The organism is Paenibacillus sp. J31R98, from assembly GCF_056269245.1.
The window spans coordinates 346,028-460,953 of sequence record NZ_JBWDNO010000001.1; the positions used below are offsets into that span (position 1 = coordinate 346,028).

Annotated in this window: 116 protein-coding genes, 2 tRNA genes and 1 pseudogene (2 of these 119 running past the window's edge); 96 read left to right on the forward strand and 23 right to left on the reverse strand. The window is 50.5% G+C overall.

Translation table 11 applies throughout. The features are described 5' to 3' along the window. Positions 1-168, reverse strand: partial view of a stage V sporulation protein B gene (gene spoVB / locus AC0YNX_RS01505; RefSeq protein ID WP_475813891.1) — the 5' portion only. The gene continues 1,440 nt to the left of window position 1, outside the view; the window shows 168 of its 1,608 coding nt (coding positions 1-168); its start codon is at positions 166-168; its stop codon lies beyond the left edge, outside the window. A gap of 187 nt (positions 169-355) precedes the next feature. Between spoVB and AC0YNX_RS01510 the strand changes: the two genes are divergently transcribed. The 16 genes from AC0YNX_RS01510 to AC0YNX_RS01585 all read left to right on the forward strand — a co-directional run bounded on the left by AC0YNX_RS01510 (position 356) and on the right by AC0YNX_RS01585 (position 20,462). After that, positions 356-616, forward strand: coding sequence for a post-transcriptional regulator (locus AC0YNX_RS01510; protein WP_475813892.1), 261 nt, complete (start codon positions 356-358; stop codon positions 614-616). Between the two features lie 91 nt (positions 617-707). After that, the gene (gene secD / locus AC0YNX_RS01515; protein WP_475813893.1) at positions 708-1,970 is read left to right on the forward strand and encodes a protein translocase subunit SecD; all 1,263 of its coding nucleotides are present in this window, start codon (positions 708-710) and stop codon (positions 1,968-1,970) included. Next, positions 1,960-2,892, forward strand: coding sequence for a protein translocase subunit SecF (secF, locus tag AC0YNX_RS01520; protein WP_475813894.1), 933 nt, complete (start codon positions 1,960-1,962; stop codon positions 2,890-2,892). The genes secD and secF overlap by 11 nt, the downstream gene beginning before the upstream one ends. Before the next feature lie 77 nt (positions 2,893-2,969). After that, a complete protein-coding gene (locus tag AC0YNX_RS01525) occupies positions 2,970-3,881 on the forward strand; it encodes a cation diffusion facilitator family transporter (RefSeq protein WP_475813895.1) in 912 nt (303 codons plus the stop codon). A gap of 61 nt (positions 3,882-3,942) precedes the next feature. After that, the gene (gene recJ / locus AC0YNX_RS01530; RefSeq protein WP_475813896.1) at positions 3,943-6,345 is read left to right on the forward strand and encodes a single-stranded-DNA-specific exonuclease RecJ; all 2,403 of its coding nucleotides are present in this window, start codon (positions 3,943-3,945) and stop codon (positions 6,343-6,345) included. A gap of 22 nt (positions 6,346-6,367) precedes the next feature. Next, the gene (locus AC0YNX_RS01535) at positions 6,368-6,880 is read left to right on the forward strand and encodes an adenine phosphoribosyltransferase (RefSeq protein WP_475813897.1); all 513 of its coding nucleotides are present in this window, start codon (positions 6,368-6,370) and stop codon (positions 6,878-6,880) included. Between the two features lie 314 nt (positions 6,881-7,194). Then, positions 7,195-9,381 (forward strand): RelA/SpoT family protein, encoded by a 2,187-nt coding sequence (locus tag AC0YNX_RS01540; RefSeq protein WP_475813898.1) that lies wholly within the window; start codon positions 7,195-7,197, stop codon positions 9,379-9,381. Positions 9,382-9,451: 70 nt separating this feature from the next. Further along, on the forward strand, positions 9,452-9,895 hold the full coding sequence (dtd, locus tag AC0YNX_RS01545) for a D-aminoacyl-tRNA deacylase (protein WP_475813899.1): 444 nt from the start codon (positions 9,452-9,454) through the stop codon (positions 9,893-9,895). Between the two features lie 116 nt (positions 9,896-10,011). Further along, positions 10,012-10,182, forward strand: a complete 171-nt coding sequence (locus AC0YNX_RS01550; protein ID WP_475813900.1) for a hypothetical protein — start codon at positions 10,012-10,014, stop codon at positions 10,180-10,182. A gap of 991 nt (positions 10,183-11,173) precedes the next feature. Beyond that, complete coding sequence (hisS, locus tag AC0YNX_RS01555; RefSeq protein WP_475813901.1) at positions 11,174-12,421, forward strand: histidine--tRNA ligase; 1,248 nt, start codon at positions 11,174-11,176, stop codon at positions 12,419-12,421. A gap of 61 nt (positions 12,422-12,482) precedes the next feature. After that, the gene (gene aspS, locus AC0YNX_RS01560) at positions 12,483-14,297 is read left to right on the forward strand and encodes an aspartate--tRNA ligase (RefSeq protein WP_475813902.1); all 1,815 of its coding nucleotides are present in this window, start codon (positions 12,483-12,485) and stop codon (positions 14,295-14,297) included. Between the two features lie 83 nt (positions 14,298-14,380). Then, complete coding sequence (locus tag AC0YNX_RS01565) at positions 14,381-15,136, forward strand: tRNA threonylcarbamoyladenosine dehydratase (protein ID WP_475813903.1); 756 nt, start codon at positions 14,381-14,383, stop codon at positions 15,134-15,136. Beyond that, the gene (locus AC0YNX_RS01570; protein WP_475813904.1) at positions 15,133-15,798 is read left to right on the forward strand and encodes a YdeI/OmpD-associated family protein; all 666 of its coding nucleotides are present in this window, start codon (positions 15,133-15,135) and stop codon (positions 15,796-15,798) included. The genes AC0YNX_RS01565 and AC0YNX_RS01570 overlap by 4 nt, the downstream gene beginning before the upstream one ends. Positions 15,799-16,058: 260 nt before the next feature. Beyond that, entirely contained in the window at positions 16,059-17,408 is a 1,350-nt protein-coding gene (locus tag AC0YNX_RS01575; RefSeq protein WP_475813905.1) for an Nramp family divalent metal transporter, read from the forward strand. A gap of 142 nt (positions 17,409-17,550) precedes the next feature. Further along, positions 17,551-18,855, forward strand: coding sequence for a replication-associated recombination protein A (locus tag AC0YNX_RS01580; protein WP_475813906.1), 1,305 nt, complete (start codon positions 17,551-17,553; stop codon positions 18,853-18,855). 257 nt (positions 18,856-19,112) lie between these two features. Next, positions 19,113-20,462 (forward strand): hemolysin family protein, encoded by a 1,350-nt coding sequence (locus AC0YNX_RS01585; RefSeq protein WP_475813907.1) that lies wholly within the window; start codon positions 19,113-19,115, stop codon positions 20,460-20,462. 107 nt (positions 20,463-20,569) lie between these two features. Here AC0YNX_RS01585 and mnmA read toward each other — a convergent pair whose 3' ends face one another. Beyond that, positions 20,570-21,667, reverse strand: coding sequence for a tRNA 2-thiouridine(34) synthase MnmA (gene mnmA / locus AC0YNX_RS01590; protein WP_475813908.1), 1,098 nt, complete (start codon positions 21,665-21,667; stop codon positions 20,570-20,572). A gap of 241 nt (positions 21,668-21,908) precedes the next feature. Here mnmA and cymR point away from each other — a divergent pair, with 241 nt between their 5' ends. The 14 genes from cymR (at position 21,909) to AC0YNX_RS01660 (ending at position 35,718) form a co-directional block, all read left to right on the forward strand. Beyond that, complete coding sequence (cymR, locus tag AC0YNX_RS01595; protein ID WP_475813909.1) at positions 21,909-22,328, forward strand: cysteine metabolism transcriptional regulator CymR; 420 nt, start codon at positions 21,909-21,911, stop codon at positions 22,326-22,328. Between the two features lie 13 nt (positions 22,329-22,341). Continuing rightward, complete coding sequence (locus AC0YNX_RS01600; RefSeq protein WP_475813910.1) at positions 22,342-23,499, forward strand: cysteine desulfurase family protein; 1,158 nt, start codon at positions 22,342-22,344, stop codon at positions 23,497-23,499. Between the two features lie 17 nt (positions 23,500-23,516). Next, positions 23,517-24,068, forward strand: a complete 552-nt coding sequence (locus AC0YNX_RS01605; RefSeq protein WP_475813911.1) for a PRC-barrel domain-containing protein — start codon at positions 23,517-23,519, stop codon at positions 24,066-24,068. After that, positions 24,065-24,259, forward strand: coding sequence for a hypothetical protein (locus AC0YNX_RS01610; protein ID WP_090572911.1), 195 nt, complete (start codon positions 24,065-24,067; stop codon positions 24,257-24,259). Before AC0YNX_RS01605 ends, AC0YNX_RS01610 begins: the two co-directional genes overlap by 4 nt. A 132-nt stretch (positions 24,260-24,391) precedes the next feature. Further along, the gene (locus AC0YNX_RS01615; RefSeq protein ID WP_475815149.1) at positions 24,392-25,462 is read left to right on the forward strand and encodes an AI-2E family transporter; all 1,071 of its coding nucleotides are present in this window, start codon (positions 24,392-24,394) and stop codon (positions 25,460-25,462) included. Between the two features lie 357 nt (positions 25,463-25,819). Further along, positions 25,820-28,456 carry an alanine--tRNA ligase gene (alaS, locus tag AC0YNX_RS01620; RefSeq protein ID WP_475813912.1) on the forward strand — a complete coding sequence of 879 codons (2,637 nt, stop codon included), beginning with the start codon at positions 25,820-25,822 and terminating at the stop codon, positions 28,454-28,456. A gap of 49 nt (positions 28,457-28,505) precedes the next feature. Beyond that, positions 28,506-28,769, forward strand: a complete 264-nt coding sequence (locus AC0YNX_RS01625; protein ID WP_090572914.1) for an IreB family regulatory phosphoprotein — start codon at positions 28,506-28,508, stop codon at positions 28,767-28,769. A gap of 31 nt (positions 28,770-28,800) precedes the next feature. Beyond that, a complete protein-coding gene (ruvX, locus tag AC0YNX_RS01630; protein ID WP_475813913.1) occupies positions 28,801-29,217 on the forward strand; it encodes a Holliday junction resolvase RuvX in 417 nt (138 codons plus the stop codon). An 8-nt stretch (positions 29,218-29,225) separates the two neighbouring features. Further along, entirely contained in the window at positions 29,226-29,537 is a 312-nt protein-coding gene (locus tag AC0YNX_RS01635) for a DUF1292 domain-containing protein (protein WP_475813914.1), read from the forward strand. Between the two features lie 34 nt (positions 29,538-29,571). After that, on the forward strand, positions 29,572-29,871 hold the full coding sequence (locus AC0YNX_RS01640; RefSeq protein WP_475813915.1) for a DUF1292 domain-containing protein: 300 nt from the start codon (positions 29,572-29,574) through the stop codon (positions 29,869-29,871). Between the two features lie 125 nt (positions 29,872-29,996). Beyond that, positions 29,997-31,106 carry an endolytic transglycosylase MltG gene (gene mltG / locus AC0YNX_RS01645; RefSeq protein WP_475813916.1) on the forward strand — a complete coding sequence of 370 codons (1,110 nt, stop codon included), beginning with the start codon at positions 29,997-29,999 and terminating at the stop codon, positions 31,104-31,106. Positions 31,107-31,117: 11 nt separating this feature from the next. Beyond that, positions 31,118-32,065, forward strand: a complete 948-nt coding sequence (locus tag AC0YNX_RS01650) for a peptidase U32 family protein (RefSeq protein WP_475813917.1) — start codon at positions 31,118-31,120, stop codon at positions 32,063-32,065. A gap of 30 nt (positions 32,066-32,095) precedes the next feature. Then, positions 32,096-33,352 (forward strand): peptidase U32 family protein, encoded by a 1,257-nt coding sequence (locus AC0YNX_RS01655; protein WP_475813918.1) that lies wholly within the window; start codon positions 32,096-32,098, stop codon positions 33,350-33,352. Positions 33,353-33,504: 152 nt separating this feature from the next. Then, positions 33,505-35,718 carry a methyl-accepting chemotaxis protein gene (locus AC0YNX_RS01660; RefSeq protein ID WP_475813919.1) on the forward strand — a complete coding sequence of 738 codons (2,214 nt, stop codon included), beginning with the start codon at positions 33,505-33,507 and terminating at the stop codon, positions 35,716-35,718. A gap of 102 nt (positions 35,719-35,820) precedes the next feature. Here AC0YNX_RS01660 and AC0YNX_RS01665 read toward each other — a convergent pair whose 3' ends face one another. Both AC0YNX_RS01665 and AC0YNX_RS01670 read right to left on the reverse strand, forming a co-directional pair. Beyond that, positions 35,821-36,504, reverse strand: coding sequence for a zinc metallopeptidase (locus AC0YNX_RS01665; protein ID WP_475813920.1), 684 nt, complete (start codon positions 36,502-36,504; stop codon positions 35,821-35,823). 26 nt (positions 36,505-36,530) lie between these two features. Beyond that, the gene (locus AC0YNX_RS01670) at positions 36,531-36,977 is read right to left on the reverse strand and encodes a MerR family transcriptional regulator (RefSeq protein WP_475813921.1); all 447 of its coding nucleotides are present in this window, start codon (positions 36,975-36,977) and stop codon (positions 36,531-36,533) included. A 415-nt stretch (positions 36,978-37,392) separates the two neighbouring features. Between AC0YNX_RS01670 and AC0YNX_RS01675 the strand changes: the two genes are divergently transcribed. From AC0YNX_RS01675 to AC0YNX_RS01685, 3 genes are read left to right on the forward strand one after another with little or no spacing between them, the layout of a single operon-like run. Then, on the forward strand, positions 37,393-38,763 hold the full coding sequence (locus AC0YNX_RS01675; RefSeq protein WP_475813922.1) for an ammonium transporter: 1,371 nt from the start codon (positions 37,393-37,395) through the stop codon (positions 38,761-38,763). Between the two features lie 46 nt (positions 38,764-38,809). Continuing rightward, positions 38,810-39,880 (forward strand): DUF294 nucleotidyltransferase-like domain-containing protein, encoded by a 1,071-nt coding sequence (locus AC0YNX_RS01680; RefSeq protein ID WP_475813923.1) that lies wholly within the window; start codon positions 38,810-38,812, stop codon positions 39,878-39,880. Positions 39,881-39,913: 33 nt separating this feature from the next. Further along, positions 39,914-40,648, forward strand: coding sequence for an exonuclease domain-containing protein (locus AC0YNX_RS01685; protein ID WP_475813924.1), 735 nt, complete (start codon positions 39,914-39,916; stop codon positions 40,646-40,648). On the opposite strand, the gene AC0YNX_RS01690 is transcribed toward AC0YNX_RS01685, so the two are convergent. After that, a complete protein-coding gene (locus tag AC0YNX_RS01690) occupies positions 40,622-41,140 on the reverse strand; it encodes a Mov34/MPN/PAD-1 family protein (RefSeq protein WP_475813925.1) in 519 nt (172 codons plus the stop codon). The two genes, AC0YNX_RS01685 and AC0YNX_RS01690, sit on opposite strands and share 27 nt — an antisense overlap. Positions 41,141-41,240: 100 nt before the next feature. Beyond that, positions 41,241-42,554: an MFS transporter gene (locus AC0YNX_RS01695; RefSeq protein WP_475813926.1), complete on the reverse strand. Its 1,314-nt coding sequence runs from the start codon at positions 42,552-42,554 to the stop codon at positions 41,241-41,243. A gap of 137 nt (positions 42,555-42,691) precedes the next feature. Between AC0YNX_RS01695 and AC0YNX_RS01700 the strand changes: the two genes are divergently transcribed. After that, a complete protein-coding gene (locus AC0YNX_RS01700) occupies positions 42,692-43,258 on the forward strand; it encodes a TlpA family protein disulfide reductase (protein ID WP_475813927.1) in 567 nt (188 codons plus the stop codon). Between the two features lie 64 nt (positions 43,259-43,322). Here the strand turns inward: AC0YNX_RS01700 and cimA are convergent, their stop codons facing one another. Continuing rightward, positions 43,323-44,936, reverse strand: a complete 1,614-nt coding sequence (gene cimA / locus AC0YNX_RS01705) for a citramalate synthase (protein WP_475813928.1) — start codon at positions 44,934-44,936, stop codon at positions 43,323-43,325. A gap of 203 nt (positions 44,937-45,139) precedes the next feature. On the opposite strand from cimA, the gene AC0YNX_RS01710 reads away from it, so the two are divergent. From AC0YNX_RS01710 to AC0YNX_RS01735, 6 genes are all read left to right on the forward strand, one after another. Beyond that, positions 45,140-46,429, forward strand: a complete 1,290-nt coding sequence (locus tag AC0YNX_RS01710) for a DNA polymerase IV (RefSeq protein ID WP_475813929.1) — start codon at positions 45,140-45,142, stop codon at positions 46,427-46,429. Positions 46,430-46,501: 72 nt separating this feature from the next. Further along, positions 46,502-46,738, forward strand: a complete 237-nt coding sequence (locus tag AC0YNX_RS01715) for a ferredoxin (protein WP_116189662.1) — start codon at positions 46,502-46,504, stop codon at positions 46,736-46,738. A gap of 170 nt (positions 46,739-46,908) precedes the next feature. Beyond that, positions 46,909-48,813 carry a CHASE2 domain-containing protein gene (locus AC0YNX_RS01720; RefSeq protein WP_475813930.1) on the forward strand — a complete coding sequence of 635 codons (1,905 nt, stop codon included), beginning with the start codon at positions 46,909-46,911 and terminating at the stop codon, positions 48,811-48,813. A gap of 14 nt (positions 48,814-48,827) precedes the next feature. Then, complete coding sequence (locus AC0YNX_RS01725) at positions 48,828-50,642, forward strand: FecR domain-containing protein (RefSeq protein ID WP_475813931.1); 1,815 nt, start codon at positions 48,828-48,830, stop codon at positions 50,640-50,642. 16 nt (positions 50,643-50,658) lie between these two features. Beyond that, a complete protein-coding gene (locus tag AC0YNX_RS01730; protein ID WP_475813932.1) occupies positions 50,659-52,260 on the forward strand; it encodes a stalk domain-containing protein in 1,602 nt (533 codons plus the stop codon). An 89-nt stretch (positions 52,261-52,349) separates the two neighbouring features. Further along, positions 52,350-53,804, forward strand: coding sequence for a L,D-transpeptidase (locus AC0YNX_RS01735; RefSeq protein WP_475813933.1), 1,455 nt, complete (start codon positions 52,350-52,352; stop codon positions 53,802-53,804). A 16-nt stretch (positions 53,805-53,820) separates the two neighbouring features. Here AC0YNX_RS01735 and AC0YNX_RS01740 read toward each other — a convergent pair whose 3' ends face one another. After that, a complete protein-coding gene (locus AC0YNX_RS01740) occupies positions 53,821-53,982 on the reverse strand; it encodes a hypothetical protein (RefSeq protein ID WP_475813934.1) in 162 nt (53 codons plus the stop codon). A 173-nt stretch (positions 53,983-54,155) separates the two neighbouring features. Between AC0YNX_RS01740 and AC0YNX_RS01745 the strand changes: the two genes are divergently transcribed. The 5 genes from AC0YNX_RS01745 to AC0YNX_RS01765 all read left to right on the forward strand — a co-directional run bounded on the left by AC0YNX_RS01745 (position 54,156) and on the right by AC0YNX_RS01765 (position 58,241). Further along, positions 54,156-55,256: a quinone-dependent dihydroorotate dehydrogenase gene (locus tag AC0YNX_RS01745; RefSeq protein ID WP_475813935.1), complete on the forward strand. Its 1,101-nt coding sequence runs from the start codon at positions 54,156-54,158 to the stop codon at positions 55,254-55,256. Positions 55,257-55,272: 16 nt separating this feature from the next. Then, positions 55,273-56,076, forward strand: a complete 804-nt coding sequence (gene yjbM, locus AC0YNX_RS01750) for a GTP diphosphokinase (RefSeq protein ID WP_475813936.1) — start codon at positions 55,273-55,275, stop codon at positions 56,074-56,076. A gap of 3 nt (positions 56,077-56,079) precedes the next feature. Further along, complete coding sequence (locus AC0YNX_RS01755; RefSeq protein ID WP_475813937.1) at positions 56,080-56,517, forward strand: DUF309 domain-containing protein; 438 nt, start codon at positions 56,080-56,082, stop codon at positions 56,515-56,517. 127 nt (positions 56,518-56,644) lie between these two features. Continuing rightward, positions 56,645-57,397 carry a pseudouridine synthase gene (locus tag AC0YNX_RS01760; protein WP_475813938.1) on the forward strand — a complete coding sequence of 251 codons (753 nt, stop codon included), beginning with the start codon at positions 56,645-56,647 and terminating at the stop codon, positions 57,395-57,397. Between the two features lie 40 nt (positions 57,398-57,437). After that, positions 57,438-58,241, forward strand: coding sequence for a Cof-type HAD-IIB family hydrolase (locus AC0YNX_RS01765; RefSeq protein ID WP_475813939.1), 804 nt, complete (start codon positions 57,438-57,440; stop codon positions 58,239-58,241). A 69-nt stretch (positions 58,242-58,310) separates the two neighbouring features. Here the strand turns inward: AC0YNX_RS01765 and AC0YNX_RS01770 are convergent, their stop codons facing one another. Further along, positions 58,311-58,403 (reverse strand): dihydroorotate dehydrogenase, encoded by a 93-nt coding sequence (locus AC0YNX_RS01770; RefSeq protein WP_090572937.1) that lies wholly within the window; start codon positions 58,401-58,403, stop codon positions 58,311-58,313. 335 nt (positions 58,404-58,738) lie between these two features. On the opposite strand from AC0YNX_RS01770, the gene AC0YNX_RS01775 reads away from it, so the two are divergent. The 5 genes from AC0YNX_RS01775 to AC0YNX_RS01795 are packed head-to-tail and all read left to right on the forward strand — an operon-like array spanning position 58,739 to position 61,573. Further along, complete coding sequence (locus AC0YNX_RS01775; RefSeq protein ID WP_475813940.1) at positions 58,739-59,263, forward strand: GNAT family N-acetyltransferase; 525 nt, start codon at positions 58,739-58,741, stop codon at positions 59,261-59,263. A gap of 22 nt (positions 59,264-59,285) precedes the next feature. After that, positions 59,286-59,741 (forward strand): SRPBCC family protein, encoded by a 456-nt coding sequence (locus AC0YNX_RS01780; protein WP_475813941.1) that lies wholly within the window; start codon positions 59,286-59,288, stop codon positions 59,739-59,741. 20 nt (positions 59,742-59,761) lie between these two features. Then, on the forward strand, positions 59,762-60,508 hold the full coding sequence (locus tag AC0YNX_RS01785; RefSeq protein WP_475813942.1) for an alpha/beta fold hydrolase: 747 nt from the start codon (positions 59,762-59,764) through the stop codon (positions 60,506-60,508). A gap of 18 nt (positions 60,509-60,526) precedes the next feature. Beyond that, positions 60,527-60,952, forward strand: a complete 426-nt coding sequence (locus AC0YNX_RS01790; protein ID WP_475813943.1) for a GNAT family N-acetyltransferase — start codon at positions 60,527-60,529, stop codon at positions 60,950-60,952. A 57-nt stretch (positions 60,953-61,009) separates the two neighbouring features. Continuing rightward, positions 61,010-61,573: a pyridoxamine 5'-phosphate oxidase family protein gene (locus AC0YNX_RS01795; RefSeq protein ID WP_475813944.1), complete on the forward strand. Its 564-nt coding sequence runs from the start codon at positions 61,010-61,012 to the stop codon at positions 61,571-61,573. 2 nt (positions 61,574-61,575) lie between these two features. Here the strand turns inward: AC0YNX_RS01795 and AC0YNX_RS01800 are convergent, their stop codons facing one another. Then, a complete protein-coding gene (locus tag AC0YNX_RS01800) occupies positions 61,576-61,941 on the reverse strand; it encodes a VOC family protein (protein WP_475813945.1) in 366 nt (121 codons plus the stop codon). A gap of 87 nt (positions 61,942-62,028) precedes the next feature. On the opposite strand from AC0YNX_RS01800, the gene AC0YNX_RS01805 reads away from it, so the two are divergent. The 14 genes from AC0YNX_RS01805 to fdhA all read left to right on the forward strand — a co-directional run bounded on the left by AC0YNX_RS01805 (position 62,029) and on the right by fdhA (position 74,859). Continuing rightward, the gene (locus AC0YNX_RS01805) at positions 62,029-62,595 is read left to right on the forward strand and encodes a nucleotidyltransferase family protein (RefSeq protein WP_475813946.1); all 567 of its coding nucleotides are present in this window, start codon (positions 62,029-62,031) and stop codon (positions 62,593-62,595) included. 101 nt (positions 62,596-62,696) lie between these two features. Beyond that, positions 62,697-63,296, forward strand: a complete 600-nt coding sequence (locus AC0YNX_RS01810; RefSeq protein ID WP_475813947.1) for a LysE family translocator — start codon at positions 62,697-62,699, stop codon at positions 63,294-63,296. A 25-nt stretch (positions 63,297-63,321) separates the two neighbouring features. After that, a complete protein-coding gene (locus AC0YNX_RS01815; protein ID WP_475813948.1) occupies positions 63,322-63,903 on the forward strand; it encodes a GNAT family N-acetyltransferase in 582 nt (193 codons plus the stop codon). 105 nt (positions 63,904-64,008) lie between these two features. Next, a complete protein-coding gene (locus AC0YNX_RS01820) occupies positions 64,009-64,509 on the forward strand; it encodes a GNAT family N-acetyltransferase (protein WP_475813949.1) in 501 nt (166 codons plus the stop codon). Positions 64,510-64,527: 18 nt separating this feature from the next. Next, positions 64,528-65,004 (forward strand): TcaA NTF2-like domain-containing protein, encoded by a 477-nt coding sequence (locus AC0YNX_RS01825; protein WP_475813950.1) that lies wholly within the window; start codon positions 64,528-64,530, stop codon positions 65,002-65,004. Positions 65,005-65,065: 61 nt separating this feature from the next. Then, positions 65,066-65,563, forward strand: a complete 498-nt coding sequence (locus AC0YNX_RS01830; RefSeq protein ID WP_475813951.1) for an N-acetyltransferase family protein — start codon at positions 65,066-65,068, stop codon at positions 65,561-65,563. A 42-nt stretch (positions 65,564-65,605) separates the two neighbouring features. Continuing rightward, complete coding sequence (locus AC0YNX_RS01835; protein WP_475813952.1) at positions 65,606-66,244, forward strand: hypothetical protein; 639 nt, start codon at positions 65,606-65,608, stop codon at positions 66,242-66,244. A 55-nt stretch (positions 66,245-66,299) separates the two neighbouring features. Continuing rightward, on the forward strand, positions 66,300-66,713 hold the full coding sequence (locus AC0YNX_RS01840) for a VanZ family protein (protein ID WP_475813953.1): 414 nt from the start codon (positions 66,300-66,302) through the stop codon (positions 66,711-66,713). A gap of 32 nt (positions 66,714-66,745) precedes the next feature. Continuing rightward, on the forward strand, positions 66,746-67,513 hold the full coding sequence (gene hisA / locus AC0YNX_RS01845) for a phosphoribosylformimino-5-aminoimidazole carboxamide ribotide isomerase (protein WP_475813954.1): 768 nt from the start codon (positions 66,746-66,748) through the stop codon (positions 67,511-67,513). Between the two features lie 269 nt (positions 67,514-67,782). After that, positions 67,783-68,220 carry a hypothetical protein gene (locus tag AC0YNX_RS01850; RefSeq protein WP_475813955.1) on the forward strand — a complete coding sequence of 146 codons (438 nt, stop codon included), beginning with the start codon at positions 67,783-67,785 and terminating at the stop codon, positions 68,218-68,220. Positions 68,221-68,254: 34 nt separating this feature from the next. After that, positions 68,255-68,680 carry a chemotaxis protein CheW gene (locus tag AC0YNX_RS01855; RefSeq protein WP_475813956.1) on the forward strand — a complete coding sequence of 142 codons (426 nt, stop codon included), beginning with the start codon at positions 68,255-68,257 and terminating at the stop codon, positions 68,678-68,680. Continuing rightward, positions 68,680-71,277 (forward strand): chemotaxis protein CheW, encoded by a 2,598-nt coding sequence (locus AC0YNX_RS01860; RefSeq protein WP_475813957.1) that lies wholly within the window; start codon positions 68,680-68,682, stop codon positions 71,275-71,277. The genes AC0YNX_RS01855 and AC0YNX_RS01860 overlap by 1 nt, the downstream gene beginning before the upstream one ends. Further along, entirely contained in the window at positions 71,270-73,459 is a 2,190-nt protein-coding gene (locus AC0YNX_RS01865; RefSeq protein ID WP_475813958.1) for an EAL domain-containing protein, read from the forward strand. Before AC0YNX_RS01860 ends, AC0YNX_RS01865 begins: the two co-directional genes overlap by 8 nt. Before the next feature lie 182 nt (positions 73,460-73,641). Beyond that, positions 73,642-74,859, forward strand: coding sequence for a formaldehyde dehydrogenase, glutathione-independent (fdhA, locus tag AC0YNX_RS01870; protein WP_475813959.1), 1,218 nt, complete (start codon positions 73,642-73,644; stop codon positions 74,857-74,859). A 65-nt stretch (positions 74,860-74,924) separates the two neighbouring features. Here the strand turns inward: fdhA and AC0YNX_RS01875 are convergent, their stop codons facing one another. Further along, positions 74,925-75,479, reverse strand: coding sequence for a GNAT family N-acetyltransferase (locus AC0YNX_RS01875; RefSeq protein ID WP_475813960.1), 555 nt, complete (start codon positions 75,477-75,479; stop codon positions 74,925-74,927). Positions 75,480-75,624: 145 nt separating this feature from the next. Between AC0YNX_RS01875 and AC0YNX_RS01880 the strand changes: the two genes are divergently transcribed. The 6 genes from AC0YNX_RS01880 to queC all read left to right on the forward strand — a co-directional run bounded on the left by AC0YNX_RS01880 (position 75,625) and on the right by queC (position 79,894). Beyond that, complete coding sequence (locus tag AC0YNX_RS01880; RefSeq protein ID WP_475813961.1) at positions 75,625-76,077, forward strand: GyrI-like domain-containing protein; 453 nt, start codon at positions 75,625-75,627, stop codon at positions 76,075-76,077. Between the two features lie 53 nt (positions 76,078-76,130). Further along, positions 76,131-77,078 carry a DMT family transporter gene (locus AC0YNX_RS01885; RefSeq protein WP_475813962.1) on the forward strand — a complete coding sequence of 316 codons (948 nt, stop codon included), beginning with the start codon at positions 76,131-76,133 and terminating at the stop codon, positions 77,076-77,078. A 70-nt stretch (positions 77,079-77,148) separates the two neighbouring features. After that, positions 77,149-77,961: a PhzF family phenazine biosynthesis protein gene (locus AC0YNX_RS01890; protein ID WP_475813963.1), complete on the forward strand. Its 813-nt coding sequence runs from the start codon at positions 77,149-77,151 to the stop codon at positions 77,959-77,961. Between the two features lie 56 nt (positions 77,962-78,017). After that, entirely contained in the window at positions 78,018-78,500 is a 483-nt protein-coding gene (queD, locus tag AC0YNX_RS01895) for a 6-carboxytetrahydropterin synthase QueD (RefSeq protein WP_475813964.1), read from the forward strand. Beyond that, on the forward strand, positions 78,490-79,200 hold the full coding sequence (locus AC0YNX_RS01900; RefSeq protein ID WP_475813965.1) for a 7-carboxy-7-deazaguanine synthase QueE: 711 nt from the start codon (positions 78,490-78,492) through the stop codon (positions 79,198-79,200). Before queD ends, AC0YNX_RS01900 begins: the two co-directional genes overlap by 11 nt. Positions 79,201-79,204: 4 nt before the next feature. Then, complete coding sequence (queC, locus tag AC0YNX_RS01905; RefSeq protein WP_475813966.1) at positions 79,205-79,894, forward strand: 7-cyano-7-deazaguanine synthase QueC; 690 nt, start codon at positions 79,205-79,207, stop codon at positions 79,892-79,894. 104 nt (positions 79,895-79,998) lie between these two features. Here the strand turns inward: queC and AC0YNX_RS01910 are convergent, their stop codons facing one another. Next, positions 79,999-80,364: a cupin domain-containing protein gene (locus AC0YNX_RS01910; protein ID WP_475813967.1), complete on the reverse strand. Its 366-nt coding sequence runs from the start codon at positions 80,362-80,364 to the stop codon at positions 79,999-80,001. A 279-nt stretch (positions 80,365-80,643) separates the two neighbouring features. Next, a complete protein-coding gene (locus AC0YNX_RS01915) occupies positions 80,644-81,840 on the reverse strand; it encodes a GGDEF domain-containing protein (RefSeq protein WP_475813968.1) in 1,197 nt (398 codons plus the stop codon). A gap of 159 nt (positions 81,841-81,999) precedes the next feature. On the opposite strand from AC0YNX_RS01915, the gene AC0YNX_RS01920 reads away from it, so the two are divergent. From AC0YNX_RS01920 to AC0YNX_RS01930, 3 genes are read left to right on the forward strand one after another with little or no spacing between them, the layout of a single operon-like run. Next, positions 82,000-83,139 carry a glycosyltransferase family 4 protein gene (locus AC0YNX_RS01920; RefSeq protein WP_475813969.1) on the forward strand — a complete coding sequence of 380 codons (1,140 nt, stop codon included), beginning with the start codon at positions 82,000-82,002 and terminating at the stop codon, positions 83,137-83,139. A 19-nt stretch (positions 83,140-83,158) separates the two neighbouring features. Beyond that, the gene (locus AC0YNX_RS01925; RefSeq protein WP_475813970.1) at positions 83,159-84,508 is read left to right on the forward strand and encodes a metallophosphoesterase family protein; all 1,350 of its coding nucleotides are present in this window, start codon (positions 83,159-83,161) and stop codon (positions 84,506-84,508) included. Next, the gene (locus tag AC0YNX_RS01930; protein ID WP_475813971.1) at positions 84,505-87,780 is read left to right on the forward strand and encodes an AAA family ATPase; all 3,276 of its coding nucleotides are present in this window, start codon (positions 84,505-84,507) and stop codon (positions 87,778-87,780) included. Before AC0YNX_RS01925 ends, AC0YNX_RS01930 begins: the two co-directional genes overlap by 4 nt. An 80-nt stretch (positions 87,781-87,860) precedes the next feature. Here the strand turns inward: AC0YNX_RS01930 and AC0YNX_RS01935 are convergent, their stop codons facing one another. Next, the gene (locus tag AC0YNX_RS01935; RefSeq protein WP_475813972.1) at positions 87,861-88,904 is read right to left on the reverse strand and encodes a YkvI family membrane protein; all 1,044 of its coding nucleotides are present in this window, start codon (positions 88,902-88,904) and stop codon (positions 87,861-87,863) included. A 105-nt stretch (positions 88,905-89,009) separates the two neighbouring features. Here AC0YNX_RS01935 and AC0YNX_RS01940 point away from each other — a divergent pair, with 105 nt between their 5' ends. Further along, positions 89,010-90,296 (forward strand): ArsB/NhaD family transporter, encoded by a 1,287-nt coding sequence (locus AC0YNX_RS01940; protein WP_475813973.1) that lies wholly within the window; start codon positions 89,010-89,012, stop codon positions 90,294-90,296. Here the strand turns inward: AC0YNX_RS01940 and AC0YNX_RS01945 are convergent. Next, positions 90,282-90,947, reverse strand: a complete 666-nt coding sequence (locus AC0YNX_RS01945; protein ID WP_475813974.1) for a hypothetical protein — start codon at positions 90,945-90,947, stop codon at positions 90,282-90,284. The two genes, AC0YNX_RS01940 and AC0YNX_RS01945, sit on opposite strands and share 15 nt — an antisense overlap. A gap of 257 nt (positions 90,948-91,204) precedes the next feature. Here AC0YNX_RS01945 and AC0YNX_RS01950 point away from each other — a divergent pair, with 257 nt between their 5' ends. The 9 genes from AC0YNX_RS01950 to AC0YNX_RS01990 all read left to right on the forward strand — a co-directional run bounded on the left by AC0YNX_RS01950 (position 91,205) and on the right by AC0YNX_RS01990 (position 98,653). Beyond that, entirely contained in the window at positions 91,205-91,774 is a 570-nt protein-coding gene (locus tag AC0YNX_RS01950) for a xanthine phosphoribosyltransferase (RefSeq protein ID WP_475813975.1), read from the forward strand. A gap of 77 nt (positions 91,775-91,851) precedes the next feature. After that, entirely contained in the window at positions 91,852-92,172 is a 321-nt protein-coding gene (locus AC0YNX_RS01955) for a hypothetical protein (protein WP_475813976.1), read from the forward strand. A 91-nt stretch (positions 92,173-92,263) separates the two neighbouring features. After that, entirely contained in the window at positions 92,264-92,473 is a 210-nt protein-coding gene (locus AC0YNX_RS01960; protein ID WP_475813977.1) for a hypothetical protein, read from the forward strand. 241 nt (positions 92,474-92,714) lie between these two features. Continuing rightward, a complete protein-coding gene (locus tag AC0YNX_RS01965) occupies positions 92,715-93,863 on the forward strand; it encodes a LacI family DNA-binding transcriptional regulator (protein ID WP_475813978.1) in 1,149 nt (382 codons plus the stop codon). Positions 93,864-94,058: 195 nt separating this feature from the next. After that, positions 94,059-95,084: a carbohydrate-binding family 9-like protein gene (locus AC0YNX_RS01970; RefSeq protein ID WP_475813979.1), complete on the forward strand. Its 1,026-nt coding sequence runs from the start codon at positions 94,059-94,061 to the stop codon at positions 95,082-95,084. A gap of 37 nt (positions 95,085-95,121) precedes the next feature. Continuing rightward, positions 95,122-96,168 (forward strand): glycoside hydrolase family 18 protein, encoded by a 1,047-nt coding sequence (locus AC0YNX_RS01975; protein ID WP_475813980.1) that lies wholly within the window; start codon positions 95,122-95,124, stop codon positions 96,166-96,168. Positions 96,169-96,256: 88 nt separating this feature from the next. Beyond that, positions 96,257-96,343, forward strand: a tRNA-Leu gene (locus AC0YNX_RS01980). A gap of 84 nt (positions 96,344-96,427) precedes the next feature. Next, on the forward strand, positions 96,428-97,312 hold the full coding sequence (locus AC0YNX_RS01985; protein ID WP_475813981.1) for an AraC family transcriptional regulator: 885 nt from the start codon (positions 96,428-96,430) through the stop codon (positions 97,310-97,312). An 84-nt stretch (positions 97,313-97,396) separates the two neighbouring features. Then, entirely contained in the window at positions 97,397-98,653 is a 1,257-nt protein-coding gene (locus tag AC0YNX_RS01990; RefSeq protein ID WP_475813982.1) for a DegT/DnrJ/EryC1/StrS family aminotransferase, read from the forward strand. A gap of 169 nt (positions 98,654-98,822) precedes the next feature. On the opposite strand, the gene AC0YNX_RS01995 is transcribed toward AC0YNX_RS01990, so the two are convergent. Continuing rightward, positions 98,823-99,707: an SDR family oxidoreductase gene (locus tag AC0YNX_RS01995; protein WP_475813983.1), complete on the reverse strand. Its 885-nt coding sequence runs from the start codon at positions 99,705-99,707 to the stop codon at positions 98,823-98,825. 103 nt (positions 99,708-99,810) lie between these two features. On the opposite strand from AC0YNX_RS01995, the gene AC0YNX_RS02000 reads away from it, so the two are divergent. Beyond that, positions 99,811-100,188: a MerR family transcriptional regulator gene (locus AC0YNX_RS02000; protein WP_475813984.1), complete on the forward strand. Its 378-nt coding sequence runs from the start codon at positions 99,811-99,813 to the stop codon at positions 100,186-100,188. Between the two features lie 36 nt (positions 100,189-100,224). Here the strand turns inward: AC0YNX_RS02000 and AC0YNX_RS02005 are convergent, their stop codons facing one another. After that, complete coding sequence (locus tag AC0YNX_RS02005; RefSeq protein WP_475813985.1) at positions 100,225-100,521, reverse strand: hypothetical protein; 297 nt, start codon at positions 100,519-100,521, stop codon at positions 100,225-100,227. Between the two features lie 138 nt (positions 100,522-100,659). Here AC0YNX_RS02005 and AC0YNX_RS02010 point away from each other — a divergent pair. From AC0YNX_RS02010 to AC0YNX_RS02020, 3 genes and pseudogenes are all read left to right on the forward strand, one after another. After that, positions 100,660-101,673 (forward strand): annotated as a pseudogene (locus AC0YNX_RS02010) (RCC1 domain-containing protein); the annotation flags it as partial. A 140-nt stretch (positions 101,674-101,813) separates the two neighbouring features. Continuing rightward, the gene (locus tag AC0YNX_RS02015) at positions 101,814-101,921 is read left to right on the forward strand and encodes a hypothetical protein (protein ID WP_475813986.1); all 108 of its coding nucleotides are present in this window, start codon (positions 101,814-101,816) and stop codon (positions 101,919-101,921) included. A gap of 134 nt (positions 101,922-102,055) precedes the next feature. Further along, positions 102,056-102,988 carry a phosphotransferase enzyme family protein gene (locus AC0YNX_RS02020; RefSeq protein ID WP_475813987.1) on the forward strand — a complete coding sequence of 311 codons (933 nt, stop codon included), beginning with the start codon at positions 102,056-102,058 and terminating at the stop codon, positions 102,986-102,988. A gap of 56 nt (positions 102,989-103,044) precedes the next feature. Here AC0YNX_RS02020 and AC0YNX_RS02025 read toward each other — a convergent pair whose 3' ends face one another. Then, a complete protein-coding gene (locus AC0YNX_RS02025) occupies positions 103,045-103,440 on the reverse strand; it encodes a winged helix-turn-helix transcriptional regulator (protein ID WP_475813988.1) in 396 nt (131 codons plus the stop codon). 153 nt (positions 103,441-103,593) lie between these two features. Here AC0YNX_RS02025 and AC0YNX_RS02030 point away from each other — a divergent pair, with 153 nt between their 5' ends. The 6 genes from AC0YNX_RS02030 to AC0YNX_RS02055 all read left to right on the forward strand — a co-directional run bounded on the left by AC0YNX_RS02030 (position 103,594) and on the right by AC0YNX_RS02055 (position 107,462). Continuing rightward, entirely contained in the window at positions 103,594-103,947 is a 354-nt protein-coding gene (locus AC0YNX_RS02030; RefSeq protein ID WP_475813989.1) for a DoxX family protein, read from the forward strand. 23 nt (positions 103,948-103,970) lie between these two features. After that, complete coding sequence (locus tag AC0YNX_RS02035) at positions 103,971-104,738, forward strand: DODA-type extradiol aromatic ring-opening family dioxygenase (RefSeq protein ID WP_475813990.1); 768 nt, start codon at positions 103,971-103,973, stop codon at positions 104,736-104,738. A gap of 107 nt (positions 104,739-104,845) precedes the next feature. Further along, positions 104,846-104,929: transfer RNA gene (locus tag AC0YNX_RS02040), tRNA-Leu, on the forward strand. Positions 104,930-105,071: 142 nt separating this feature from the next. Then, positions 105,072-105,992: a glycoside hydrolase family 43 protein gene (locus AC0YNX_RS02045; protein WP_475815150.1), complete on the forward strand. Its 921-nt coding sequence runs from the start codon at positions 105,072-105,074 to the stop codon at positions 105,990-105,992. A gap of 87 nt (positions 105,993-106,079) precedes the next feature. Then, positions 106,080-106,493 (forward strand): exosporium protein C, encoded by a 414-nt coding sequence (locus AC0YNX_RS02050; protein ID WP_475813991.1) that lies wholly within the window; start codon positions 106,080-106,082, stop codon positions 106,491-106,493. A 150-nt stretch (positions 106,494-106,643) separates the two neighbouring features. Next, positions 106,644-107,462 (forward strand): divergent polysaccharide deacetylase family protein, encoded by an 819-nt coding sequence (locus tag AC0YNX_RS02055; RefSeq protein ID WP_475813992.1) that lies wholly within the window; start codon positions 106,644-106,646, stop codon positions 107,460-107,462. Here AC0YNX_RS02055 and AC0YNX_RS02060 read toward each other — a convergent pair. After that, positions 107,430-108,197, reverse strand: coding sequence for an N-acetylmuramoyl-L-alanine amidase family protein (locus AC0YNX_RS02060; protein WP_475813993.1), 768 nt, complete (start codon positions 108,195-108,197; stop codon positions 107,430-107,432). The two genes, AC0YNX_RS02055 and AC0YNX_RS02060, sit on opposite strands and share 33 nt — an antisense overlap. 132 nt (positions 108,198-108,329) lie before the next feature. Here AC0YNX_RS02060 and AC0YNX_RS02065 point away from each other — a divergent pair, with 132 nt between their 5' ends. Then, positions 108,330-108,569 (forward strand): YqzE family protein, encoded by a 240-nt coding sequence (locus AC0YNX_RS02065; RefSeq protein WP_475813994.1) that lies wholly within the window; start codon positions 108,330-108,332, stop codon positions 108,567-108,569. On the opposite strand, the gene AC0YNX_RS02070 is transcribed toward AC0YNX_RS02065, so the two are convergent. The 4 genes from AC0YNX_RS02070 to AC0YNX_RS02085 form a co-directional block, all read right to left on the reverse strand. After that, the gene (locus AC0YNX_RS02070) at positions 108,549-109,463 is read right to left on the reverse strand and encodes a hypothetical protein (RefSeq protein ID WP_475813995.1); all 915 of its coding nucleotides are present in this window, start codon (positions 109,461-109,463) and stop codon (positions 108,549-108,551) included. The genes AC0YNX_RS02065 and AC0YNX_RS02070 overlap by 21 nt on opposite strands. A gap of 190 nt (positions 109,464-109,653) precedes the next feature. After that, positions 109,654-110,652, reverse strand: coding sequence for a YqhG family protein (locus tag AC0YNX_RS02075; protein WP_475813996.1), 999 nt, complete (start codon positions 110,650-110,652; stop codon positions 109,654-109,656). After that, on the reverse strand, positions 110,649-112,448 hold the full coding sequence (locus AC0YNX_RS02080; protein WP_475813997.1) for a DEAD/DEAH box helicase: 1,800 nt from the start codon (positions 112,446-112,448) through the stop codon (positions 110,649-110,651). The genes AC0YNX_RS02075 and AC0YNX_RS02080 overlap by 4 nt, the downstream gene beginning before the upstream one ends. Before the next feature lie 513 nt (positions 112,449-112,961). Next, the gene (locus AC0YNX_RS02085; RefSeq protein ID WP_475813998.1) at positions 112,962-113,759 is read right to left on the reverse strand and encodes a hypothetical protein; all 798 of its coding nucleotides are present in this window, start codon (positions 113,757-113,759) and stop codon (positions 112,962-112,964) included. Positions 113,760-113,890: 131 nt separating this feature from the next. On the opposite strand from AC0YNX_RS02085, the gene AC0YNX_RS02090 reads away from it, so the two are divergent. Both AC0YNX_RS02090 and AC0YNX_RS02095 read left to right on the forward strand, forming a co-directional pair. Further along, positions 113,891-114,646, forward strand: a complete 756-nt coding sequence (locus AC0YNX_RS02090) for a GNAT family N-acetyltransferase (protein WP_475813999.1) — start codon at positions 113,891-113,893, stop codon at positions 114,644-114,646. Positions 114,647-114,691: 45 nt separating this feature from the next. Continuing rightward, on the forward strand, positions 114,692-114,926 hold the 5' portion of the coding sequence (locus tag AC0YNX_RS02095) for a DUF1284 domain-containing protein (protein WP_475814000.1). Its footprint extends 182 nt past the window's final position; the window shows 235 of its 417 coding nt (coding positions 1-235); it begins with the start codon at positions 114,692-114,694; its stop codon lies beyond the right edge, outside the window.

The window sequence follows — 114,926 nt, forward strand, 5'->3', positions numbered from 1 at the left end:
GAGCAGCACGATGAGAAAAGGATAGCCGAGCTGGTAAAGTCCGACGCCCTCGGCGCCGATAATTCTAGGGAGCGCGATTCTCGGAACGAATGCAAGGATCCGATTGACGACCCCTGCAACGAGTAATATAAGCGCGCCTTTGATAAACGTTTGCTTCGTCACGGTCATTTCCTCTCCCTTACCATGGATCCTGGAATTGCGCACAACATGTCCTTGTTCTCATGCTTATGCGCAGCATGTCCGCGAACATGCAGTCATTTTTTCGGTTCGGGATGGATATTGGCAGGAAATGTGTGACAGGGTAGCGAAATAGTACAAAGTTCATATGGAAATAGCGTAAGGAGGCCCGGGAATTATGACAAGCGAGAATGAGCCGTTAACAAGCGAAGCGTGGGTCGAGAGCATTGAGCAGTTATGTCAGAGCAAAGCAGAAGAGTTCCGCATGATCGGCTACGAGCATGTCTCAGGCAACGATATCTGGGAATGCGTGAATGATCGGTACAAGAAGACGGGGCAGCCAGCCATGCACCAGGTTGTAAATGACATTTTATCGCTTAAAGTGACAAAATTTATGAACTTTATGACGATAAGCGCCTATAAAGGAACCCATTTTTAAACAGATGGGCTCTTTTTTTTGACTCGTTTTTCAGGCATCGTTATAATAGGAATGTTGACACAAGAGAACTTAAGGGGGAAATGAGGGTATTATGAATCGTCTGTTAGCATTCATAATCATCGTCGTCGTATCTGTCGGCGTTGTTGCTGGGACAAGCAATTGGCTTTTCAAAGATGTGAAGCTAGGGCTTGATTTAAAGGGTGGCTTTGAAATTCTGTATGAAGCACAGCCTATTGAGCCTGGCGGTAAAGTAACGAAGGATTCCTTGATCGAAACGGCCAAGAGTCTTGAAGCTCGTGCAAATGCTACAGGCGTAGCGGAACCGGAAGTGACAACGGAGGGCTCTAACCGTATCCGTGTTAAGATTGCCGGCGTATCCGACGAAGCTAAAGTTCGTGAAATCCTCAAGAAGCCTGCTGAACTGACTTTCCGCAGCGCGGATGGTTGCGCGGCTGACAAAGGCTACTGTAAAGTCGAACTTCGCGGTAGCGACTTCAAACAGAATGGCGCCGACGTTCAGCAAACGAATCTCGGTCAGTATGAAATTACAATTAAGTTGAAAAGCGCGAAGCAATTCGCAGAAGTAACTGGCAAAATCGCGAAGCTCGCTCCAAATAACCAATTGGCGATTTACCTCGATGAAACGCTGCTGTCTGCACCTAACGTAAACGGTGAAATCAACAGCACGGATGCTTCGATCACAGGTAACTTTACTCACGAAGAAGCAAACAATTTGAAGAATACGATCAACCTCGGCTCGCTTCCGCTGAAGCTGACAGAGAAGTACACGCAAAGCGTGGGCGCAACTCTAGGTAAGCTTAGCTTGCAAGAAACATTGTTTGCAGGCGCTCTCGGTACGGTGCTCATCTTGCTCTTCATGATGATCTTCTACCGTCTGCCTGGTATTATCGCAAGCTTCTCGATTCTCGTTTATATTTGGCTGCTGCTGCTTGGCTTCAACTTGATTGGAGCGACGCTCACGCTGCCAGGTATCGCGGCGTTCATCCTCGGTATCGGTATGGCGGTTGATGCCAACATCATTATGGCTGAGCGGATCAAAGAAGAGATGCGCAGCGGCAAGAGCATCATGTCTTCACAAAAAGCAGGCTCGAAGCATTCGTTCCGCACCATTATTGATGCGCACGTTACGACAGCGATCGCTGCACTCGTGTTGTTCTTTATCGGCGTAGGTTCCGTTAAAGGGTTCGCGATTATCTTGCTTCTCAGTATTATCATCAGTGTCTTGACTAACGTGTTCTTCTCGCGTCTGCTTCTGTCTCTCATCATTCGCAGCGGCTTGGTTAAGAAGAAATCTTTATTCGGTGTGAAGGAGAGTGAAGTACGTGCGCTTTAGTGGATTTGCACAAGTATCTGAAGGTAAATTCAACTTTGTAAAGAAGGCCCGTTACTTCTTTATTTTCTCGATAATCATTACAATTCTCGGCATCGTGACGCTCGGAGTCTTCGGCCTGAACTATGGCGTAGACTTCCGTGCTGGGTCCAGCGTAGATATTGCGCTCAAGAAGGATCTATCAGGGCAGAAGGCTGAGATTGAGAAATTTCTTAGTGACAATGGGTTCGGCAAGCCTGGGCTGACCGTTGGCGCTAGTCGTGTAACACTTCGTTTCGATGATGTGCTTGACGATGCGAAAGAAAAGCAGCTTAAAGCAGGCTTCACGGAGAAATTCGATAAGGATGCTTCGATGGAGGTTAATACCGTAGACGTTGAAATCGCCAAAGAGCTTCAAACGAATGCGCTTAAAGCGGTTCTCGTTGCTAGTATCGGTATCGTCATCTATGTCAGCATCCGTTTCGAATGGCGCTTCGCTGTAGCGGCGATTGTCGCTTTGCTGCATGACGCGTTTATCGTTATTAGCTTGTTCTCGATCTTCCGATTGGAAGTGAATCTGCCGTTTATCGTTGCGGTGCTGACGATTATCGGTTATTCGATTAATGATACGATCGTTATCTTCGACCGAGTCCGTGAGAACTTGCGGTTCGCGAAGCTTAAGACACCGGAGGATGTTGCGAAGGTTGTTAACGAAAGTATCTGGCAAACGCTTGTCCGTTCCATCAATACAGTTATGACTGTCGTTGTGGCGGCGCTTTGCTTGCTTATCTTCGGCTCCGTATCCATTAAGTTGTTCTCGCTTGCAATTCTGTTCGGCCTTGTGAGCGGCGCGTATTCGTCGATCTTCATTGCGAGCCCGCTTTGGCTGGTTCTGAAGAACAAACAAAAACCGAAGGCAGCAGTCAAGTCTCCAGCTGCTTCGTAGTATAGTAGGATAGAGGACAATCGCAGACCTTTGTTTTGGAATTGCATAAAGTTTAAGTCAACTCATAGGAGGCGTCCATGTCAGCGAACCAACGTTATGCTAATGCAGAGTCTGCCGCATGGACAGGGCTAATCGGCAATGTCTGTATCGCAGCAGTTAAAGGCGGGATTGGCTTGTGGTCAGGCAGCAAATCGCTGCTTGCAGACGCATGCCGATCTGCGTCAGACGCAGCCGCATCGTTCGTCTCCTTAACAGGTGTCCGTAGATGCAGGCAGCTAGGCTCTCCTCACGCTCCGGTTCCGGCTTCCAAGGGTCGCTTGGAAGCGGGATCGGGCATGGCGGCATCCTTGCTGCTCATGATCGTCGGACTTGAAATCGGCATCTCGGCTATCAAATCTATTGCCGACGGTGTTGATGACGGACCGAGCTGGCCTGCAGCCGTCGTCGTAATGTTAGCTTTTCTGATTAAGGAAATTCGGTTCCCAGTGAAAGAACGTGGAGCAGACCTGTACGCATCGGTAGCTGCGCTTGTCGGAACAGGCGGCGCTATGTTAGGTAAGCCGCTTCATATGCCGGTCTTATACTATTTTGATCCAGCGGCTTCGCTCATCATCGTTGTCATTGTGTTTACAAGCGGCTATCGTGTCGCATCGGCTTCTGTCATGCGCAGAAGGTACCAGGAAGTAGAGCCTGCGGACATGTCCGAGGTGAAAGCGGTTGTGCAGCGCATGGAAGGCGTAATTAATGTCGAAGTGCTCCGCGCTCGCGAGCACGGTCATTACGCCGTCGCAGAAGTTGTCATTAGCGTGAATCCGCGCATCTCGGTACTCGAAGGCAATGAAATTGCGAAGCGGGTCAAATATTTCTTGATGAAGCGGTTCAGCCATATGACTGAAGTGACGGTCCATGTTGAGCCTTACGATCCAGGGTATCCGTACAAAACAAATCATGAAGTAAGTCAAGAACAAATCCCGACGCTACTGCAATAGCAGCTAGCGTTCCTTTTTTTTTTTTTGAACTCTTGATTAGGAAAGGAGGAATCTCGCGGATATGATTCAGTCAAGAACAAGATGGAACATCGCTGCTCTTGATATTGAAGGGGAAGCGCGGGCTGCGGTGCTGGCGAGAACGTTATCGCTATCGCCGCTAGTTGCAAGGCTGCTTGTGCAGCGAGGCTATGATCGAGTGGAGAGTGCCAAGCAGTTTCTAAGCGGAGGCGCCGAGTGCCTGCACGATCCATTCCTGCTTAAAGGGATGGAAGCTGCAGCAGGGCGCATCCATCAAGCGATTGAACGCGGTGAGCGCGTGCGGATCTACGGCGATTATGATGCGGACGGCGTGTCATCCACGACGCTGATGACGTATCTCTTTCAGCGTCTTGAGCTGAGCTTCGATCACTATATTCCACATCGTACACGCGAAGGCTATGGTCTGAACAAAGCGGCGCTCGAAGCATCCGCTGCAGCAGGTGTAACACTGGTCGTAACGGTAGATACTGGAATTAGTGCTGTAGACGAAATTGCTTATGCGAATGAGCTAGGCATCGATGTTGTCGTAACGGATCACCATGAGCCGCCGCATGTATTGCCTGACGCCTATGCGATTGTTAACCCGAAGCAAGAAGATTGCAAGTATCCATTCAAAGGGCTTGCCGGAGTAGGCGTTGCGTTCAAGCTGGCGACGGCCGTCCTAGGCGAACCGCCGCTTGAGTGGACCGATGTCGTCGCACTCGGGACGATTGCCGACTTAATGCCGCTGACGGATGAGAATCGGGTGCTGGTCAGATTCGGCATTGAGCAGCTTAGATTGACCGATAAGCCAGGCTTCCGCGCACTGGCTGAAATTGGCAGTATTGATCTTGCCAATCTGACGGCGACGAACATCGCTTTCGGGATGGCGCCGCGCATTAACGCAGCAGGCCGGCTCGAGCATGCGAATCTCGCGGTTGAGCTGCTTACATCCGGGAATGATGAAGCAGCAGCTGCCGGAGCACTCACTTTGGACAGCTTGAACCGTGAGCGCCAGCAGATCGTCGAAGACATTGTGCAGGAAGCGCAGCAGATGTGGGAGAACAAACGCAGTGCTGCCGCAGCTGCGGGCAAGCCGGATCCTTCCGTTATCGTGTTGGCAGGCGCAGGCTGGAATGCAGGTGTCGTTGGGATAGTCGCATCCAAGTTTATCGAGAAGTATTATAAGCCGACGCTCATTCTCGGCCTTGATGTGGAGACCGGCAAATGCAAAGGCTCGGCTCGTTCAATCGAAGGCTACGATCTTCACGCAGCGCTGACGGCATGCGATGAGCTGCTTGAGCATTACGGCGGCCATCAAGCTGCCGCAGGGATGACGCTATACAGCACCAACTTGGCGCCATTCGAAGAGCGGCTAGGCAAGCTTGCAGATGAATGGCTAACCGAAGAGGATTGGATTCCGAAGACGACGATCGACCTCGCATGCAAGATGGAAGACGCGACGATTAAAGTCCGTGAACAGCTCGCTCAGCTCGAACCTTTTGGCGCTGGCAATTCGGCGCCGAAGCTTCTGCTGCATGGCATTACGGTCGCTGACCGCAAGGCAATGGGCAAGGAGAGCAAGCATTTGAAGCTGTCGGTAAGCGGTCAAGGAAAGCTGCTCGACGCAGTGAGCTTCGGCAGCGGACATCTGACAGACCGATTGTCTCATGGTGCCACCATTGAACTGGTAGGCGAGCTTTCGGTTAACGAATGGAACGGCCAACGTAAAGCGCAATTTATGATTAACGATATGCGAATCCCCCAAATTCAGCTGTTTGACAAGCGTGCCGATGTCGGCAGCGAATCCATTCGGCTGCTCGGCAAAGTGCTGAAATCAGCTGCTTTCACCGAAGGGATTGTCGTTGTACCAAGCGAGACTTGGAAGGAAGCTATAGAGTCGTCTGATGATGTCACAGTTTCTGGGCATGTTCAGCTCTTGACATATGAGTCACTTATAGGTCAAAGTGTACGATGTCCACATTTATTTGTTCTTGGCAAACCGGCTTCTGCAGAGAAGCTGGCGATGTCGATGGCAGCGTGTAAGCAGCTAGAAACGGTCCATTTGCTATATGACAGCAGTGCGAAGTTCAGCTTTCCGACGCGCGAGCAGTTCGGTCAACTATACCAGCTGCTTCGCCGTGAATGTCCAATAGCGGAAGAGAGCTGCACGCAGCAATTCGCTACGAAGCTGAACTTGTCTGTGTCCACAATCGCACTCATGCTCCGAGTTTTCACAGAGCTTGAGTTCATTAAGTCGGAGGCAGGACTCCTTGAATTGCTCCCTGTTACGGTGAAGCGAGAGCTGTCGCACGCCAAGGAATATCGCGAGGCGCAGCACGAAGCCGAATCGAACGAGATATTGTACGCGTCAGCGAAGGAAATGACTGAATGGATACAAGCAGCCGTGTCGCTGCATGGGAATGAGCACGCATCATCATTTTAACGAAACGAAGGAGAAGGATTACATGAATTATAAAGATTACATTCGAATCATTCCGGATTTCCCGCAGCCGGGCATTAAATTTAAAGACATTACAACATTGACGAACAATGGTCCGGTATATGCTGCTGCAATCGACGCTATTAAACAAGCAGTGTCTGATAAAGTAATTGACCTCGTTGCAGGTCCGGAAGCGCGCGGATTCATTATCGGTGCGCCGCTTGCTATTTCGCTTGGCGCTGGCTTCGTGCCAATCCGCAAGAGCGGCAAGCTGCCTGGAGAAGTCGTTGAGGCTTCTTATGATCTGGAGTACGGCAATGACAAGCTTGCCATCCATAAAGATGCGATTAAGCCTGGTCAGCGTGTTCTTATTGCAGATGACCTGCTTGCAACGGGCGGTACCATTGCAACGACGATCAACCTCATTCGCCAGCTTGGCGGTGAAGTGGTAGGCTCGGCATTCCTTATTGAGCTTGGCTATTTGGATGGTCGCACGAAGCTTGACGGCATCGACATTTTCTCCCTAATCACTTACTAAGCAATAGCGACTACCATGACACCGGACTAAAGGGGCAGATGCCTGCAGCAGTCCGGTTTTCCTATTTTGCATACAAGTCGATATAGGAATTGGCTTCCAGTAGATACAACATTCGGTTTTATTCGTCATGAATCTTCATGGAACCCGGCTAGAATGAACGGCTACTAGGCTGCGGAGGTTGACGTAAAGGCTTCCTAACAGGCATAATAATAGGAAAACTCGGGGCTACCCTATTATTTTTTCGGACACACATGACTTTAAGAATTGGGAAGTAAACCGCGCCGATGGGGCGCGCTTTTCCGGAAAGGACATTCATGGGCATAGAGCAATTACTCGACAAAGCATCGACCTATTTGAAGGAACAAGATTTGACACGGATCAAGGAAGCTTACGAATTTGCCGATCAGGCCCATCACGGGCAAGTGCGCAAATCGGGAGAGCCATATATTTTGCATCCAGTCGCGGTTGCAGAAATTCTCGTCAACATGCAGATGGATGTGTTGTCGATTATTGCTGCACTTCTTCATGATGTCGTGGAAGATACAACTGTTCCGCTCGAAGAGGTTCGGTCCCGGTTCGGAGATGCTTGCGCTGCTGTCGTCGATGGCCTGACCAAGCTGGAGAAGATCAAGTTCCGTTCGAAGGAAGAGCAGCAGAATGAGAACTACCGTAAAATGTTCGTCGCCATGGCGCAGGACATACGGGTTATCCTCATTAAGCTTGCTGACCGCCTTCATAATATGCGGACGCTTAAATATCAATCCGAAGAAGCCCAGCGGCGTGTCGCTTACGAGACACTGGAGATCTTCTGTCCGATTGCCCACCGCCTCGGTATGTCGGCGATCAAGTGGGAGATGGAGGACATCGCGCTGCGTTACTTGAATCCGCAGCAGTACTACCGCATCGCCAACCTCATGAAGAAGAAGCGGGCAGAGCGGGAGCAGTACATTGCTGATGTCATTGGCCGGATTCGCGAGAAGCTTGAAGATATGGGCATCGAAGGCGACATTTCGGGCCGTCCTAAGCACATATACAGCATCTATAAGAAGATGACCGCGAGGAGCAAGCAGTTTAACGAAATCTATGATTTGCTTGCGATTCGGATCATCGTTGACAATATTAAGGATTGCTATGCGACGCTTGGCATTATCCATACGCTATGGAAGCCGATGCCGGGCCGTTTCAAAGACTATATCGCAATGCCAAAAGCGAACATGTACCAGTCGCTCCATACGACGGTCATCGGACCAACAGGGGAGCCGACGGAGGTTCAAATCCGTACATGGGATATGCATCGCACCTCTGAGTTCGGTATCGCGGCTCATTGGGCGTACAAGGAAGGCGGCGTTGTGCCAGCTGGCTCCTTCGAGGACAAAATGACGCTGTTCCGCGAAATTATCGAGCTGCAGCACGAAGCAAGCGACGCATCGGAGTTTGTGGAATCGCTGAAGATGGATTTCTTCTCGGATCTTGTATTCGTCTTCACGCCGAAGGGCGAAGTGTTCGAGCTTCCCGCAGGCTCTGTTCCGCTTGATTTTGCCTATCGTATTCATACCGAAGTCGGCAACCGGACGATCGGTTCGAAAGTCAACGGACGTATCGTTCCGCTTGATTACAAGCTGAAGACTGGCGATATTGTGGAGATTCTGACATCGAAGCATTCATATGGCCCTAGCCAGGATTGGATCAAGATTGCTCAGTCGTCGCATGCGCGCAGCAAGATTAAGCAATGGTTCAAGAAAGAGAAACGTGAAGAGAACGTGCTCAAAGGCCGCGATCTGATTGAGCGTGAGCTGAAGCGTCTTGCACTCGAACCTTCCAGCTTTATGTCGGATTCTCAGCTCCAAGAAGCGGCGCTCAAATTCACGTTTAATGATATTGACGATATGCTGTCTGCCGTCGGTTTCGGTGGTATTACGGCGGCTCAGATTTGCACGAAGCTGACGGAGAAAATGCGCCGTGAAGCTGAAGAAGCGAGTCAGATCGAGCTGACGAACGAGATGAAAGAAGTGAAGTCCGCGCCAGCGCATCAGCGCAAATCGCGTCCTACGCATGGCGTTGTCGTCAAAGGCGTCGATAATTTACTTGTTCGTTTCGCACGCTGCTGCAATCCGGTGCCAGGTGACGCGATTGTGGGTTACATCACTCGCGGACGCGGTGTTTCCGTTCACCGGATGGATTGCCTCAATCTCACTTCAAGCGCAGAGGGCGAAGAAGCTGCTCGTATGATTGAAGTCGAGTGGGAGCAGTCTGTTGAAGCCAATTACAGCGTCGACATCGAGATTACGGGACATGATCGTCCGGGCTTGCTCAATGAAGTGCTGCAGGCAGTATCGGAGAGCAAGACGAATATTTCCGCGGTGTCGGGCCGTTCGGACAAGAATAAGATGGCGATGATTCATATGACCGTGCTCATCCGCAACATCGAGCATTTGGGCGCCGTTGTAGAGCGTATCAAACGCGTGAAGGATATTTATTCCGTTCAGCGGATTATGCAGTAAAGAGTTGCCTCGTTACCGTCTAAGCGAGTTACAGTTGTAGGTGATAAGGGACAAGGGAGATTCAGCGGGCATGAAAGTAGTGGTTCAACGAAGCAAAGGAGCTTCCGTCGTCATTGATGGCGAGACGGTTGGCTCCATCGATAAAGGGCTTGTCCTGCTCGTGGGCATTACCCACGAGGACCGAGAAGCGGATATCAAGTGGATGTCGGACAAGATTGCAGGCCTTCGGATCTTCGAAGATGAGTCGGGCAAAATGAATCTGTCTGTTCAGGAGATCGGCGGGGCGATCCTATCGGTGTCGCAATTTACGCTTTACGGCGATTGCCGCAATGGCAGACGTCCGAATTTCATGGCGGCTGCTCGTCCGGAGCAAGCTGAGCCATTGTACGAAGCTTTCAATCAAGCTCTTCGCGGCAAGGGATTGGTCGTGGAGACAGGCCGATTCGGTGCGGAGATGGATGTATCTCTGACGAACTGGGGACCGGTTACTTTGATTGTGGACTCCAAAGCCTAGGCATTCGCGGCAAGCGATGCATAAGCGCGTGTTAGAAATGGGCAAAGCGGGCAAAACTAGAAACCAAAGCAGCATATACAACACGTGTATGTGATAACGGTGGAGGGATACTCGCAATGCATCAATCGCGTAAAGAGCAAGGGTATGAGCGTGTCTCGCGCAGAATACTACATGCAGACCGCCGCGAGGCGCTTATTTTCTCGGAGCTGGAAGAGGACATCGAAGCCGCAGCCGAGTGGGGCGGAGGAGCCATGCCTAAGCGTGAACCGAAAGGTGAGCGCGGATAATCGCGACTCTTGATTGTCGAAAGTTAGGGAATGACCAAGAAATCGCTTTATTTTTTGTAATATAACTGTAACTTGTTTTCAATCTTCCTCTAACATGGTCGGCCTATAATAATAGTCGACCCCCTTTTTTGAATATATTACTTTGATGGACCTACAACTTGTGTGTAGGTCCTTTTTCTTTTGTGGGGTTTTTGTGCAGGGTTTGTTTTGTAGGGCAGCATGCCCTATAACTAACTTCTCCCGCAGGATACATGCGGGCCCTCAGGTTACCGTGGAGTGCAACGACACCTGGTAACCATCAACTCGCGCCAACGTAAAGCGGGTCCCGCAAGGGACGTAAAGCGAGCCAAGCACGCATTCGCTCACCATCGCCTCAGTCGCATTTCTCGTTCCCATGGTCCCGAATGGGACACCAGGTAGCTAAACAGCGCCACAAAGTTAAGCGTGTCCCGTTAGGGACGAAAGCGCTCCTACCCCAAACGCAACTCGCGAGCGCTTCTCGGTAACTCTTACGTTATACCGTTCCGGGTGGGGCCCCATACAAGAAGGGGATGCGTACGCAAAGTTGGTAAACCCTTGGGGTCCCCCTGGTGAGGGGGATTTAGGGGGTCACCCTTGACTAGGATAGTCATAATCTGTACAATAGAAGTTATATTGTGTCGATCCGTTGAAAGGACCGCTTCGTTCTACCCGCACCTACTCAGAGAGGGATTCCATGGCTGCAAGAATCCTTGGCGTGCATGAGCGAACAGACTTCCTGGAGGACATACGGCGAACCTGCAAGTGCTGCCCCGCAGCGCTGCTCATTAGCTGTACTGCGTAGTCGGGCGTTAACCGAGTAAAGCGATAGCAGCGACCATAAGTCGTGCTTATCGGAATGTGGGTGGTACCACGGTAGCTTTGTAATTTACAAGCTCTCGTCCCTTTTGCCTTATTTGAGGCGGAGGAGCGGGAGCTTTTTATGTATTGATTATGATAAGGGGGAATGGACATGGGCTTTCAGAAGCCTCCGGGCACGCAGGACTTCCTGCCGGGTTCGGTAGAGAAATGGCAATTTGTCGAGAGCAAAGCGCGTGATATTTGTCGCCGCTTTAACTTCCGCGAAATTCGGACGCCGATGTTTGAGATGACCGAGCTGTACAAGCGCGGTGTCGGCGAGACGACAGACATCGTAGAGAAAGAAATGTATACCTTCACGGACCGCGGAGATCGCAGCCTGACTCTGCGTCCAGAAGGAACGGCAGGAGCGGTTCGCGCTTATGTCGAGAACAAGCTGTATGGCGAGCCTGATCTGACAAAGCTGTACTATATCGGACCGATGTTCCGCTATGAGAGGCAGCAAGCAGGCCGTTACAGACAGTTCCACCAGTTCGGCGTAGAAGCGCTGGGAGCGGTTGATCCGGCACTTGATGCGGAAGTCATCGCACTTGGCTACACGTTCTACAGCGAAGTTGGCCTTAAGGATGTGCGCGTGGAGATAAACTCCGTGGGTACGCCTGCTGTTCGCGCCGCCTTCCGCGAGCGTCTGCTTGAGTTCCTTACGCCAATGCGCGAGGTGCTCTGCAAAGACTGCCAATCGCGTATGGAGCGCAATCCGCTGCGCGTGCTGGACTGCAAGACGGACCAGCATCGTTTTGAAGAAGCGCCTTCGATTCTGGATAGTCTGGATGACGAGTGCCGTACACACTTCGAGGCGCTGCAGGAGCACCTCACAGGGATGAACATTCCTTTTGAAATCAATCCACGTCTCGTTCGCGGCCTTGATTATTACACGCACACCGCGTTCGAGTACAAAGCAGAAGGCATCGGCGCGATTGATACGATCGGCGGCGGCGGCCGTTACAACGGTCTTGTTGCCGACATCGGCGGTCCGGATCAGCCAGGTGTTGGACTGGGTCTTGGCTTGGAGCGCACAGTGATGCTGCTTGAGAGTCAAGGAGCACAACTTGATAACCTGCACCAGGTTGATGTGTACATGGTCGCGCTTGGTGAAGCGGCTGATCGCGAAGTTACGCGTCTGCTGCACGGCTTGCGCCTCCGCGGAGTATCCGCAGAGCGCGACTACCAAGGGCGTAAGATGAAAGCGCAGATGAAGTCCGCAGACCGTTTGCAAGTGCGCTTCACAGCGATCCTCGGCGATGACGAGCTAGCTCGCGGAGAAATTGCCCTGAAGAATATGGCGACTGGGGAGCAGAAGTTCGTGAAGCTCGATCAGATTGCAGACGAGATTCTCAGCTAAAACAAGCACCATCTATAGATGCTTGATTTCATACCCATTATTAAAGGAGCGAGTAACCATTATGATGTTAAAAACTCACGCTTGTGGAACACTTACGAAAGCGGAAGTAGGCCAAACCGTTACACTGAATGGTTGGGTTCAGCGTCGTCGCGACCTTGGCGGCGTTCTCTTTATTGACCTGCGCGACCGTACAGGCATTGTACAGATCGTATTCAACCCTGACTTCTCGGGCGATGCGCTTGCCATCGCTGACCGTGCTCGTAATGAGTTCGTGCTTGCCATTCGCGGTCAAGTCGTAGAACGCGACGCTGAGACAGTGAACAGCAACATCGCTACGGGCGAGGTTGAAATTCGCGTGACAGAAATCGAAATTATGAACGCAGCGAAGACGCCTCCGTTCCCGATCGAAGACGGCGTTGAAGTTGACGAGTCGCTTCGTCTGAAGTATCGCTATCTTGACCTTCGTCGCCCTGAGATGCAGAAGACGTTGCTTCTTCGCTCCAAGGCAGCGAAAGTTTTCCGTGACTACCTTGACGGTCAAGGCTTCATCGATGTAGAAACACCGATCTTGACGAAGAGCACGCCAGAAGGCGCGCGCGACTATCTCGTACCAAGCCGTGTTCATCCAGGAGAATTCTTCGCATTGCCGCAATCGCCGCAAATCTTCAAGCAATTGCTCATGGTCAGCGGACTTGAGCGCTACTACCAAATCGCTCGCTGCTTCCGTGACGAAGACCTTCGTGCTGACCGTCAACCGGAGTTTACGCAAGTCGACATCGAGACGTCGTTCCTGTCGCAGGACCAACTGCTCGACCTGATGGAAGAGCTTGTTGTGAAGCTGTTCCGCGAAACGATTGGCGTTGAGATTCCTCGTCCGTTCCAACGGATTACGCATGCAGATGCTATGAACAAATATGGTTCCGACAAGCCGGATCTTCGTTTTGGCATGGAAATGGAAGATATCACTGACATCGTTGCAAGCAGCGACGTTAAAGTATTCGCTTCCGTAGCGGCAAGCGGCGGCGTTGTTAAGGTGTTGAACGCTAAAGGCTGCGCTAGCTGGAGCCGTAAAGAACTTGACGACCTGCAACCATTCGCAGCACGCTACGGCGGTAAAGGTCTTGCATGGGTAACGGTAAAAGAAGGCGAATGGCGCGGTCCGATCGTGAAATTCTTCAAGCCGGAAGAAATCGAAGCGATGACAGCTCGTCTTGGCGTGGAAGAAGGCGACTTGCTCCTGTTCTCTGCGGACAAGAAGAAAGTCGTAGCAGATGTTCTCGGCAACCTGCGTCTGAAGATCGGCAAACAGCTCGGCCTGATCGACGACTCCAAGTTCAAGCTTGAGTGGGTTGTTGACTTCCCGCTGCTAGGCTACGACGAAGAGGCAAAACGTTACGTAGCGGAGCATCATCCGTTCACGCGTCCTAACGAAGAAGACATCGCCCTGTTCGAATCAGATCCAGGCGCTATCCGCGCTCAAGCCTATGACCTCGTCCTGAATGGCTATGAAGTAGGCGGCGGTTCGATGCGTATCTACAAACGCGACGTGCAAGAGCTGATGTTCAAAGCGCTTGGCTTCTCGATGGAAGAAGCACACGAGAAATTCGGCTTCTTGCTGGATGCATTCGACTACGGTACGCCTCCGCACGGCGGCTTTGCATTCGGTTTCGACCGTCTCGTGATGCTGCTGACTGGCCGCACCAACCTGCGTGAAACGATCGCATTCCCTAAGACGGCAAGCGCAACAGACCTGCTTACAGATGCTCCGTCCGAGGTCGATATTGCTCAGCTGCAACAGCTGCATATCCGCACGATTCAGAAGCCTGTGAAGCAGCCTGAGGCTGCAGCTGCAACTGCAGCAGCGCAGGAGAATTAATTCAATGACCGGCTTTCGCCCCTTGGTATTCGTGGCGGAAGCCGGATTCTTTTGACACTATAAACAAGTAAGAGGTGTTTTTCATGCTGCACCAGTTTTCACGTACGGAGCTCGCAATCGGCCCGGAGGGGCTTGAGATTATGAAAGGCGCAACCGTTGCTGTGCTCGGCATCGGCGGCGTCGGCTCCATCGCAGCTGAGGCGCTTGCGCGTACAGGCGTAGGACGTCTTATTCTGATCGACAAGGACGTTGTCGACATTACGAACATTAACCGCCAAATCCACGCGCTCACCACGACGGTGGGGCAGCCGAAGGCGGATTTGATGCGCGATCGCATCAAGCTGATTAACCCGGAGTGCGATGCGATATCGCTGCGGATGTTCTATACAGAAGAGACGTATGAGAAGCTGTTTGAGTACGAGCTCGACTATGTGGTCGACGCTTCGGATACGATTTCATACAAAGTCCATCTGATCAAGGAGTGCTTGGAGCGGAAGATCCCGATCATCTCGAGTATGGGTGCCGCGAACAAGATGGATCCGACGAAGTTCCAGGTAGCGGATATCTCCAAGACATCAATGGACCCAATCGCAAGGGTTGTTCGCCAGAAGCTGCGCAAGGACGGCATTAAAAAAGGGGTTAAAGTGGTCTTCTCGACTGAGGAGCCCAAGAAGCCGCGCGTTGACGTTACACAGCGTATCGTACCGGATAACGCGCCTGAAATTCGCAAGGCACAGCAGCCGCCGGCAAGTAATGCATTCGTGCCGCCAGTCGCAGGACTCATTATGGTCAGCGTCGTTGTGAAAGATTTGCTCGCGCAAGGGGGACAACCAGTATGAACGCAGAACTCGTAAACAAGCTGCGCTTATCGCTTGATATGCGCGCAGTCGTTATGGAAATGCCAGAGCCGGAGCTGCTTGAGGAGCTGGGCTTGGAGAACAACGGTAAAGTGGAAGAGATGGACCGCGGCACGTATGATTTTGTCATGCTGTTCGTCAAAGACATCGCTAGCTTGAATGAGCATGCGCCGTCAGCACTGAAGGCAGTCAAGAAGGATGGGTTGCTCTGGATCTGTTATCCGAAGGGCACATCCAAGATGAGAACAGACATTAATCGCGATCGCGGCTGGAGAGTCGTGAAAGATGAGGGCTGGGAAGGCGTCTCGCTCGTATCGGTTAACGAGACATGGTCGGCCATGCGTTTCCGTCCGGTTGGCGCTGTGCAGACAAGTGCCAGAGCGAGCCGTGCTGCTGACCTGAGCCGCAGAACAGAGCCAGTGTCCAAAGAGATTGTTGTTCCTGACGATGTACAGGCTGCACTTGCATCCTATCCGGAAGCGGAGGAGTTCTTCGCTCAGCTTGCGACATCGCATCGCAAAGAATATGTTCGCTGGATCAACGAAGCGAAACAGGAAGTAACACGCGTTAAACGGATTATGGAGATGACGGAGAAGCTGTCTAACAAGCTGAAACGTCCTTCGGACAAGCCGGTAACTAAATAATTTTTTGTAAAAAGAAATCCGCTATGGAGTGTACAAGCAGTCAGTTGCTGCCACGCTCCGAGCGGATTTTTGTGCTTTCGCTGGGGCAACCTTGTTTACCTCGTATTAAAGTTTTGTCCCATCCTTAAAAAGTTGCCTTTGACAAACTTTTTTGAGTGTGTACAATGAAAATAGGAAACAATGGTTTCCTGCCTGCATATTTGTAGGGAGTGGCTTTAGCACATAATAGGACGGTCAGACGTTTATAAGAGGTGAATTACATGAGTGAACAATCAAATCCGCTCGCACAAGACAATAGCGGCTGGCGCTATCCGCGGAAGCAGAATACATTGCCTGAAGTTTATCGCTCGATGAAGATTCCGAAATCGGGTTCCTGGTTTCGCAAGTTTCTCGCCTTTGCCGGGCCTGGTTATTTGGTGGCTGTCGGTTACATGGATCCGGGCAACTGGGCGACGGACTTAGCTGGCGGTTCCAAGTTTGGATACACGCTGCTTGCCGTTATCCTGCTCTCCAACCTGATGGCGATTCTGCTGCAGGCGCTCGCAGGGAAGCTCGGTATCGTAACAGGGCGGGACTTGGCACAAGCATGTAGGGATCACTACAGCAAGCCGGTAGCGATGGGACTGTGGGTAATGTGTGAGCTGGCTATTGCAGCCTGCGACTTAGCCGAAGTTATCGGTGCGGCGATCGCGCTCAACTTATTGTTCGGCATACCGCTTATAGCAGGTGTCGTCATTACGGTTCTTGATGTACTGCTCGTGCTGCTGCTGCAGAACAAAGGCTTCCGATATATCGAAGCACTCGTTATCGTATTGATTGTTACGATTGGCGGCTGTTTCTTGATCGAAATCTTCTGGTCACAGCCAGAAGTCGGCGCCGTTATGAAAGGCTTTATCCCAACTAGTCAGATTATTACGAATCCTGAGATGCTTTACATTGCCATCGGTATTCTCGGTGCGACCGTAATGCCGCACAACTTATATTTGCACTCATCCATCGTTCAAACTAGACAGTTCGATCAAACAGCACTTGGCAAGCGCCAAGCGATTAAATATGCAACATGGGATTCGACAATCGCGTTATTCTTTGCCCTTTTCATTAACGCAGCTATCCTTATTATCTCCGCAGCAACGTTCCATTCGGCGGGACACACAGATGTAGCGGATATTAATGAGGCGTACCACCTGCTGTCGCCGATGCTGGGCACGGCTGCGGCAAGTGTATTGTTCGGCGTTGCGCTGCTGGCGTCCGGACAGAACTCGACGTTGACAGGCACGCTCGCAGGTCAGATCGTCATGGAAGGTTTCCTGAACCTTCGTATCGCGGCATGGCTGAGAAGGCTCGTCACGCGGCTAATTGCAATTATTCCGGCAGTCATCGTTACATGGCTGTATGGTGAGGGCGGTACGATGGAACTGCTCATCCTGAGCCAAGTCATCCTATCGCTTCAGCTGTCATTCGCAGTCATACCGCTTGTGAAGTTTACGAGCGATAAGCAGAAGATGGGCGAGTTCGTGAATAAGCCTTGGATGAAATGGCTGTCATGGGTCGTTGCGATTGTAATCGCGGGGCTGAACATTTATTTGCTGTATCAGACATTTACAGGCTAATTGAATATCAATTTATTAGACCAAGATGGGGCATTTCTCGGAGTTCGAGAAGTGCCTCTCTTGTTGTCTTTTACGTTGTCTTCATAGCGAACGTTTGTGCTTGTGTGCTATGATAGTTGGGTGAAAAGGATGTGTGGAGCATATGGATCTGTTTACGTATCAGAACGAAGAAGAGGCGCCTCGGGCCAAGCTGTTAGCGGACCGGATGCGGCCTCAGACCATAGATGAGTATATTGGCCAGACGGAAATCGTAGGTCCTGGAAAGCTGCTAAGAAGGGCGATTGAGGCGGATCAGGTGTCATCGATTCTGCTCTATGGCCCTCCAGGCTGCGGCAAAACGACGCTTGCCCATATTATCTCGATGCGGACGCAAGGAGATTTTGTGAAGCTGAATGCCGTGGATGCATCGGTAAAAGATGTCCGCGAAGTGATTGATCGCGCAAGAATGACCAAATCCATGTACGGTCGCAAAACGATTCTGTTCCTCGATGAGGTGCATCGTTTCAACTCGTCGCGGCAGGACGCGCTACTGCCTGCGGTTGAGCAGGGCATCATTATCTTCATTGGAGCAACGACGGAGAATCCGTTCCACTATGTCAACGGAGCTTTGTTGTCGCGTTCTACGTTGTTCCAGCTCGAAGCGCTCACGAGGGAGGACGCGCTGACGGCGATGCGGCGTGCCCTGTCGGATAAGGAGCGGGGACTTGGCTTCATGGAGCTGCATGTGGAGGAAGAGGCGCTGCAGCATATCGCGAGCATGGCTGGCGGCGATATTCGCCGTGCGCTCAATGCGATTGAGCTTGCGGCAGTGACGACTCCGTCACAGCCGGATGGATCTGTCATTGTAACGCTTGGAGTAGCGGAAGAATCCATCCGCAAGCCGACGATCCGTGCGGACGAATCGACGCAGTACGATGTGCTGTCCGCATTTCATAAGAGCGTACGCGGCTCCAGCGATGCGGCGCTATTCTGGTTTCTATATGCCGTTGAGAAGCTCGGCATGGACCCAATGACGTTCGTTCGAAGGCTGATCGTCGCTTGCAGCGAAGATATCGGCCTTGCGAATCCGCAGGCGATGGTACAAGCAGTAACGGCGATGGATGCTTATCATAAGATTGGATGGCCGGAAGCGAAGTACAACATTACGCAAGCGATTCTGTTCGCTGTCGAAAGTCCGAAGTCGAATGCTTCAGCTATTGCTATCGGAAATGTGATGAACACGATCGAGCAGATTGGTTCTGCGGAAGTGCCGCTGCATTTGCGGGACACGCATTACAGCGGGGCGCAGCGTCTTGGTCATGTTGGCTATAAATATCCGCATGATTACCCTGGACATTATGTGGAGCAGCAGTATTTGCCTGACCGAGTTGCGAAGAAGAAATTCTACCAAGCGACGAATCAAGGCATGGAAGACAAGATTCGACAGAATCAAGAACGCCGTAAGTAAGCGGTAATTTACGCTTATATCTGCATAAACAATAGCAGGAGCTAGAAAATGGCGCATAAAGGCCGACCTTTACGGAATAAACATTACTAAAACCCGAATTTGAGCCAGAAGGTGGGATGACGGCGTTTGACGTAAAGTTAATCCATCGTCTAATCTAGTATTATAACATTTCTTTATAATTTTCAGTTCCCGAAGGAGGTGCACCTGTTCGTCGTGAATGCAGTTATCGTCAGCTGCGGACGGCAAACAGGGAATCGTTGAGTAGTGACCCGTTACCCTTATTTTTAAGTATTTTATTAATTGTAGTGCTCGTCTTTCTAAACGGATTTTTCGTTGCAGCTGAGTTTGCGATGGTTAAAGTGAGAAGCAGCCGGATTGATACGCTCGCCTTGGACGGCAATCGTCGCGCGCGTTTTGCTTCGCAGCTTACCAACAATTTGGACGCTTATTTGTCGGCCTGTCAGCTTGGCATTACGCTTGCTTCCCTTGGACTTGGTTGGGTTGGTGAACCAGCCATCGGGCATCTTATTGAACCATTGCTCAAGAGTCTTCACTTTAGCGAAGTTGGCGTCTCTACAGTATCCTTTGTACTTGCGTTCTCGATTATTACCATTCTGCACATCGTTCTAGGTGAATTGGCGCCGAAGACGGTTGCGATTCGCAAGTCTGAGCCTGTAACCCTTTGGACAGCAATGCCGCTTATTGCTTTCCACAAGCTGATGTACCCGTTCATTTATTTGCTTAACGGAATGGCAAACTGGCTCTTGAAGCGCATAGGTATTGAACCAGCTGCTGAGCATGAATCGGCGCATACCGAGGAAGAAATTCGGATCCTCATGAAAGAAAGCCATAAATCCGGTCTAATTGATAATACGGAGCTTACGCTTGTCGATAATATATTTGATTTTGCGGAGACGCACGCCAGAGAGATCATGATTCCGCGGACAGAGATGATCTGTCTCTATGCGAACCTGTCGTTCGAGGAGAACCAAGCGATTGCGCTCAAGGAGATGCATACGCGCTACCCGGTTTGTGACGGCGATAAGGATAACATCATTGGCTTTGTGCACATTAAGGACCTGCTTAAAGTGACGCAGCAAGGTCTGAACGATATTCGTGTCATTACGCGTCCGATGACGACCGTACCTGATTCGATGCATATCAGCGCATTGCTGAAGCTGATGCAGAAGAAGAAGACGCAGATCGCCATTCTGATTGATGAATATGGCGGTACTTCCGGCCTTGTAACGCTTGAGGATATCATGGAAGAGATCGTCGGTGAAATTCAGGACGAATTCGATGAGGAACGCCCTGATATCGAGCCGCGCGAGAACGAATCGCACTCGATCAATGGCATGATGTTGATTGAGGAAGTGAACAGCTACTTCGGTCTCGAAATCGAGAGCGACGACTACGACACGATCGGCGGCTGGATGTACGCGCAGATCGAGAATCCGCCAACGAAGGGCGAGCGAGTCGTTCATCCGGATGGCTTCGAATTTGTCATCGAAGAGACCGATCATCTTCGTATCTCGCGTATCGTTATCCGTAAGTTTACGGAGAGCGAAGAGATGGAAGAGGTAGAGCTGCGAGCTGAAACAGGATAAACGAATAACACAGCACTCGAACTTTGGTTCGGGTGCTTTTTTTGCGCCGTTAAGCGGTAGAAATAAAAACAACCCCGCGTCCATTGAACGCAGGGTTGTTCTCCATTTTATTGATTCACAACATCGATTGTGCCGCCGCCTAGGCATACATCGCCATCGTAGAAGACGACCGCTTGGCCGGGGGTGATCGCTTTCTGCAGGTTGTCGAAGATAACATCCGCAGTTGTGCCGTCTGCGCGGAGCGTGAGGGTCACGCCTTGGTCCGGCTGGCGATAGCGGAACTTCGCTGTGCATTTGAGCGGTCCCACTGGCTTAACATGCGAAATCCAGTTGATGCCTGTCGCAACGAGACTGTGCGAGTACAAGCTCGCATGCTTGTCTCCTTGAACGACGTAGAGGATATTCTCCTCCAAATCCTTCGCAGCTACGAACCAAGGCTCACCATTGCCTGAGCCGCCGATGCCAAGACCCTGCCTCTGACCGAGCGTGTAGTACATGAGCCCGTCGTGACGGCCTTTGGTCTCGCCCGACTCAATGTCGACCATGTTGCCAGGCTGAGCCGGCAGGTAACCGCTCAGGAACTCCTTGAAGTTACGCTCGCCGATGAAGCAGACGCCTGTGCTATCTTTTTTCTTCGCGGTGTATAGTCCGAACTCTTCCGCAATGCGTCTAACTTCCGGCTTCGGCAGATGTCCGATCGGGAACATTGCTTTCTCGAGTTGGTCTTGACGAAGCGCGTGCAGGAAGTACGTCTGATCCTTATTGGAATCGACTCCGCGCAACAGCTTCGCTTCACCGTCTGCGGTACGCTCTAAACGGGCATAATGACCAGTAGCCAAGTAATCCGCACCGAGCTCCAGCGCTTTCTGCAAGAAATCGCCGAATTTAATTTCACGGTTGCACATTACATCCGGATTCGGTGTGCGGCCATTCCGGTACTCATCGAGGAAGTAAGCGAACACTTTATCGAAATACTGCTTCTCGAAATTGACCGTATAGTAAGGAATGCCGATCTGGTCGCAGACGCGGCGAACATCTTCTGCGTCCTCTTCAGCCGTACAATGGCCGAATTCATCGGTGTCATCCCAGTTTTTCATGAAAATCCCGATTACATCATAGCCCTGCTGCTTGAGCAGAAGCGCGGTAACGGATGAATCAACGCCGCCGGACATGCCGACAACGACACGAATATTCGAATTGCTCATAATCAATAGACACCACCTTATAGATCAAGCCCATCCCTCTAATTCACATAGGAAAGACGCTTACGTTTTTATATTGTAGCACATTATGCAAATGATTTTCATGAAAACGACATGTTTTTTCAACATAAGACTCGTCTAGTATGTTAACATAGATATGATATGGGAATACCATGGATTGTGATCACATGATTGCATCAGCCTTTAAATAAGATACAGTTTTGCTTGGGAAGAGGTGCAGCAGTTGAAAATTTCAACGAAAGGCCGCTACGGCCTAACGATTATGATGGAGCTTGCGGGTAAATTCGGTGAAGGTCCTACATCGCTCAAAAGTATAGCGGAACGTAATTCTTTGTCGGAGCACTACTTGGAGCAGCTGATTGCCCCTTTGCGCAACGCAGGACTTGTGAAGAGCATCCGCGGTGCATATGGCGGCTATATTTTGTCCAGAGATCCGGGAGAAATTACTTCAGGCGACGTTATTCGTATTCTGGAGGGACCGATCTCTCCGGTTGATTTCACCGAGGAAGATGATCCGGCTAAGCGCGATCTATGGCTTCGCATTCGTGACAGCATCGCGGAAGTGCTAGACTCGACGACACTAGCAGATCTTGTCTCCTTCAGAGAAGAGGGTCCGCAGGACTCCTACATGTTCTATATTTAAGGATGATGCGAGAATGGAACGGATTTATTATGATCATGCGGCTTCCTCGCCGATACACCCTGAAGTAGCAAGCGAAATGATGTCCGTCTATACGGGGACGTTCGGCAACCCGTCCAGCACACATGCTTATGGACGCGGCGTACGCCAGTTGCTTAACCGTGCGCGCGATATTGTTGCAGCAAGCACAGGCTGCACGGCGGCGGAGATCGTCTTCACTGGAGGCGGAACCGAGAGTGACAACATGGCACTCATTGGTGCGGCCAGAGCAGCTCGTAAACAACACGGCAAGACCCATATCATCACGGCTGCGACGGAGCATCATGCCATTCTTCACGCTAGTGAGGCGCTCGAAGAAGAAGGATTCCGCATTACGATTTTGCCAGTGGACGAGCAGGGACTTGTATCGATAACGGATGTTGCAAACGCAATTGAAGCGGAAACCGCCATGATTAGCATCATGTATGTAAATAATGAGACCGGAACCATTCAGCCGATCCATGAGATTGGTGAACTCGCCCGGTCTTCCGGAGTGCTCTTTCACGTCGATGCCGTACAAGCGCTCGGATCGATTGCTATTGACCTGAAGCAATTGCCTGTTGATCTTATGAGCTTCTCCGCTCACAAGATTAATGGGCCGCAAGGCGTTGGCGCACTCTTCGTTCGTAAAGGCGTCACCTTTGAGCCACTCTCACACGGCGGCTTGCAAGAAAGAGGCAGACGCTCGGGCACGGAGAATGTTGCCGGCATTGTTGGTTTCGCGAAAGCTGTTGAACTTTCTGTGAATTCAATCGAAGAACGGAAACTTTTGCTCGCGCAACTTCGTTATACATGGATAGAGCGGATGATTGAGACGTTAGGCGATGACCGGATTGCTGTAAACGGCCATGAGACGCTGCACGCGCCACATATTCTGAATATGAGCTTTATCGGTATTAGTTCCGAGACGATGCTCATGAATCTGGATCTGGCAGGCGTAGCGGCATCGGGCGGATCGGCTTGTACATCAGGCGCGCTTGAACCATCCTACGTGCTTCGAGCGATGGACGTTTCTATCGAGAGACAAGCTTCCGCTGTAAGATTTAGCTTCGGATTGGGAAACACTATGGAGGAACTCGAGCAGGCCGCAAAAAAAGTTGCAACTTTTATAGGCCGTGTTCGTACTAATGCCTAGGAGGCTTTCCTAAAACGGTGCTAAGACTACAGCATGTGATCGGGCTTCCGGTCGTTGAGATGAGTGCCGGCAAGCAAGTCGGCCATGTGAAGGATGCATGGTTTGACGAGCACTGGCAGCTTGGCGGGATTGTATTGGACGCCGGCAGACGATTCTTGACCGCAATGAAAGCAGTGCTCTGGAGTGAAGTACTCGTCTGCGGTGCAGATACCGTAATTATTATGAATACGGCATCTGTTCGGAAGACGAAGCAAGCCGAAATTCAGCGTTCGTTCCAGACTGGATTGATCCGTTTGAAAGATTTGCCCGTCGTGACTACGGATGGTGAACAACTTGGCCGAGTATCAGATGTTTATTTTGATCAATTACAGGGTACACAAATAGTAGGCTATGAGTTGACTGATGGTTTTATAGCGGACATGTTGGAAGGCCGCAAGTGGCTTCCGGTGCCCCAGCTAACAGAAGAAGTCATGCTCGGAGAAAATGTCATAATTGTACCGGCCGGCAGCGAGGCTTACCTTACCCCGGTCGCAGTTTCTGAGTCGGATATAGGGAGAAATGAACCATGAAATGCCCAAATTGCAGTTCCAAAGATATCGGTAAAATCGGATCCCACCAGTATTATTGTTGGGGTTGCTTCATTGAATTAACGGTGAACGGCGAGAAAATGTCCGTGTACCAAGTCGAAGAAGACGGTACACTGAGCTCGCTCGACGATCTCTTCTTTGAAGATGATATGCCGCAAGTGCATGCGAATTAATGTAGCATAAGGAACGGTAGGCGACCTCTGGCGAGAGGTCGTCTTTTTTCATTGGCGGGATGAAAACGACAGCCTGTACATATACTGTTAGTACGTATGCTATTTTTTGCCGGTCCAAGGGAGGGGTTCAGCCTGGAACGCTTTACGAACAACCGTCTGTTTGTATGGCTTGTCTATCTCATTCTGGGGCTGATTGCCCTTTATTTGCTTCTGCTGCTGAAACCGATCATTATCCATATTTATGTGTTTCTGCGCGCGGTATTAGCACCGTTCCTTATCGCTATGATCATATCCTATGTGCTCAATCCGATTGTCAGCCTGCTAAATGAACGGAAGGTGCCAAGGACCATTGCCGTACTGCTCATCTATGCGGTGTTCTGCGGCGCCCTCACGGTTATTCTAATGAATGCCATTCCGATGTTTCTGGAGCAGCTTCAGGAGCTGAATGAGCATATGCCGGATTTAACAATGAAGGCACAGGGAATCGTGAATGACTTGAACAATTCATCGTTCTTGCCGGAGAGTATTCGCGGCGGAATTAACAAGTCGATCTACAAACTGGAGAAGCAGAGCTCGGATGCCATCTTCAGCTTCATTAATAATATCGGGGCGATGATCAACATCGTATTCATTGCGTTCATCATCCCGTTCCTGGCGTTCTATATATTGAAGGATTTCGAGGTGTTCGAGCGTACGCTGCTTACCTACGTGCCCAAATCGCATCGCAAGCATGCCGTGCGGCTGCTCAAGGACATCGACAATGCGCTTGGCAGCTACATTCGCGGTCAGTTTCTTGTTTGCGTTATTGTTGGCACACTTGCTTACGTGGGTTATTTGATTATCGGCATGCCTTATGCGCTGCTGCTCGCAAGCGTTGTAGCCGTGACGAACATCATTCCATATCTCGGTCCGTTCTTCGGCGCGGCGCCTGCGCTTATCATGGCATCAACCGTTTCGCTCAAAATGATGCTGCTCGTCGTCGTCGTCAACACCGCCTGCCAAATTCTTGAGGGCAACATTATTTCGCCGCAAGTGGTGGGCAGAACGCTGCATATGCATCCGTTGTCGATTATATTCGTCTTGCTCGTCGGAGGTGAGCTGGCGGGAATCGTCGGGATGATACTAGCCGTACCGATCTTCGCTGCGCTGAAGGTCATCATTCAGCACTTCTTCGCTTATTACGTTAGGCGGAAGACAATTTGACATTGTATACCTGTTGTGAGTATACTATTGACAACTACGTCAACCGCATATTGAAATCGTAGATGAAACATAAAGTAAGTCATAGACCGCTGCCAGAGAGAGAATTCCTTCGTGAGCGCTGTAAGCGCCCGCGTCGGCTGCGAGAATTCTAACGGCGAAGGATGGCTGAAAGCTGGTTTCGGAGAGTGAATGAACTTCACCGGGTGGACCCGTTAACGTCTGACTAAGGAGATTGCATGGCTTAAATCGTGATTGATGCGAGTAGGCGTGCAATAACCAGGGTGGTACCGCGAATGATTCGTCCCTGTTTTTTAGGGGCGTTTTTTTTATTTCTACTAAATTTGGGGGTTGAACAGTATGAAAGCAAGTGAAATCCGTTCGAAGTGGCTCTCCTTCTTCGAGAGCAAAGGCCATAAGGTTGAGCCGAGTGCTTCCCTAGTTCCGCATAATGATCCGTCGCTGCTTTGGATTAACGCTGGTATGGCGCCTCTGAAGTCTTATTTTGACGGCCGTGTTATCCCTGACAATCCGCGTATTACAAACTCGCAGAAATGTATCCGTACGAACGATATCGAGAATGTCGGCAAGACTCGCCGTCACCAAACGATGTTCGAGATGCTCGGCAACTTCTCGATTGGCGATTATTTCAAAGAAGAAGCCATTACTTGGGCATGGGAGTTCCTGACGAGCCCGCAATGGATCGGCTTCGATCCGGAGCGTCTATCTGTTACGGTATATCCGGAGGACGAGGAAGCATTCAAATTCTGGAATGAGAAAATCGGGCTTCCAGCAGAGCGTATCTACCGTTTGCAGGATAACTTCTGGGACATCGGCGAAGGCCCGTGCGGACCATGTACCGAGATCTTCTATGACCGCGGCGATGCTTTCGGCGACCTGAGTGATCCGGAATGCTGGCCTGGCGGAGAAAACGAACGGTTCCTCGAAGTATGGAACCTCGTATTTTCGCAATATAATCATAATAAGGACGGCAGCTACACGCCGCTGCCTAACAAGAACATCGATACAGGCGCGGGTCTTGAGCGCATCACTTCGATTCTGCAAAATGTCGACTCGAACTTCGACACGGATTTGTTCCGTCCGATCATTGAGCGCACTTGCCAAATCGCGAACGTTACGTACCACACGGATGTAGAGAACGACATCGCTTTGAAGGTCATTGCTGACCATGTCCGTACGGTTGCCTTCGCAGTTGGCGACGGCGTTATGCCTTCTAACGAAGGCCGCGGCTACGTCATCCGACGCTTGCTTCGCCGCGCGGTTCGTTACGGCAAGACGCTGGGCGTTGACCGTCCGTTCTTGTTTGAGCTCGTATCGGTAGTAGGCGAGATTATGGGCGGCCACTATACAGAAGTTGTCGATAAGCGCGAGTTCATCGAGAAAGTCATTCGTACCGAAGAAGAGCGTTTCCATGAGACACTTTCTGACGGTCTGGCACTGCTCGGTGATCTAGTTAAAACAGCGAAGGCTGCCGGCGTTACGCAAGTTAGCGGAGCTGACGCGTTCAAGCTGTATGACACCTATGGCTTCCCGTTCGATCTGACGGAAGACTATGCAGCCGAACAAGGCATGACGGTTGACCGCGACGGCTTCGACGCTTCGATGGAAGAGCAGCGTATGCGCGCGCGTGCAGCTCGCCAAGACACTGGTGGCATGAATGTTCAAGGCGGACCACTTGCTGATTTCACGGCAAAATCCGAATTCGTCGGCTATCAGGATCTGGCGATTGAAGGCGCAACAGTTCTTGCAATCGTGAATGGCGATGCGCTAGTTGATTCTGCATCCGAAGGCAGTGACGTGCTTGTCATTCTCGATCGCACGACGTTCTATGCAGAGAGCGGCGGTCAAATCGGCGACAGCGGTACGATTACTGGCCAAGGCTTCACGCTCACAGTCGAAGGTGTGACGAAGGCGCCACATGGTCAACCGGTACACCACGCTGTTGTGACGAGCGGAACGGTCAAAGTTGGCGATCAAGTACAAACGGCTGTATCGACGCAAACGCGTGAAGATACAATCAAGAACCACACGGCAACACACTTGCTGCACCGCGCGCTGAAAGACGTTCTCGGCGAGCATGTTAACCAAGCAGGCTCCCTCGTTGAGCCAGACCGTCTCCGCTTTGACTTCTCGCACTTCGGCAGCATCACGCCGGAAGAGCTGACGGAGATCGAGCGCCGCGTCAACCAGCAGATCTGGCTTGGCACAACGCTTGATATCGACTATAAGTCGCTCGTAGAAGCGAAGGAAATGGGCGCAATGGCGCTGTTCGGCGAGAAGTATGGCGATGTTGTCCGCGTTGTTCGCGTCGGCAGCTACAGCCTTGAGCTGTGCGGCGGCTGTCACGTAGCAAACACGGCGCAGATCGGGTTGTTCAAGCTGGTAAGCGAGAGCGGCATCGGTTCCGGCGTTCGCCGGATTGAAGCTGTAACTGGCCGTAACGCGTACCTGTACATGGAAGGCCAGCTGGATCAACTGAAGCAAGCGGCAGCGCTATTGAAGACGAACTTGAACGACGTGCCTAAGCGGATCGAAGCGCTGCATGTACAAGTGAAAGAGCTTGCTCGCGAGAACGAGTCGCTGCAAGGCAAGCTTAGCCGTATCGAAGCAGGCTCGCTGGAGACGCAGGCGAAGACTGTCGGCGGCGTTACTGTGCTTGCTGCACAAGTAAACGCTCCTTCCATGGACGCGCTGCGCGGTATTGTTGATGAGCTGAAAGCGAAGCTTCCAAACGCGGTTATCGTGCTTGGCGCAGCTGCAGAAGACAAGGTTAATCTCGTCGCAGCTGTTGCTCCGGAGCTAGTGAAACAAGGCTTTAACGCTGGCAAGATCATCAAAGAAGCGGCAGCAGCATGCGGCGGTGGCGGCGGCGGTCGCCCGGATATGGCGCAAGCAGGCGGGAAAGATCCGTCAAAACTGGGCGAAGCGCTCCAAATTGCCGAAGAACTGGTTCTCTCGCAGGCAAATGTGATATAGTAAGTTTATTAAACGGCTGTTAAGCGGCTTGGAAAGTGAGGTGCTGGCGATGAATTCAATGGACAAGACAATGAAATTTGACGTGAAGGCGGAAGGGCTGGAAGCTTCTTCGAAAGAAATTATGCTTACGGTGTATGATGCACTGCTGGAGAAGGATTACAATCCGATTAACCAGATTGTCGGTTATCTATTGTCCGGAGATCCCGCATACATTCCGCGGCATAACAATGCTCGAAGTTTAATTCGAAGGAAAGAACGAGACGAGCTCATTGAAGAGCTGGTACGTTCCTACTTAAGTCAGCACAGCAAATAACGAAGTTCATGGAAAAGAGGCACCAGATCGTATGCGTCTGATGGGATTGGATTACGGTGACCGCCGAATTGGCGTTGCCGTCAGTGATGCATTCGGCTGGACCGCGCAAGGCGTCGGCGTCGTGGAGAAACGTCGCGACAACGGCGAGATTGAAGCCATTGCCCAGCTTGTAAAGGAACATGAAGTATCAGAGATCGTGGTCGGTCTACCTAAGAACATGAATGGCACCATCGGGCCGCGTGGCGAAATTTGCATCGCATTCGCAGGAGATTTACAGCAGAAGCTAAATTTACCCGTACACCTTTGGGACGAACGGCTAACGACCGTGGCCGCAGAGCGCACATTGCTTGAGGCAGACGTTAGCCGTAAGAAGCGAAAGTTAGTGGTGGACAAAATGGCGGCAACGCTTATTTTGCAAAATTATCTCGATTCTAAAACGAAAAGGTGAGGGTAACGATGACAAAGGACAACATGCAGTTTGAAGAGCCGGAAATCATCTACATTCCAGATGAAGACGGCAACGAAGAAGAATTCGAGGTAGTCATGAAGTTTGAAGTAGACGGCTCCGATCAGAAATATATGATGGTTGTGCCGCTTAATGTCGATTCAAGCGAAGAAGATGATGAAGAGTCGGACGAGGTTTATGCCTTCCGTTATGAGGAAGACGGCGATGATCTGAAGCTCTACACCATCGAAGACGAAGAAGAGTGGAACATGGTTGAAGAAACGTTCAACACACTTCTTGCTGAGATCGACGAGAACGACTAACAGCCGCCCGTGTGGCTGAAGGGAGCTTTGAACATTGTCTGAAGTAAAACGTATTTCGGTTCTGAAGTCGATTTATGGCGAAGAAGTAGATTTGATTGGCGAAGAAGGGGCAGCAGAGCCGTTCCAGATCGTCGCTGAATTCCAGCTGGGTAACCACTCCTATGCCGGATTGCAGTCGCAAGATATGCAGAAAGAAGATGAAGTCGCTTTCTTCCGCATTACGATTCAGGATGGCGCCGATCCGGAGCTGGAATCGATCGAGGATGACGAGGAATGGGAAGCCGTCGCTGAAGCATACGATGATTTGTTGTTCGCAGGCGATGAACAGCCTTAATTAGCGATTCTCTTGCATTAAACCAGAGCGATGCTTGGCAAGCTCGGTTTTACTTATAGGAGTACGGAAGGGGCGGCATATACCGCCCTTTTTCCGCGCTGATTCGGAAACGGAGGATACGTCGTTTGCACTCATCAGAAGAACAGTCAACTCAGCATCGTCCCGCAGGACCTAGGCGGGGTCGCATTACTTTCTGGGTCATTACAATCATTATTGGTCTGATGGCTATCTCGGTAGGCAGTGTATACTTCTATATTTGGAATGGATTACGGCCGGCATCTTCCGGAGACACTGTCCAAGTGGAGCTCAAGAAGGGATCTTCACCTTTCGTGTTCGCAGAAACGCTTGAAGAGCAAGGTGTTATTCGCAATGCTTTTATTTTTAAATATTACCTACGCTATAAACATGAGGGACCGAAATTCCAAGCGGGCGTGTATGAGCTTAAACCAGGCATGACCAAGGATGAAATCATCGCGAAGCTCAATGCTGGCGAGACAAAGAAGGAAGAAACAATCCGCTTTACGATTCCGGAAGGCTTCACTGTGGAGCAAATTGCGGATACGTTAAGTAAAGCGGGTTATGTCGATAAAGCCGCATTTATCGCGCTTGCCGATAAGGATCAAGTATGGAGCGATGCGGATGCAGTGAAGAATATACCGAAGGATGCGAAACTGCGTCACAGGCTTGAAGGGTACTTGTTCCCTGACACGTACGAGATGGTGAAGAGCAGCAAACCGGAAGATATTATTACGCGCATGCTGCAGGAGCTCGATCATAAGCTCGATACGCTTCCTGAGAATTGGGAAGAATCGCTCACTGAGCATCATATTTCTATGCATGAGATGCTGACGATCGCATCACTTGTGGAGCGGGAAGTTGTTATTGATGAAGAGCGTCCGATTGTGGCAGGCATTATATATAATCGCCTTAAGATAGGCATGCCGCTGCAAATCGACGCAACCGTGCAATATTTGCTTGATAAGCAGAAGGAACGATTGCTTCTGTCTGATCTGGAAGTGGACAGCCCTTACAACACGTATAAGGTGAAAGGATTGCCGCCTGGTCCAATCGCATCGCCGAGCATCAAGTCGATTGAAGCGGCGCTGTTCCCGAAACAAACCGATTATTATTACTACGTGACGAAGAAAGATGGCAGTCATGAGCATCTATTCGCCGAAACGCTCAAAGAGCATAATCGCAATATTGAGAAAAGCAACGAAACGGCAAAGCAATAGGAGGACTTACCATGGCAACAAAACCGGAGCTGCTCATTGATGCAGCATCCCTTGCCGACATGGAGCGATTAATCGCAGCGGGCGCAGATGCGATCGTTGTTGGAGAATCGCGCTATGGCATGCGGCTACCGGGCGAATTTGACCTGACAATGATTGCTGAGGCAGTGAAGCTCGCGCATCCGCAAGGCGCCAAAATTTATGCAGCAGTAAATAATGTAATGGACAATGCGACAGTGGATTCGCTTCCGGGTTATATTCACGGCTTGGCTGAAGCTGGCGTTGACGGTATTGTCTTTGGTGATCCGGCTGTATTGATGATAGCTCGGACGGAAGCACCAGGGATGAAATTGCATTGGAATGCTGAGATGACATCAACAAACTATGCGACTGCTAATTATTGGGGCCGTCGTGGTGCGACGAGAGTCATTCTTGCGCGTGAGCTGAACATGGATCAAGTATTAGATGTGAAGGCGAATACGGAGATGGAAGTTCAAGTTCAAGTTCATGGCTTGACGAACATTTATCATTCTAAGCGTCCGCTCGTGCACAATTACTTCGATCATCAAGCGAAGGATGATGAGGTGTTTCAAGATAAGCAGATCGATGGGACCATCGAGAATGGCTTATATTTGGTGGAAACAGAGCGTCCGGACGAGCGTTTCCCGATTTACGAAGACGCTAATGGTACGCATATCATGAGTTCCGATGATCTGTGCATGATCGAGAACCTGCATGAGCTAATGGAAGTTAATATGGATAGCTTTCGGATTGAAGGACTGCTAAAATCAATAGCATACAACGAAGCAGTCGTGCGCGCATATCGCGCAACCATTGACGCTTATTATGCAGACCCGGAAGGTTATGCGTTTAACGAAGAATGGCTCGATTCCATCCGAGAACTGCAAGATCCGTCGCGTGAGCTGTCATACGGGTTCTTCTTCAAGGAACAGGTTTATTAATTGTCACCGAAGGAAGTGGAGGTGAAGCTGGTGACTTCAACAACAAAAGTAGCACATCGCTACGAAGGTAAAAGAAACCGACTGGATAAGCCGGAGCTGCTGGCTCCTGCTGGAAATTTAGAGAAATTAAAGTTTGCCGTTCATTATGGGGCAGATGCGGTATATATTGGCGGACAGAAGTACGGTCTGCGTTCCAATGCCGATAACTTCAGCTTCGCAGAGATGAAGGAAGGCGTAGAGTTCGCGGAGAAATACGGCGCCAAAGTATTCGTTGCAACGAACATCTACGCGCACAATGAGGATATCGCAGGGCTTGAGGAATATCTGCGCGAGCTTGAGAATGCTGGCATCGCAGCGATTATTGCTGCGGATCCAATTATTATTGAAACAGCACAGCGCGTTGCGCCCAAGCTTGAGGTGCATCTGAGCACGCAGCAATCGACAATGAACTGGCAAGCCGTTAAGTTCTGGAAGGACGAAGGGCTGCCGCGTGTCGTATTAGCGCGTGAAGTTAGCCTGGAAGAGATCCAGGAAATTAAAGAACATGTCGATATTGAGATCGAAGCGTTCATCCATGGCGCAATGTGCTCGTCCTATTCTGGACGCTGCGTATTGTCGAACCATTTTACGGATCGTGACTCCAATCGCGGCGGCTGCTGCCAGTCATGCCGTTGGAAGTACGATATTTACGAGGATGACATTCAGATGGTCGGTATGGACGCCGATAAGTTTACAATGGGCTCCAAGGATCTCTGCATGCTGGAGAGCATTCCGGATCTTATTGACGTAGGTGTGGACAGCTTCAAGATTGAAGGCCGAATGAAGAGCCTTCATTATGTAGCAACGGTTGTAAATGCATACCGTCAAGCGATTGATTCGTATATGGCTGATCCGGAGAACTATGAGCTGAAGCAAGTATGGCTGGATGATATTCAGAAGGCAGCTAACCGTCCGGTGAACACAGGCTTCTTCTACGATACGCCTGGCGCAGAAGATCATATCTATGAACCGGAAGATAAGGCTGCGCCTTATGATTTCGCTGGCGTTGTCATCTCGTATGATGAGTCGACAGGCAATGCTGTCATTCAGCAGCGTAATCATTTCAAGCCGGGTCAAGAGGTAGAGTTCTTCGGACCGAACGGAACATTCTTTAAACAAGTTGTTACCGAAATCAAGGATGAGAGCGGCAATGTGCTTGACGCTGCGAGACATCCGCTGCAGCATATCGTCATGAAGACGGAAGCACCAGTTAAGCCTATGGACATGATGCGTAAGAAAGTGCGTTAATGCTCTGCCTGAGTCTTATGACCTGTTATAATCCTAACCGAGTGATCGGTTAGGATTATTTTTTTTGTTAATTATTTTCATTAACTGCTAACATATCTGTGCAAAGTTGCCGATATTATCACTACTGCTGTTATAGAAATATTAGACAAAATATGGCGAAATACGCGCAGAATTGGTGGTGTCAGGCAGTGAAGTTGAAATTCAAGTTAAACTCGAAAAAGGAAGCATTGAAAACGGAATCAGAAGGTGATAAACGGACTCCGAATGTGAAAGAATTGTACAATTCCTCGGTGAATGGAATTAAGAATGTGAAGATGACGAATCCGATCAAATCGGTAGGCCTCATGCTCTTCTTAATTATTTTCAGCGCAATTCTATTGTGCGTTCTTGTTGTAGGATTATTCTCCTATTCAACATCCAAAAGCATCATTAAGGATAAGGTGACCGAATCGAGCGCTGTAGCTATTGAACAGTCGGCGGGTAAGCTGGACATGATGTTTAAGAACTACGAAGCGCTTTCGATGCAAATATTGCTCGACAAGAATGTTCAAGATAATTTGAGTACACTCGATACTGTAAAAGACGACTACCAGAAATTCGATACGATGAAGAAGCTCAGCGATGCGCTGCAGTCATACATTCTCGGCAACCAATCGATTCTCGGGGCAGCCATTATTCCGATCAAAGGGGATGTGACTGCAGTCTCGACAGGTTCTTCTGCCATTTCGACAGAGCTCGCACAGAAGTCGGATTGGATGAAGAAGGTTGTGGAGGGTAATGGTCGTCTTGTATGGCTTCCAGCCAAAGCTAAAGGGTACAGAGGCGATGTTCCTGAAGCAACTTTCGCAATGGGCCGTGTAATGAAGAACACTGTCACCAATCAAGGCAATTTTATTATGATTATTGAGATTTACTTGAGAGAGCTTAGCGATGTCCTTTCGAGCGTTAAGCTGGGAGAAGACAGCAGCATTACGATTGTTGATGATGCGGGTAATTACGTGCTTCCAAGCAATCCTTCTAGCAAGCCTGAAGATATCGGCAAGCCTTCGGTAATTTCATTCCCGAAAGATGGCAAAGCTGCAGAGAGCGGCTCCAAAACAGCAACAGATGCGAATGGCAAGGAAGTGCTTGCGATCTACAATCAGTTCGAGAATGTGAACTGGAAGCTCGTTGGTTCCGTTCCTGTTGATGAGCTCGTGAAGGATGCCAAGCAAATTCTGAACACGACTTGGCTCATTGCGGGTATTGCAGCTCTGATTGCAATCGGTATCGGTTTGCTTGTTATCCGGATGGTTGCAATTCCGCTCGTAAGATTGCGCAACCTGATGAATGAAGGTGAGCGCGGTAACCTGACTGTACGTTCCACGATCAATAAGAAGGATGAGATCGGTCAACTGGCGCAAAGCTTTAACCAGATGATGACGCAGATTACATCCCTTGTTAATCAGACAAACCAGTCTGCCCAAGACGTACTGGCTACAGCCGGGGAATTATCTGACGCATCCAAGAAGACGGCAATCTCTGCGCGTGAAATTGCGGTTGCGACGGAAGAGATCGCGAACGGCGCTTCGAGCTTGGCAACTGAAGCCGAGAAGGGCAGTGACCTGACGAGCGAGATTGGCGAACAAATGCAGCAGGTAATGACTTCGAACCAAGAGATGGGTGTTGCAGCATCCGACGTTGAGAAGGCAAGCCGTCAAGGTACAACGTACATGAACAGCCTCATCGAGAAGACAGGTATGACCGAAGAGATGACGCGCTCCATGGTGGAGAAGGTTGATCGCCTGAAAGAAAGCACGCGTTCGATTCGTAAAATTCTCGATGTGCTCAATAACATGACGAAGCAGACGAATATTCTTTCCTTGAACGCAACAATTGAAGCAGCGCGTGCTGGTGCAGCCGGCAAAGGCTTCATGGTCGTAGCGGATGAGATTCGCAAGCTGGCGGATCAATCCCGTCAATCGATCGATGTTGTTGGTCAGATTACAGAGACGATTCAGAAAGAAATCGATGAGACTGTTATTGTATTGTCGACAGCTTACCCGATCTTCCAAGAGCAGATTCAATCCGTTAAAGAAGCAAATCAAATCTTCTTGACCGTTCAAGGTCAAATGGGTGACTTCGTGGGTCGCCTTGGTACAGTTACGGAGTCGATCAGCAAGCTGGAAAGCTCGCAGGTTGTCTTGTCTGAAGCAATGAGCAACGTTAGTGCGGTAGCTGAAGAATCTTCCGCGACGTCTGAAGAGGTTGCATCTCTTAGCACCGAGCAGAACAGCATTAGCGAAGGGCTTGTACGCCTGTCCGATAAGCTTGAAACAGTATCCACGGGTCTTAAAGAAACGCTGTCCCGTTTCCGTACAGAATAGCATGAACAAGAAGAACCGGTGCCTCTTAGGGGGCACCGGTTCTTTGCGTAACAAAAAAAGCGAGGAGCTAAGCTCCCCGCGTCTCGTGCATATACTTATTAATTAATCGCGATCCGATTGCGTAAAGATAAGAATGTACTTGAGCAATTCAAGCAAGGAGATGAGCGCTGCAGCTACGTAAGTAAGAGCTGCGGCATTAAGCACTTTGGCGACGCCTCGTTCTTCCTCGTTCGAGATAAAGCCCTCAGAGACCATAATTTCGCGAGCCCGGTTGCTGGCATTGAACTCGACCGGCAATGTAACGAGCTGGAATGCAACTGCACAGGAGAAGAAGATAATACCGATTCCGATAAGTCCTGTTGCTTGGAACAAGAAGCCTGCAAGCAGCAGGAAAGGCGCGATGCCGGATGCGATGTTCACGATCGGGAAGATCTTATGGCGAACAACGAGCATCGGGTAATGGACGCTGTGCTGGATCGCATGGCCAACCTCGTGACAAGCGACAGAGATGGCCGAGATTGAGTTCTCGTAATAAACATGCTCTGACAGTCTAACGACGCGGTGAATCGGGTCGTAGTGGTCAGAGAGCGTGCCAGGCACCGGCTCAATCGGAACATCATGCAAGCCGTTGCGGTCGAGCATCATCCGTGCTGCCTGGTACCCTGTTAGCCCGCTCATCGTTTGTACTTCAGACCAACGATTAAATGTACCGCGAACGCGGAACTGGGCCCAGAGCGACAATAGGAATGCAGGTAAGATTAGAATATCCAGCGGGTGAAAAAACATCGTTGTTCCCTCCAATTAAATAAATGCTACATAATACCGCCCTTGTTAAGCAGAAGCATGAGTGCCTCGACGCAAGCAGCCGTTTGGGGTACAAGACGTTTGAAGACCTGCTTAGCCTGCTGCGGCTTCAATTGACTGAGCACTGGCTCAATCTCCTTCACCTCTCGCTGCAGCTGCTCCAAATGCTTCTGCAGGTCCATCAGCTTGTCGGATACTTGCTCCTCTGATGAAACTTTACGCCAGACCGCCATACTCGCTTTAATTTCGTCGAGCGACAATTTGTCTTTCTTCAATTGTTCAATACGTTTGAGCCGATGCAAGGTTTCATCATTATAGAGACGATAATTTTTGGCGGAACGGCGTTCAGGCTCAATAAGGCCGAGCGATGTGTAGAAATCGATTGTGCGTGGACTTAAACCAGCCATTTTGGATAATTCACCAATCCGGTATAACGGCAATGACAATTCGGACATTGGAATCACCTCTTTCATTTCAACAGTATGTACGGCATGAGCTTCTAGTTCCTATGATACAGAAAGATGAACCGTACAGTCAAACGTAATGCTTTGGTGAATTTTCCATGTAGAAAAGCTGACATGGATGCCGAAATGTTCGAAGATGGAGGTAAAATATAGGTTATAAAGTGGTTGTTGCTCGTGAAGTGATAGGTGAGCGACTACTCAAAATGCGAAGGATTTTCCAACGGGACTGGCAATTTGATGCCATTCTCGTTAAAAAACTTAACATTCGATTCGTTTGATGAGACGAACGTTAGATTTTTTTTAGAAAATCAGGAAAAATGTATTGTCAAATTGGATCCTCCAACCTATAATGACATTAAGTCTTTCTTATTGTGTAAAGAAACATAACATTAGGGAGTGGTCGTTCATGGTCAAAAAGTTAATCGTGTCATTAGGAGCTCTTTCGCTGTTATTCCCAGCTATGGCTTTTGCAGACGACCCGTCTGCAGCAACGCTCAACATGGGGCTCAACTCCATCTGGGTGCTCGTTGCGGCGATTCTAGTCATTCTGATGCAAGGCGGATTCATCCTGCTGGAAGCTGGTTCGACTCGAATGAAGAACGCGGGTCACATCGCAGGTAAAACGGTGTTCACGTTAGGTCTTTGTACATTGGTTTATTGGGCAGTCGGTTATGCAATTGCTTTCGGCGCTGATAACGCTGAGAGCTCGGTCAGCAAAATCCTCGGCTGGGGCAGCTACCTCTTTGCTCCATCGGTAGCAGCTGCTGACGGTGAGGCTCTTCCATCGACAATCTTCTTCATTTTCCAGCTGGCATTCGCAGCCGTATCGCTCTCGATCGCATGGGGCGGTTTCGCAGAACGCGCTAAATTGTCCGCTTACCTCGTATTTACAATATTGTTCACAGCAATCGTTTATCCGGTTATCTCGCACTGGATTTGGAGCCCGACAGGCTGGTTGTTCGCTGAAGGCGCGCAAGACTATGCTGGTTCCACCGTCGTGCACTTAACTGGCGCACTAGCAGCCTTCGCGGCGACAGTATTATTGAAGCCACGTATTGGTCGCTTCAATAAAGATGGTTCTGCAAATGAAATTCAAGGGCATAACCAAGTATTCGGCGCACTCTCCGTTCTTCTCCTGTGGGTTGGCTGGTTCGGCTTTAACGCGGGCAGCGCACTTGGCGTAGGCGATGGCTTCTTCGGTTATGTCGCATTCAATACTCAACTCGGCGCAGCCGGCGGCGCAGTATCGGCGCTTCTGATCTCCTGGCTTGTTAACGGCAAAGCTGACATCACAACAACATTGAACGGCGGCTTGGCTGGTCTGGTCGCAATCACAGCTTCTTGCGCATTCGTTGATCCTTGGGCAGCGGTTGTGATCGGTCTTGTTGCAGGCGTGCTCGTATTCTTCAGCGCGAAGTTCTTCGAGAAAATTAAAGTCGATGATCCAATCTATGCACTTTCCGTTCACGGCGCAGCAGGAGTTTGGGGTACGCTCTCGAATGGTATCTTTGCAACGGATGCACTTGCTAAGAAGTTGAACGTTGGCGAAGGCGGCATCATTGACACAGGCAACTGGCACCAAATGTGGGTACAGCTTGAATCGGTACTTGTGTGCGGCGGTTACGTGCTTGCGGTTTCCTTCATCATCCTCGGCGTAATGAAGCTTGTAATGGGTCTTCGTGTAACAGAAGAGCAAGAGATTATCGGTCTTGACCTGTCTGAGCACGGTGCATTCGGATATCCGGAACAAATGAAAAAAGCACAAAGCAGCATGTAAGACCTGCTATTCGTCGCTTCTACTATTCGACAGGGGTGAGCACAGCATGGGCGATTCGGTTCGTGCAAAGCTGTTCACACGCATCGGGACTACAGATGATGTGATTGCGCTGCGCAGCCTGCGGGATCAAATCCATGAGGAGATGGCTCTGCTGCAAGCTGAGCAGCCGATCGAACAATTTTATACGGATCTGAATGAGATACACGATGCGTTAATTCGCCAGGCAATCTCACTCTCAGAAGCGAAGCTGGCACGGATGGGGCATGGATCCCCACCCGTGCCTTACGCGTATTTATTGTTCGGCAGCGGGGGCAGACAAGAACAAACATTATCCAGCGACCAAGACAGCGGATTGATTTATGCGGATCCGGTGGAAGAGGCGGAACGAGAAGAGACAGAGGAATATTTTCGCCTGCTAAGTGGTACGGTCGTCGAGACTTTGCAAGCAATCGGTTATCCTCCGTGTGAAGGGAATGTCATTAGCTCTAATCCGCTATGGTGCCAATCGCTCTCAAGCTGGCAGGCGAAGCTCGATAGCTGGTTCCGGGAGCCGGACTGGGAATGTGTCAGGTATCTTCTCATCGTCGCGGATTGCAGATGTGTATATGGACAAGAAGATTTGCTGTACGCGCTCAAAAGCCATTATTATACCGATACGCTGGAGAATCAGATGATTGTTCAGCACATGCTTAACAATACGATGCGTCATAAAGTGCTCATTGGCGTGTTCGGCCAGCTGCTCAAGGAGCAGTACGGCGAAGAGGCAGGGAGCCTGGATTTGAAATACGGGGCTTACATCCCGATGGTGAATGCGATTCGGCTTATGAGCGTCAAAGCGGGGGTAAGGGAAACCGCGACACTTTCCCGAATTGAATTGCTAAGCGAGCGAGGTTTTATTGCAGAGCCAGAAGGTGCCGAGTATACGAACGTCTTCAAGCTGTTTATGCGCCTTCGACTGATGACGATGACGCGCAACGAGGATGGAGTATATACGAACAGCGGCAAGCTGCCGCAGGCAAAGCTGACAAGAGAGTTAATTGATGAGCTCAAGGCGGCGCTTCGAGTCGTGAAGAAGCTGCAGCGGCAGGTTCAGAAACAAGCGAAGGGCAGGCACTAATAGCAAGGCGGAAGCTTGACGGAGGGGAGAAGTATGAAGGAGCAACGCAGCATGGGCAGAATGTGGCATTTGTACAAAATGGGCGGGCTTACGTCAGCGATTGCCGGCGCGGTTGGCGCTCAAAATGCGCAGCAGATGGCCTTCATTCGCTCAATGTCGAAAGAGCAGCGCAAAGAATCAATTATGGATCAGCCGCTAAGCGACATAGAGGTGGTCGTCTTCGATCTGGAGACGACAGGCTTCTATCCGACGAACGGCGATGAGATTATATCTTTCGGCGCCGTCCTGTTGAAGGGCGAGGAGCTAGTTCCGGAGAAGACCTTCTATAGCCTCGTCAATCCGAAGCGGAAAGTGCCCAAGCATATTACGGAGCTAACCGGCATCACGAACGCGATGACGGAGGATGCCCCTGATCTGATGCAGGTGCTGCATGATTTCATGGAGTTCGTCGGCAAAAGAATGTTGATTGCGCATGCGAGCGGACATGATAAGCAATTTCTAAATGCAGCGCTCTGGCGCACGTCGAAGGTCAATATGACGCATCGGGTCCTTGATACGATGCTAATTGCGAAGTGGCTGGAACCGGATCGCGAGAGCTACAGCCTCGACGATCTGCTCGAGCATAGCGGCATTGAGATCACTACGCGGCATCATGCCCTGGAAGATTCGATTATGACCGCGAAGTTGTGGCAGCACTACTTACGGCGAATTCAAAGCAGGAATGTGATTACGCTTGGGGACTTATACGCTTATCTCAGCAAGCATTAATGGACTGCAGCGCAGCTGACCGCTTGGGTCTTGATGGATCCAGTACGGTTGAACGATTGGCTGCTGTATCGAATCTGCAAACGATATTATCCAATACGATGTGTCGCACGCAGCTGCCGCCCGTATGCCGTTAACATCGGCAGTGCTCGGGTTAGGCGGAGATGTGGGGTGCGAATGGAAATAACCGACAAGCGATTGTCGGTTATTTTGCATGCGATAAAGCGTTTGAACCCATGAAGAGGGTTCAAACGCGAAACGGTTGTTCACGTTGGCTGCAGCCGCCATATTCATTATCGGATATACATTCGTGACCTTTACCATCATCTTCACATTCAAATGTGAAGGGTCGTCGATTTGCTCGAACGTTCCAGCGAGGACGCCGCATGCTTCGTTAGGCATTGCTTCTATGCAAGTGCGCAATAACTGTGCATGTGCCTGCGGTGTTAAGCTAGCGGCAGATGGAATCGATTGTCCAGTCATACGGATTGGCATACGAGTGCGAGACCTCTTTCCTGCATATAGATGGTTAGCTAAGGTTTAGCTTCATCTATTATACGTGACCATGCCTCGCGTTCGTCAACCGCTCAACCGTTCAACCGCTGTCTCCCGCTTTCTGTGGAGGATGTACAAGGAATATAATGATGAGCAGCGCGCATGCGGAGAGGGCAGACACAACGCTGTATAGCAAAGTATCCGAACGAGCTGCCATCCACCCGAACAAAGGCGGGCCGAAGGCTACGCCGAGGAATCGAAGGCTGCTGTAAAGCGATGTCACCATGCCGCGATGCGGCCGATCGACAGCTCCGGTAATGAGCGTGTTCAGACAGGGCAGAAGCAAGCCTGTGCCGAGACTACTTAGCGCAGCGAAACCAATCAGCGCGTAGATATTGTGATGCAGGAACGCAGCTGCGGCTAGCGCGCCGCTCATGACAGCGAGACCGATAATCATAAGCCGGCGCATGAGCGTGCCGTTGTTCTTAATGCGATGCCCGGTGATGTAGGCGGTGACGACAAGGAAGAGGAGCGGGATTGCAAGGACGCCGCCTTTTGCCACGCCATCGATATGGTATGGAGCTTTTTCGAGCAAATCCGACAGTCGGAAGAGAACGCCGAACAGGATGAAGAGACCAAGCGAGCCGGAAATAAAGGACGAGATGAGCCAGCGGCCTTTTTCGCGGAATACCTTCTTAATATCACCGACGTATTGCTTGACGGGAACGACCTCTTTGTTCTCTTTAGGCGGTTCTTTAATGAACAGCATCATCGCAAAGAACGAGCCTGCACAGAAGAGCGGAAAAGCAAACAGGGGCACATACCAAGCGATGAGCGCAAGCAGTGAGCCTATGATCGGGCTGACCACTTTGCCAGCGCCGTTGGACGCCTCAATAAGGCCGAGCGCTTCGCTCTCTGTGCCGTCCTTGTACATGTCCCCGACAAGCGCCATAGCGATGGGTGAAGTGCCTGCTGCGCCAATCCCTTGCAACGCTCGAAACGCAATGAGAAGCCAATAGGAGTGCATGACTGCGCCGATCCCTGCTACGATGCCGGCAACACCATATAGAGCGAGCGAAGGCAAGATAACGGCTTTACGTGAAAAGCGATCGGATAAATAACCGGATATGGGAATAATGAGACCAGCCGAAACTGAAAATAAAGTAATAACAAGGCTCGCCTGGAAGCTGGAAATATGCATCTTCTTCTCCATATCCGGCAAGATCGGTACGAGCATGGAGTTGCCGAGGACGAGGACAAGAGGCACGGTGGCAAGTGCCATGTACTCCAGCCATTTTCCGCTTCCGCCTTGTTCCTGCTTCTTCGTATCGCTTTTGTCGTGACCGCTATGGTCTGCAGTCCGCAGCTTGCCGGGTTTGCTCGCAGCCCATTTCGATGATGTCGATTGCTTCATTTTGCGTGGATCCCCTATGCTTGTGGTTTGACCTTCGACCTGTAATGTGCCCATGAGCTTGAGCAACCATTCTCAGACATGGTAACATGTAGGGAGGCTATGTCGAACTAACGTAAAATGTAGAAAGAAGGCGCAATATGAAACGTTCTATCGTGTTGATTCTCATCGTGCTCGCACTTGCAGGTGCGGCAATTTATCAGAATAAAGGGAAGCATGACCAGGCGCTTGCCGCTTCTAGCGATATGCTGCCTAAGCCAGGCTACACTGCGCCGACGCTGCAGCTGCCGAATTTGGATGATAAGTCCGAGAACATAGGCGGTAAGCGGGACAAGCTGCTGCTGCTCAATTTCTGGGCGTCATGGTGCGGACCTTGCGAGCTGGAAGCGCCTGATTTGCAGGCGTTGTCGGAGAAGTACGGCGATAAACTTGAACTGTACGGCGTGAATGCAACGAGCATGGATAAGGAGCGGCAGGCGAGGGAATTTGTCGATCAGCAGCAGTTTACGTTCCCGATATTAATGGACCGGGATGGCAAAGCGACAGACTTGTACAAGATCAATCAATTCCCGACAAGTTTGCTAATTGACAGCAACGGAGTCGTGCGGGAGCGGATTACCGGGGTGATCTCGAAGAGCAAGTGGGAATCCATGATTGAGAAGTGGATTGCGGTTCAGGAAGACGCCGAGCAGAAGCCAAGCGCATAAACTACAAAAACGCCAGGTCAGCGGAAGGAACATGCTGATCTGGCGTTTCTTTATTTCGTGAAGATTAGTGGTTGAGCAAGCCAAGCTGCTCGCGCGGTTCTTCGTGTGCATTGTCAATCTTGTTCATGCTAAGCAGCGCATACCGGATACTATCAACGAGCGCTTCCCAGCTTGCTTCGATGACATTGTTCGAGACGCCGACTGTGTTCCAAGTCGTCTTGAAGTCGGTTGATTCGATGAGAACGCGAACTTTGCCTGCTGTCGCGCCTTTCTCGTCAATGACACGAACCTTGTAATCAGATAGGTGGAAATCATTGATGCTCGGATAGAAGGGCTCCAGCGCTTTACGCAGCGCGTTGTTGAGTGCATTGACCGGACCGTTGCCTTCAGCCGCCGTGTAGATCGTCTGGCCGTCGACATTCACTTTCACGATTGCTTCTGCGTTCATGCAGCCATTCGTTTTCTCAACGAGCATTTTCAAGGATTCGAGCTTGAAAATCTCATTATTCTCGCCGAAGGCATCTCGAAGCAGCAACTCCAGCGATGCATCCGCACCTTCGAACTGGTAGCCTTGATGCTCCAGATCTTTAATGCGCTCCATAATTTCTTTGGTCTTCTCATTGCCTGTATTCACGTCAAGGCCAAGCTCTTGCGCCTTGGAGATAATGTTGCTCTGGCCTGCCAGCTCGGAGACGAGTACGCGCTGCTTGTTGCCGACCAATTCAGGGCGAATATGCTCGTACGTCTTCGAGTCTTTCATAATCGCTGAGACGTGGATGCCGCCTTTGTGTGCGAACGCAGCATTGCCTACATACGGCTGTGCGACAGGCATGTGCACGTTAGCAATCTCGCTAATATAACGCGCTGTCTTCGTGAGCGATTGCAATTGATCGTCGCTAACGCAGCGGTAGTCCATTTTGATTTGCAAATTCGGGATGATGGAGCACAGATTAGCATTGCCGCAACGCTCGCCATAGCCGTTAATCGTGCCTTGCACTTGACGAGCGCCGGCTTGTACTGCCGCCAGCGTGTTCGCGACAGCTAGCTCGCAGTCATTATGCGTATGGATGCCTAGCGGCGCATTAAGCTCCGCGCGGATGCGCGAGACAATGTCATGCACTTCAGTCGGCAGCGTGCCGCCATTCGTATCGCAGAGCACGATCCAGTCAGCGCCGGCATCTTGGGCTTTGCGCAGCACCGCGAGCGCGTACTCCGGGTTATGCTTGTAGCCATCGAAGAAGTGCTCCGCATCGAAGATCGCTTCAACATCGTTCCGTTTCAGATAAGCAAACGAATCATAGATCATCGAGAGATTCTCTTCAAGCGTCGTTTGAAGAGCGGTATGTACATGGAAATCCCATGACTTGCCAACGAGTGTTGCCGCCGGAACGCCGGATTCGACAATGCGCAGCAGGCTGCTGTCTTGCTCTGCAAGGCTGTTCTTCCGTCTTGTGCTGCCGAAAGCGGTAATCTTCGCGTTCAGACGAAGGCCCTTGGCGCGCTGGAAGAATTCGATATCCTTGCTGTTGCTGCCTGGATTTCCGCCTTCAATATAATGAACGCCGAGCAAATCAAGCTTCTGGGCGATTTTTATTTTGTCATCTGCTGAGAGGCTGATTCCTTCACCTTGCGTACCGTCTCGCAGCGTCGTGTCAAAGATGGAGATTGTGTTTGCCATGAATACTTATAGCCCCTTCCTATGTGAAACGATGCATTGTGATAATTTTTTATTATATCATCAGTTATCGAGTGCGTAAATGCGACTTTCTTGCTTATAGAGATAGCTATTGCATACAACGCGAGTTGACGGTGATTTTCGTCAAAGGTATGCTGGAATTAGTTGTTACTTAATGAAGCAAAAATGAGGAGGTGCGTGCAGCGATGGAGAAGGAGACGGTGAGAGAAAAAACGGCGAAAAACCGCGTTATTCTTCATTTAGATATGAATGCCTTCTACTGCTCGGTGCACGAAGCGGAAGAACCTCATCTCTATAAAGATAAACCGACCGCTGTGGCAGGAAGCGTAGAGCAGCGTAGGGGCATTATCGTCACCTCGTCCTACGCCGCGCGGAAACAAGGGGTCAAGACTGGCATGACGGTTCGCGAGGGAATGCGTCGCTGCCCGGATCTAATTCTGATCAAGCCCGACTTTCAATTGTATCGTAAATATTCGCAAGGGTTCATGTCGATTGCGAAGCAGTACACGCCGCTCGTGGAAGCGATGTCGATAGACGAGTGCTACTTGGATATCACGGGTTCGTCCACCTTCGGCGAGCCGCTCGAAATCGCACATCAGATTCAGGATCGAATCGTGTCCGAGTGGAACCTGCCTTGTTCGATGGGAGTCGCGCCGAACAAGCTGCTGGCGAAGATGGCTTCTGATATGCAGAAGCCTAACGGGTTTACGGTGCTGCGCATACGCGATGTGCCCAAGCTTCTATGGGACAAGCCGTGCGACTCCTTGTTTGGCATTGGCCGCAAGACGGCTGAGAAGCTGACGAGGCTGAATATTAGAACGATCGGGCAGCTAGCGGCAGCGGACGAAGCGATGCTGAACAAACATTTTGGCGTGATCGGCTCTTGGATGAAGGCAGCTGCGCATGGCCACGATAGTTCGGCCGTCAACGCTTCAAGGGAACGCAACAAGTCAATCGGACATACAACGACGCTGCCGAAGGATGTGAAGGAGCGCGGGGATGCACATAGGGTGCTGCTCAATCTAGCAGATCAGACGGGCCGTAGAATGCGCCACCAGAAGATGATGGCCTCTACCATTCAGCTTGTGATGCGGCGGCCGGATATGTCGACGTTCAATCGCTCCGTTACGCTAACATCGCCTACGGATTCGGCATATGATATTCACAGAGAAGCTTGCAAGCTGTTCGATAAGCATTGGAAGGAAGGCGAACCGCTTCGTCTGCTCGGTATCACTCTTCAGAATCTATCACTTCAATCTGAAACAGCTGTTCAGCTTGATCTCTTCGACTATAAAGAGCAGCCGCGAAAGGATGCCTTGACGAAGACGATGGATATGCTGCGAGACAAGTTTGGCGAGGATGCGGTACTTACCGCGGGCATGCTTGGCGATGATCCTTCTGCGCTTATTCGCAACAAACGAATTAGAGGGACATCCTTGCAAACTGACGATCATATGTTATATAGTGATGAGTGAAGGTTGTTCGCTAATTTGTTTGCACAAGTACAAGTAAGCGTTTTAAGCTTAGAACTAATAGGAGGGAAAACGATGTCGAAGTTTACATGGGTTGAGAAAGATACTTGCATTGCTTGCGGTGCATGCGGCGCAACGGCACCGGATATTTATGACTACGACGATGAAGGACTTGCAGAGGTTATCTTTGGCGGCGACGGCAACCACGGTAACACTGAAATTCCATCCGATCTATATGATGACTTGCAAGACGCAGCAGACGGCTGCCCTACAGATTCCATTAAGATTGCAGACGCTGCTTTCAACAACTAAGATCTCTTCATAGGATCGAACTAAAGTCCCATTCCTTGTATCGACAAGGAATGGGGCTTTTCTTGTTTTTTCGACAATTATTATTGCCAATGGCTGTAAATCTACAATAGAATAGAAGAAAAGAATGAGAGGCAATATTATCCGTTCCTAAACTAGAATAGGAGGTAATTATGCGTAAGCGTAAATGGTTGTTGACAACCGCGGCGGCACTGGCCATTTGCTTGTTCTGGTCCTTCCTCAGCAGCTTGGGAACCGGAGGCTCATTGAACCGGATGGAGTCCTTTTTGCAGGACAAAGTTACCCAGCAGACAGACGCGGAGAGAGCGCCTAACGTCAACATTAAACTAATCAAGATTGACCAGGCGTCACTCGACAATTTAGGACAATTTCCATGGGACCGTGGTCTCTATGCGCAGCTCATCTCGATGCTAGCCGATGCTGGAGCCAAAGCGATTGCGCTCGACGTCGTGCTTGCGGAGCCGGGGAAGGATCCCGAGAGCGATGCAATGATGGCGGAAACGATGAAGAAGTACCCGAATGTCATTCTGCCGGTTGTCTTCAATTTCAAAGCAAGACAAGATGAAGCGGGAGAGCTGGAGACCGAGTCGATCTCCTATCCAGCGGATACAATCGGGGCAAGCGAAGGCCAGCTCGGCCATATCAATGTCATGCAGGACCAAGACGGAACGGTCCGTAAGCTCACTGTCGGCCTACAGAATGACAAGCAGCAGATGATTCCGGCATTCAGCGTGAAACTCGCGAATTATCTGCTAGATAAGGACCATCAAATCTCCTGGAACGCAGACAAGTCAGCTTGGTACCGCGGCAGCCAGCGTATTCCGGTAGACAAACGCAACCAGATTGCAACAGAGTTCTACACGATGCCCAGGGAAGAGATGAGCGCAGAGACAGGCTATGATTCGCAATCCTTCTTCGATGTGCTCTCAGGCAATGTGCCAGCGGATTACTATAGTGGCGATGTAGTCTTGATCGGCCCTTACGCGCCTGGTCTTCAGGACGAATACTTAACACCGCTCAGCACAACGCTCAAGATGTACGGAGTTGAAATTCACGCCAATATGGTGCAGTCACTCGTTGCGGGCAAGTTCTCGACGAAAGCGACGCCAGCCGTGAATTACACATTGATCGTATTGCTTACGCTGCTTACGATCCTTCTATTTGAGAGAGTAACTGGAGGCAAAGCGTTTATCGTATACGCTGCGCTTGCAGCTGGCTATATTCTCACATGGATTGAACTCTATCAACTGAAATCTCTATTTATTACGATTACATATCCTTTCCTGGCGATGACCACGGCCTTTATCTGGACGGTTGTTAGCCATTATGTAACGGAGCGGCGTGAGAGAAGCCGTGTGACGAACATCTTCGGCCGATTCGTTCCGAGAACTGTTGTGGATGAAATGCTCGCTTCGGGCGAAGAAGTGACCGTTGGCGGTCAACGCCGTGATATCAGCGTTATCTTCGTCGATATTCGCGGCTTCACGCCGATGTCTGAGAAGCTGCAGCCGGAGCAGGTTATTCAGGTGCTGAATGAGTACTTGGATATCTGTACGAAAGCGGTCTTCAAATGGAATGGCACGCTGGATAAATTCATCGGTGACGGCGTTATGGCGATCTTCGGAGCTCCGATCTCGCAGCCGAATCACCCAGAGCTCGCCGTTCGGGCAGCTCTTGAGATGAAGCGACAATCGGCAGAGCTGGAAGAGCGCTGCTTGCGAGAGATCGGCGTGCCGGTAAGGTTCGGCGTCGGCGTAAACAGCGGCCCTGCGGTTGTTGGCAACATCGGCTCGCAGATGCTTCGGCTCGACTATACGGCGATCGGAGACACGGTCAACTTGTCGGCGAGGCTTGAGTCCAATGCGAAGCCGGGACAAATTCTTATTAGCGAAGAAACGCTGGCCCGCGTGAAAGGCAAGTTTATTACGCAGACCATCGGTGAGATTAAGGTGAAGGGCAAGGAACTGCCTGTACTCGTAACGGAAGTGCTCGGCGAAGTCGAGGACCAATCGGAAGACGTACGGGAATTACAACATGTGGGGAGAGAAGGGGCATGAGTTTTCGCAGAAATATGAATAGTCGATCGCTCCTGATGGTGCTATGTCTGCTGCTTGTTTTTGGACCTGTCTCGCTGTTTGCAGGTTTGGGACATGCCTCTGCGCAAGTGATGCGCGTTGCAGTCGTCAAAGAACTGAGCGGTACGGTGAATGTGCTCAAATCAGGCGGAGCGAAGCCGTTTAAGGCTTTCCGCAATATGAGCTTGAACGAGGGCGATCAAATTGCGACAGGCAAAGACGGCTCAGCCACTCTAACTCTGTCGAGCAGCGCCGCAGATCAAGACGAGATCAACGTTAGCGCCGCTTCTCAAGTGACGTTCTCCAAGATGAAGGACAGCGGCGGCACGAAAACGAAGATGAGCGTTTGGGCAGGATCGTTGTGGGTGAAGGTCAAATCCGTCTCCAACGCGAGCGATCAATTCGAAATCGAAACGCCAACTTCAATTATGGGTGTGCGCGGGACGCATTTCTTCGTGAAAGTGAACCCGTTGACCGGTCAGACAGAGGTTTTCCTGGCAGCGGGCGTAGTCGAATCCATGTCCAATAACAACCGGACGGCGGCGGAGAGTAACTCAGGCATGTCGAATTCCGTTCTGCTCTATCCATCACAGCAATTAGGTGAAGCGAGAAATGGAGATGGCCTGGAAACGTCGATCTCCATCGTCGATCTCCAAGCATTCGTTAGCGGTGCAGCTCCGGATATCGTCCAAGCGTTGTTAAAGGATGCTGCGTCTATCGCTGCGGAACAGAAACAAATGCTTGAGAAAGCGAGTCAGAGCATAAACTCGCAGCCGAATAAAGACAACTTCGGAGGGCTCATTCAATCACCTGAAGATCTGAAACGGATAGCGGATAATTTATCGAACCTGGTATCGCTCATTGCCAAAGAAGCGGTAGCTCAAAAAAAAGTGGATCAGCAGTTAATCGACCAAATTAATAAAGAGGTCGGTAGCAAGTTGATTGATCCGTCAACGGCCAGTGAGCTCAAGCTGACTGATAAAGAGAAGCTTGCGCAGGAGCAAGCGAAGAAATTCGAAGAGGTGCAGAAGAAGCTCGCAGACAAGAAGGCTGAGGAGCTGAAGAAACAGCAGGAATTGCAGCAGGAGCTCATTAAGAAAGCGCAAGAGCTGAAAGAGAAACTCGATGCAGCGAACAAGCTGGCACAGCAGAAGCAGCAAGAGAAGAATAATCAAACCTATTATAACCAGCTAACACCTGAAGAACAGAAGCGCATTGATGATGCGCGTGATTCACTCGGATTGCCAAGTATTCCGGGCGGCGGTACGAACAGTGGTACAGGAAGTGCAGATACGAAGTCCACGGTAAACCTGAAGACGGTGGGGCAGTCTTCAAATGGGGCACTCGACCTTGGTGTCGTATTTAAGGGATTCACCGGATCGAAGAAAATGATGGGATATCAAATTGAAGTTGAATATGAGTCCAATAAAGTCGCATTTGATAGTGATAAGTTCAAATCGAACTCGTTAACGTATCGCGGCGGTGCTTCTGGCTTTGTCGTAGAGCCGGAGAACCAAACGGTTCCAAATGCGAACAGCATCGATGACTATCGAGTTATTGAAGGAGCGGGTACGCATGCAACCGTGCTATACACCGTCGTGAAATTCAGCGGTAACGCGGTTGAAATTAATGCGGATACGACACTTGTTCGTCTGCCATTCTATCCCGTTGGCGAGTTCCCGACTCCGCCAGACACGCTGCCTGTGAAGTTCACTATCAAATCCATCACAGCAGTAGATGAGAACGGCAATGCCGTCGCAGTAGTTAAAGGTTCGGATTTAACTGTGCAAATGGCGAAACCACTAGTATAAAGGGGACAGAGCCTTCATGAAGAAACGATCAAGAGGTGCCGCGCTGCTGCTTGCCGCAGCAGTGTCGGTTGGCGCGTTTAGCAGCAGCAGCTACGCTGCAGCAGGCAAAGCCGAGCCTTCAATTGGTAATTTGGCCTTATATGAAGTACATACATTAGCTGGCTCTGGCGCTTTCGATCGTGTAGATGGAAGCTCGGCAACAGCGGCATTCCGCGAGCCGACATCGCTGATCTACTCGGCGAAGTCGGGCAGTTATCTCGTCGCAGATGCGCGGAATCAGATGCTTCGCAGCGTAAGCGCAACGACAACGACTACCGCTGCAGGGCTGTACATCGGAGCTGATGATTACAATGCGCCGCTCGGCAGCTTGCTGGACGGCAACGCGGGGAAAGCATCATTCAACTTGCCATCGGGTCTCGCAGCAGATAGCGATGGCACGGTATATATCGCGGATGCGGATAATAACAGCATTCGGAAGTTGTCAGCGAATGGCGTCGTTACGACAGTGGCGGGCACTGGAGTCATTGGTGCTGATAATGGCGCTGCAACAAGTGCGAGCTTCTATCATCCGCTTGATATTGCGGTGAATAAGGATGGCGTTATCTATGTCGCAGATACGCTCAATCATGTCATCCGCCAAATTAAGAATGGTCATGTATCGACATTGAACGCTCCATCCACGCGGATTATTGAATATTATCCGGGAGTGATTGAAGCTGTCGGCGATTATGCAGACGGACCGCTTGCCCAGGCGAAATTCAATGAACCTAGCGGTTTGGCGCTTGATGCTAAAGGCAATCTATATGTTAGCGACACTGGAAATAATCGCATTCGATACATTGATTTCAAGACGAATACAGTGACGACGGTAGCTGGCGGCGTAACTGGCGAGAAGTTGAGTTATGAAGCGGACTCGCCGTATTCAAGTGGCGGCTTTGCGGATGGAGCTGCAGCGATAGCGAAACTGCATGCGCCGCGCGGACTTTCTGTCACTCCGGATGGCGGCTTGCTTATTGCGGATTCATTGAACCATGCAATACGTTACCTCGCGAGCGGGAAAGTAGCCACAGTTGCAGGCACGCCTGAGGAAGAAGGCATGGTCGACGGTATTGCTCGATACTCCGCGTTCAACCGGCCAACTGACGTTGAATGGATCGGCGGCGGTGCTTTTGCGGTCGCAGATTCAGGCAGCAACACCATTCGTATTGTTGCTCCATATGCTGCGCCGACAGGCGTAAAGGCGAATGGAAGCTTGCACCTGCTGTATAACAGCGGAGAGCTGACAAGCGATGTATCGCCTATTATTGCGAGCGGGGTCACGTTCGTGCCTGTCCGAGTGCTCACGGAGAAGCTTGGCTTCAAGGTGCAATATGCGAATGGTCAGACAGTCCTTAAGCATGATGCAATCTCCTATACCGTGAAGAATGGCTCCACTCAAGTGGTGAAGCAGGTGACTGGCGGAGCGACAACTACGGTGTCGCTGCCCAAAGCGCCGATGATTTCCGGTAATCGGCAGTTTCTGCCAGTCAGATTCTTCGCGGAAGAGATGGGACTTGATGTGCAATGGCTGTCCGATCTGCGCGCAGTTCTTCTGCGTGATAAGCAGTTCACGAAATAAAACGCAAAAAAAATTGCCGTCCGGTGCAAACCGGGCGGCTTTTTTTGCCGATATAGTACCTACAACGATAAGCAATGGAGGTCCTACCCGTGCAGCTGCAAGAAGACAATATGAGCTATTTAAAGCGCTACGTGCAGAACCATCCGAAGAATCGTATGGCATGGTATTTGCTTGGCAAGCAGTATGTGCTTGAAGGAAAGGAAGGCAAAGCGAACTACTGCTTCTTGCAATCTGGCAGTGTCTATGATGCTTATGAACGGAAAGAGCATCCGCTGGCGAATCAGCCGAAGGAATTGATCGCCAAGTGGAACCGGAAGCAGAAGTTCTCCATGCTAGCTGCGCGTACCTCGGCAGCGACCATGTTATTGACCGGTCTCATGCTCGTGCTGCCGTTCAGCTGGCAACAGGACGAAGCTGATTCGCCTGCTGATAAGGCTGCGGGAACAAGCACGAAGGGAACTGCGCCACAACAGCAAGCGAATGCGCCTCAGAGCAATCAACCGGGGCTGACTGTTGCCATCGTGAGGCCAGCCGGTGACAATACAATGGGCAAGGCGCTTAGTGCATTGTTGAAAGGAACGGCAGAGAAACAGCAAACCGGCATTGCCGCGATGCTTCAGCAAGCGGGCAAGTGGCGCCAATGGACGGGGGAGACCAGGCTGCTTGCGATGTCGAAGCGGCAAGGCGAAGCAGATCCGGTCGCAGTCCGTTTGCTGGATAGCTCTGCATGCGACTGCCAGCCTAGTGATTCAACCTCCGCATATAAGCTTTATGACAAGTGGAGCGCGCAGCAAGAACAGATATGGACGCTGCGCAGCGCAATCGCACAGTATCGCGCCATGAATAAAGCTTGGCCATCCAGTATGAATGATCTGACACGTCCTTATCCAGATAATGTACTCGCAGGTACTTCGACCGCGATGAAGCAATTGTTCCCGAAGCTTCTTAAAGAACTGAAGATTAAAGCGCAAGCCAATGCGGCTGGCAGCGGTGATAAGCCGTCGTCTGGAAGCGGTGCGGCAGATGGAAACAAAGGCGATACGTCCGGGACTGGCACGAATAGTGCTGGAGCCTCGCGAGTGGATGATACGAAGCTGCCGACGGAGCCGCTCTCCATTGTCGTTGATAGAGACAAGCACCAGCTCGCTGTCATCAGCGGGGATGTCATCGTTCGGAGTTACACCGTAGGGCTAGGCGGCGAGAAGACGCCGGCAGGAAGCTTCTATATAAGTGAGAAGGTCCGCCATCCGAATGGAAGTGATGATAGCGAATTCGGCAGCAGGGGGATGACGTTGTCGAACACGCTGTACGCCATTCATGGAACGAATGATCCTGATAGTATTGGGAAGGATGAGTCGCACGGCTGTGTACGGATGAATCAGAAGGATCTCGAGGAGTTGTACGACATGGTTCCGCTCGGCACGAAGGTAACTATAAAAAGCGGTGTCCTTCCCGCTGAAGCACCGCCGGCTTCCGAGCGTTTCCGCTTGAAGCCGGTGCAGGACGAGACGAACACCGCTGTTGTTTATAAGTGGCTTAATTAGAGGCTTAATGAGAAGCTTACTTATCAATTATGAGAAGCACGGCCATAATGATAACGATGACAACAAATACAGATCCGATCCAGATGAGCGCCTTCTTATTGATTTGTTCCTTCTGCTGCTTCTTCATAATCGGTGGCTTCTTCTTCACGTGACTCATGCGGATCAACCTTTCTCTCACATTGAATAGGGATATACCTATATTGTAATCGTTTTCTTATTCAGGCACAACTAGACGACATCCCGAAAATGTGAAGTCTGCCCTTGATGAAAGCGGGGGCGGGCTCTTTCTTTTTCCTGCCTAACGCGTTAAACTGTTCGATAGAGCTAACACGAAGAACGGAGTGAACGTAAGTGTTGTATACGAAATTGGCCAAGCCTTATTTCTTCCGGATGGATGCCGAGAAGGCCCACCATATGGTAATTGATGGTTTACATACGGCAAGTGGGGTGCCGGGAATCCCTGCACTCATGCGTACGATGTACGGCGTAGAGGAAGCGAGAGAACTGGCAGTTTCTTTATTCGGCCTTCATTTTGCCCATCCGATTGGACTGGCAGCTGGCCTTGATAAGAACGCGAAAGCGGTCGATATGTTTGCGAATATCGGTTTTGGATTTGCCGAAGTTGGCACGGTAACGCCGAAGGGACAAGCAGGTAATGACCTGCCGCGCCTGTTCAGGCTTCCTACTGATGAAGCGCTCATTAACCGAATGGGCTTCAATAACGATGGCGCCGATGCAATGGCGGAACGGCTTGCCAAGGATACGAAGCGCCGCATTCCGATCGCGGTGAACATTGGCAAGAACAAGACAACGCCGAATGAGCTTGCGCATGAAGACTATCGCGCTTGTTTGCAGAAACTGTATACATATGGCGACTTCTTCGTCGTCAACATCAGCTCGCCGAATACACCGGATCTTAGAGCGCTGCAACATGGCGATGAGCTAAGACTGCTTCTTTCGACCGTTATGGACGAAATGAACGTCCAGGCGAAACGCTCGGGCGCGGCGCAGAAGCCGGTACTCGTTAAGATCGCACCGGATATGACCAATGAACAGCTTGCTTATACGGTCGATACGATTGTAGCAAGCGGTGTGAATGGCATCATTGCCTCGAATACGACGATCAGCCGCGAGGGGCTGCAGCATCCGAACGCGAAGGAAATCGGCGGCCTTAGCGGCAAGCCGGTGAAGGAGCGTTCAACTGAGGTTATTCGCGAAGTGTACCGCCAAACAGGCGGCAAATTGCCCATTATTGGTTCAGGCGGCATCTTTACGGCTGCTGATGCATACGATAAAATTCGCGCAGGTGCAAGTCTTGTAGAAATTTATACAGCGCTCATCTACAAAGGGCCGGAGCTGCTGCGTGAACTTGCGAGCGGCTTGAAGGAAGCGCTCCGCAAAGACGGATTTAAATCAATTACAGAAGCGGTAGGAGCAGATCATCGGTCTTAAGATAGGAGGCGGCCGGATGGACGGAAGAGACTGGGGACTATTTTTACAACCGTATGAGCAAGCGGTAGAAGAATTGAAGGTTAAGCTGAAGACACTGCGTACGGAGCTGAAGAATCGGGAAGCATACTCGCCGATTGAATTCGTAACAGGACGGGTCAAGCGCATCTCCTCCATATTGGAGAAGGCGAAGCGTTTATCCGTACCGATGGAAAAAATCGATACGGGAATAGAAGATATAGCGGGGATCCGCATCATGTGTCAATTCGTCGATGATATTCACCGCGTCGCGGGGTTCATACGTTTGCGCAAAGACCTGAAGCTCGTATATGAAAAGGACTACATTACGAATTTCAAAGAAAGCGGCTATCGCAGCTACCATATGATTGTCGAATATCCGGTTCAGACGGCGATTGGGCTTAAGCATGTGCTGGCAGAAATTCAAATTCGTACGTTAGCGATGAATTTCTGGGCGACAATCGAACATTCGCTGAACTACAAATATAAAGAAAGCTTGCCTGACGAAGTGCGCGGCCGATTGAAGACAGCAGCCGAAGCAGCATCCGTGCTGGATGCGGAGATGTCGAGCATTCGCAACGAAATCTTGGATGCGCAGCGTGACTTCGAAGAGAAGTCGAATATGTTCTCGAGCGTACTAAGCGATATACAAGAATTGTACTTCTTCCATCGCGTGCGCGAGGCGGTGCAGTTCCAGCTGCGATTCAACGAGCTGTGGGAGCAAGAGGATACGTTCGGAATCCGAATGTTGTCCGATGAGATCAAGACAGCGATTAGCAGAGCGAAGAAGAGCGGTACGACGTAAGTGATGGCGCATGGAGAACATTCCTATGACGAGCGGTTTGTCCATTTTGTCGTACTGTTTAATGTAGATCTGGATTACTTTGAGTGCCATGAGGTGATGGAGGAGCTGTGGCTGGAAGAAGGCCGCAATCTCCTTTACCAAGGGCTGCTGCAGGCGGCAGTCGGGCTGCATCATTGGCGCAATGATAATTTCTCGGGAGCTGTGAAGCTGTTCAACCAAGCACTTCACAAGCTGGAGCACTATTCCGATGTGGAGATGGGTCTTGATTTGCGGCAGCTCCGTGCCGATGTGGCGATGAGCTTGGCACAGCTGAGCAGCGACGCGAATGCTCGCCTTCTCTTCGTACCTTTTGAAGTTATCGTTGTGGATGAGCAGCTGCGTTCTCTAGCGAAAGCGCTTGCGGAGATTCCGCTTGAGGAGCGCCTTCATGTAGAAGATTAAATCCCTTGTCCCGATTGCGGGGCAGGGGATTTTTCATTGTAAAGAAAATGGAGTTCGGTTGGTCAATAAAGCTTACTTATTATACAATAGGATGAAGTGCTAGAGATGTCTGGAGGAAAAGAATCACATGGCAAAACGAATGCGGCTGGATAAGCTGCTGTCCAATATGGGATTTGGAACGCGCAGCGAGATCCGGAAGGTTGTCAAGCAAGGGCGAGTTACGGTTGATGGCACGGTAGTCAAAGATTTCGGGATGCAGTTGGACCCGGAAGCACAGACCGTTAAGTTCGATGATGAAACGGTTATATACAAGGATACGATCTATGTCATGCTGAATAAGCCGCAAGGCGTTATATCCGCAACTGAGGATACGCGCGATCGGACAGTAATTGATCTGCTCGACCCGGAGGATCAGGTGTTGCAGCCGTTCCCTGTTGGAAGGTTGGACAAGGATACCGAAGGTTTGCTGCTGCTAACCAATGACGGGAAGCTTGCACATGAGCTTCTGTCGCCGAAGAAGCATGTCCCGAAGACGTATGAAGCGCTCGTCCATGGCGATGTGAATGCGAGTGACCAGGATGCTTTTGCCGGGGGCGTTACGCTTGAGGATGGGTACGAGACGATGCCGGCGAAGCTGATCATTGGCGAGAAAGAGAGCCGTGAGGAAGGCATCTACACCAGCATCACGCTAACGATTCATGAAGGCAAATTCCATCAAGTGAAGCGGATGTTCGAGGCCGTCGGCAAGAAGGTCGTTTATTTGCGCCGGATTTCGATGGGACCGCTCGTCCTAGATGAGTCGCTTCCGCTTGGCTCGTATCGTCCTCTGACAGAGGCGGAGCTGGAGTCGCTCCAAAACGTACATCGAAATGAAGCTTAGCATTAGCATACAGAGATAGAGACAGGATGGTGGGAGAGAAATGACCAAGCTGAATTATGATTTAATTGCACTGGATATTGACGGGACGCTGTTGACTGACGATCATGTGTTGACAGAAGGTGTACGCGAAGCTGTGCGAGAAGCAGCTAGCCGAGGCGCGGAGATCGTGCTGTGTACAGGGCGAGGCCCAGGGTCTGCGCTGCCGGTGCTGGATGCGCTAGGATTGTCCGGCACGATGATTACGCATAATGGGGCCGCGACGATCGATGCTGCTCGCCGAGAGGTTCTGCACCAATACAGCATTGACGCGCATGAAATTGCACGGTTCCGCGATTACTGCAAGAATAGCGAATTGCATTTTGACTATAATACGGCTTTCCAAATGCTGATCGAGGGCATGACGCCGGAAGCGGAAGAGATGTACAAGATGTTTGAGGCGAAGCCGGTCATGCGAAGCGCGGATGAGCCGCTGCCAGATGATCTCGTGAAGTTCACTTTGTTCGGTGACAAAGCCGATCTTGATCGCGTTGAAGCAGAATGGAACAACTGGAATCACGGTCTGTCGCATATCCGCAGCGGTGAATATTTCATTGATGTCATGCATAAAGAAGCAAGCAAGGGAACAGCGCTCCGGCAGCTCGCACTCGCTAGAGGCATTGACCCGAGCCGTGTCATGGCGATCGGCAATTATTTCAACGATCTGGGGATGCTTACATTCGCAGGCCTTGGCATTGCTGTGGCGAATTCGCCGGATGGCGTCAAGGAAGCGGCAGATAAGGTGACGCTCTCCAACGAAGAAGATGGCGTCGCGCATGCCTTATATACGTACGCGTGGCAGAGCTAGAAAACCGAAAAACCGTCGAGAGGTCAAGCCTCTCGACGGTTTTTACAATATCGGATCAGAGAATGTTGTTTACAAGAACAATCCGCGGGTTACGATGACCAGCAGGATAAACAACACCAAGATCACGCCAGCAGAAGTGAAACCACCGTGCATACCGGACATGCAACTTCCTCCCTTAACAGGTAATTCCGGTGCCCTAGGCTGCGATTTATGTTGATGTTTGGCACCCGGTATACGATATAGTATGAAAATCAGGGCGGGGCGATTGGACAGATGTCCCGTCTTATTTATAATTAGGCACTTATATGAGGAAGGATGTCCCGAATATGAGATGAACGCCGGGGAGGGTTTTGCCACGGAGTTTCCGTCTATAGATGATTGCCTTGTTTTGGTTGAGTTGTGCTGAATGTGTTGGATATTCTGGATACAAAAGGGAAAATTTCAAGTGGTGTCGAATGAATAGAGAACTAGGCTTCAAGGACTAGGGGAGGGTGAGTATGGGGGATACAAGGATCAGAACGGAAACGGATGCCGATTATGGCATCGTTCGCGAAGTGAATTATGATGCGTTCAACAATCGTGATTATGAGCCTGATCTGGTCGAGCGCATCCGGGGATCAGCGGAATTCATTCCCGAGCTGTCGCTTGTGGCGGAGCGGGATGGCCGAATCGTTGGTCATCTGCTAATCAGCAAAGCTTCTATCATTCATGAGAGTGCCAGCCATGAAGTGCTTGTGCTTGCTCCTATCGCGGTGCATCCTGCCAATCAGAGGCAAGGGGTTGGAGGAGAACTCATTCGTGAAGGGCTGAAGCGCAGCAAAGCATTAGGGTATTCAGCTGTACTGCTCATTGGACATCCGACGTATTATCCGAAATTCGGCTTTGTTCCCGCTAGCCGCTTCGGCATTGAGCTCAAGCAATTTCCGGTACCGGACGAAGTGTTCATGGCGCGTGAGCTTGAGGATGGCTCGTTGAAAGGGATTGTTGGCGAGCTAAAATATCCGGAGGCATTCTCAGTTTAAAGTTAATACGAGGAGTAGAACCATGGTAACAGTAGAGACAGCAGTGTTGATTAATGCGCCTCTCGATCACTGCTTTGATCTGGCGCGAGATATTGATGTGCATACCCAAACCGTTTGGTCGCACACCAAGGAGCAGGCCATTGCCGGTATTACGAGCGGACCGATCGGGCATGGCGAGACAGTGACTTTCGAGGCGACTCATCTCGGCGTGAGGCAGCGGCTGACATCGCGAATAACTGAATTTCGAGCTCCCTATTATTTTGTGGATGAAATGCAGCGAGGTGCCTTTAAATACTTGCGGCATGAGCATTTTTTTGAACATGTGGAAGGGAAAACGCTGATGCGGGACCGGTTAACGTTCGCTGCGCCGTTCGGCGTGTTAGGTTGGCTTGTCGAGCGAGCCGTATTGCGCCGGTATATGCGGAGGTTTCTCACGCATCGTAATGAGCAGTTGAAGGTGCTTGCAGAAGGAAACTAGTCGTGGAGGGGGAGAGACAAGTGAATCCGGAGCTTCTAACTGGTCAAGTGAACAACAATGGTGTTCGCATTCATTATTTGGATTCGATTCATGCGGCTGATCCGAGACTTACTCCGTTGCTTATTTGTCCGGGGCTGTCAGAAACAGCAGATGAATATGCGGACCTAGTGGAATATCTTCTTCCGCGGCGGTGTGTTGTGCTCTCTTTCAGAGGTAGAGGAGATAGCAGCACGCCACCTGCCGGATATAATCTGGATTCGCATATCACGGACCTGGAAGCTGTCATTCAAGCGACCGGCTTAGAGCGATTCCATCTATTCGCGCATTCAAGAGGCGTCTCTTACGCGCTCGGTTATGTACAGCAACATAGTCGAGTCGGCAATGAGTCGGCGGTGTCGCTTATCCTATGCGATTACCCGCCTGAGCACCGACAAATGCCTGAAGGCTGGGCGAACGATTATATAACGAATTATCTCATTCCGTTCGAGCGAACCAGTAACATCCGCCCAGAAGCAGTTTGGGGTATTCAGCACGAAGCGGAGCAGATTGATCTCGCCGCGCCGCTAAGCCATGTACATAAAGCTTTAGTGTTAAGAGGAACCCTAGCAGACTCTGACTCGCTGCTATGTGATGCGGATGTTGAGAGATATACGCCGATGTTCGCGAGTTGCCGAGTAGAGGCGCTGGAGCAGTCTGGACATAATTTGATGGATAATGAGCGAGCAGGTTGTTTCAAGTTCATACGCGATTTTCTAGATGAGGAATAAGAAAGGAGCTTTAGCAGCATGGACGACATTAACATTAGATTCGGTACTCCTGCGGAAATTGCTACTGCCGTTAGTCATGATCGGTATACGCCTGAGCATATTTTGGCATGGAAGCTTGCGCATCACGACATCGTTCTGGCAGAAGACGATCACGGCAGTGTCGTCGGCTATTTGAAGCTGGAACATCTGTGGTCCCAGTTCCCGTATATCGGGCTGATCAAAGTGAAGGAAGGCTACCGCGGCGTTGGTATCGGGAAGCGGATGTTACAGTTTGTGCAAGCGCATTTGAAGGAAAAGGGCATTCGTGCGCTGTACAGTTCTTCTCAAGCAGATGAGCCGCAGCCACAGCGTTGGCATCGGACGATGGGTTTCTCCGAATGCGGAATTATCAACGGAATTAATGACGGTAACGTCGGTGAAATTTTCTTCGTTATTAAGTTTTAGATGAAGACGAGTCATAAGGCAAACTATGAGTTTACTATAATCCTAGAGGTGATCCAGATGGGAACGGCCTATTCATCGATTTTACCTGAGCATGACGCGTTTATTCGTGAGCAGAAGATGTTCTTTGTCGGTACGGCAGCGCAGGAAGGACATGTGAACCTGTCGCCGAAAGGACATGATGCGTTCCGGATCTTATCGCCGAACCGAGTCGCCTATTTGGATTTGACCGGAAGCGGCAATGAGACGAGCGCACACTTGACGGCAACGAATCGGATTACATTCATGTTCGTCGCGTTCGAAGGGAAACCGCTTATTCTGAGACTGTATGGCACGGGCCAAGTCATTCTGCCCACTTCACCAGAGTGGGATGAGATCGCAGCGCATTTCAACCTCTATCCCGGTTTCCGGCAAATTATCGTTTCCGAAGTGGATATCGTGAAAACCTCGTGCGGATTCAGCGTGCCCTACTATTCGTACGAGGGAGAGCGTGACCTGCTGCTGAATTGGGCGACGAATCAAGGCGACGAGAAGCTCGTCGAATATCGTAAAAGGAAAAATTCCGAGAGCATGGACGGCTTCGTCACGCCAATCGGCAGAGAGTTTGAAGAGCAAGGGAGCTAAAGTTAAGTAGTGGCAACCAGTGCATCCTTTAATTCAATTCGGTTTCCTTCCGGATCATGAAGCAGCCCGACGGTACCCCAGTGGTGAGCAGCGACTTCGACTTGCACACCGCGCAGGCGAAGTGCGTCAACTTCTTGAGCGAAGTCGGTAATATCAAGGCGCAGGCAGGTTGGATTCTGAGCTCTTGACTTCGGTTCGAGCGATGCGATGCCCCCGTCCTCGATCATGAGGTAGCTTCCTCCGAAGTCCAGAACAGCGAGCTTCTCTTTCTCGTAGCGAAGTTTAAGGCCTAATTTATTCAAGTAGAAGGCAAGCGTCGTATCATAGTGCTCCGTAAATAGAATGATGCCGGATTGATGAAATTGCATTGGAATTTACCTCCATTTTTTGATTATACACTAAACATACATTATTGTATGTAAACTGACAAGCGCAAAGGAGGCTATGTAACGAGCATGCAAGTTGAAGAACGGATATTGGAACGCAAGCTTATCCAGCTCCTACTGGAGCATGAATCTCTCATGGATGAACTCCGTCTCGTGCGAAGCATGCAATTAACTCAGTGCTACATCGCTGCCGGCTATATCCGCAACTATATCTGGGATCGAATTTCAGGTTATAGCAGCCGATCACTTCACGATGACATCGACTTGGTATACTTCGACAGCTCCGATCTCTCGCCAGAGCGGGATCAAGAGCTTGAACAATCCCTTATCGCAGCTACAGGTAATCCGAAGTGGTCGGTCAAGAATCAAGCGAGAATGCATATTCGTAATGGAGCTGAGCTGCCATATCAGTCCACCGAAGATGCGCTAAGCCAGTGGCCGGAGATCGTCACTGCGATTGGCGTTCGACTGAGCGAAGAGGACCAGCTGGAGATTTGCTGTCCACATGGGCTTGATGATCTGTTTCAGATGCGCGTACAGCGAAGCCCATCCTTCGCGGATCATGCTTACTACCTGGAGCGGGTATCGAAGAAAGACTGGAAGCAGTATTGGCCAAATTTAATTATCATCACCTGAAATTTGATGGTGGGCGAGACGCGGCAAAATCGGTTACACTAGGATAGTGCTTCAAAACTAGCTTATCTGGACAACTAGAGAGTAGAGGGTCAATTATTATTATGTTGGTTTGGAAAGGTATTCTTATTGGATTATCGATCGCGGCCCCAGTAGGTCCGATCGGCGTATTGTGCATGAAGAGAACCATTAACCAAGGGCGGATGTATGGATTTTCTGCCGGATTAGGCGCTGCAACTGCCGATGGTCTATATGGCTTAATTGCCGCTTTCGGCTTTGACTTCATAACGAGCGGTTTGCTCGCTCAGCAAGTTTGGATTAGCCTCATCGGCGGCCTGTTTCTATGTTACTTAGGCATTCAGTCCATCCGTTCGAATGCTGCTCCTAACGCGGAAGCGGCTATGAGCCGTAATATTGCCGCTGCGTATTTCACTACATTTCTGCTGACGATAACGAATCCGATGACGATTTTATCGTTCCTTGGCATCTTCGCAGGACTTCAGATAACCGGCGCAACAACGGGAGATTCACTGCTGCTTGTGATTGGCGTATTCACAGGATCAATGCTCTGGTGGCTGTTCCTCAGCGTTGTCATCGGAGCGTTCCGCAAGACGTTAAGCGGTGGAGCGATGCGCTCGATCAATCGGCTGTCCGGGCTCGTGCTGCTCGGGTTTGGAATTGTCTCTTTATGGCATGTCATTTAAGTAAGAGCAAGAAGGATGAGCGAAGATGAATGGACGTACCGAACAGGCAGCTGTCCTTAGGACGAGGCGGCTTGTGCTGCGCACGATAGATGAGACGTTTGCCGAGCAAGCGCTGGAATTTGTACTGCGAAACAAGGAAGCTCTTAGCGAATGGGAGCCATCAAGAAATGATGAGTACTACACGTTAGAAGTGCAGAAGCAGTTCATCTTGGATGATCTGCGGAGCGTGCGCAGCGGACAAAGCGCGAAGTTCTGGTTTAGTGAATCGGATCAGCCAGGCGTCCCGCTGCTAGGCACAATTACGCTTAACAATATTGTGAGAGGCGCATTCCAATCCTGCCATCTCGGATACAGGACTGATGAGGCTGTGCGAGGTAAGGGATATATGACCGAAGCGCTGTCGCAGGTGATCGAGTATGCCTGGAACGAGCTCAATCTACACCGGATTGAAGCGAATATTATGCCTCGCAACGCAGCCTCGCTGAAGGTTATAGAGAAGCTGGGATTCAAACACGAGGGTATTGCCCGTGACTATTTGCGCATTAATGGCAAATGGGAGGATCACATTCACATGGTGCTGCTGAATCCGGCGTGGGAGGAACGATAATTCGCAAGCTTAATTTGATGCGGATATTCCAGAACATCGCCAGATCGTGGTAAACTATAGTTTATATCCATTTTTGCTTCAAATGGAAGGTGAGTGCATCTAGACATGCTGACAATGATACGTTCGTGCAAGCCTGAGCATATCGTGCATGAGCTTGATATATTTAATACCAATCCACAATTTAATTTGATTTCCAAAGATAAAGCGATACTAACTGCCGAAGACATTGCTGCCGAGCTGAACGATGCTGAACAAGCCGGAGCTGAACGATATTTGCTTGGCGATCACAATCAATACATCGGTATTCTTGAGCTGCTCATGCACAATCCTAAAGATAGCTGCACCTGGATTGGGCTGCTCATTATTAACGGCCGCTACCATGGGCACGGTTATGGCAGCGCTGCGCTTGAGTTGTTCGACAGCGTCATGCGCGAGCGCGGCGTACGATCGCACCGACTAGGCGTACTCGTCAATAATCCGAATGCGCATCGTTTCTGGCAGCGGCATGGCTGTGTGGAAGTCCGTCCAGCTGAGCTGCCGGATGGAAAAGCGATAATGATTTATGAACGAACGATAGAACAGATAAACAGCTCAATCAATACTTAAAGACGGGAGAAAACAACCATGTACAGAAGGGCGACGCTCGGCGCGCTGCTAAGCATGATGCTACTGGTAAGTGCCTGTACAGCAAAGGAAGAACCGAGATCAGATGGGACTGCGCTCGGGGAACAGATGGATTACTCCAATTCAGGCGCCAACCGGACGATGAATGCATACGAAGAGTCGATGGTAGAGGCAATCAATAAGAACCGTTTCTCTCTCGTGGAAGGACTATTGGATCCTAATGGACCGCTCTTCCGGCAGCAGGAAAGCCTTGTTCGCAGGCTCAGCTCGAAGAACATCAAGGAGAAGCTGATCCGTTATCAGATCATGAATATCCAGAAGATGAACGGGAACTACAAGTTTTATATTACCGAGAAGATCGGGGTGTACTACCCGGATGGCCGCGTTGATATGAATGAATACGATTGGATCTATACCGTGACTGAAGATCCTGGTACAGGCCAGACGAAAGTATATAGCATTGAACGTTGGGTATAGATAGCAAGAGACGCGAGACTATGGACAACAAGATACGAGGATAAGGATGAGGTGCAAGTTGGTGGCAGAACTAACGTTTGAGAGTTATTCAGAACCGTATTTGGAAGCGGTTCGCAGTACTTACAATTACTATGTGGAGCATACAACGGTTACGTATGACTTGAATCCGTATACTTCGGATCAGATGAAACAACTGATCGAACCGCTCTCGGATCTGTACCGCACGTATGTCGTGCTCGTTGATGGTCAATATGCCGGTTACGTGCTTCTTACACAGCACAAGAAGCGTCCGGCGTTTAACGTAACGGCAGAAGTGAGCATCTATCTCGATCAGGCGTTCATCGGTCAAGGGATCGGCCGCAAAGCTGCGGAATTCATTGAGCGCATTGCGCGCGAGCTGAATTTCCATTCGTTAATTGCAGCGATTTGCACGGAGAATACGGGCAGCGTTGCCTTGTTCGACAAGCTCGGGTACAAGCAAGTGGCGTACTATCAAGAAATCGCCAGCAAGTTTGACCGCTGGCTGGATTCGGTCTCATTCCAGAAGATTTTGACCTAATTATTCATAGACTCCTACCACCGGTAAAGGCGTGATGGACGGATGCATTGGCAAACGAAGCTGCGAATTGTAGTTGCGGTTATTATTCTTGCTGTTCTGTTCTCAAGCAACATCCATCGTAGTCGCGACCTGCAGCAGCGCCTTGATGCTCAGGATGCTCAGCTTACTGCGGAGCAGGAGAAAGGCAAGCGTCTGCAGTCGCAGCTTGACGCGCTGAACGGACAACTCGCTGCAGAGCAGACGAATGTAAGTGAGTTAACAGAGAAGCTGAAATCCGCGACGGACAAGCTTCAGCAGACGGAGACTTCATCGTCTTCGCAGGCTGCAAGCGCAGAGGCGGAGTCTGGAGCATTAATCCGGGTTGACTCGCAAATCCCTGCCGATGCTGTCGCGTTTCTCTTTGCCTTTATTGATGTCGTTCATCATCAGCCTAAGCCGGATGCGAAGATATGGGATACCTATCTCGCGGACAGCAAGCATCTCAGCTGGCTGATTGAAGCCATGAGGAAGCAGCCGGATTTAACATACACCGAGCTGCAATATAAAGGCGAGACCATTTACAAAAAGCCAGGCAAGACGAATGTGACCATTGGCGTGTACGGGATTAGAGGAGATCGCACAGATGCTTATGCCCTGAGCAATATTAACGGGGCGGGTTGGAAAATTACCGACGTCGACTAAGCGCTAAGCAATCGGAAGCGACGGCATTCGCTCGCAAGGGGAGCTGTGCACAATCATGAAGAAGCTATATGCACTTATCATTTTCGGTTATACGCTGCTGCTTTTTTACTGGATGTTTATCGGATTTGGCCGATCGGCGGTTCACACGTCGGAATACCGATACAATGTCATTCCGTTTCAGACTGTTCGTTTATACTTTGAACATGCAGACAGTTTCAACGCAACATATTGGATCGTCAATATGGTAGGCAATGTAGCGGTGTTCATGCCGTTCGGGCTCGTTCTGCCGTACTTGCTCGGAATGAAATTTGTCCGATTTATACTTCTGTTCATTGCGTCGCTCTTCGTGCTGGAGCTGCTGCAGCTGCTGCTCCACCGTGGCAGCTTCGATGTTGACGATGTCATTCTCAATACGATCGGCGCATGGCTGGGATACTTGCTATATCGGTTAAATGTGAAGCGGACCTAGATCCAGAGCTAACAAGAGAAGAGGGAACACACGTGAAATTCAGACCTTGTATCGACCTGCATAAAGGCAAAGTGAAACAAATTGTCGGTGAAACCTTAAATCAAAGCGATGACCAGCAAGTCGTCGAGAACTTCGTCTCGGAGCATGATTCCGCTTATTATGCCGACATGTTCAAGCGTGACCAGCTGACCGGCGGCCATGTGATTATGCTCGGCGGCGGCAATGAAGAGGCTGCGTTATCGGCGCTTCGTGCATATCCGGGCGGACTCCAGATCGGCGGGGGCATTCGCGCCGAGAATGCAGCGCAATATCTCGAAGCTGGCGCGTCGCATGTAATCGTCACCTCATACATTTTCCGCGACGGTGAGCTGGATATGGGCAACCTGCAGCGTATCGTGTCTGAGGTCGGCAAGGACAGGCTGGTCATTGACCTGAGCTGCAAGAAGCGGGATGGCAAGTGGTTTGTCGTTACGAACCAATGGACAACCTTCAGCAGCTTCGAAGTGAAAGCTTCCCATCTGGAAGAGCTGGCGCAATATTGCGATGAGTATCTCGTTCATGCCGTTGATGTGGAGGGCAAGCGTAGCGGAATTCTGACGGACCTGGTGGAGCAGCTGGCTCAGTGGGTCACGATTCCGACGACGTATGCGGGCGGAGCCCGTTCGTTCGACGATCTCGCTTTGTTCCAGAAGCTCGCAGCTGGCAAGCTCGACATTACGATCGGCAGTGCGCTTGATATTTTTGGCGGCTCGATGCCGTATGAGGATGTTGTAGCTTTCTGCAATTCACGTGCGAGGTAGCTCGTCTTAGATACGCTCACTGTGGAGATTAAACGCACTACATATAACGCGAAACAGCCCGTAAATGCTGGAAACAGCATCCAAAGGGCTGTTTTTTTGTGCTTTTCTGTGATTGCGCTAACACTTTCCAAATAAAGTCGGATCAAAATCACACAATCCAAACGATGATTAAGAACTTACCAAATACTTAGCCCTTATAATCATTGTAGCTGTAATACGAAGGAGGAACGCAACTTGGAACAGACCATTAAGCGAATAGGTGATCATACATGATGAAGCTGCTCGAATTTTATAAAGAACTGTTTGAAGATGCATCGAGCCGATTCGAGCCGGTATGGCAAGCTGACCTCGCTTACTCGCACGGTTTTCGTTGGACCAAAGATAACTATCCGATACAGGAACAGTTTCGAATCACGGATATGGATGATGAGCCGCCTGTCATTATGTTCTCAGTAGTTCTCCCTGACATGTACTCAGAAACGAATGTCTTTGACGAAGTGTACCGGTATCCTTCCCATAACGATATGTCGATTGTGCTGATGAATCAGCAGATCTGGGTGAATGCCTCGCTCTGTACGAGCAAGCTGGAGCAATCCGTGCTCGGTTTCATCCATCAGGCGCGCAGTGAAATTATGAATATCTTCGATTGTGTCATTTTGAAGACAGATTTGGTTCATACGAAAGAAACCGAACGACATATCCGATAAACATTATTGAGAGTTGGACAAGGAGGGCCGAGCGGTGGCAAATTACATCGTAGTAGGGTTGAACGAGGAGAAATTTGCACTCCCGATCACAGACATTCAAGAGATTATCAAAGACATGCCAATTACCGAGATTCCAGCCGCAAGGGCGCATGTGAAAGGCGTTATTAATTTGCGCGGCGCAATCGTTCCGGTTATCGGGCTTCGCTCCAAATTTCGTATGATGGAGAGCCATTCGACGGCATCCTCCCGCATTGTTATTGTACAGACGCCAGAAGGCGAGCCTGTAGGGCTGTATGTGGACCGTGTGGAGCAAGTAGCGTTCTTCGCAGAAATATTGCCTACTCCAGATGGGATCGGCGGAGCTCAAGCAGGCAACCTGTCAGGTATTGGGAAGATTAATGACCAGCTTGTCAGCATCCTGCACCTGCCGTCAATCTTGAATACTGGAGGTGGTCTATAATGAACGAATCATTCGCGCTTACGTATTTAAGCGTTTTTCTGGATGAGCTGGAGGAGCAGCTGCAAGTTCTGGATGAGTCGATTCTGGAACTCGAGAACGGCGGCAATTCACCAGAGACGATTCAAACGATCTTCCGCGCTGCGCACACGCTCAAAGGTTCTTCCGCAGCTATGGGCTTCCAATCGATGAAAGAAGTGACGCATAAGGTTGAGAGCGTATTTGAGCTGCTTCGTCAGAATCGGCTGCAAACGAGCAAGCCGCTCATTAATGCGCTGTTTAAGTGTATTGATTATTTGAAGGCGAAGAAAGAGACGCTCCGCAAAGGCGATTTCAGTGATGAGCCGATTGAAACGCTCATTGAGATGCTAAGCGGCATTATGATCGACCAGCCGGCAGAAGAGACGCCGGAAGCGAGTACTGCTGCAAGCGAGCAGGCAGTGAAGGCGCAAGCGGCGCAGGAGCAAGCTATGTATGGCGGCTGGAGCGAAGCGGTACTCGCAGCCAAGACGCAGAAGCAAGCGGAAGGGCATCACTCGTACGAGATTAGCGTGACTCTCGCTGCGAATGTGGAGATGCCTACGGTCAAAGCAATGGTTGTACTTCGCAATCTGGGCGAGCTCGGCGTAGTCATCGGCACATCACCGGAGATCGGTTCGTGGGAGCAGGAGCAGCAGCTTACAGCCGGTCCGATCCATTTCTTGCTCGCAACGAAGCATGCAGAAGCGCTGATCGTTCGCAAAGTAGAGGAAGCGTCGCAGATTGTGAGCTTCACCGTGAAGCAGCTTCAAACCGGTGACGGCATTCAGATTGGGACCAAAGCGTCCGTCGTATCCGTCAATAAGCAGACAGCTGCAGCAGTTCCACAAGCTGTCCAAGTCCCGCAAGCGAGCACAGAGCAAGTGGCAACTAGTCCATCCGATGCTAAAGTACAAATCCAACAAACCGTTCGAGTTGATGTCAACCGTCTGGAGCATCTGCTGAACCTGGTTGGCGAATTGATTATTGATAACACGCGGATTCGCGAAGTGCGCAGACGTTTCGAGGAGCGGTTTAAGCAAGAACCGGAAACGCTGCTGCTCGGCGAGATTACAGACCACTTGGGCCGCGTCGTGGCAGAGCTGCAAGAAGGTACGATGAAGACGCGGATGATGCCGATTGAGCAGCTGTTTAATCGTTTTCCGCGTATGGTTCGCGACGTAGCAGAGCAAGCCGGCAAAGAAGTGACCTTCCAGGTTGAAGGCAAAGAAACGGAGCTGGACCGAACGTTGATCGAAGAGATCAGCGATCCGCTTATCCATATTATCCGCAATGCGATCGATCACGGCTTGGAGCCGCCGGATGAGCGCGAGAGGCTGGGTAAGAACCGCAAAGGGAATTTACTCCTTCGCGCAAGCCACCAGGAGAACGCTATCGTCATTACGCTTGCCGATGACGGGCGGGGTATCGATCTGGAGCGGATCAAACAGAAGGCCATTCAGAAAGGCTTCATCGGTGCAGAAGAAGCGCAAGCGTTAACAGATAAAGAAATGATCAGTCTGATCTTCCATTCAGGCATGTCCACTGCGGAGAAAGTGACGGAGCTTTCCGGTCGCGGTGTCGGTATGGACATCGTTCGCACCCATATTGAGAAGCTGAACGGCATTATTAACATTGAGACGACCGCTGGCGAAGGCACAGTATTCACGATCAAGCTGCCGCTTACGCTTGCGATTTCACGTTCGCTTCTAGTACAGCTTGGTAAGCATACTCTAGCGATTCCGCTTACGAACGTCATCGAGACATTCCGTTTGACGCCTGAAGATATTCAGATGGTGAACAGCGAAGAGGTTTGCGTCGTTCGCGGAGAGATTCTTCCAGTCGTACGGATGCACAGAAGACTTGGCACAACCGAGAACGATTCCGATTCGAAGGGTTACGCGGTTATGATCGGTCTTGCAGAGAAGCGCGTCTGCCTCTATGTCGACAAGCTGGTAGCGAACCAAGAGATCGTAATGAAGTCGCTAGGCAACTATTTAGGGCAAGTCGCATACGTATCCGGTGCTACCATTATGGGAGACGGCCGTATCGCTCTAATCCTAGACGTGAACGCTGTTATTCGTGACTCCGGTGCAACCATAAGCAAGACGAATGCGAGTGAGCAGAAGGTAACGGGACGCAAAGTGAAGCTTGTGACATTCGATCTGGAAGAGGAGCACTATGCCCTCGACATTAATCAGGCAAAAGAAATCATCAAAGTTCCTTCTATTCTGCGGATGGCAAACGCGCCAGCGGAAGTGTTAGGACTTATGAATCTGCGCGGCGAGCTGCTTCCGGTTATCGATCTTAAATCATGCCTTGGCCTGCGCCATTCCGAGCCGGATCAACATTCTCGCGTCATTATCCTGAACGAAGAAGGCCGTGATATCGGTATTCTCGTTGATCGTGTGCGCGAAGTGATTCATGTGACGCAGAGCCAGATTGATTCGGCGCCGAAGGATGTTACGATGATTTCCGATCAATATATCGGCGGCATTTGCAAGACAGACGAGCAGCTTGTAATTGTACTAAAACTTGATAAAATGCTCCGCTCAAGGGGATGGGACACGATTCATGCGTAGGCTTCTAGGCTTGGCCGATCCGCCTGCTCCATACGGTGTGCTCGTCGTCGATGATTCTGCCGTCATGCGGCAGATGATTAGCAGGCTTATCGAAAAAGATCCTAAACTATGGGTAATGGGAACGGCATCCAATGGTCAGGAGGCGCTTGAGCAATTAAAGGTCATGCGCCCTGACCTCGTTACTATGGACATTGAAATGCCAGTTCTGGACGGCTTATCCGCGCTCAGCCAGCTGATGGTTGAGAATCCGTTGCCGGTGATTATGCTGAGCAGCTATACCGATGAAGGCGCGTCGCCTGCAGTAGCGGCGCTCATGAATGGCGCAGCGGACTTTTTCCATAAAGACAGCCTGTTCCAATTCCCGGTGAATGCGCAGTTGGAGGAAGAGTTTCTGCTGCGCTGTCATGCAGCGATTGAGTCCAAGCCGTTCTGGAAAACGCTCGATCAAGAGGATCTTGCCAATCACGAGATGAAGGTGCTGCTGGAGTTCATGACAGGCTGCCTCGCATCCGAGCATACGATTCACGAAGAGCTGAATCGGACGATTCAGCAGCTAAACGGCTTCTATTGCTCGCTCATCAAACAAGCGAATGAGTTCATCCTTACCGATTGCAAAGGCGAGCTGTTAACCAAATTTGGACAATTAAGTCAGAGTTCCATAGGCCAGTCGCTTGATCATATTTTACCGGCTGAAGTAATGGCACAGCATGTGGAGCATCTCATTAGAGCGTGGAACGGCGAGGATTGCGTCAGTTACGATATCGAATGGCGGAAGTATTATTTTACGACAGTAGCCCGTCCAGTGCGGATTAACGGCATTGTGAAAGAAATCATTGTCGTCACCTTCGAGGTAACAGAGCGAAAGCGGATGGAAGAGAAAATTCAGTTTCTGCTGAACCACGACCAGCTGACAGGGCTGCCGAATCAGAATCAGCTTCTGTCAGAGATGGATCGCGCGAAAGCAAAATATGGACGGTTTGCCGTTCTATTCTTTAACTTCGATCATTTCAAACAAATTAACGACTCGATGGGTCATGCGAAGGGCGACTCGTTGCTACAGCTTCTAGCTCGAAGATTGAAGCGGTTTGCTTCCGTGGACACGACGATTATTCGTGTGAATAGTGATGAGTTCATTTGTATAATGGGCGGCGCATCCTTCGATACCATCGAACGAAATGCCGAGCGGCTGCTGAACTGCGTTCGTCAGCCCATTATTTTGGATGGATTAGAAATACATATGACATCAAGCATGGGTATTAGCCAATATCCAGACAATCATACGAATATCGAACACATTATCCGCTATGCGCACATGGCGATGAACATCGCGAAGAAAGCTGGCGGCAACCAGATTCAATTCTATGAAGCGCGCTTTCAGGAAGAGATTCACCGCAAAATGGAGATTGAGCGCAGGCTGCGCAAAGCGATTGACCGTGAAGAGTTCTACTTGAACTATCAGCCGGTCTATAACGGTAGCGATCGGACGATTAAAGGTGTGGAATGCTTGATCCGTTGGCAAAGTCCGGAGCTTGGGCGCGTGTCGCCGGCGGATTTTATCCCGATTGCGGAGGAGACGGGCTTGATTCACGCGATCGGCGAATGGGTGATGCTCGAAGCATGCCGCACGAATAAGCGCTGGCAGGATCAAGGGCTGATGAAGATTCCGGTCGCAGTTAACCTATCTACACAACAGTTCAATGATGGGAAGATTATCGAGCGGATCGCGAACATCCTTAAGGAGACAGGTCTTGATCCAAAGTACCTTGTCATTGAGATTACCGAGAGCATGACCATGAACAAGCATCACGCGCTGATGATGCTTAAGAACTTGAAGCGTCTTGGCGTATCTATTGCCATTGACGATTTCGGTACAGGCTACAGTTCATTAAGTTATTTGAGCGAATTGCCAATCGATAAGTTGAAAGTTGACCAGTCGTTCGTGAAGAAGATGGACACACACGGGGTGAACGCTTCAATTGTCCATACCATTATTACGATGGCGGAGAATTTAAAGCTTGAAGTTATTGCTGAGGGCGTAGAGACAGAAGCGGAATTCGGCTTGCTGCTCCGTTATGGCTGCAACACGATGCAAGGCTATTTGCTTGGCCGTCCGATGAAAGCCGGCGAAATTGCCGAACAGCTCAACATGAGCAAACAAGTCCAAAAGATGAGGATCCAGTAACGTTAGGTTGCTGGTTCCTCCTTTTCACTTTAGTGACAATGATCAGAATAGGTTGCAACTTCTTTTTTGCATGGAGGTATATATTTTAGAAAAACAGGATAGCTTTTCGATCTGGAAGCGGATACAATGAGGGAGTGTAAACAAGCAGGTAACCATTTTCTTGAAAGAGGAGAGGCTGACTAATGGCAGGAAATCGTGCGGTAGTCTATGTAGAACCCGGCAAAGTTGAGGTACGGGATATTTCTTATCCTGATTTGATTTTGCGAGACGGGCCTGGCGTTAATCCACTCAATGTTGGCAGAAAATGTGAACATGGCGTCATTGTTAAAGTTATTACTACAAACATTTGCGGCAGCGACCAACATATGGTGCGTGGACGGACGACTGCGCCTAGCGGTCTCGTGCTCGGGCACGAAATTACAGGTGAAGTCATTGAGGTTGGGCGTGACGTTGAATTTATTAAGAAAGGCGATCTGGTCTCCGTTCCATTCAATATCGCATGCGGACGTTGCCGGAACTGCCGCGAGCGGAACACGAATGTGTGTACGAACGTGAATCCGGACCGTCCAGGCTCCGCTTATGGTTATGTCGATATGGGCGGCTGGGTTGGCGGACAATCCGAATATGTCATGGTTCCTTATGCGGACTTCCAACTGTTGAAGTTCCCGGATAAAGAGCGTGCAATGGAGAAAATTCTCGACCTGACTATGCTCTCGGATATCTTCCCAACGGGCTATCATGGCGCTGTCAGCGCTGGCGTTAAGCCAGGCTCAACGGTTTATGTGGCAGGCGCAGGTCCAGTCGGTCTTGCTGCGGCACATTCCGCGCAGCTGCTTGGCGCTGCTGTCGTCATCGTCGGTGACCTCAACAGCGAGCGTCTGGCGCAAGCGAGAAGCTTCGGCTGTGAAACGGTCAACCTTCGCGAGCATCCGAACCTCGGCGAGCAGATCGATCAAATTCTCGGTGTACCCGAAGTGGATTGCGCCATTGACTGCGTAGGCTTCGAAGCGCATGGACACGGGCATGCTCATGGTGAAGCTCCTGCAACGGTGCTGAACTCCATCATGCAAGTTACGCGTGCAGGCGGCAGACTTGGTATCCCTGGTCTCTATGTAACCGGCGATCCAGGTGCAGTTGACGCAGATGCGAAAGAGGGTACGCTCAAGATTCGTTTCGGCCTCGGCTGGGCGAAATCCCATACATTCGTAACGGGTCAAACACCTGTAATGCAATACAACCGCGAGCTGATGACAGCGATCCTCAGCGGCAAAGCGCAAATTGCGAAAGCCGTTAACGCGACGCTTATTTCGATCGACCAAGCTCCAGCAGCGTACACGGAGTTCGACCGCGGTGCGTCGAAGAAATTCGTCATCGACCCGCATGGCTCGATTAAACGCTAATTGAAATAAAGAAGGTGACACGTTCGAAGCCATGCTTCATGTGTCACCTTTTTTTACTTCATGCTTCAGGAGTTCCATTCCCTCTTCAGAATGGAGTACATCTTGAGGTCGACCAAGCTGCCTTTGACAGACATTTGCTCTCGCAGAAGACCTTCGTAATGCATGCCCGCCTTTTGCATGACACGTTCCGACGCTGTATTTGCCGCAAAACATCTTGCTTCGATTCGATTCAAGTTCAGCTCTTGAAACCCAAACTTGAGAATAAGCGATACGACTTCGGACATAAAGCCTTGATTCCAATAGTTATGTGACAGCACATATCCAATCTCCGCTCGGCGATGGTTCTCGTTGATGTATACCCACCCGCATGCTCCGATAAGCTTGTTTGTTGCCTTATGAATGATGCCCCAATCGCTAGGCTGGTTATGGCCGTACTTCTCCATCACAAAGTTGACGAAGGAATGAGTATTGTCCAGCGACTGATGCTGTTCCCATGATGTGAACCTCGACACCTCATAATCGCTCGCATACTCGAATAGATCAGCCGCGTCGTTAGGTGTAATGCGTCTGAGAAGCAAGCGCTCGCTCTCTAACGCAGGGTTATAATTTGATGGCTCCATGGTATCCCTCCTTTATGATGTGCCTATTTTACTTATAATCCATATAATTGGCAACAAATAGATACCAAACAAGCTTCTGATCATGGTAAACTGATATCGGGTTAACCTATAGCTTCTACTCAAACTTTGCAGGAGGTTATTCGCGATGGATAATTGCACATTAGTTACGAAGCCTACCTTGAACCTGGTTGGAATTAGCTATTGCGGTCCTTACTCGTCTTTCCCCGACGAAGCAATACTTCTGCAGAGCGCATTCCTCCAGAGGAAGCACGAGATTGAAGGAGAGGTAAAGACGACCGTGCTTTACAGTCCGTATTTCGGCAATGAAGTATTTGCTACATATTGGGCTTGCTTTGAGGTGCCCCATCTGGAGCAGGTGCCGCCAGGCATGGTGCAATTTACAGTTCCGCAGCGCACTTATGCAATGGCCGCTTGCACAAACAAACGAATCGGTGAAGGCTATGAGCAGCTCTCGGCATGGATTAACGAGCAGAAGCTGACGAGACGGGAAAATGCGGTTTCCCTTGAAATTTTTTATATTGACGAGCATTTGGAAGAGGAGCAGGTTGAACTGTTCATCCCCATTGAAGAGCAATAAAAGTTTCACAAGAAGTGGCTGCCTGCACCGAAGAAGGAGAAACGAATAAAGTTATGAATGCAGCCAAATTTTTTACCCATCCACTAGGAATAATTGGAGCTTCTATCAGCGCGACTTTGCTCTGGGGGAGCTCTTATCCGTTTATTAAGCTCAGCTACGAGAGGCTTGGCATTGGATCAGGAGATACGCTCGAGCAGCTGCTCTTTGCGGGGTACCGATTCTCGCTAGCGGGCATACTCATCCTGCTGTATATGCTTATTAGGCGGGAACGGCTGGGCTATCAGCGTGGCAGCGGAGGCATGTTGTCCTCCATCGCGTTGCTGCAAACGGTATTGCAGTATACATTCTTCTACGCTGGATTATCTATGAGCGCAGGCGTTGTAGGTGCGGTTATTGCGGGGACGATCTCGTTCTTCCAAATCGTAATCGCGCATTTCCTGTATAAGAACGACCGAATTAACGGGGCAAAAGGGCTAGGGCTTATCGTTGGTTTTATCGGCTTGCTCGTGCTCGGCCTATCCAAGCATGATGGCAATTCGGGTCTGCATTTCTCTGTTGGCGAGCTGCTGCTGATGGCGGCGACGCTCTTCAATGCTTGCGGCAACTTGCTATCGCGCAAGGCATCGGCTTCCTACAGCATTTCGTATATTAACGGTTACCAAATGCTGCTCGGCGGTATCGTTCTCTGCGTAATTGCTGCATGGAGCACAGGCCTCGCGCCATTCCATTTTGACGGTATCGCGCTTCTCATGCTTCTTCATCTAGCTCTTGTTTCGGCGCTTGCATTTACGCTTTGGAACAATGTGATGAAGTATAATCAGGTCGGCAGCGTATCGATGTATTTGTTCCTCATTCCGGTATTCGGAGTGCTCCAGTCCGCGCTGTTCTTGAACGAGCCGCTATCCGGCGCTGTTATTGGGGCGCTTGCGCTTGTCAGCTGTGGAATTATCGTGGTCAACCGTAAGAAGAAACAGAAAGTTCTCACGCCGTCAGAGGCGTAATCACGATGGATGCCGAACCGGATCAAACTCCGGGATCGGCATTTCTTACATAGAGGAGGAACATTAGAGGATGATGAATAGCCCAATAAGAATTCCAATTGCGCTCATTGATGCTTTTACAAGTAAGCCGTTCAAAGGGAACCCGGCCGCTGTTTGCCTGCTTGAAGAAGAGCGGGATGCGGCTTGGATGCAAGGCGTTGCGTCTGAGATGAACCAGTCGGAGACGGCGTTTCTTGTCCCCCGCGAGGATGGCAGCTATTCGCTTCGTTGGTTCACGCCGACGGTCGAGGTGGACTTGTGCGGTCACGCTACGCTCGCAAGTGCCCATTACTTGTGGGAGAACGGTCATCTTCCGCACAATAGGCAGGCGAGATTTCATACATTAAGCGGCTTGTTGACAGCCGACCGTTCGGTGGAAGGCATTATGCTGAATTTCCCGGCGGAGCCGGCTGTAGCGGTGAATGCGCCTGAGGAATTGATTCAGGGGCTTGGTCTCATCCCGAGGTATGCGGGGAAGAACCGGATCGACTATCTTGTTGAGGTCGATAGTGAGGAAACGGTTCGAACGCTGAAGCCTGACTTCGCCATGCTTGCTCGTGTTGAAGCTCGGGGCATTATTATAACGAGCAAAGCGAGCAGCGGCAGCGAATACGACTTCGTCTCGCGAGCATTCTATCCGGCGACCGGATGCGATGAAGACCCGGTAACCGGCTCCGCGCATTGTGCGCTCGCTCCGTATTGGCAGCGTAGACTTCGCAAGGATGATTTCCTTGCCTACCAGGCTTCTGCAAGAGGCGGGGAGCTGCAGCTTGCAATTGTAGGCAACCGCATCCTGATTTCAGGCAAAGCTGTGACAGTTTTGAACGGACATCTTTCCGTGTAATGCAAGTTGTGCTATAATTGCATATTGCAATTGCATAAAAGGAGAAGGTGTGAAACGTGACTTACGAGATTCCGAAGCATATTGAGCAATTCGGGACCGACATTGAGGAGCAGCAGCTTCGTTATCATAATAAGCGGGTGCTCGTTTCAAAGGAATTTACTTTTGACAGTGCGCATCATTTGCATTTATACGAGGGCAAGTGCAAGAGCTTGCACGGCCATACTTATAAACTTCAAACGATTATGTCCGGCAAAACAGATAAACGCGGGTTGACGATCGATTTTGCAGATATGAAGCGAATTGCCAAAGAGCGTGTCATCGACAAGCTGGACCATCGCTACTTGAACGAAGTGCTACCGCCAATGAATACGACGGCTGAGAATATGGTCGTCTGGATTTATGAACAAATTCATGAAGCGCTCGTTGAGGAAGGCCACTACCCGGATATTCGGATCGAAGAGATTCGTCTATGGGAAACGCCAACCAGCTACGCCGCTGTTACTCGTGAATTGATGGAGGCGGACGAACATGTCGGTTAATGCTGTAGAGCAAGAGAAACGCTCCGTTCGTCTGCCCATGGTAGAAATTTTTGAAACGGTCGAAGGCGAAGGCACACGTGCCGGGTTCCCGACCGTTTTTGTACGTCTGTTCGGCTGCAACCTCCGCTGCGTCTGGTGCGATACGAAGTATAGTTATCCTCCTGCTGAGGCAGAGTTCACCATGACCATTGAAGATATTGTTGCCGAAGTTGAGCAGAAGTATAAAGCGGAGCATATCTGCATGACCGGTGGTGAGCCGCTGCTGTACGGCAGCCGTTCAGGCGAGCTGCTGCAGGCGCTTTGCAATATCGAACGCATCAAGGACGTGCATGTAGAGACGAATGGAGCCATTGATCTGGCACCGTTTCTTCGTGACATCGCATCGCCTAAAGCACGCTACATTATGGATTACAAGCTGCCGGACTCCGGCGAGAATGAAGCGATGATTCATGAGAACTTCGCCTTGCTGCGCGAGCAGGATGAAGTGAAGTTCGTCATTGCAAGCGACCGTGATTTCGATGCTGCGGTAGAGACGCTTGCGAAGTATCCAACGAAGGCGCTAGCATTGTTCAGCCCCGTATGGGAGTCGATGCCTCCAGCACGTCTTGTCGAGAAGCTGCTCGCAAGCGGGCTAACTGGCGTAAAGCTGAATATGCAGCTGCACAAAATTATTTGGGATCCGGCTAAGAGAGGTGTGTAAGGAAATGAAAAAAGCAGTCGTTATACTAAGCGGCGGTTTGGATAGTACAACTTGCATGGGGTATGCAAAGGAAGCGGGCTATGAGCTGTACCCGATTACGTTCAACTATGGTCAACGCCATAAGATTGAATTGAACAATGCACGTGCAGTTGCGGAGTATTATGGCGTGAGTGACCGATTCAGACTGGTTGAGCTCGGCTTCCTGCGTGATTTCGGCGGCAGCGCGCTGACCGATGACAGCATTGACGTGCCGAAAGTCGGCACAGATCCAGTGCCAGACGAAGCGGGTGAAATTCCGGTGACATACGTGCCTGGACGTAACCTGTTGTTCTTGTCGATTGCAACATCATTCGCGGAGACAGTAGGGGCAGAAGCGATCTATATTGGCGTGAATGCGCTGGATTACAGCGGTTATCCAGACTGCCGTCCGGAGTTTATCGCGAAGGTGGAAGAAGTGATTGCAATTGCCACGAAGATCGGAGTCGAAGGCAAGCCAATCTCGATCGAGACACCGCTTATCCATCTGACGAAAGCAGACATTGTCAAAGAAGGAACAAGAATGGGCGTTCCTTACCAGCTGACAACCTCATGCTACAATGGAGAACCTGAAGCTTGCGGCGAATGCGATAGCTGCAGACTGCGCTTGAAAGGCTTTGCTGAAGCGGGTATGAGTGATCCGATTCCTTATAAATAATTGGTTGAGATCATATGAAACAACATAAAACCGCCCTTTTTTTTTGGAGGGCGGTTTTATGTTGTTAGTAGATGGTATGTGGTTGGATATAAGCAGTCCAAAGGTTACAAATTAGGGTAAGTGATATCATATTTTTTTGAAACCTCAATTAAGTGCTGAAAAAATTCCGGCTTAGGCGGTTCTGAATCTCGCTCCATGCCTTCCTTATAAGGGACGCCTAATTCTTTGACAAAAGCATCAAAGCCAGAAGGGGACGCCGTCACCAAAAACCGTGCTTCTGATGTTGTGGCATTGAATGTATGAGGGATGCCGCGAGGTGCGAAGATGTAGTCGCCCGGTCCGGCCTTAATAATTCTGTTCCCAACCGTGAAATCAAGCTCTCCTTCCAGTACATAAAAGGGCTTCATCTTCTGATCCGTGAATATGGAGAGGAGGGCCGGAGTCTTGCGGGACGAGACAATGCACCACACAATATGCTCCGTTAGTATCTTCTCCGCTAACCAGAATCGAGGCTCAAAGCTATTCTAAGCTAGTTATTATTTCGTGTAAATTTAATCATTATTAATTTTAATGAAGTAAAACTTAATTGAATTTGACGAGGTGTCTCAACCTTAGAAATTCGATAAGCTTAAAAACGGTCCATTGTGAAAGCTACTCAACAAGCGCAAGTAGTTCAGCCCAAATGAAAAAACGCCCCGCAGCCACTGCCTGTGGCTAACGAGACGGTTCTAAGTGCAACATGTTATCTATTACGCTTGCTTGCTGCGCTTCGACCCTTCGCCTTCCGAGCGGGAGCGCTTCTGCACGGATGGATGCAGCGTAACCTTATTCTTGCCGGTAGTCTTGGACTGGTACATCGCTTCATCCGCCTGCTTGACGACTTCAACTATCGTTGTGCCTTCGCGTGATGCACTGACGCCAACGCTGATCGTGACAATCGTTTCCTTCTCGACGCGGCTCCGAATGGCTTCCGCTACATCTTCGGGTTTGACGCCGGGCGCTGCGACGAGCCCGAGCAGCTCCTCGCCTCCGTAACGTCCAGCCGTGCCAATGCCTGCTGTCTCTTCTCTAATAATATCGGCGACCTGCTTCAGTACGCCGTCTGCTTTATGATGACCCTGTGTATCGTTCAGCTTCTTGAAATTGTCGATATCGCAGAAGATGATGGCGATCCGGTTCATCTCGCGCAGCAACTGCTCCGCTTTCTTATTGAAGTGCCGCCGGTTGTACAAGCTCGTCAAGCCATCGGTAATCGACGACTGGAACGTCATCATGAGCCGCTCAAGCACCCACTCGAACAAGAGCAGAAACAAGAGCGTATAATAGACGATAGGCAGCAAATGAATGAAGATGACCAGGATGGACTTGTCTCCGTGGAACACACTGTCTGCCATGGCCGAGAGCTGATAAACAAAATAGACGATCAGGCTTGCGGAATAATTGAATCGCTGGTCAATGCCGCGCAGGTTGAGCAGAATGGCGAAGTTCAGAACCAGTCCGTAGAAATCAAGCGCAAGCAGATCAATACCGCCAGCAGAGATCGGACTGCTCAGCATCTCAGGTTTATAGGCGATTTGAGCGGCGGCAACCAGGACTAGACCGATCACCATCAAAAAGAAGGGCATGCCCTTCAATCTGGCCGCAGGACCGGTATATAATTTCATGAAAACAAAGTTTATAATGATAAAAGAGAGCAAGCTGACAAACGAGTATCCAATATGTAAGTAAGGCGATGCCGACCAGTCGGGAGCGGATAGAGTAATGAGCGCGCCGTTCTGGATAATGATGATCGGAAGCACGATGATGAGCACAAGATGCGTGCGGTTTCGTCTGTAGCTCTTGTACAGCTTCATCGCCATAAAGAGCATGAGTACAAGAATCGTCATCACGCAAGCGGATGTGAAGGTTTGCCCGGCTTGTCCGGCGAGCCAATTAACAACTGTCATGTTTAGAAACCACCTAATTTTGAGAGTAGACGCACGGTGCATGAATGGAGTCGGTGAAGCCCGGTACATCAGCTTTACAGAAACGTATGTTCTAGTATATCATGTTTTTGGCAGGTCGAGAAGTATAATGCAGGTTTGTTTGAGGAGGTTCGCGGGCACATGAATATTTTGCAGGCATTGTTTTTCCCACCGGAGCAACCGGGCGGCGTGTCCTCAATGGTTCCCTATATTCAAGAGCGTTTCAATAAGCTTGGCTGGCAGATGGAGCTGTTCTCGCTGCCGAAGCGCGTGCGCAGCAAAGGTCAGGAACAAGTAACATTCGATACTTTCGATATAAGCATATATGAGGGCAATCCTATCATTGATAAATATTTGCAAACTTACCGTGACTACGTTTGGTGGACGAAGCTGCGGCTGAATAAGAAATATGATCTCATTCACGCTCACCATCCGATTCCGGCGCTTGTGATGAAGCAGTTGTTCCCGGATACGCCGATCGTGATGACGATTCACTCGAGCTATGAGCGAGAGCTTATTCTCAATGGCAAAATCATCGAAGGCGGCTTGGAGCATAGGTTTCTTACATCGATCTATCGCGAGATCGAATCCAAGGTGGACAGAATTCTTACCGCTTCAGATTCATTCCGCAACTATATGCGTCCGTATGTGAATGATGCGGACCGGATTGTTGTGATCCCGAACGGTTTCGATGAGAAGCGTTTTAAGCCGATCTCTCACGAAAATGAGGTCGTGCAGCTCATTACCGTATGCCGTCTCGTTCCGGCGAAGGGGCTTGATATTCTGCTCCATGCATGCGCGCAGCTGAAGGAACGCGGACAGCCGTTTGTCCTTCATATTATCGGTGACGGACCGATCAGGCCGGAACTGGAGCTTCTGGCGCAGCAGCTCAATTTGTATGACGATATTATTTTTTACGGCTATATGCTGCATCCGGAAGAGTTCATGCCATTCTTCGACGTCTTCGTGCTTCCTTCGCGCGCAGAGGCATTCGGCTCGGTGTTCGCGGAGGCGGCGCTCTGCTGGCTTGCGCTCGTCGGCACGAATGTCGGCGGCATTGCCGAGCAGATCGATGACGGCATCAACGGCTTGCTCGTCGAACCGGAGAATCCGACTGCGCTTGCGAATGCGCTGGAGAAAGTGGTATCGGACCCGGATTTCCGCTATAACTTGGCAAGAGCCGCATGGAATAAAGCGAAGAAAGCATACTCGCTGCAGCGCGTAATCGCACAGCTGAGACAAGTGTATCTCGAAGTCAATCCAGGTGCGGAACAAACGTAAATAGAGAGGAATAGGTGACATGGGAGTTTCATTTCGATTCATGCATGCAGCTGATTTGCATGTCGACAGTCCGTTTCGCGGATTGACGGATGCGCCGGCGCATGTGCGAGAAGCGCTCCAAATGTCCACCTTCCAGGCCGTTCGAAATTTAGTGGATACGGCGCTGTCGGAAGCGGTAGATTTCATCGTAATTGCGGGAGATCTCTACGATTCGGCGGACCGCTCGCTGCGTGCTCAACTGTATTTGCAGCGGGAATGGGAGAGGCTGCACGCCAACGGTGTGCAGCTTTTTGTCATTCATGGCAATCATGATCCGCTGTCCGGGCAAAGAGCGAAGCTAACTTGGCCGGCGTCTGTATATTTCTTCGGCACGGAGAAGGTGGAGAAGGCAGCTGCTTATACCAAATCAGGAGAGCTTGCTGCATATGTACACGGCATCTCATATGGCACAAGATCGGTCACAGAGAATATGGCCGCAAGGTATCATGCTGACCATGGGAGCGGCGTCTATCAGATTGCTATGCTGCATGGCAATGTAGACGGGCAGCAGGGCCACGATCCCTATGCGCCGTGCAGCTTGGCAGAGCTGGCTGGTTCCGGGTTCCATTATTGGGCGCTCGGACATATTCATCAGCGAGAGGTGCTGCATACTTTTCCGCATGTCGTCTATGCGGGAAACACACAAGGCAGGCACTCGAAGGAAACAGGTGCAAAAGGTTGTTACATCGTTGATGTGTCACCAGCGTATGATACCGAGCTGAAGTTCATACCCCTCGATATCGTAAGGTGGGAAAGTGCCGTCATTGCTATTGATGGCATTGAATCGGAGCAAGCATTGCTAGGTGTGTTGGAACATGCGGTGACGGCTGCCGCTTCAACTTGTGAGAGACGCTCGAGCATGTTGAGATTGAGCCTTCAGGGTAGAGGACCGCTGCATTACCAATTATCAGACGCCAGCTTCATGCAAGAGCTGCTCCAAGGTATTCGTGTGAGGATCGCTGATCAACAAGAATTGCCGGATGATATTGCCGAGCCATGGTGCTGGGTTTATCAGATCGAGGCGGAATCCGGCGCTGAACTGGATTATGAGGTGCTTGCAAGAGAGGACAGCTTCACTGGCGAGTTAATCCGAAGCAGCTTGATAATTGAGGCAGATGAAGCTGCATTAAGTGAATTGGCGAATGAAGCACTTCAGCCGTTGCATGCGAATGCAAAGCTGCGCAAGCTCGTTCGGCAGATGCAGGACGAGCGGTCTCGTCAATGGCTCATGGGTGCAAGAGAGCTGGCTGCGGGGCTGCTGATCGAGGACGAGCAGTTAAGATCGGCTGATAAACATGAGGCGCCGCTCGAGGGAGGCGATAAGGGATGAAGCTGCGAGGCATACATATTGATGGCTTCGGCAAGCTAAGTGACCGAGCGTATCGCTTCGATTCGCCGGTTACGATCGTCTATGGCCCGAATGAAGCGGGAAAAAGCACCATGATGGGCTTTATTCGCTCGATGCTGTTTGGTTTTGCGAGCAAGGGCAATCCGGCTGAGCGTTTGGAGCCTGTGAACGGCGGCCGCCATGGCGGGAGATTGTTTTTGGAGAATGCGGATGGGGTCCATTATGTGTTAGAGCGTTATGGAGAAGCGTCCAGCAAAATCAACATTAGGTTAGAACGTAACGATGGATTGCCTAGCGCTGATAACGGAGCATCGCTTGGAGCGGAAGTGCTCACGCAGCAGCAGTGGGAGCGAATGTTCCTTGGCAGTGTCAACGAGCGGTTATTCCGCGAGCTGTACGCGATCACGTTATCAGAGCTGCAAGCAATCGGAATGCTGGAAGGGGACGAGCTTGGCAAGCAGTTGTACCATGCCGGATGGAATGGAGGCGGAGCCATAGCGAAGACGGAGAAGCTGCTAACAACGCAGCTAGACAGTCTGTATCGACCTCGAGGCAGCACGCAGCAGATGAATAAGCTCGTGAAGTCGCTAGAAGAGACGGAAGCGCAGCTGCGACAGCTGGAGGACGGCATTGCGGCGTATAATGCGTTATCCGAGGAGCTTGCAGCCGCGGAAGCGGAGCTCGCCCAGATAGATACTCAGCTGCCTACATTGCGCGAGCGCGAGCACTTGCTTACGCGAGCATGTGAGCTGAGAGAGATTTGGGTAGAGCGGTTGGCGCTGCTTCATGAGCAGGCGGCAATAGGGGCTTTGGCGCCAAGGCTCGCCGTTGATGCTCGTTCTCGCTGGGAAGCGATTGCGGAAGAGCTTTCTCGAGTGAAGCAGGAGCTCGAGAAAGCGAAGGTGCTTGCTGAGCGGCAACGAAGAGAATACAGCTCCCTGACGGTTGATGAAGAGCTGTTAGTAAGGAAGCCTGAGATTGAATCGCTGATGCTGTCAGCGGAATCGATGAACGCAGCGGGTCTGTCGCTCGTGGAGTTGACAGCAGAAGCGAGGGAAGATATAGAGGCTGTGCGCCGATTGATCGCCCAGATCTCGCCGTTATGGACCGAAGCTTCGCTGCGTTCGTTCCAATCCGGAGTAGCGGAGAGGGAAGCGATTCGGGTATATCGCTCTTCGCTTCAGGAGCGGGAGAAGGCGATTAGCCAGGCTGAAGCGGAGCTTCGCGCTGCTGCTGTGCAGCTGAAGGAAGCGGATGCGCTGCTTGTGGAGCTGGATGCCGGAGGCGTGCAGCCTCGGAGGCAAGGGATTGAGCTGCTTCCTCAGACGCTGGAGGAGCTGCGAAGCGCATCCAGACAATTCGAGGAAGCCTGGCATGAGCTTGAGCTTGCGCAGGTTCGCGCGCAAGCAGGTTCTGTTGTGGAGAGGCGGCGAGTGCCTGACGCTGCTTATTGGGTTGCCAGCGGTGTGATGGCCGCTGGCGCTGTTTTGTTGGCCGCTGCGGGCTGGCCTGTCGCGGCAGCAGCCGCCGGCGCCCTTGCGGCTGCGATGGCGGCGCCGCCGCTGCTGCGCCTCGCGCAGCGGCAGCCGCGAGCCGCGGCGGAGCCGGGCCGCGGCGGCCGCGCTCGGCGCGGGCGTGCGCCAGCGCCAGCGGCGGCAGCGCCATCAGCGGCTGCGGTGCACGCGCAGCCGCTTGCAGCAGCGCAGCGGCGCGTCGCGGCCGCACTGCAGCAGCTCGCTCGCGAAGCCGAGCCGCTGCTGCACGGCCTGCTCGCGGCGAGCGCAGCGCCGCCGCCGGCGCTTGCTGCGGCGCACAACGAAGCTGCCGCAGGCTATGCCGGCGCAGCCGACCGCGCTGCGCCGCTGCTCTCGCGCCTGCGCGCAGCGATCGACGCGCGGCAGGACGAGCTCCGCGCCAGTGCGAGCACCGCGGAGCGCCGCCAGGAGCTCGCGCGCCGGCAATCCCGGCTGCGCGCGCAGCATGAAGCCGCTGCAGCCGCGGCAGAGCACGCGGCCGAAGCAGCGGATGCAATCGCGGCCAAGTGGCGCGATTGGCTTGAACATAGGGCGCTTCAGGCGGAGTTATCGCCCGAAGCAGCCCTTGAAACATACGATCTCGCTGAGCAAGCGCAGCTTCGATTGCAAGCCTATGACCGCGCCGCAGACAAGGCGGCGCGAATCGAACGGCAGCTTGCTGATTTCGAGCAAGCCGTCTTCCAGCTGTCCGAAGCGTTCCCGGCAGTCAGTTACCGGGCGCACGGTGATGCTGCCGCAGCGCTTCGGCTTCTGCAGGCAGAACTGGACAAGCAAAGCTTGCTTGCAAGGCAGAAGAGCGAGCTTAACCGTCAGCTAGCCGATCAAGAGCTGCTGCTTGACCAGAAGGACAAGATTGTAAGGGAACTTGAACATAAACAGCAACAGTGGTTTCAAGCTGCACATGCTGCCGATGAGCTGGAATGGCTCGATGCCCTGGAGCGCTCTGAGCGGCTTGCAGCAATTGAGACCTCTCTGTTTAAGATGGATGCCCAATTGACCGCTGGATTAACAACGATGCAGCGAGAGCAGCTTGAGAGTTGGTATGCGACTTACGATGGCAATCAACTTGACCGCATGAAGGCAGAGGCAGGAGTCGAATTGTCGAAGCTAGAAGCGCGGAACGTAGAGCTGCTTGAGCATATTGGACGCAAGAGGCAGCGCATGGAACAGCTGCTTCAGAACAGCGACAGGCAGCGATTGACGATGGATCGTGAGCAGACAACCGCTTCGTTGGAGCAGCTTATTGAGCGCTACGCCGTCTTATCCTTTTGCATGGCAATGATTAGACGGACGAAACGATTGATGGAAGAGCAGCGTCAGCCAGCGGTTCTGCGCGAAGCATCGAGGCTGATGAGCATCATGTCCGGCGGCAAGTACAAGCGAATTTGGCTGCAGGAAGAGAAACAGGCTATCTCCCTGGAAACGGAAGATAGCCGGATTATTGGAAGCATGTATTTGAGCAGAGGGACCGCTGAACAGCTTTATCTCGCCATGCGGCTCGCTCTTGCCGAGGAGGCTTCTTCGTCAGCCAGCGCATTGCCGCTCATTCTCGATGATCCTCTCGTCAATTTCGATATCGGACGGTTGAAAGGCTCGGCGGCTGTTCTGAGGGAGTTGGCCGAGCGAAGGCAGATCATTCTATTCACTTGCCACGACCATATGAGGGACGCCTTGCAAAGCGCGATCCCAGATGCAGCCATCATCGATCTTATATCATAGCGCCTAGGCTTCATATTCACTTTTCATATTTTCTCACGTCTCCTAGGCTTTTTCTAATCCTAATTCAACTTCGTTCACACTTAATCTCCAGCAGGAGGCCGCTGCTTTATAAGCAGCACCAGCCACCCGAGACTGATCAGTCCGAACAGCGGGTAGAGCGTCGAGAGCAACGGGCCAAAGCCAATCTGGCTGGCGACGTAGCAGCAGGCGAGGGTGATGAGCGTGAGCAGTGTTCTAGAGATCTTAAGCCGTTCCTGAAGCTGTAATGTTAAGCCATAGATATCTGCAATGAGCGTCGTGAAGATCTCGGCAAATATCAAGAAAATATAAATCCACTGGATGCCGTGCCCGAGCTCGCGAGCGATGCCGCCCATGGGGATGGCGAATTGGCGGATGCCCGGCATATAGACGGATAGGGCAATGTGGCCGGCAAGCAGCATGAAGCCGATACCGATACCGCCGACCCAGGAACCATATACGATCGTTTTGCGGTCTTGCATTTGCGCACCGAGTGGTACGAGCACCGCTTGCGCCATGGACAGGTTAAAAGCAGCGTATAGGAACGGAGAAGCCCAGAGTGCAATCGGAGAGTGATCGCTGCTAAGCAGCAGCCATCTGTTCGACCCAGGCGTCTGAACCGTATCGATGATGATGAGCACGGTGAATAGCAGCATAATCGGAACGACGATGGCATTGACAGCCAGAATCGCGTTCATTCCTTTGCGAAGCAGCAGGAAGCAACCGAATATGGTTATTAGCAAGCCGGACTGATAGGAGATATTCCAGTTCTCAGAGAAGATCGAACCGGCACCTGCGAGCATGACGGCGCACACGCCGAACAGCACAAGCAGCATGAAATGGCTGACCCAGCGTCCGTACCGCTCGCCGAACAGCACTTTATTGACATCTTCATACGACTTGGCGCGGACGTCGCTGGCAATCAGCATCATTTTGGCGCCTAGCCAGATGAACATCATTGTAGCCATAATAATTGTAATCGCCCCAGGGAATCCGAACCGCGTAAAAAACTGCAAGATTTCTTGGCCGGTTGCGAACCCTGCGCCAACTATTGTGCCCATATACGTAAAAGCAATTTGTAATACCTTGCTTGTCCGCTTCATCATCTAAGCCACGACCTCCTATTTCCCAAACGATACCTATTAACAAGGTATGTCCAAAGAGGGACGGGCATGACTATTATGACAGGTTAGCGAGTTGATCCTACTTTTATGAACATTGCAATTGCAGTCAGCGTCTTCTCTGCTTCTCTTGCGCTTATTGTTTGGCGTCCCCGAGGCATTCATGAAGCCATTATCGCGCTGATCGGCGCACTCTTATTATTCGCAGCAAGGCTGCTTGCGCCTTCGGACGCCGCGTATATATGGGGCTTCGTCTGGGACGCTACGTTCTCTCTCATCGGTATCATGCTATTTACTTCGCTGCTGGATGCGAACGGATTCTTTAGATGGGCGGCGCTTCATATCGTTCGACGGTTCCACCATCATCAGTTAACGCTGCTCGTGCTGCTCTGCTTGCTTGCAGCCGGCATTACGATCTTCTTTAACAATGACGGTACGATTCTTATCATGATCCCGATCGTGCTGGAGGTCACATCGCTGCTCGCTTTATCGCGCAAGACGAGGATCGCTTTCTTGCTGGGCGTCGGACTGATGGCGGATACAGCTAGTGCGCCGCTTATGATGAGCAACCTGACGAATATTTTAACGGCGGATTTCTTCGATATTTCGTTTGGCGAGTACGCGAGAACGATGCTGCTTCCAGGCTTAAGTTCCATTGTCGCAACGGTTGTTGTAACGGCAGCCTTTTTCGGCCGAAGCATTCGGAGAGAAGAGCATAGAACAGGCGCGCCTCAATCGTTTCCAGAGCCGGCTTCAGTTATTGGAAGCAGGCCTTTGTTCGTCCTATCATGGGTGATCATGGCGGCTATGCTGGCAGGTTACTTGCTTGCAGAGCGATTGCATTTGCCTGTATCGGCGATTGCACTTGGGGGAGCTGCGCTTCAATGGGCGGCGAGCTTGCTCGCACGTCAGGGGGATTTCCAGCGGACGGTTAGACAGACTCCGTGGCTCATCATCATCTTCGCACTGTCGATGAACCTGATCGTGTACAGCTTATATTTACATGGAGCAATCGCGTGGTTTCCAGAGCTTCTGAAGCCATTGGTGGAGCATGGCGAGTTTGTAGGAATTGTCAGTTCGGGGCTTGTCTTCTCATTGCTGAGCGCGGCGGTGAATAATCTGCCGGCCGTTCTCGTTTCCTCGCTCTCAATCGAACATATAGCAGGGCCGCATTACTTGCCGTTTGCCAGCCTTCTCGGAACATCGGTTGGAGCGAAGCTTACCCCAATCGGGTCGCTCGCTACACTGCTGTGGATGCAGCTGCTTCGCAGAGGCGGCATCGAGATTACATGGCGGGAGTACGGCAAGCTAGGCTTGCTACTGACGATGCCGATTCTGTTCGTTTCGCTTGTCACGCTCTGGCTAGTTTGGATTTGAGAACAGCTTAATGGAGAGAACTTTATTATTTGCAGGATCTAGATCGAGCTTCAGCAGAGCGCCGGTTCCCTTGTACGCAAGCACGCTTGCCGTTTGAATATCGGGTTTACCGAGCGACTTGACGACTGCATTCTGGCTGTCGCCAACATGAAGCCCATTGAGTCCTGTGTTGGCGTTCTTATCGAATACGTCAACGAACTTCACCTTCTTATCGGCACCATAGCCGACAGAGAAAGCCGTATATTCATAAACGGTGACGGACTCTTTATCATCATCCATCTTATAGCTGTCAGCAGGCTTGCCGAGTTTGCTATCCCAAGTCTCTTTGGCGTCGCCAATTGCAATGCCGAGGAGCTTGGGCGCTTTGGAGTCCCAATTCTTGTCGTTCTTCGCTGCTGGCGATTTGGTCGACGGCTTCGTACCGGTAGAAGTGGATTCAGTGGTTGCATCGGCAATCGTTGTCTCATCGTTATTCACAGCTGTTTCACTGGAATTAGTTTCGGCTGCAGATTTAGTCGTATCCAGCGCCTTCTGCGGGCTGTCCGATTGCTCATTTGAAATGGTATTCGTTTGACTTATAGCGGAATGATCGTCGTTCGTAAGCGTGAAGTTCCCGCTGCTGAGCTGACAACCTCCGATGAGAAGAAACATTAGGCATACAGCCCCGGTTAAAGCAGGTTTATTGAATCGAGATCTCGAAAATATATCCATGTATATTTGCACCACCAGTATGTTCTGCAGAATGCGCCTAGGACAGCCAGGCTTCTGGTAACCAATTAGACGCTCGTTTTGGAAAAAAGTTGCAGTAGAATAGAATGGTCTTGCTATTTTTGAACCGGTAAGTTGCGCACCTCAGGGTACATATGGTAACTTTATTGGAAAAGATTTTTACGGTGGAGGTTTAGCGAATGGAACTGTTAAAAGAACGCATACTGCGCGAAGCTTCTATTCTGAATCAGGACGTCCTGAAGCTGGATGCATTGCTTAATCATCAGGTCGATCCGCTGTTAACGCAAGAGATGGGCAAGGAGTTCGCGCGCCTGTATGCCGAGACTCCGATTACAAAGGTAATTACGGTAGAATCCTCCGGCATTCCTATTGCGTACTCGACTGCGCTTGCTCTAGGTGTACCGCTTGTATTCGCAAGAAGGAAGAAGACGCTAATCGCTGACCCGGATGCTTACTGCGAACGAGTGCCTTCTTTCACGAAAGGAATTGTAACGGATATTATGGTTTCCCGTCAATTCTTGACTGAGGAGGACACGGTTCTCTTCATAGATGATATTATTGCGAACGGCGATGCAGCGCGCGGCTTGATCAAGATTATTGAGCGTTCCGGTGCGAAGCTTGCTGGTCTAGGCATCGTGGTAGAGAAGTCGTTCCAATCCGGAGGTCGGACGATCCGCGAACAAGGAATTCGCGTCGAATCGCTCGTGAAGATTGCATCCTTGGACGGCGGTCATATCCGCTTCGAGTAATGCCAACATTCAGTATCTTTCCACACGCTCTGATTTGACTTATAATGTTCATAAGTAATGGAGGGAGGCGTCAATATATGGGTAAACTTACAGCAGATTACTTGATTAGTAAATTGTCGGACGCGAAAAATCATTTCGAACGTGCACTCGACTGCAAGCATACTGAATTTGATGACTTGTACCCTTATATGATTGAGCACCCGCAGTTCTTCTGGTATAAACGTTATGTCGCATGGTCAGAGCTGCTCACGATTGTGAAGCTTGCCGATGAGCTTGAGATTGACTGGAAAGAACAGTTTTCCGAGAAACAGTCGGAGTATATTACGAGCCGCGTCATGTCATCCCGTGTCTTGGATGAATGGTATGAGACGAATGACTCTAAGGAGCATGTCGGTTAAGTAGAAACTCGAAAGCCTCAGGGAGAGGAGCAATCCTACGCCCCCTGAGGTTTTTTTATAACGATGAAGCGTAAAGGAGTGAAAGGCAATCGTGATTTCCGAAGAACAGCTGGATCAATACCGGGTTGAAGGGACCTCTCTGCGCGTCGTGCGCGACGGTATGGAGGCCAATGATGTAATGGGCATCGTTGTTGCATGGGACGCCGATAGCGTCGTCATACGCAAGCGTAATCGCAAAGTGGTGAAGCTTAGCCGAGGCTATACTTATGAGCCGGTAATAGCGCCAAGAACACAGCTGTAGCTGCCGTTATAGCGCGAACAGTACATAGGCGGTAATCCTTGCAGAAGAAGCTCCTTGATAATAATCAAGGAGCTTCTTTATACCTTTTACATACCACTACATATAAAAGATATATTCTTTAGATCAAGAATTTAGTAAATTGTATTGGATTCGCGGCCCGAATCCCGATATACTGACTATTAAGTATAAGTTTTGCCAATTAAACTAACATTTGAACCGATAGGCTGAGGTGTAACGATTAGTGCTGAGCGATAATAAGCCGTTATATAGTCAAATACTCGGGATATTGCGCGAGCGAATTTCCCAAGGAGAATATGTTACCGGCCAGCAGCTTCCGACGGAGCTTGAGCTAGCCGAACAGTTCGGCGTCAGCCGCATCACGTCCAAGCGTGCATTAATCGAGCTGGAAAGAGAAGGATTGATCTACCGCAGACGAGGGAGCGGCAGCTTCGTAAAGCAGCTTGATGAGGCGAAGAAGCTGGCAGAAGTGCCCGTAATGCAAGCATCCAGCATGATTATCTCGATGGTGCTGCCTTTCGCATCGCCGAACAATTCATTGGAGCATATGCAATCTGTTGCCCAATATTTGGAGACCAAAGGTTATTACTTGAGCATTCATAACAGCAATTGGAGCATTGAACGGGAGCGGGAGCTGCTTATCTCATTGCCCAAGCGGGGGACAGCGGGCATTATTCTCTATCCGGTGAGCTCGCAGCATAACCTCGATGTTGTCCATGCGCTTCATAGGAATGATTATCCGATCGTGACGCTAGATCAGTACTATAATTTGTTAAAGATGGGCAGCGTCGTCTCTGATAATGCGGATGGCGGCTATATCGCTGCGTCGAAGCTGATTGAGCTTGGACACACACGAATCGCGTTCATATCGACGGTGGGCATTCAATACCGAAGCACTGTTCGAGACCGCTTCTTCGGATATACGCGAGCATTGAATGATAACGGGCTTCCGATCGATATCGAGCTGTGCTTCAGCAATTTGCCGGGCGATGCCGAAGGTACGCCGACAGTACGCCGGGAGTTCTATAAGAAGCTCGTCGGCAAGCTGCAGGAGCTGAACGTGACCGCCATTCAAGCTGAGCATGATCTGGTAGCGCTCGATTGTTTAAAGGCGGCGCTCGAGCTTGGCATTAAAGTACCTGAGGAGCTGTCGATTATCGGCTTCGATAATAGCGAGCTCAGCGCACAGGCGGAGGTTCCTATCTCGACGCTGGAGCAGAATTATGATGAGATTGGCAGGCGCACAGCCATGATGATCGTGGATCAATTGGAGAACGGCGCGGTCCAGCAGGAGCGAGCGGTCATCCCGGTGGAATGGGTTTCTAGACAGTCAGTCGGTCCGGGGCCTGAGCTGCAAGATTTGAGCGAATAGATCAGCTGTTTAAGTAAACCTTCTTGCGAGGTACTCTCTATGAGACTCGCTGGGAGGTTTTTTGTTATAGAAGTATAATGTTGGAAGTGGTTATGGTATATCTTTTACTTACTTTTTTCATGAAAAACGGTATAATAAAGGCGGTGTAAGACGGTATTACGAATATAAGGTATATCTAATGGGAGAGGGACAAACATGAATTTAAACAGACTTGAAGAGCCCGCTATTCTGGATTACGCACCAAAGCATTATGTTTGCCGTCGTGCCGTAGGGCCGCTCGAGCTGGATGGCAGACTGGACAAGCCATTCTGGGAGCAGGCGCAATGGACGGAGGACTTCGTAGACATTGAAGGCGATGCGAAGCCGCTGCCAGCCAAGCGCACACGCGTGAAGATGCTGTGGGACGATGAGTATTTCTATTTCGGAGCTGAGCTGGTGGAAGACGAGATATGGGCGACGCTTACTGAGCGTGACTCCGTTATTTTCTATGATAATGACTTCGAAATCTTCATTGATCCTGACGGCGATTCGCATCAATATTATGAGTTTGAGATTAATGCCCTGAATACGGTGTGGGATCTGCTGCTTATCAAGCCGTACCGTGACGGAGGCCCGCCGGTCGATGCTTGGGATATTGCCGGATTGAAGACAGCAGTGCACATAGACGGAGAGCTGAATAATCCGAGTGCGGCTAACCGCAGCTGGAGTGTTGAAGTGGCGATGCCATGGAAGAGCTTGCTCGAATGCGCGAACGACCGGAAGCGTCCATCGGTCGGACAATTCTGGCGCGTCAATTTCTCGCGGGTCGAATGGCAGGTACAAGTGAAGGATGGCCGTTATGAGAAGGTCATTAATCCCGCAACAGGCAAGGCATACCCGGAAGATAACTGGGTATGGTCGCCAATGGGCCTTATTAATATGCATTATCCGGAGCTATGGGGCTATGTTGTTTTTGGCGATGACGCAACATCTTCTGAGTTTGCACTTCCGCAAGATGAGCTTGTGAAATGGGAATTACGCCGCCTGTACTACCGTCAGCGCAATTATTACGCTGAGCACGGACAATACGCAGCAGATCCGGCTGTACTGATGACTGGTGAGGGATGGACCATTCAGCCGCAGATCGAGCTTACGAGCCGACTATTCCAAATTTCCGCTTCATCGGCAGATGGACAAGGGACTTATTACATCGGGCAAGACGGCAAGTTGTGGAGCGAGTAACAGCGCTCATTAAATAGAGATGGTGGAGGAGAACAAGTTGAATTCGAATTATATTAAAGCAGGGTATGTCGGGGATTCATGGCTGCCTAAAGTAAGAGAAGAAGATGCACGCAAGCTTACGCATATGAACATCGCTTTTGGACATGTCGTGGACGACGGAATCAGTATCAGTCATCTGAAGCATTTGGACAGTCTGGATACGTTGAAACAATATAATCCAGATCTCGTCATTCTTCTCTCCGTAGGCGGCTGGAGTGCAGGCGGCTTCTCTGAAGCTGCATCAACTGCGAATGGCCGCAAGCGGATGGCGGATACAGCTGTAGAGATACTGCGCGAATATCCGATTGATGGAATCGATCTGGATTGGGAGTACCCTTGCTATGGCGTTGCGGGCATTGGAGCAAGCCCGGATGACCGTGTCAATTTCACGCTGCTGCTCAAAGAAATCCGGGAGGCGATTGATCTTCTCGGAGCTGAGAGAGGCCGTCACTACTTGTTGACCATTGCGGCTGGCGCAGATCAATACTATATCGACGGGACTCAAATGGATCAGGTGCAGCAGTATCTGGACTTCATCCAACTGATGACGTACGACATGCGCGGCGGATTCCAAACGTTGACCGGACATCATACGAATCTGCATGCTTCGACAGGCGATCTGTTCCGCATCAGCGTGGAAGCATCCGTTCGCTTGTTCAGAAATGCGGGAGTACCGAAGGAGAAGATCGTCATCGGTGCAGCGTTCTACTCGCGCTTATGGATGCATGTGCCTAATGTGAATAACGGCTTGCATCAGATGGCTGGAACAGCTGGCGGTTACGGTCCGGATTACACGAAGCTTGTGAACGAGTACATCGGCAAAAACGGATATGTCCGGTATTGGGATGACGAAGCGAAAGCGCCATATTTGTTCAATGGACAGAGCTTCGTTACTTATGATGATGAGGAGTCGATGAAGCATAAAGCTGATTTTGTCATCCGTGAGGAGCTCGCAGGCATCATGTTCTGGGAGTATTGCTGTGATACAACCTACCAGCTTCTTGATGCCATTCATCACGGATTCGAATCCGTTAACAAAAAATAAATAAAAATGAAGTTATAGATTGACTTGTCCAGAAAGATTATGGTATATTAATTTTCGTTGCTTCACTTGGAAGCGATAACTGCCAGATGCGGTCGTGGCGGAATTGGCAGACGCGCTAGATTCAGGTTCTAGTGTCAGCAATGACGTGGAGGTTCGAGTCCTCTCGACCGCACCATCTTACAAACACAACTCTTCGAAGTCATTCGAAGAGTTTTTTTATGCGTTACGGCTAGATAGAAGTAAATTCGGAGGAGTAAGCATGCTGAATGTAACAGCCGAAGTAACCAAAGATCCTTTCTTTGAATTGATCCAATCGCTTACCATCGATTTTATAGAGGTCGCCTTCTATGACAGCGGGGCTACTTTTCACTCGACGCCACATGCCCACAATTGGTTTGATATCAGCTATGTCATGAATGGAACCATTCAATATGAAATCGAGGGCAAGTCGTACGATGTCTCGAAAGGCCAATTGGTCTTGGTTGCCCCTGATAAAATCCATAGAGAAATCGGGATGCCCGGAACACCGTTCGAAGTCATGTTTCTTTGTTTGAAATTTTCCAGAGACGGGCTGCCGTTTAATCTGGCAGAATATCTCGGTATTGAAGAGCTGGAGTGCGTTTCCAGGAATGAGGCGCTTCGAGACACATTTGAGACGATCCTCCACGAGATCGCTTATCGCGAAGACGGTTACTTGCTTAAGCTTAACGCTCAAATCTACAATCTGTTGGTGGCAATTCGCAGAGGCATGGGACGCGGCCGAAGTAAAGTGGAACCTCCCAATCCATCGATTCATCTACGTAAGGAAAAGATCATCCACGATATTACTAATTTTCTGGAACAGAACTGGGATCAGAAAATATCCATGCGCCAGCTTTCCCTTACTTTCTTCCTCAGTATTCCTTATCTATCGACATTGTTTAAAAGGCATACCGGGAATTCAGTGGTGGAGTATATAAACAAGATCAAAATTAACAAGTCCAAATCGTTGCTCATCTCAGGTATGGAGGTCAGCGAGGTGTGGACGAAGGTTGGATACAGCAATATCCACTACTTTTACAAAGTATTTAAGCAATATACCGGTATGACCCCCATTCAATTTATAAAAGATACGATGGCACAGCAGATGAAAAAAGAACAATAAATGAAGAAGATTGTTGAAAGATTCTACTCCTTCACTTGGATTACCATAAGTAATGCAAGCGACATCTGAAGGAGGCATATCCATATGGATTTCAAAATCAAGGAATACGGAATCGGGACAAAGTTCGATTCTAGCGATATCGAGATTATGTCACATTTACTGCAAACGGCGGATACACTTGCTTTTGGCCCGCTTAGAAATAAGTTCGAACAGGATTTTTCAGCCTATGTAGGTGTTGAACATGCTGTAGCTGTCACTTCGGCGACGGCTGCCTTGAACCTAGCCGCGCAGCTCATCGGGTTGAAACAAGGGGATGAGGTCATCGGCAGCCCGCAAACCTTCCGGGCAACCTTCCTCGGTCTGGCTGCTAGAGAGGTTCACGTGCGGTTTGCGGATATCGACCCCAACACGCTAAATATGGACCCTAAAACAATAGAAGATAAAATTACGCCGAAGACGAAAGCAATATTCGTTGTTCATTATGGCGGCAACCCGGCGGAGATGGATGAGATTCTGGCGATTGCCCGCAAGCATAATTTGATCGTTGTCGAAGATGCGGCGCATGCGCTTGGCGCTAGCTACAAAGGACGTAAAATCGGTTCAATCGGAGATTTTACTTGTTTTTCCTTCAACTCCTTAAAAAACATGACCACTCTGGGAGAAGGCGGCATGCTTACGTTCCATGACTCCAAGTATTTGGAGTCTGCCTTATATTTACGCTCTATGGGATTAATCGGTGAGTGTGAAACAAGGCAGCGTACATTCGGTCCTTACGGCATGATGGATCCGTCTATTCATGATCATTCGGAGGGGGCTTTCACGCGCAAATGGAATCGGATCGACGATTGGGGGACTCACTATCGGATGAGCGATGCCCAAGCTGCCGGAGGAATCGTACAGCTTCGAAAGCTGGACGAGATGAACGATTTGCGCAGAGAAAGAGCAGATCGTTACAACGAGGGCTTATCGGAGATTCCGGGTATACGTACTCCTTATACCCCGTCTCATTCGCATAATGTTTGGCATCTCTACCCGTTGTTTATAGAACCGGAAGTTGTCGGTACGACCAGAGAAGCATTTATTCGATATTTGCAGGACGTGAAAGGCATTCATATTAATTTGCGCTATTTCCCGGTGCATTTGTCCGATTATATGCAATATTACGGACATGAGTATGGCGAATGTCCCGTGTGCGAGAAAGTCTGGTTTGAGCAGCATATCAATTTCCCGATCAATCCGAGAATGCCGCTTGAAGACGTTAATTACGTGGTAGACAGCGTCCGCGAAGCAGTGGAGCATTTTCAAGACATGTACGCTAGTGCAGCCATAATAGCCGAATAAGTTAGTCGAGCGCATTTTCTGAACCATGCAGGTACTAACGAAAACGAAACCCTTCGAGTAAAATCGAAGGGTTTATTTTTTGTTTTTCTAAAGGTATGGCTAATTTCTTTAACGAGAAGTCCGTTCATGTTTCCTTGAGGATCGATAACTCCGAAAAGGTCAGTTCCAGTTAACTGTTAAAATAGTGCCCCTCTTCCAGATCCGGAATCAGTGCTGCGTGCACAGGCCGCCATCCCATGGTTTCCTGAGTTAGTGTACTCGACGTGGGATTGTCGGCAGATGCGGCGAAGAAGAGCCAGCCGAAGTGGTTGACAGCCTCTTCGCTGGATATGCTGACAACTGGCAGGTTCAGGTGACGACCGATGACGCTGGCAATATCACGGAAAGGAATCCCTTCTTCACCGACACCGTGCAAACGCGAGCCTGCCGGTGCGGATTCCAACGCCAAGCGGAACAGACGTGCCGCATCAAGGCGATGAACGGCAGGCCAGCGGTTAGCCCCGTCGCTGATGTAAGCAGACACGCCTTTGGCGCGAGCGATGTCGATCAGTGCTTTGACAAAACCATGATCGCCTGTGCCGTGTACAGACGGTGCGAGTCGTACAATCGATGAATATACGCCTTGCTCCACAAGCTTCATCGTAGCTTCCTCGGAGCGCCGAGGCGAAGCTGAGTTCTGAGCGTCCTCTTCCGTAGCCAGTCGTCCTCTTGAGAGCAGAAGCGTACCCGAAGCGCCGACAAAACGTTTGCCTGTACCCTCGAGTACGGAGCCTATTGCCTCGATTGCCAGCCTGTCGGTATCGGCGGCGGCCGCAAAGTTCAAGAAGTCGTGATTGAAGGCGAGGTGAATGACGCCGTCCGCTGCGGAAGCGCCTTCGCGCAGGCTGTCGAGGTCATCCAGGTCACCTCGATGTACTTCTGCTCCAGCAGCCTTTAATGCTTCGGCTGCCTTGTCTGAACGGGCAAGCCCTACGACATGGTGCCCTGCGGAGAGTAGCTCGTGAACAACAGCGGATCCAATGAATCCAGTAGCGCCGGTGACGAAAACATGCATGAATAACTCCTCCAATTATGAAATCTCATTGCTTACAAGTGAAAGAATAAAGTATAGAGCGCACTCGATAGCAATACATTTCGAACCCATTTATAATAAAAAAATGGACAACTATTATTCGAGCAAACAAGTTTCTGAAAAAACCGGATTAAGCATTCACACGATGCGGTATTATGAGCAAATGGGTTTAATTGCAGGAATTGCACGGGACGATAATGGGTATCGCCGGTATTCAGAGGCCGATATCGTTTGGTTCCAAGTATTGAATTATTTTCGAATGATAGGGATGCCTATCCGAGAGATGCAGGAGTATTCTGCCTTCAATAAGAGTGAAGTCCCTACGTTAACAGCTCGAAGAGAGTTCATGGAAAGCTATCGCATGAAAGTCGTTGATCAAATAACGGAGCTAGAAGAGTCGTTGAAGCGAATCGATGACAAAATCACTTTTTTCAAAAATCTGGAGAATTCAGATGGAACGTAATCAGAAACCAAGTCTCATATAAAAAACCTCTTCGAATTATTTCGAAGAGGTTTTTTTATGCCTTCTGAGTGAGATTCCGCCGAAACCACTGATGATCGCAATGTAAAATCCGACATCGTACCACCAGCCCGTGTTGTTCGCTTCATATAGCCTAATGGCAGGTTTAAACAGACCGATAATAAGAGAGATAGGAGCAATCCAGCCATGCCAGATACCCCAGAAGAACCCTGCGGGACGAGCCGCGTTGTTGACGCCGTCACCGGGAACACAACCCGTTAATGATAGTACAATGACAACGATGAGCAGCAGAATGCATATCATTCTTCGTTTCATAATCGGCCTCCTTTTCTATTAAGGAGTCTATTCACCAAAGGACGACCTCATGCAATGCGTGTAAGTAAGATCATCTTTTCTAAAAAACAGTTGCGCCTCACGTAACGTGATGCATTAGATTAAATATGCGAGGTGATGATGGTGCTTTACAAAGTAAAGGAAGTTGCCGATTTGGTAGGCGTTAGCATCCGAACACTGCATCATTACGATGAGATCGATTTGCTGACGCCTCAAGCGGTGAACGCATTTGGTCATCGTCTGTACACGGACCGAGAATTGGAACGGCTTCAGCAAATCTTGTTCTTTCGCGAGCTTGGATTTCCATTGCATGAGATTAAGAGCGTTATGGACAGTCCCGATTATGATCGCAAACGAACGCTGGAGAAGCATAAGGAGCTATTGTTCCAGAAGAAGCAGCGTCTTGAAGACATTATTGGAACCGTTATCAAAACAATTCAATCTATGGAGGGTGGGTATACGATGTCTGCAGCAGAAATGTTTGGCGGGTTCGACTTCAAAGCAATTGAAGCTGACAAGAGCAAGTACACTGCACTAGGTAAGGAGCACACGTTAGCGGTCAAAGCTGATGGAACGGTATGGGGATGGGGCAATGTTGGTTTGAAGAACCGTGCTGAAGGAAGTATGCCTACTCCAACAAAAATACTATCCAATGTCGAAGGAATCGCTGCCGGTATGGGCAATTATCATTCTTTTGCGATTAGGGCAGACGGGACTGTATGGGGATGGGGGAGCAATACCCACGGCCAGCTTGGCAATGGTACGATTGACAACTTTGTCGATACGCCAATTCAAGTGGAAGGTATCGATGATGTTGCTTCTGTTTCAGGAGGCGTATTTCATGCTCTATCCATGAGAAAGGATGGCACGGTCTGGGCATGGGGACCGAACTGGTACGGTCAGCTAGGTGATGGAACCGTAGATGCAAGAATAGCTCCAGTGAAGATCGAGGGTTTATCCGACGTGAAAGAAGTGTCAGCCGGATGTTTCCATTCCATGGCTCTAAAAAACGATGGAACGGTATGGCGATGGGGAGGTTATGGGGATTGCACAGACCCTTACCCAATTAAGGATGAAGTTTGGGAGCCAACGCAAATTGCCCTGCTTGATCGAATCATTCAAATCTCTGCCGGGGGTTGTCACGGCACAGCATTAAGAGATGACGCAACGTCAACGGCGAGCTTGGAGATGGCACTTATGATAAGAATCGCTCGGCTAAACCGATCCAAGGACTTACGGATGTAATCCATATTGCCGCTGGTACCAAGCACGCAATGGCCCTTAAGAAAGACGGCAGCGTGTGGCTATGGGGCAGAAATGCGCACGGACAGCTTGGCGATATCGGCGAAAACTCGCGCAATGTACCTTTTCAGAGTTTCTAGAACGGAAAATTGTCCTCAATAATCTATCCATTTGACGAGGAGACAACATGTACGAGAACTTAATAAAAAATCTGCTGTTAGAGAAGTATTCCCTGGTTACTGAGCAAGTGGAGATGATATCGTACAGTGGCAAAATGGTATATAAGGTCCTGGGTACAGACAACGCTCCATATATCTTTGATCTATTCATTAAGAAGGAACAAGAGGACAGCACATCAAACGTTGATAACGTGAAATATTATACGCCCGAAGCCATCGCATCTGAAACGCGCATACTCCAGATTCTGCACCAGACGTATCCGGAACTTAAATCACCATGTCCTGTCCAGAACACAGACGGCCAATTGCTTTCAACAATGATGGTCGATGGCGCAAGCTTTCTATGCTCGGTGAGACAATTTATTACCGGGGTTGAACTGGTGAAGGGCAGCCCGGAGTATGTTAACCAGGCATTCGATGCTGGCGTCGTAGCAGCCAAGCTGCATCAATGTTCGATAGACCATATGCAGAGCGAATTTAGTAACAGACCTGTTCACAGGCAGCAATATGTGTACAATATCATCAATACCATTCTTCGGGGCATTGATGTCGCTACGATAACTCCCGATCAATTCGCTGTAGTTAGAGATGCTCTCACATTCATCATACGAAGAATGGACGAGATGGAGCAAAACCCGGAAAATCTCGGCATCGTTCACACCGATTTGCGTGATGCGAACTTTTTGACGGATGGAGAGAGCGTCATTCCAATCGACTTTGGAAGATGCATCTACGGCTACCATTTGTATGACATGGGAGAAATGTGCGCGCATATGGGAGGAGACGATAGCGATATCCTCGTGCAGCTTATTAAGGGCTATCATTCCATTCGCAAGCTAACTCCGTATGATATCGTTACTATTGAAGCATTCAAAATGTTATTCATATTAAGCGTAATTGCAGAGTTCATCTTACAAAAAGACAATCCGTACGTATACGATACGGTGAAAAGATTAACCGAGAAGGATTTAGTTCACCTTCTGTCCGGTGAGCCAGTTATTCAGGGCGTCCGGGATGCAATTATTTAACTACAAGAAGACGACCCCATACACATCAGCGTATGAGGTCGTCTTTAATGTTTCCGTTACTTGGCTTCCGCCTGGATATCGTCATTGGTCTCATCTTCTGCTGCTTGATCCAGCTCCGGCTGTGCTTCTCGATGCAATTCTTGCATATGCTGGATATGCTCCTTACCCCATTCACCCATCGCCATTAGAACCGGCGCTAAGCCTTTGCTGTGGTCGGTCATGGAATATTCGACCTTCGGCGGTATTTGCATATAGATTTTCCGGTGTACGATATCGTGGTACTCGAGTTCCCGCAGCTGCGTCGTCAGCATCTTCTTCGTAATTTCAGGCAAAGCGCGTTGCAGCTCGCTGAAACGCATCGTTCCGTTCGAGAAGAGTTGATACATAATCGAAGGCTTCCATTTGCCGCCTAGAATTTCCAGTACCTTTGTAAACTCACAGTTCTCAGACATGAGCATTCTCCTTAGGTATCTTTTTGTATACTATGTCACATTAATGTGCCTACTTCTCAATAGTGTCCCTAGAGGCTATTATACAGCCATAACATGCGAGCATTCAATTGCAGGCACAGTTGTTAAAAATAACCGGTAAGGGGAAAATGAGAGATGAATATTGCGCTGTGGGTCATTCAAGGAATATTGGCACTTATGTTTGTAATGGCTGGTATGATGAAAGCATTCCAGTACGAGAAAGTAAAAGCGAGTATGCCGTGGGCAAAAGACTATTCCAAAGGAACGGTGAATTTCATCGGATGGTCGGAGCTGCTCGGAGGAATTGGTCTGATCGTGCCATTCGCGACAGGGGTAGCGCCCATTCTAACTACAATTGCTGCGATTGCTCTCGCTTTCGTAATGGTACTCGCAATCGGCGTTCATGCGAAGCGTAAAGAGAATAAGGCCATCGTAATGAATGTGATCTGCGTCGTGCTGCTTGTCATTGTTGCAATCGGTCGTTGGTAATTGCACAAGAAGGAGGGGACGCGATGATTTCACCTGTATTTCTGGCGCATGGTTCGCCGATGACGATATTCGAGCAATCCGAGTTTACGGCTTTTCTTAACCGATATGGCAAAGAGAATCGGCCGAAGGCCATCGTTATCTTCTCTGCGCATTTCGAGAGCGAGATGACGACCATTGCTGCAACGGATGACGTCCATGAGATGGTATATGACTATTACGGTTTTCCGCCGTCATACTATCAGGTGCAATACCCGGCACGAGGCTCGTCGATTGTCGCGAATATGGTGGAGGAACGGCTTCGTCGTCATAATATCCCCGTACAGCAGAAGTACCGCGGACTCGATCACGGTGTCTTCCCAATTATGATGCATGCCTATCCGGAAGCGGATATTCCAATCGTTCCTGTATCGGTTAATCCGTATTTGCCTGCTGAGAAGCATATCGCAATCGGCGAAGCGTTGCAGGGGCTCGAGAAGGAAGGAATTCTTGTCATCGGCAGCGGATTTCTGACACATAATTTCAATGAAATTGACCGGGACAATGATGCGTTACCGCGGCAGTGGGCTGTGGAATTTAGAGATTGGGTTCGTGAAAAGGTACTTGCGCGCGATATCGAGTCGCTGAGCCGATATGAGACACTTGCCCCGCATGCGAGGCGCGGTGTTCCGCGAGCAGAGCATTTTGTACCGCTGCTCATTGCGCTTGGCGCGAATACGCCGGGCAATGATATCCGTGTTCTCTATGACACGATTGAACATGGTTCACTAAGTACGCTAAGCGTGCAGTTCTAGATAGGCATAACAAACTTTTTATGATGTAGTGTTGACTTCTCATTAACAGCCATGGTATATTAATTCTCGCCGCTTCGAAAGAAATGACGAAGTTGGTTACGAGATTTGCGGTCGTGGCGGAATTGGCAGACGCGCTAGATTCAGGTTCTAGTGTCAGCAATGACGTGGAGGTTCGAGTCCTCTCGACCGCATTACCCTTAATGATGATGCCCTTCAGATGATTCTGAAGGGCTTTTTTGTTTGCAAGAAAGGTAGATGTTTCTTGCGTTTTTTTGATATAATTGCCTCCATAATCTGATTGAACCAAAGGGAGAAGATTCAGTGACTGAGAATATGATAAAGCGAACATCAGGCAATCCGATTTTTGAAGGCTGGTATGCAGACCCTGAAGCTCGAATTTTCGAGAACAAGTATTGGATTTATCCGACTTATTCTGCTCCGTATGAGGAGCAAAGACATTTCGACGCGTTCTATTCCACGGATCTGATCGAGTGGACGAAGGTAGACCGTATTCTCGAGATGAGCAGTATCTCGTGGGCGTGGAGAGCGATGTGGGCGCCATCGCCGATTGAGCGCGGCGGCAAGTACTATTACTATTTTGCAGCGAACGATATTCAGAGTGACGATGAGCTTGGCGGCATCGGTGTAGCGGTAGCGGACAGGCCAGAGGGTCCTTATCGCGATGCGATTGGCAAACCGCTTATTGATAAGTTCCATCACGGCGCACAACCCATCGACCCGCATGTATTTATCGACGATGATGGAAGCGCATACTTGTACTACGGCGGCTGGGGACATTGCAATGTCGTGAAGCTGAATGAGGATATGATCAGCGTCGGACAATTCGATGATGGCGAGACGTTCAAGTCCGTCACTCCGGATCATTTTGTTGAGGGTCCATGTATGATTAAGCGCGATGGTTTCTATTACTTCATGTGGGCGGAAGGCGGCTGGGGCGTGCCGGATTATTCGGTCGCCTATGCGAAAGCGACGTCGCCGCTCGGTCCGTTCGAGCGTGTCGGGAAGATTCTGCAGCAGAATCCGGACGTGGCGACAAGCGCGGGGCATCATGGCATGATTCAAGTGCCTGGCACGGACGAATGGATTATCGTGTACCATCGCCGTCCGCTTAGCGAGACAGACCGCAATCACCGCGTCGTCTGCCTGGACCGTATGGAGTTTGAGGAGGATGGCAGCATCCGCCCCGTACAACTGACGTTCGAAGGGGTTAGCGCACGACCAATCGGAGAGTAGCAGGCAGCAGGAACAACTCGTCCACACCAAATGAATGCGATTTTCATAGAGTAGCATTATCTGGTGATGGAAGGAGTTGATGAAAGAATGACACACGTAATCTTTTATAATGTCAGCGTACCAGCCGTCGTCACCGATCAGGTTCATATCGAAATTCCGATTACGCCTGAGAAAGTGATTTTGGCTGAGCTAGGCATCTTTGTTGCTCCGCATTTCCCGAACAACCGCGTTGAGCTGAATGCTACTGTTGGTGTTGCAGGCGAGGAAGCTAGCGTATCGCAATTGTTATTCCGCGTGTTCCGGGGAACGCAAGAGATCTTCTATGCCCTGCAAGGAGTAGAACCGGGCTATGAGAGAAACATGATTGTCACTTTCCAAGTGATTGACATTAATGTATCTGAGGGAGCACATGGTTACTCCTTATATGTAGAGAAATTGTATAACTCAGGTGCTTCCGTTATCGGACCAATCAACCTGAGCGCAACTGTATATGCAGTCTAGCTAGGAGCACGAATGAAGAAGATGGGGATCAGCGATGATCCTCATCTTTTTTTTGTCTGCAGCATTAATTGGGGCGAATACATAAACTTTCCTATTCCCACAAACAATGAAGACGTCTGAGTATTCATGAATAGAGAGGAATGTATACATATGAGCCAGTTGAAGCGGTTTGTTGGGGCGGGTTTATGCGCCTTGATCGCTGCGATATTGCTGCTCCTGCCGACTACCGGCACGGCCGAAGCAAACAAACAAAGCGAAGTAAAGGGCAACCGTCAGGTCGCCATTGTTATTGATGATTTCGGCAACAACATGACGGGAACGCCTGAGATGATGGAGCTCCCGGTTCATTTTACGGTTGCAGTCATGCCGTTCATGCCGACGACGAAGCAGGATGCGGAGCTTGCGCATAAGCTCGGTCACGATGTAATCGTTCATATGCCGATGGAGCCGGTGCGGGGCAAGCCGGAGTGGCTCGGTCCTGGCGCGATAATGACTTCGATGAGCGACGAAGAGATCCGCAAACGCGTCGAAGAGGCGATTAGCGCCGTTCCATATGCCGTTGGGATGAATAACCATATGGGCTCCAAGGTGACGGCAGATGAACGCGTCATGCGAGTCGTGCTATCTGTCGTGAAGGCACACGGCATGTTCTTCCTCGATAGCCGTACAACCTTTAAGACGGTGCTGCCTAAGGTAACAGCAGAGCTTGGCGTGCCTTTATTGTCGAATCAAGTGTTTCTTGATGACGTGTATTCGACCAGTCACATCTCGAAGCAAATCGGCATTCTGCGGAGATATCTGGAGGACCATGATAGCTGTATCACGATCGGCCATGTCGGTCCTCCCGGCAAACTTACAGCGTCGGTGCTGAAAGCGAGCATTCCAAGCATGCAGTCGAACACAACGTTCGTCACGTTATCCCAAATGATCGTTCCATCAGCGGAGAAGGATATAATTCCGCACCCCTGAGTTAATGGCTTCTGCAAGCTGCACCTGCCTATGCGGATCGGTCAGCATCGCACGGTCGCCTTCGTGACTGAGAAATCCCAGTTCTACGATGACGGCGGGCTGTTTGACGACATTGAGCAGATAGAAAGGCCTGCCGACGCGCGGAAGTGCCTGCGTATTCTGTTTGCGGTTCAGCGCATCCTGGATGCAAAAAGCAAGCAGGGCACTCTCGCCCTCATTCTGATGAAGCACGAGCGGACCATGCTCGGTCTTGTCAGGCGCCCAATTGACGTGAATGCTGACGAGGATGCGCGTCTGAATTTCTTTGGTCAATTGGCTTCGCTGAGACAAGTCCCGTCTATGCCTTGAGCCGGCGGGGTTCCACCGATTATCGTCGCTTAGCGCGTAGTCGGCATCGCGATTAAGTACAGCTTTAATGCCGCTAGCGCTTAGTAGCAGATAGAGCTTCTTGGCGATCGCAAGGTTGATGTCTTTCTCGAGCAGATCTTCGTGATGAGCGCCGCCGTCAATGCCGCCATGTCCGACGTCGATCAGTACTTCTGCGCTTGGCAGTGCACGTCTGTAATCCGGCGGCAGCACACGAGAACTAACGGTATGCTTCGCAGGCGCATCCAGTGGATATTCGGCAGTCGCGGCGCAATGTGCCGGCTGAACGGAGCTTATGGCGATGACTGCGCAAAGCGGTAGAATGAGTCGCGTCAATGTTCGGTGAATGAGATTTAATGACATGGACATGCCTAACCTCCAGCTCCATAATACTTGAGGTTAGCGTGGCACAGTCCAAGGAAACTCATTCATGTTTGAAAGAAATGATTAGCGGAAACACTGTAGATAAGCAATTCATAAGGAAAAAGGAGCGGGGATATCATGGCTGTTGAAAAACCGGAAGAATACATTAAATTCATTACGGGCAAAGCGATCCATTTCATTGATATGCCGATGGACACGCGCAGAGAGAATCGCCAAAAAGCCAAAGCGACAAGAGAGCCTTGGCTGACGCGCTGGTTCGGTATTGGCGGATTCGGTCTCGTGCAGATGTTCAAGTCGTCATCTCGTGAGAATAGCATTAGCGAAGAACAACCTGATTTACCGGTAAAAATGACCTAATGTGTTCATAGTCGCCATCGGGATGTATCGCGAACCTTCATAATCCACTTCTACGAAGATGGACGAGTCGTCCCATCTGTGATAACCGATGGCAGGGAATACGAAGAGCACGGTCTGGCGATACAGCTCCGCGGTATAGCGGATTTGGCTCATCTGATCCAGATATTCCGGGAGATGCAGCCGAACTTGATCATACGATAACGGAGATTTGGTCAACCATGGCATCCGTTCATACGCATCGAAGCAGTCATTTGCTTGCGCCTTCGATATGGTGTTAAGCGTCTGAGCAGCTTGCTGCTTCAGTTTAGCGGAGACAGCCGATGACTGCTCGTCCCACATTTGGTTGTTAATCGGCAAGGCTTCTGCTGTCCATGCGTCCAAATAATACGTTCCTCCGTTTGCTGTTGTCCATTTCCAAACAGCGAGAACCGGAGATAGGTAAAGCCGTTCCAGATGGAGCGGCTTTTTTGCGGCTTCAGCGAAGGATGTAATCAGACCTTGACGGATCATAGAGCGATAAAGGGTATTCGGATCGAAGGCAGGATGATTGCCGGCTCCGTATTCACCAAGCTCAAATCCGCCGTTTGCTGTAGCATTAACAATCATATAGCCAACCGGTTGATGATTCACTTGAAAGGTGACCAGCCATCCATGCGTGCCAGGGCCAATCGGGACAATGACAGGTGTCGCGCTCTTCCAGGCTTCGAACCCTGGTTGCTTGGATATCGTATCTGACCATGCGTGTACTTGCTGCTCCAGCTTCGACTTCACCGGGGCAGGTGCCCCAGTGGAGCGAGCGATGATCGCGGCACCAGAAACAACCTCTGTAGACATCAAGAAGAAAGCGGACACAAGTATGGCCAAAATGAGGATACGGCGACGAAAGCTTTGCATGATGCATCACCTGCTGCTTCCTTAGATTTGACTTGCCATCGTGCATTCGATCCTGACACCGTCATTGTAACGAAATGGCGCGAAAAAGGGTGTAGGAACCTGTCAAGCGGCTGGGACAAGAATCGTTCTATTTTTGCCGGATAGTTGGTTCATACCACTGTTCTTGTCGCATCATGCATTCTTGTACGGCTCAGCCGATGCCCTGCAAGTAAAAGATGCCGCAATTGATGGCGGAAGCCGTCACGCGCGGTTCATACTGCCAGCGGATCTCTTCCTGGCGGCGCTCGAATTGTTCCGTAATTTGCGGTTTGTTCTCTTCCTCAGCAGATTCAATCAGCGGCTTGTAGTAGTGGTTAATCGTTTCGAGCTCTTCGTTTAGCCGCTTCGCTGCAGCAACCGCCCATGAATAATCGTAATTGCGCAGCTTGCGCTCAAGCGACTGTTCCGCGATGGTGGCGGCTTTGACTAAGCTGAGCGCATTCTTGGCCGTATGCACATTCGGAGGCAGCTTAGGCGTCATCCGGTATTGCAGCAGGTGATCATGAAACTGTTCGATGCACTGGCCGGTAGCCAGCGAGATACCGAAGGAGTGGAATTCTTCGCGCTTCATATCGCAGGCGAATTCGACCTTCATATTGACACCTAGCCAAGCGCTGTAAGCGGTTGAGTCGAGCGGGTGGCTGCTGCGCTTCTCGGGCTCTTGGAATAGGCACAGGTAGCTGCCGCCTAGACGGGAAGACTCGAACAGCTGATTAAGTCGCCTCGAGCCATAATAAAGATCCTCTCGAGGGACGCGGACATTCGTGTTCAATGTTCCGTGAATGTAGCCGAAAGAGCGGCCAAGTGCGGCCTCTGCGGAGTTAGTCGCTTGTGTTTCCTGCGAAGCGCTGCCTGGCTGGGCAGCTCCTATTGTTCCGCTCGCCCCGGTATTGCTTGGAGCCTGCTGCTGACTTTGCGCCGCCGCTTGATTGTCGTACTTCTGCTTGTCCGTAACGAGCAGCAGAGACATCGTCTCAGGCTCAACGCCCGTGCGGTCGACGAAGCTCCAGTAATAGGGGCGGTTCGTCAGATCACGGTCGGCCTTCGGAGACAGCTTGACTTGGAAGTGGGCAGGCGATTTCTCTACGATGTGGCAGCCTGTAGCATCCAAGTACCGCTGCACGAATTTCTGAATTTGGCGTTCGTTCATGGTCGCACCTCAATTGTTTGGCCAACGGCATTCATAATAGAGTTGATCGCGCTCATCTCATCATCCTCCAGCTCCACTTCATCGCGGATGCGGTTCAGCGAGTTGCCGAGATCGTCCATTTGCTTGCGCAGCAGATCGCCATTGCCGCCGGTCTCGAGCATGAGCCGGGCAAGCCGCTGCTCCAGCGATTCATTCTTCTCGAACCGTTCGAGAATATGATCCAGCTCGCCGATGACAAGCTCGAACAGGTTGATTTTCTCATGCAGCAGATTGACGATATGCTCTTCGATGGTTCCTTGTGTGCACAGATTATAAATCCGCACATCGCTCGTCTGACCAAGCCGATGGACCCGTCCAATCCGCTGCTCCACCCGCATCGGATTCCATGGAAGATCGAAGTTGATCATATGGTGACAAAACTGCAGATTGATGCCTTCACCGCCAGCCTCGGTTGCAATGAGTACCTGAGCGCGGCCGCGGAACAAGTCCATCATCCAATCTTTCTTGCCCCGGTTCATCCCGCCCCGGTACGGGACCGCAACCATATTGTTCGCGCGGAAATACTGAAGCAAGTATTCCTGAGTCGCCCGGTATTCCGTGAAAATAATAACCTTGTCGTTCATCTCGCGGACGAGCTCCATCGTTTTCTCCGCTTTCGTATTGGAGGTGATGGCCTTAATCACTTCGACAAGCTCCCATATCTTCGCACGAAGCGGAGAATCCTCTGCCGTCTTCTTGAACATGTTGACGAGCGTGACGAATACGGCGTCACGGCTGCTGCACACCTCGCGCTGCAGTGTAACGAGTGACAGCAAGCTCGACCAATCTCCATCAGATTCGCTTGCGCGATCACGGACAAACTTCGTTACGCCGTCATAGAGTGCTTGCTCCTCGTTGGAGAGTTGAAGCGGGATATTCTTCACGATCCGTTTCGTGAATTGAATATCGCCATCGCCGCGGCGGTTGCGGATCATGACGGTGGACAGCGCCTCGTGCAGCTGCTCCTCGTTCTTCGGGAGCCGCTTATCGACGACGAAGTTCGCGGCGAATTCATTCTGCCCGCCGAGCTGGCCCGGCTTAAGCAGCGTAATCAGGTTATACAGCTCATCCAGATCGTTCTGTACTGGCGTTGCGGTCAGCAGGAGACAGTATTTCTTGCGGAGCTGGTTGACGAACTGGTAGTTTGTCGTCTTCTTGTTCTTCAGCTTATGTGCCTCATCAATAATAATAATGTCATAGTCTTCCGCGAGCAGCCGTTCGCGGTGGGGATCACGCTTCGCAGTGTCCATAGAAGCGACGACAACATCATTGGCCCAGGAATGCTCCTTCTTCTGAGCGACGGCCGAGATGCCGAACTTCCCGTTCAGCTCGCGCACCCATTGCAGTACGAGAGAAGCGGGAACAAGTATAAGCGCCTTCTTCACTAAACCTCGCACAATATATTCTTTCAGCACGAGACCGGCTTCGATCGTCTTGCCAAGGCCAACCTCATCGGCAAGAATAGCGCGTCCGCTCATTTCATGCAGCACCTTGCGCGCTGTTGATATCTGATGCGTCATCGGCTCGAAGGAAGGGAGGCTGCGCAAACATTGCAAATCATCGAAGCTTCCAATGAGCCTTGACTGCTCTGCTTCAATCGCCAGCTGATACATCGTCCAATCGTCCCACGGGCCGTTGCGGTCAACGCGATCCTGCAGATTGTGAAGCCAGTTGCGGTCGAATTGCAGATCAACGCTCGGATGCAGCTTGCGTTTGACGGCCGGAGCCTCTTTTATGGGGTCGTTAGTCGGTTGCATGTGCTTATCGGACTCCTTTCAGTGACCAGGCGAAGCTTAAGTCAGCTTGACCTATCTAGTAGTATGGCCTTTAAGCTGACATTTCATAAGGAAGGGGATGTAGCGAGGAAGAGCAAAAGAAAAAGACCCTCGAATGGAGGGTCTTTCGTGTGTCGAGAAGAAATTCGCCTTTGTTTCAGCGAGCGGATTGAAGCGAGTTCAGATGAAGTAGCTGATCTTCAAAAATTGTAACGGTTGTCACAGCGCTTATTTGTGAAGATACCGCCTACTCAAACATTAAGCGGTTGTGAGAGAGCTTATTGGGCTCGAATGGATTGATTTACAGGCTGTAACCGCCGAATAGCTGCCCTGAGAACCGTTAGAAATTCAAATGGACTATTTGAGGCGAAATAGCGATCTTGATAACCGTTAGCACAGGCGAGGAGTTTAGACTCATCCTCTCGAAAGTCGAAAGACCCTCGAATGGAGGGTCTTTCGCGTGAATGCCGTAATGTGAACGAATGAAGTAGTGAGCTATGGTTCTAGCTTCTCAACCTTCTGAAGCTTCGAAGGATTGTTGATCTTGTAGCGGACAGGATGCTTGGTTAGCTTCTTCTCCACAATCTTGCACTCGAATGTAATCGTTGTGCCGATCTCGAGCTCTAATTTCTTGAGCGTCGCGCTGTAGCTCGACCATGCGTCACCAAGATCGAGAGCGGGCTCCTCTATGGAAGCCGCTTCATAAATAATGACTTCGTCCTCTTCCTCGGTGAAATTATTCGGCACCGTCGTAAACTCCTTGACCGTCGCCGTCATTCTCACCTTCTCCACAGGAAGCTGCAGCTTAGGCGCTTTCTCCTTCTTCGCTGCTGCTTTCTTCTTCGGCTCTGCCGCTGCAGGAGCTTCGGTCTCCGTATCGGCTTCTGCAGCCGCCGCTGCCGCATGAATAGCGGCAGTCTCTGCCGATTCCGCTGTCGTCTCTGCCGAAGCAGACGCAGTTGGCGCCTCGCTAGCGGGAGCCTCTTGATCGCCGCTGCTTTCCTCGCTCGCGGCCGATTGTCTCACGCCGAAGCTAGCGGTCTGCATTTCTTTCAAGTAGGAAGGGTGAATGCAGTGCTGCTGCTTATTATCAAATTCGAGCACAGCTGTCATTGTATCGACGTAGCCGACAATGGAGCAGGTCGTATTCAGGCCGCCGCCTTTATATGCGAATCGTTTCGTCTTCGTAGCTTTCTCGGATAGTAAGCCCCATTCTTTACATTGCTGTATTTGCTCATCTTCGCTAGCGAAGGGAGCGAAAGTGCTGGGCGCGATCATGAACATATGTACCATTAATTCTCCGCCTTTCGATATAGATACCTCTCCCAGTTTACCATGTTTCGAGCTGCGGATACACGTTTGATATATTGAATAAATAATTAATCATGTGTATATTTATACAATACAATTGGAGGTGGACAATAATGAACAGTAGCTTGGTTCAGACAATTGAGGAGCTGACTATGAACGCATGGCCATCTCTGCAGACACTAGCCTACGAAGGCTGGCTGCTGCGATTCGCGAATGGTTATACGAAGAGATCGAATTCGGTCCATGCGATGTACGGGGTTAGTGTGGAGGATGTGGTGCTTGCTACACGTATCGAAGCATGTGAGTCAATATATAGAAGAGAAGGACTGCCGGCCATCTTCAAGCTGACAGCTTTATGTCCGAGCGCGCTGGATACTGCACTTCAGCAACGAAATTATGCCATAGAAGATCCTTCACGTGTTATGCTATTGGAAAGTCTGCTGGAGTTGCCAGCTCCGGCGCTGCCACACATCGAGGTTGAGTCAGCCTTAACCGACGAGTGGTTGCATCGAATGTGTACGTTCAACGAGATTTCGGAAGCGAATCAGGCGAATTGTGCCCGGATCATCAAGCAATCAAAGGTGAGGCAGGCGTTCTTCACACTGTATGACGGCGATCGTCCGGTTGCTTGCGGACTCGGTGCTATGGAGCGAGAATACCTCGGACTCTATGATATCGTGACGAATCGCCCAGATAGGAAGCACGGCTATGGCGAGCAGCTTATTCTCCATATGCTCGAATGGGCACGTCAGAATGGAGCGACGAAGAGCTATCTGCTCGTCGTAAGGAATAACGCGCCGGCTAATCATTTATACGAGAAATTGAAGTATAAAGAAATCTACCGTTACTGGTACCGCGTTCAACACTAATAAATCCAGGCTCATCCATAGCCATTGTACAAAGGAGGATGCAACATGGAGATCCGGCTTCGCGGACATCATCTGCTCTGTCTGCTCGGGTTCCGAGGGATGGGCTACTCAGCTGAATTCGCAGCGAATATGCGTCTTGTCTATAACGAGCTGCGCGACAAGCCTCAGACGCCGATCACGATAATCGGCGGACCTGATGACTTGTGCGCGTGTTTCCCGAAGGATGCCGAGCAGCACTGCGAGAATCGTTCTGTATATGAACATGATAAGCGTATTCTGA

Excerpts from the sequence above, each read along its gene's own strand:
- AC0YNX_RS01840 (WP_475813953.1), top strand. The coding sequence starts at position 66,300 with ATGAAGAAGCTATATGCACTTATCATTTTCGGTTATACGCTGCTGCTT.
- AC0YNX_RS02055 (WP_475813992.1), top strand. The coding sequence starts at position 106,644 with ATGAGCCAGTTGAAGCGGTTTGTTGGGGCGGGTTTATGCGCCTTGATC.
- AC0YNX_RS02050 (WP_475813991.1), top strand. The coding sequence starts at position 106,080 with ATGACACACGTAATCTTTTATAATGTCAGCGTACCAGCCGTCGTCACC.
- yjbM (WP_475813936.1), top strand. The coding sequence starts at position 55,273 with ATGGACGGAAGAGACTGGGGACTATTTTTACAACCGTATGAGCAAGCG.
- AC0YNX_RS01935 (WP_475813972.1), bottom strand. The coding sequence starts at position 88,904 with ATGATGAAGCGGACAAGCAAGGTATTACAAATTGCTTTTACGTATATG.
- AC0YNX_RS02085 (WP_475813998.1), bottom strand. The coding sequence starts at position 113,759 with ATGGTACATATGTTCATGATCGCGCCCAGCACTTTCGCTCCCTTCGCT.
- AC0YNX_RS01635 (WP_475813914.1), top strand. The coding sequence starts at position 29,226 with ATGACAAAGGACAACATGCAGTTTGAAGAGCCGGAAATCATCTACATT.
- AC0YNX_RS02080 (WP_475813997.1), bottom strand. The coding sequence starts at position 112,448 with ATGCAACCGACTAACGACCCCATAAAAGAGGCTCCGGCCGTCAAACGC.
- AC0YNX_RS01510 (WP_475813892.1), top strand. The coding sequence starts at position 356 with ATGACAAGCGAGAATGAGCCGTTAACAAGCGAAGCGTGGGTCGAGAGC.
- AC0YNX_RS01885 (WP_475813962.1), top strand. The coding sequence starts at position 76,131 with ATGAATGCAGCCAAATTTTTTACCCATCCACTAGGAATAATTGGAGCT.
- AC0YNX_RS01775 (WP_475813940.1), top strand. The coding sequence starts at position 58,739 with ATGGGGGATACAAGGATCAGAACGGAAACGGATGCCGATTATGGCATC.
- AC0YNX_RS01890 (WP_475813963.1), top strand. The coding sequence starts at position 77,149 with ATGATGAATAGCCCAATAAGAATTCCAATTGCGCTCATTGATGCTTTT.
- AC0YNX_RS01565 (WP_475813903.1), top strand. The coding sequence starts at position 14,381 with ATGCTGCACCAGTTTTCACGTACGGAGCTCGCAATCGGCCCGGAGGGG.
- AC0YNX_RS01670 (WP_475813921.1), bottom strand. The coding sequence starts at position 36,977 with ATGTCCGAATTGTCATTGCCGTTATACCGGATTGGTGAATTATCCAAA.
- AC0YNX_RS01820 (WP_475813949.1), top strand. The coding sequence starts at position 64,009 with ATGCTGACAATGATACGTTCGTGCAAGCCTGAGCATATCGTGCATGAG.
- AC0YNX_RS02070 (WP_475813995.1), bottom strand. The coding sequence starts at position 109,463 with ATGCAAAGCTTTCGTCGCCGTATCCTCATTTTGGCCATACTTGTGTCC.
- AC0YNX_RS01570 (WP_475813904.1), top strand. The coding sequence starts at position 15,133 with ATGAACGCAGAACTCGTAAACAAGCTGCGCTTATCGCTTGATATGCGC.
- AC0YNX_RS01680 (WP_475813923.1), top strand. The coding sequence starts at position 38,810 with ATGGGCGATTCGGTTCGTGCAAAGCTGTTCACACGCATCGGGACTACA.
- secD (WP_475813893.1), top strand. The coding sequence starts at position 708 with ATGAATCGTCTGTTAGCATTCATAATCATCGTCGTCGTATCTGTCGGC.
- AC0YNX_RS01685 (WP_475813924.1), top strand. The coding sequence starts at position 39,914 with ATGAAGGAGCAACGCAGCATGGGCAGAATGTGGCATTTGTACAAAATG.
- AC0YNX_RS01995 (WP_475813983.1), bottom strand. The coding sequence starts at position 99,707 with ATGCATGTTTTCGTCACCGGCGCTACTGGATTCATTGGATCCGCTGTT.
- AC0YNX_RS01575 (WP_475813905.1), top strand. The coding sequence starts at position 16,059 with ATGAGTGAACAATCAAATCCGCTCGCACAAGACAATAGCGGCTGGCGC.
- ruvX (WP_475813913.1), top strand. The coding sequence starts at position 28,801 with ATGCGTCTGATGGGATTGGATTACGGTGACCGCCGAATTGGCGTTGCC.
- AC0YNX_RS02030 (WP_475813989.1), top strand. The coding sequence starts at position 103,594 with ATGAATATTGCGCTGTGGGTCATTCAAGGAATATTGGCACTTATGTTT.
- AC0YNX_RS02015 (WP_475813986.1), top strand. The coding sequence starts at position 101,814 with ATGGCCCTTAAGAAAGACGGCAGCGTGTGGCTATGGGGCAGAAATGCG.
- AC0YNX_RS01795 (WP_475813944.1), top strand. The coding sequence starts at position 61,010 with ATGGGAACGGCCTATTCATCGATTTTACCTGAGCATGACGCGTTTATT.
- AC0YNX_RS02035 (WP_475813990.1), top strand. The coding sequence starts at position 103,971 with ATGATTTCACCTGTATTTCTGGCGCATGGTTCGCCGATGACGATATTC.
- AC0YNX_RS01780 (WP_475813941.1), top strand. The coding sequence starts at position 59,286 with ATGGTAACAGTAGAGACAGCAGTGTTGATTAATGCGCCTCTCGATCAC.
- AC0YNX_RS02005 (WP_475813985.1), bottom strand. The coding sequence starts at position 100,521 with ATGAAACGAAGAATGATATGCATTCTGCTGCTCATCGTTGTCATTGTA.
- alaS (WP_475813912.1), top strand. The coding sequence starts at position 25,820 with ATGAAAGCAAGTGAAATCCGTTCGAAGTGGCTCTCCTTCTTCGAGAGC.
- AC0YNX_RS01715 (WP_116189662.1), top strand. The coding sequence starts at position 46,502 with ATGTCGAAGTTTACATGGGTTGAGAAAGATACTTGCATTGCTTGCGGT.
- AC0YNX_RS01765 (WP_475813939.1), top strand. The coding sequence starts at position 57,438 with ATGACCAAGCTGAATTATGATTTAATTGCACTGGATATTGACGGGACG.
- AC0YNX_RS01610 (WP_090572911.1), top strand. The coding sequence starts at position 24,065 with ATGAAATGCCCAAATTGCAGTTCCAAAGATATCGGTAAAATCGGATCC.
- AC0YNX_RS01700 (WP_475813927.1), top strand. The coding sequence starts at position 42,692 with ATGAAACGTTCTATCGTGTTGATTCTCATCGTGCTCGCACTTGCAGGT.
- AC0YNX_RS02020 (WP_475813987.1), top strand. The coding sequence starts at position 102,056 with ATGGTATATAAGGTCCTGGGTACAGACAACGCTCCATATATCTTTGAT.
- AC0YNX_RS01770 (WP_090572937.1), bottom strand. The coding sequence starts at position 58,403 with ATGTCCGGTATGCACGGTGGTTTCACTTCTGCTGGCGTGATCTTGGTG.
- AC0YNX_RS01945 (WP_475813974.1), bottom strand. The coding sequence starts at position 90,947 with ATGTTTCTTCTCATCGGAGGTTGTCAGCTCAGCAGCGGGAACTTCACG.
- AC0YNX_RS01665 (WP_475813920.1), bottom strand. The coding sequence starts at position 36,504 with ATGTTTTTTCACCCGCTGGATATTCTAATCTTACCTGCATTCCTATTG.
- AC0YNX_RS01950 (WP_475813975.1), top strand. The coding sequence starts at position 91,205 with ATGGAACTGTTAAAAGAACGCATACTGCGCGAAGCTTCTATTCTGAAT.
- AC0YNX_RS02000 (WP_475813984.1), top strand. The coding sequence starts at position 99,811 with ATGGACAACTATTATTCGAGCAAACAAGTTTCTGAAAAAACCGGATTA.
- recJ (WP_475813896.1), top strand. The coding sequence starts at position 3,943 with ATGATTCAGTCAAGAACAAGATGGAACATCGCTGCTCTTGATATTGAA.
- AC0YNX_RS01990 (WP_475813982.1), top strand. The coding sequence starts at position 97,397 with ATGGATTTCAAAATCAAGGAATACGGAATCGGGACAAAGTTCGATTCT.
- AC0YNX_RS01925 (WP_475813970.1), top strand. The coding sequence starts at position 83,159 with ATGGGAGTTTCATTTCGATTCATGCATGCAGCTGATTTGCATGTCGAC.
- AC0YNX_RS01880 (WP_475813961.1), top strand. The coding sequence starts at position 75,625 with ATGGATAATTGCACATTAGTTACGAAGCCTACCTTGAACCTGGTTGGA.
- AC0YNX_RS02025 (WP_475813988.1), bottom strand. The coding sequence starts at position 103,440 with ATGTCTGAGAACTGTGAGTTTACAAAGGTACTGGAAATTCTAGGCGGC.
- AC0YNX_RS01660 (WP_475813919.1), top strand. The coding sequence starts at position 33,505 with ATGGCGAAATACGCGCAGAATTGGTGGTGTCAGGCAGTGAAGTTGAAA.
- cimA (WP_475813928.1), bottom strand. The coding sequence starts at position 44,936 with ATGGCAAACACAATCTCCATCTTTGACACGACGCTGCGAGACGGTACG.
- AC0YNX_RS01835 (WP_475813952.1), top strand. The coding sequence starts at position 65,606 with ATGCATTGGCAAACGAAGCTGCGAATTGTAGTTGCGGTTATTATTCTT.
- AC0YNX_RS01865 (WP_475813958.1), top strand. The coding sequence starts at position 71,270 with ATGCGTAGGCTTCTAGGCTTGGCCGATCCGCCTGCTCCATACGGTGTG.
- hisS (WP_475813901.1), top strand. The coding sequence starts at position 11,174 with ATGGGCTTTCAGAAGCCTCCGGGCACGCAGGACTTCCTGCCGGGTTCG.
- AC0YNX_RS01550 (WP_475813900.1), top strand. The coding sequence starts at position 10,012 with ATGCATCAATCGCGTAAAGAGCAAGGGTATGAGCGTGTCTCGCGCAGA.
- AC0YNX_RS01900 (WP_475813965.1), top strand. The coding sequence starts at position 78,490 with ATGTCGGTTAATGCTGTAGAGCAAGAGAAACGCTCCGTTCGTCTGCCC.
- aspS (WP_475813902.1), top strand. The coding sequence starts at position 12,483 with ATGATGTTAAAAACTCACGCTTGTGGAACACTTACGAAAGCGGAAGTA.
- AC0YNX_RS01755 (WP_475813937.1), top strand. The coding sequence starts at position 56,080 with ATGGCGCATGGAGAACATTCCTATGACGAGCGGTTTGTCCATTTTGTC.
- AC0YNX_RS01850 (WP_475813955.1), top strand. The coding sequence starts at position 67,783 with ATGATGAAGCTGCTCGAATTTTATAAAGAACTGTTTGAAGATGCATCG.
- AC0YNX_RS01955 (WP_475813976.1), top strand. The coding sequence starts at position 91,852 with ATGGGTAAACTTACAGCAGATTACTTGATTAGTAAATTGTCGGACGCG.
- AC0YNX_RS01800 (WP_475813945.1), bottom strand. The coding sequence starts at position 61,941 with ATGCAATTTCATCAATCCGGCATCATTCTATTTACGGAGCACTATGAT.
- AC0YNX_RS01875 (WP_475813960.1), bottom strand. The coding sequence starts at position 75,479 with ATGGAGCCATCAAATTATAACCCTGCGTTAGAGAGCGAGCGCTTGCTT.
- AC0YNX_RS02090 (WP_475813999.1), top strand. The coding sequence starts at position 113,891 with ATGAACAGTAGCTTGGTTCAGACAATTGAGGAGCTGACTATGAACGCA.
- fdhA (WP_475813959.1), top strand. The coding sequence starts at position 73,642 with ATGGCAGGAAATCGTGCGGTAGTCTATGTAGAACCCGGCAAAGTTGAG.
- AC0YNX_RS01930 (WP_475813971.1), top strand. The coding sequence starts at position 84,505 with ATGAAGCTGCGAGGCATACATATTGATGGCTTCGGCAAGCTAAGTGAC.
- AC0YNX_RS01805 (WP_475813946.1), top strand. The coding sequence starts at position 62,029 with ATGCAAGTTGAAGAACGGATATTGGAACGCAAGCTTATCCAGCTCCTA.
- AC0YNX_RS01720 (WP_475813930.1), top strand. The coding sequence starts at position 46,909 with ATGCGTAAGCGTAAATGGTTGTTGACAACCGCGGCGGCACTGGCCATT.
- AC0YNX_RS01730 (WP_475813932.1), top strand. The coding sequence starts at position 50,659 with ATGAAGAAACGATCAAGAGGTGCCGCGCTGCTGCTTGCCGCAGCAGTG.
- queC (WP_475813966.1), top strand. The coding sequence starts at position 79,205 with ATGAAAAAAGCAGTCGTTATACTAAGCGGCGGTTTGGATAGTACAACT.
- AC0YNX_RS01920 (WP_475813969.1), top strand. The coding sequence starts at position 82,000 with ATGAATATTTTGCAGGCATTGTTTTTCCCACCGGAGCAACCGGGCGGC.
- AC0YNX_RS01760 (WP_475813938.1), top strand. The coding sequence starts at position 56,645 with ATGGCAAAACGAATGCGGCTGGATAAGCTGCTGTCCAATATGGGATTT.
- AC0YNX_RS01690 (WP_475813925.1), bottom strand. The coding sequence starts at position 41,140 with ATGCCAATCCGTATGACTGGACAATCGATTCCATCTGCCGCTAGCTTA.
- AC0YNX_RS01710 (WP_475813929.1), top strand. The coding sequence starts at position 45,140 with ATGGAGAAGGAGACGGTGAGAGAAAAAACGGCGAAAAACCGCGTTATT.
- AC0YNX_RS01915 (WP_475813968.1), bottom strand. The coding sequence starts at position 81,840 with ATGACAGTTGTTAATTGGCTCGCCGGACAAGCCGGGCAAACCTTCACA.
- AC0YNX_RS01625 (WP_090572914.1), top strand. The coding sequence starts at position 28,506 with ATGAATTCAATGGACAAGACAATGAAATTTGACGTGAAGGCGGAAGGG.
- AC0YNX_RS01650 (WP_475813917.1), top strand. The coding sequence starts at position 31,118 with ATGGCAACAAAACCGGAGCTGCTCATTGATGCAGCATCCCTTGCCGAC.
- AC0YNX_RS01790 (WP_475813943.1), top strand. The coding sequence starts at position 60,527 with ATGGACGACATTAACATTAGATTCGGTACTCCTGCGGAAATTGCTACT.
- AC0YNX_RS02045 (WP_475815150.1), top strand. The coding sequence starts at position 105,072 with ATGATAAAGCGAACATCAGGCAATCCGATTTTTGAAGGCTGGTATGCA.
- AC0YNX_RS01580 (WP_475813906.1), top strand. The coding sequence starts at position 17,551 with ATGGATCTGTTTACGTATCAGAACGAAGAAGAGGCGCCTCGGGCCAAG.
- AC0YNX_RS01675 (WP_475813922.1), top strand. The coding sequence starts at position 37,393 with ATGGTCAAAAAGTTAATCGTGTCATTAGGAGCTCTTTCGCTGTTATTC.
- AC0YNX_RS01940 (WP_475813973.1), top strand. The coding sequence starts at position 89,010 with ATGAACATTGCAATTGCAGTCAGCGTCTTCTCTGCTTCTCTTGCGCTT.
- AC0YNX_RS01970 (WP_475813979.1), top strand. The coding sequence starts at position 94,059 with ATGAATTTAAACAGACTTGAAGAGCCCGCTATTCTGGATTACGCACCA.
- AC0YNX_RS01525 (WP_475813895.1), top strand. The coding sequence starts at position 2,970 with ATGTCAGCGAACCAACGTTATGCTAATGCAGAGTCTGCCGCATGGACA.
- AC0YNX_RS01695 (WP_475813926.1), bottom strand. The coding sequence starts at position 42,554 with ATGAAGCAATCGACATCATCGAAATGGGCTGCGAGCAAACCCGGCAAG.
- AC0YNX_RS01725 (WP_475813931.1), top strand. The coding sequence starts at position 48,828 with ATGAATAGTCGATCGCTCCTGATGGTGCTATGTCTGCTGCTTGTTTTT.
- AC0YNX_RS01985 (WP_475813981.1), top strand. The coding sequence starts at position 96,428 with ATGCTGAATGTAACAGCCGAAGTAACCAAAGATCCTTTCTTTGAATTG.
- AC0YNX_RS02065 (WP_475813994.1), top strand. The coding sequence starts at position 108,330 with ATGGCTGTTGAAAAACCGGAAGAATACATTAAATTCATTACGGGCAAA.
- AC0YNX_RS01860 (WP_475813957.1), top strand. The coding sequence starts at position 68,680 with ATGAACGAATCATTCGCGCTTACGTATTTAAGCGTTTTTCTGGATGAG.
- AC0YNX_RS01810 (WP_475813947.1), top strand. The coding sequence starts at position 62,697 with ATGTTGGTTTGGAAAGGTATTCTTATTGGATTATCGATCGCGGCCCCA.
- AC0YNX_RS01815 (WP_475813948.1), top strand. The coding sequence starts at position 63,322 with ATGAATGGACGTACCGAACAGGCAGCTGTCCTTAGGACGAGGCGGCTT.
- AC0YNX_RS01825 (WP_475813950.1), top strand. The coding sequence starts at position 64,528 with ATGTACAGAAGGGCGACGCTCGGCGCGCTGCTAAGCATGATGCTACTG.
- AC0YNX_RS01535 (WP_475813897.1), top strand. The coding sequence starts at position 6,368 with ATGAATTATAAAGATTACATTCGAATCATTCCGGATTTCCCGCAGCCG.
- dtd (WP_475813899.1), top strand. The coding sequence starts at position 9,452 with ATGAAAGTAGTGGTTCAACGAAGCAAAGGAGCTTCCGTCGTCATTGAT.
- AC0YNX_RS02075 (WP_475813996.1), bottom strand. The coding sequence starts at position 110,652 with ATGAACGAACGCCAAATTCAGAAATTCGTGCAGCGGTACTTGGATGCT.
- AC0YNX_RS02060 (WP_475813993.1), bottom strand. The coding sequence starts at position 108,197 with ATGTCCATGTCATTAAATCTCATTCACCGAACATTGACGCGACTCATT.
- mnmA (WP_475813908.1), bottom strand. The coding sequence starts at position 21,667 with ATGAGCAATTCGAATATTCGTGTCGTTGTCGGCATGTCCGGCGGCGTT.
- AC0YNX_RS01540 (WP_475813898.1), top strand. The coding sequence starts at position 7,195 with ATGGGCATAGAGCAATTACTCGACAAAGCATCGACCTATTTGAAGGAA.
- AC0YNX_RS01600 (WP_475813910.1), top strand. The coding sequence starts at position 22,342 with ATGGAACGGATTTATTATGATCATGCGGCTTCCTCGCCGATACACCCT.